The organism is Nonomuraea sp. IBHARD001, assembly GCF_056106265.1.
Window position 1 is genome coordinate 2,835,378 of sequence record NZ_JBWBBW010000002.1, and the last position, 113,455, is coordinate 2,948,832.

Sequence of the window (113,455 nt, forward strand, 5' to 3'; positions counted from 1 at the left end):
GTGGATGAGGTCATCGGCGGCTACTACCGTCAGGTGGGCGTGTCCTGGAACGGCGGCACGCTGCTGGAGCGGCGTTCCCCAGCCGCAGGGTGAGGCCCGTTGCTCATACGATCGGGTGGCCGGGCCCCGTGCGCGGGCCCGCCGATCGGAAGGGAGTCCCCGTGCCCTCGCACTACTCGCTGACCGAGACCGAGGAGGCGGTCAGCCGCCGGCTCGGCTCGATGCAGGTCGGCCGCGAGGCCCTCGCCGCCGTGTCGAACCTGCACAGGGCTGCCGCGGCCGTACGCCAGCACCTGGAGAACTCCGCCCTGCGCGCGGCCGATCTCACGTGGAGCGGTTTCGTCGTGCTCTGGGTGGTGTGGGTGTGGGAGGAGATCGAGACCCGGCACGTGGCCGCCGAGGCCGGCCTGTCCAAGGGCACGCTGACCGGGATCATCAAGACGATGGAGTCGCGCGGCCTGCTGCTGCGCAAGACGCACCCGGGCGACGGGCGGCTGGCCCTGCTGCGGCTGACCCCGGCCGGGCTGGAGCTGATGGAGGAGCTGTTCCCCGCGTTCAACGTGGAGGAGGGGTTCGTCGTGGGCGAGCTGAGCGTCGAGGAGACGCTGGGCCTGGCCGAGACGCTCCGGCGCATCGTCACACACCTGGAGAAGGAGGGTGAGGCCCGGCGTGAGGAACTGCGCAGGGTGAGCCCGGTGCCACCGCGCAGGGGCGGGCGCAGGCGGGCCGAGGGCGCACCCTCCTGAGGGCCGCCCCTTGACGGAGGGGACCACGTCTCCCTAATTTGTTTGGGGCCAAACGAATTAGGGAGACGTGCATGACCGTCGTCGCCGGAGTCGAAGTCGATACCGCGCATTGGATCGGAGGCGAGCGCGTCGAGTCCCCCGAGGGGTTCGACGACGTCTCGCCCATCGACGAACAAGTGATCGCCACGATCGCCAGGGGCGGCGAGCGCGAGGTCGACGCCGCCGTGGCCGCCGCGGCCAAGGCCTTCCCCGGCTGGGCGGCCACCACCAGGAAGGAGCGCGCCCGGCTGCTGCACGCCATCGCCGACGGCGTCGAGGCCAATCTTGAGCGGCTGGCGCAGGTGGAGACCGCCGACAACGGCGCGTTGCTGCGCTCGCACCTGCGCGGGGTGATGCCGAGGGTGGCGCACAACTTCCGTTTCTTCGCCGACCACCTGCTGAGCCTCGGGCACGACGACTTCGAGACCCGTGGTCACACCAACCACGTGAGCTGGGACCCGGCCGGGGTGTGCGCGCTGATCACACCGTGGAACGCGCCGCTCATGCTGGCCACGTGGAAGATCGCCCCGGCGCTGGCGGCCGGTGACACGGTGGTGCTCAAGCCCGCCGAGTGGAGCCCGCTGACGGCCTCGCTGCTGGCCGGGATCGCGGCCGAGGCCGGGCTGCCCGACGGCGTGCTGAACGTCGTGCAGGGCTTCGGCGCCGAGGCGGGAGCCGCGCTGGCCGCCCATCCCGGTGTCAGCCGGATCAGCTTCACCGGCTCGGTGCCCACCGCCAGGCGCATCGCCGCACTGGCCGCGCCGAACCTGACGCCGATGTCGCTCGAACTCGGCGGCAAGTCGCCCCTGATCGTGTTCGCCGACGCCGATCTGGACCTGGCCGTCGACCTGGCCGTCGAGCAGTACGACAACGCGGGGCAGGTCTGCCTGGCCGGGACCAGGCTGCTGGTCGACGCCTCGGTGGCGGAGGAGTTCACCGCCAGGTTCCTGCTCAAGGCCGGGGCGCTGCGCCAGGGCGACCCGCGCGACCTGGCCACCGACATCGGCCCCAACATCCACCGTGTGCACGTCGACCGGGTGGACGGCTTCGTCAGGCGGGCGCTCGACGAGGGCGCGGAGGCGGTGCTCGGCGGCGGCCCCAACAGCGAACTCGGCGGCCTGTACTACCGCCCGACCCTCATCACCGGAGCCGCGGCCGACGCCGAGATCGTCACGGAGGAGGTGTTCGGCCCGGTACTGACCCTGCAGACCTTCCGCGACGAGCAGGAGGCGATCAGGCTGGCCGACTCCACCAGGTTCGGCCTGGCCGCGACCGTCGTCACCACCTCGCCCGAGCGGGCGGCACGCGTGAGCGAGCGCCTGGTGGCGGGGACCGTCTGGGTCAACTGCTTCTTCGTACGCGACCTGCGCGCCCCCTTCGGCGGCTCCCGGCAGTCCGGTGTCGGCCGCGAGGGCGGCGACTGGAGCTTCGACTTCTACTGCGACGTCAAGAACACGGTGAGCGCACCATGGGAGAAGTGATCGGGGCGGGCCTGCTGGCCCACGTCCCCACCATCGTCCTGCCTCGGGAGACCAGGCTCGAACTCAACGAGGGCAAGGAGATCAGCCTGGTCACCGGGCTGACCGAGCTCAGGCGCGACGTCTTCGACAGCGACGACTACGACACCGTCGTCGTGCTGGACTCGCACTGGGCCACCACGGTGGAGTTCGTCGTCACCGCGCACGGGCGCAGGGCGGGGCTGTTCACATCGGAGGAACTGCCGCGCGGCATGTGCCGTATGCCCTACGACTACCCGGGCGACCCCGAGCTCGCCGGACTGCTGGCCGCGCGGGCCGGTGCGCACGGCACGTGGATCACCCCGATCGACGACCCGTACCTGCCCGTGCACTACGCCACCATCAACCTCTGGAAGCACCTCGGGGCGCCGGGCAAGCGCTGGGTGTCGATCGGCGTGTGCCAGACCGGGGACGGCGAGGACCACCTGCGCCTCGGCCGTGCGCTGGGCGAGGCCGTACGCGAGTCGGGGCGCAGGGTGCTGCTCATCGCCTCCGGGGCGCTGTCGCACACGTTCTGGCCGCTGCGTGAGCTGCGTCAGCACGAGGCGTCCGACCCCGTGCACATCCGCACGCCCGAGGCGCGTGCGGCCGACCTGGAGCGCATCGAGTGGCTCAGGGCGGGCGAGCACGCCAGGGTGCTGGACACGATGCCGCAGTTCGCCAAGGTCAAGCCGGAGGCCGGGTTCCGGCACTACCTCATGATGCTCGGCGCGATCGGCGAGCAGGACTGCACGGCCGTCGGCCGCCAGTACGGCGAGTACGAGAACTCCGTCGGCACCGGCCAGGTGCACATGTGGTTCGACCGGCCCGAAGGCGGCTTCCCGCAGCCGCGCCCCACCGCACTCGAAAGGGACGTCCATGCCTGAGTACCGCCGCATCCTGCTGGAGGGCGCCGCCGTCCAGGTCCGCCGCGAGGGCGAGGAACTGGTCAGCGCCGACGGGCGCGTCGTCGGCGTCGAGGAGGCGGTGCACCTGCCGCCGTGCGAGCCGTCCAAGGTCATCGCCGTGCATCTCAACCATCGCAGCCGGGTGCGCGAGTTCCAGGTCGAGCTCAGCGCCGCCCCCACGTACTTCCACAAGCCCACCTCCTCGCTCAACGCGCACAAGGGCGCGATCGTGCGGCCCGAGCGGTGCCGCTGGCTGAACTACGAGGGCGAGGTGGGCATCGTCATCGGCCGTACCACCAGGGGGATCACCCCGGAGGAGGCCGGGCAGCACATCGCCGGGTACACGGTGGCCAACGACTTCGGCCTGCACGACTTCCGCGACACCGACGCGGGCTCGATGCTGCGCGTCAAGGGCTCCGACACGCTGTGCCCGCTGGGGCCGGGCCTGGTGACCGGCTGGGACTTCCGCGACAAGGCGCTGCGCACGTATGTCAACGGGGAGGTGGTCCAGGACGGCGACACCGCCGAGATGGAGTGGGACATGCACTACCTCGTCGCCGACATCGCCAGGACCATCACGCTCTACCCGGGCGACGTCCTGCTGTCGGGCACGCCGGCGGGTTCGCGTCCGGTCGAGCCGGGCGACGTGGTCGAGGTCGAGGTCGAGGGCCTCGGCCGCCTGACCAACCACGTGGTGACGGGCCCCGCCCCCGTCGCACCCGGCTTCGGCGCCCAGCCGACCGAGTCCGAGGAGGTCCTCTCCACGGCCCTGGGCGGCGACTGGCCCCTGCGCGGCATCCGCGCCCCTCGCCGGTAGCCGGACAGTCCACCCGACCAAGCCCCTCCCGGTACGGCTCCCGCCCGCTCCGGGCCACCGCGGGCCGCGGGCCGGGCCCCGTCCGAGCCGTGTGCCCGGGATCCGCCCCTGACCCGCCGTCACGCCGCAGTCGTACCGCAGGCGAACGCCCCGCGCCCGGAACACCGGGCGCGGGGCGGCGGCGTCCTACCCGCTCTCGCCCAGCCGGTCGAAGACCGCCACGCCCTCCAGGAACGTCAGGTCGATCGGCACGCCCGGAATGTCGTGCGGGTCGACCTCCAGCAGGTCCCCGCCGAGCACGCACAGGTCGGCCACCATGCCCGGCTCGAGCGTGCCCTTCCACGACTCGGCGAAGTCCTGCCTGGCGGCGTTCACCGTGTAGGCGCGCAGGGCGCTGCTCAGCGGTACGCACTGGTCGGCGCCGCTGGCCCGGCCGGTGGCCTTGGACTCGCGCAGCATCATCGCGCTGACGCCCTGACGCCAGTTCGGCTCGGTGATGGGGGCGTCGGAGCTCGCGCACACGCTGACCCCGGCGCGTTCGGCCGAGCGGACCGGCCACTGGTAGGCCGAGCGCTCCAGGCCGACGACCTCGTCCATCAGGTCGGCGATCGTCCACTTGATGGCGGGCTGCATGTTGACGCCGTAGCCGTGCTCGGCCAGCGTCTTCAGGGCCTGCGGCGAGACGAAGTCGCCGTGGATGACGTAGTGCCTGGCGTCGGGCCTCGGATGTGCGGCGGTGGCGGCTGCGAACGCCTCCACGACCGCGTCGATGCCCCTGTCACCGGTGACGTGCACGCCGAGCTGGTGCCCGGCCGCGTGCGCGACCCTGATCATCTCCACCAGCTCGGCGTGCTGGGTGGCGAGGTCGGCCCCGTGCACACACAGCGCACCGTGCCCGCCCGACGGATACGGCTCGTGCATCCAGGCCGTCTCGTTGGGCGGCACCCCGTCGGCGAACATCTTCACGCCGATCACCGCGAGCCTGGCCGGGTCGATGCCGTCGGGCAGCCCGAGCCCGTCGAGTCCGGACACGACGTCGGCCGCCGAGCCGCCCATGGGCGCGGGCAGCAGCAGCACGCGCACCCGCGCGGCCAGCTCGCCGGCCTGGGCGAGTTCGACGTAGGCGGTGAGCGTCTCGGTGGACAGCCCGCCGCCGAGTATCTGCGTGCCGCCGGGCCCGAGTCCCGGCTCGGTGTAGCTGGTGATGCCCTCGGCGTGCAGCGCGGACACCGCCGACAGGATGGCGGCCTTGCGCTCGGCCACGGTGGCGGGCGGGATGAGGTCCTGGATCAGCGCCTGGGCGCTCTCCTTCAGCACGCCGGTCGGCTCGCCGTGCTCGTCGGTCTCGATGACGCCGCCCGCCGGTGCGACGGTGTCGCGGGTGATGCCGGCCAGGGCGAGTGCGGCGGAGTTGACCCACATCATGTGGCCGGAGAAGTCGGTCAGGCTGACCGGGTGCCCGGCGCTCGCCGCGTCGAGGTCGGCGCGGTGCGGGGTGCGGGCGGCGTCGGCCTTGCACTCGGCCAGGTAGCCGACGTCCCAGCCGAGTCCGGTGATCCACTCGCCGGGCGGCGTGGTCGCGGCGGCCTGCCGTACCGAGGTGGTGATGTCGGCGATGGAGTGGACGGCCGGGAAGCCGACGGCCAGGGCGTAGGGCGGGCGGGTCAGGGCCCAGGCGGCGGCGTGCAGGTGGGAGTCGTTGATACCGGGCAGCAGGGTGCGGCCCGCGAGGTCGAGCACGCGGGTGCCCGGCCCGGCCAGGGCGCGTATGTCCTCGTCCGAGCCGGTGGCCAGGACGCGTCCGTCGCGTACGGCGAGCGCCTGTGCGGTGGTGAAGGCGGCGTCGAGCGTGAGGACCACGCCGCCGGTGAGGATCAGGTCCGCTGTGTCGGACATCGTGCTCCCTTTCGAGTTCCATGCCCTGTGGCTTGACCGGCCAAATGAGCCGGTCCTATCGTTTGGGTCCAAACAGTAATGGCGAGAGGACCCCCGTGGACGTGTTTCGCAACCTGATCGACGGCGAGAGCCGCGACCCCTCGGGCGGTCGCTGGAGCGAGCTGACCGACCCCGCCACCGGCCAGGTGTACGGCAGGGCGGCGCTGTCGGAGCCCGAGGACGTCGAGGCCGCCGTGCTGGCGGCGAGCCGGGCGGCCGTGACCTGGCGCAGGACCACACCCGCCGCCAGGCAGGAGCTGCTGCTGCGCCTGGCCGACCTGGTCGACGAGCACGCAGGCGAGCTGACCGCCGCCGAGGTGCGCGCCACCGGCAAGCCCGTCGCCCTGGCCGGGAGCGTCGACGTGGCGGGCGCCTCCGACGCCCTGCGCTACTTCGCCGGAGCCGCCCGTGTCCTGGAGGGCATCGCGGCCACCGAGTACACCCAGGGCCACACCTCCTTCGTCAGGCGCGAGCCGATCGGCGTCGTCGCGCAGATCACGCCGTGGAACTACCCGCTGATGATGGCCGCCTGGAAGCTCGGTCCCGCGCTCGCCGCCGGTGACACCGTCGTGCTCAAGCCCGCCGACACCACGCCCGGCTCCACCGTGCTGCTGGCCGCGCTGTGCGCCCGGGTGCTGCCGCCCGGCGTGGTCAACGTCGTGCTCGGCGACCGCGAGAGCGGCAAGGCCCTGGTCGCCCATCCCGGCGTCGAACTGGTCGCGCTGACCGGCTCCACGCGGGCGGGCGCCGAGGTCATGCGCTCGGCCGCCGACGGGCTCAAGGACGTGCACCTGGAGCTCGGCGGCAAGGCCCCGGCCCTGGTGTTCGCCGACGCCGACCCGGTCGCGACCGCCGGGGGCGTGGCCGAGGCCGCCTTCTTCAACGCCGGTCAGGACTGCACCGCCGTCACCCGCGTCCTCGTCGAGCGGGCCGCGCACGACGCCTTCGTGACGGCGCTGGCCGAGGCCGCGACCGCACTGGCCGTGGGCGACCCGCACGAGGACGGCGTCTTCATGGGGCCGGTCAACAACGCCGCCCAGGCCGAACGCGTCCAGGGCTTCCTCGACCGCCTGCCCGCCCACGCCGAGGTCGTCGCGGGCGGACGGCGCCTGGAGCGTCCCGGGTACTTCTTCGCGCCCACCGTGGTGGCCGGGCTGCGCCAGGACGACGAACTGGTCCAGCAGGAGGTGTTCGGGCCCGTGCTCGCCGTCCAGGTGTTCGACACCGAGCAGGAGGCGCTCGACCTGGCCAACGGCGTGGAGTACGCGCTGGCGGCCAGCGTCTGGACCCGCGACGTCGGCAGGGCGATGCGGCTCAGCGCGGCGCTCGACTTCGGCGCCGTGTGGGTCAACTGCCACCAGGTGATCAGGCCCGAGCTGCCGCACGGCGGGTTCAAGCAGTCCGGCACCGGCAAGGACCTGTCCAGGTACGGCCTTGAGGCCTACACCAGGATCAAGCACGTGATGATCGCCCACAGCTGAGCTTCCCGGGTCAGGGGAGCAGGGCCTGCTGCACCAGAGCGGTGTCGCAGAACTGCTCGAACCGGACGGCGACCCCGTCCGCGCAGTCCCACACGTGGGTGAACCTGACCGAGATGGCCTTGCCCGTCGCCTTGTACACGCCGGTGTAGACGCCGATCACCACGATCGTGTCGCCGCCGTCGACATAGCGGTCGGGCACGGCCTGGAAGTCGTCCCACTCGCCGCCGAGCCGCTTGAACACACCGTCGAGCACGCCGTCCGGGCCGGTGTAGGTCCCCGCGTACGGGAAGCCCGCCATCTCGGTCCACTGGGCGTCCGGCCCGAGCAGCGACAGCAGCCCGCCCACGTCGCCTGCCGCCGACGCCTCGTAGGACCCGCGTACCGCGTCGAGGTTCTTGCTCATCGTCACACCACTCCTGCTCGTTGGTCTTCGGGGGAAAAGCCGGGGAATCCTCGCGGGAAACACCGCGGAAAAGGGGAAACGGCCGGTCCCCGGGCAGGGGAGGAATGAGCCCGGGGACCGGCCGCGGATCAGGCGGCGCCGAAGCGCGGGATGGGCAGGTCCTCGGTGGCCAGGTGCACGATGTGCGACTCGGTGTAGACGTCGATGCTGTGCTTGCCGCCCTCGCGGCCGAGACCGCTGGCCTTGACCCCGCCGAACGGGGTACGCAGGTCGCGCACGTTCTGGGAGTTGACCCACAACATGCCGGCCTCGATGGACTGGGCCAGGCGGTGCGTGCGGCGCAGGTCGTTGGTCCACAGGTAGGCGGCCAGGCCGTACTTGGTGGAGTTGGCCAGCTCCAGCGCCTGCTTCTCGTCGCTGAAGGGCGTCACGCAGACGACGGGGCCGAAGATCTCCTCCTGGAAGATGCGCATGTCCGGCGTGACGTCGGCGAAGACCGTGGCCGCCAGGAAGTTGCCCTCGGGCAGGTGGTCGGGGCGGACGCCGCCGGCCACCAGCCTGGCGCCCTCCTCCTGGCCGATGCGCACGTAGTCCATGACCCGCTCGTAGTGCTCGGGGTGGATGAGCGCGCCGAGTTCGGTGCCGGGGTCGCCCGGGGCGCCGACGCGGATCCTGGAGGCGCGCTCGGCCAGCCTGGCCACGAAGTCGTCATAGATCGTGTCCTGCACCAGGACACGCGAGCTGGCCGTGCAACGCTCACCGTTGAGCGAGAACACGCCGAACACCGCGGCGTCCAAGGCACGCTCCAGATCGGCGTCGTCGAACACCACGAGCGGCGACTTGCCGCCCAGCTCCATCGACAAGGTCTTCAACTGGGCCGCGGCGTTGCCCATGATGATGCGTCCCGTGCCGCTCTCGCCGGTGAAGGAGATGACGGGCACGTCGGGGTGGGCCACCAGGGCGGCTCCCGCGTCCTCGCCGATGCCGTGCACGATGTTGAACACACCGCGCGGCAGCCCGGCCTCCTCCATGATCTCGGGGAGCAGGCTGGCCGACAGCGGCGACCACTCGGCGGGCTTCAGCACCACGGGGCAGCCGGCCGCGAGCGCGGGGGCCAGCTTCCACGTCTCCAGCATGAACGGGGTGTTCCACGGCGTGATCAGACCGGCCACGCCGACGGGCTTGCGCACCACGTAGTTGAGCTGCGCCGAGCCGACCCTGAAGACGTCCTCGCCGAGCGTGGTGATGACGTCGGCGAAGAAGCGGAAGTTGTGCGCCGCCCGCCGGGCCTGGCCGCGCGCCTGGGTGATCGGCAGGCCGGTGTCACGGCACTCGAGCTCGGCGATCTGCTCGTCGCGCGCCTCGATCGCGGCGCCGATCGCCCGCAGCACGGTGGCGCGCTCGTCGGCAGACATCCTCGGCCAGGGGCCGTCGGTGAAGGCCCTGCGCGCCGCCGCGACCGCCGCGTCGACGTCCTCGGGGCCGCCCGCCGAGACGGTCAGGTACGGGGTGTTGGTCGCGGGCTCAAGAGCGTCGAAGCTCGCTCCCGACCGGCTCGGCACGTGCTCGCCGTCGATGTAGTGCAGGACGTTCATCGGGCGACCTCCTCACTCTTGGCCAGCAGTTCACTCACCCGCGAGACGCCGGCCTCGGTCAGCGGGATCAACGGGGGACGGACGTGGTCTGCGGCGATGAGCCCGCGCTGGTGCAGGACCCACTTGGCCGGAGCCGGGTTGGTCTCCACGAACAGCAGCTCGACCAGGGGGTGCAACGCGTAGTGCAGTTCGATCGCACGCTCGGTGTCACCGGAGGTGTAGGCCTCGTACATCTGGGCCACGGCGGCTGGGGCCAGGTTGGCCGCGGCGCTGACGAAGCCGATGCCGCCGATGGCCAGCAGCGGCAGGCACAGCAGCTCGATGCCCGACCACATGAGGAAGTCGCGCCCGCACAGGTTCAGCACGTGCGAGAAGTGCTCGAAGTCCTTGGTGGTCTCCTTGATGCCGACCACGTTGGAGTGCGCGCGGCGCAGCCTGGCGACGGTCTCGGGCGCGATGTCGACGGCCGTGCGTGAGGGCACGTTGTAGATGACGATCGGCAGCGCGGGGAACTCGCTCGCCACCGCCGAGTACCACTGGAACAGGGCCTCCTGGGTGGGCCTGGCGTAGTACGGGGTGATGACGAGGGCGGCGTCGGCGCCGAGGCGCTCGGCCGCCGCGGTCAGCTCCAGCGTCTCGTCGAGCTTGGCCGACCCGGTACCGGGCAGGAACGGCACCAGGTCGGCGGTCTCGGCGGCGACCGCGGCCATGGCCGCGATCCGCTCGGCCACGCTCTGCGCCCCCGGCTCACCGGTGGAGCCACCCGTGGAGATGCCGTGCGAGCCCTGGGCGAGCTGCCAGCGCACCAGAGCGCGCAGCGACTCCTCGTCGAGCTCGCCCTGGGCGGTGAACGGCGTCACCACCGGGGCGATGGACCCTCGGATGGTCGCCGGATCCGAGCGGTATTTCATGAGATCTCTCCTTGGGGCGAAGGCCTGAGGAACTGCGGCGAGAGGAACGCCGGGGGAGGGGAGCAGGTCTGGGGCGGCGCGGTCTGGGGAGGCGCGGCCTGGGGAGGCGCGGCCTGGAACACGGGGCTCATCGGTCGGCCCGCCATTCGTCATAGGCCTCGCGCCAGGTGGCGCCGAGCGGGTAGAGGCCCTCGATGGAGGCGCCCTCGCCGACCCGCTCGTAGATGAAGCGCTCCTCGTCCTCCTGCCGGGCTGCGTCGCGGGCGATCTCGGCCGCGAGCTGCGGCGGGATCACCACGACGCCTTCGCCGTCGCCGACCAGCACGTCGCCGGGCCGTACGAGGACGCCGCCGCAGGCGACGGGGAGCTGGGAGTCCATGGGCACGTGGCGGCGGCCGAGCACGGCGGCGTGGGTGCTGCCGTAGTAGACGGGCAGGCCGAGCTCGGAGAAGGAGGGGCTGTCGCGCAGGCCGCCGTCGGTGATGACACCGGCCGCGCCCCTGCGCAGGGCCCGCAGCGCCAGGATGTCGCCGATGGTGCCCGAGCCGTGCTCGCCGCGCGCGTCGATGACCAGCACCTCGCCGGGGCCGATCTCCTCGACCGTGCGCTTCTGCGCGTTCATCCCGTTGCCGATCTCGGCGAAGACGTCCTCGCGCAGCGGCAGGTAGCGCAGCGTCCTGGCCACGCCGACCATGCGCAGGTCGGGCCTGGCCGGACGCACGCCTTCGATGAAGTGGTGGTCGATGCCGCGCTTGCGCAGCTGGGAGGAGAGCGTGGCGGTGGAGACCGAGCGCAGCAGCGCCGCCGTCTCCTCCTCCAGCGCCGCCGCCTGCTTCTTGGGCTCGGCCCCGGCCGCGCCCTTGGCCGCGTTGGCCTCGGTCGCGTTGCCGTAGGCGGCGGCCCTGGTGGCGGCGTCGGTCCTGGGCTGCACGCCGTAGGAGGGCAGGGCGTCGTCGGCGGCGACGACCGTGTTGCGCAGCCTGGCGCCGCCGTTGAGCTCGACCTCGACGACGTCGCCCGGCTCGACGACGGTGGAGCCGGCGGGGGTGCCGGTGAGGATGAGGTCGCCCGGCTCCAGCGTCATCAGCCGCGACAGGTCGGCGATCAGCAGGTCGAAGCCGAACAGCAGCTCGTCGGTCCCGGCGTCCTGGACGAGCTCGCCGTTGACATAGGCTCGCAGCCTGAGCTGAGCGGGGTCGACCCCGGTCAGCAGCTCGGGCCCGACGGGGGTGAATCCGTCCTGGCCCTTGGCCCGCAGGTTGGAGCCGAGATCGGCGTGCTTGAAGTCGTAGACGCCGAAGTCGTTGGCGGTGGTGTATCCGGCGACGTAGTCGAGCGCGCCGTCGACGGGGACGGCGTGCGCGCGCTTCCCGATCACGATGGCGATCTCTCCTTCGAAGGCGAGCAACTCGCACCCCTGGGGCCTGACCACGGTCTGTCCACTCCACGACAGCGAGGTCGCGGGCTTGAGGAAGTACGAGGGCACGGCCGGGGTGCGGCCTCGCTCGGCGGCCCGGCTGCGGTAGTTGAGGTGGACCGCGATGATCTTCCCGGGTGCGAGTCCGAGCGGGTGCGGCATGTCTTCCCCCCGTCTGAATCGTATATGACATCATCGATGATAACGGATTGATCATGCAGGTGCTATAGACAAAAATATTCGGCTTCATACATGATTTGACGTGTCCGCTGGAGACGCCTGTCCGTACGGCGCCCGGCGCGACACCTCGGCCGCGGGCGCCCGGTGCGTGACGGGCGGCACCCCCTGCAGGCCCGACGCGAGAGGATCGGCGAAATGATCCGTACCTGTTCTCACCAGCGAGGAGCCCGTTCATGGGTGAGGTAGTGCTGGCCGCGAAGATCACACATGTGCCGTCCATCTGGCTGTCCATCCAGCCTGGCAAGCACTTCGGCATCCGCCGCGCGGCAGAGCTGGCTTTGGCCGAGATCGGCCGCAGGGCCAAGGAGCGAGAGGTGGACACCTACCTCGTCGCCGACACCCACTGGATGAACAGCATCGGCTTCCACGTCAACGGCAAGGAGCGCCACCAGGACTCCTACGCCAGTCACGAGCTGCCGCACTTCATCCACGACCTGGAGTACGACTACCCGGGCGACGCCGAACTGGCCGAACTGGTCCGCGAGGAGATCGCGGCCGGCGGCCAGAAGGCCATGCTGCACACCTACAAGGACCTCGGCCTCGAATACGCCACGCTGGTCCCGATGTACTTCATGAACGCCGGGTCGACCATCAGGGTGCTGCCGATCGGCTGCAACATCTACTCCACCATCGACGAGAACCGCCGCATCGGCGAGGCCCTGCTGCGCGCCGTACGGCGGAGCGACCGCAGGGTGGCCTTCCTGGCCAGCGGATCGCTCTCGCATGCCTTCCCGCCCAACGAGATCGCCGAGTCGTTGCTCAACGACGTCAGCAGCGAGATCAACAAGCAGGTCGACCTGGCGGTGCTGGAGATGTGGAACGAGGGCAGGATCGGGGAGTTCCTCGACATGCTTCCCGACTACAACAAGCGCTGTCTCGGCGAGGGCGCGATGGCCGACACGGCGATGCTGTTCGGACTGCTCGGCTGGCGCGACTACCAGGGCAAAGGCGAGCAGTTGTGTCCCTACTTCGGGAGCAGTGGCACGGGTCAGGTGGTGACGGAGTTTCCTGTGTTGAAAGACACGGTCTGAGGGGAAACGTGACCACTCTTGCCACCGTAAGATACGATCTGAAATCGTATGCGAAAACGGTTGTGAAGGGTGCACCTGATGGTGGAACGAAGCGGCCTCGCCGTACGTACGTACAGACCTGAACAGCCGGACGGTGAGCCGCCTGTGCTGCTCCTGCACGGCTTCGCCTCCGACGGGGAGCGCGACTGGGCCGCGACCGGTCTGGTGGCGGCGCTGACGGCCGCCGGCCGTACGGTGCTCGTGCCCGACCTGCCGGGGCACGGGGCCAGCCCGGCGCCCGAGAGCGTGGCGCAGGCCGGAGCGGGCGCCATCGCGCGCTCGCTCGCCGCCCTGGTCGAAGGGCCTTTCGATGTGGTGGGCTACTCGCTCGGCGCCCGGCTGACCTGGGCCCTGGCCGAGGAGGCGCCCGAGCGGGTGCGCCGGGTGGTGCTGGGCGGGCTCAGCCCGTTCGAGCCGTTCGCGGCCGTCGACCCGCAGGCGTTGCGGCTGGCCGTCACCGACGGCGTGCAGCCGGAGGACCCGCTGACCGGCATGATCGCCTCGGTGCTGGCCTCGGCGGGTGATCGCGCCGCCGATCTGCTGGTCGTGGTCGAGGGCCTGCGCGAGACGCCGTTCGAGCCCACGGGATGGCCCACCGCCCAGGCGCCCGTCTTCGTCGCCGGTCGTGAAGACATGATGTCGGCCGGAATCGAGCGTATCGTCGAGGTCGCGGGCGGGGCCGAACTGGTCATGGTCGACGGCGACCACCACGGAGCCCTCTCCGGCGCGCAACTGCGTGACGTCGTGGTGAAAGCGATCGTAAAGTGATCGTTCAAGAGGCGGAACCGCAGTCCGTCGCCGCTCATCGGCCAGGTGCCGCGGCGGGCGAGCCGGGCGACCCGGCAGATATGAGGGGACCGCGGGGAGTGAGGGGACATTGGTGAGCGCCACGAAGAGGCCCGTCCGGGCCAAGACCTCCAAGGCCGAGCTGAGCTACGACCTTCTGCGCTCGCGCATCCTGGACGGCACCTACGGCCCCGGATACCGGCTGGTCATGGACCAGCTCGCCAGGGAGACCGGCGTCAGCACGATCCCGCTGCGCGAGGCGCTGCGGCGGCTGCAGTCCGACGGGCTGGTCGAGGTGGTGCGCAACATCGGCGCACGCGTCGCGGTGTTCGACTCCACCCAGGTGGAGCACTCCCTTCAGGTGCTGGCCAGGCTGGAGGGCTATGCCACCGCCATCTCGGCCCCGCACATGAGCGCCGACCACGTCGCGCTCTCGCGGGAGATCAACACGCGGATGGTCGGGGCGCTCGAGGAGTTCGACCCGGCCGCCTTCACCGCGCTCAACCGGCGATTCCACTTCTCCATCTACCAGCACTGCCCGGATGACCATCTGCGGGCCTTACTGGAGTCGGAGTGGGCCAGGCTCGACCACATGCGGCGCTCGAGTTTCAGCTACGTGCCGGGACGGGCGCGGCGCTCGGTCGAGGAGCACGAGCGGCTGCTTGAGCTGATCGAGACGGGCGCCGACGCCCACGAGATCGAGAAGGTCGCCTGCGCGCACAAGATCGCGACGGCTGACGCGCTGCACCAGGCGCACGTCTGATTCTCCCGCTTCTCCGGCCGGGACCCCGATCCCGGCCGGTCACGGACAGAGGCCCGGTTGGTCACGACCCCTCGTGAGCAACCGGGCCTCTGTTGTCTCCGGTGACCTGTCCCGGGTGCGACGCCGTACGCGCCGACGACGTCGCGACCGATCACCGGAGGGCACAGGGTGTGACTGGTGCCCGCCGCCGCGGCCGGGGGGGCGGCCGCGGCGGCGGGGGCTTGACGCCGGTCCCCGCGGGGATCGGCGGGTCAGACCAGCAGCTGGCCGCCGTCGACCTGGACCACGGTGCCGGTGATGTGCCTGGCGTCGGCCGAGGCGAGGAAGAGCACCAGCGGTGTGAGGTCGCGGGTCTCGGCGATGCGGCCGAGCGGGATGCGCGACAGCCAGCCCTGCGCGGCGGCCGGGTCGTCCAGCAGGCCCGCCGTCATCGGGGTGTGCACAGGGCCGGGCGCCACGCCGTTGACGCGGATGCCGTGCCCGGCGAGCTCGATGGCCGCGGTCCTGGTCAGGGCGTCGACTCCGGCCTTGGTCGCCTCGTAGTGGCCGAGGCCGGGCGTGGGCTGGCGGGCGCCGATCGAGCTGATGTTGACCACGGCCCCGCCCTGGCCCGCCTCGATCATCTGGGCCGCCGCGGCCCGCGTGACGAGGAACGTGCCGCGCAGGTTCACCGCGACCACCTTGTCGAAGATCTCGACGGGCAGGTCGGTCAGCGGGCCGCCTCCGGCCACGATCCCGGCATTGTTCACCAGGACCTCGACCGGGCCGAGCAGCCGTGCGGTGTTGGCGAGCGCCGCCGCGACCGAGTCGGCGTCGGTGACGTCGACGGTGAGCGCGGTCGCCTTGATGTCGGCCGCGGTCGCGATGGCGGCCTCGGTGTCGACGTCGGCGACGACCACCCGGTCACCGGCCTCGGCGAAGGCGGTGGCGACCGCCTTGCCGATGCCGCTGGCGGCGCCGGTCACGAAGACGACACGGCCGCTCATCGGGCCTCCGCCACGATGACACGCGGGCTGCCGGGCAGCGAGCGGGTCTCGACCGGCTCCCAGCCCGCCTCGCGCAGCCAGGCCCGCACCTCGGCCTCGGGGTAGACGACGGTGCCGTCGATGACGAGGTACTCGGCCGCGTGCAGGGCGTCGATCGCGCGCTGCTCGGGGTCCTCGTCGAGGAAGAAGTCGAGCAGCAGCAGCGTCGCACCCGGCGCGGCGGCGGCGCGTGCCTGCTGGGCGATGCGCAGGTTGTCGGCGGCGTCGTAGCGGTGGGCCACGTGCTCGAGCAGCACCAGGTCGAACCCGCCGGGCACCTCGCCGGTCAGCGGGTCGCCCTGCACGATCTCCACCCGGTCGCCGACGCCGGCCTGGTCGAGCACGCCCTGCGCGTGACCGACGAGCTCGCCGCCCGAGTAGAAGACGCCCGTCAGGCCGGGCGCGGCCTTCAGACCCTCGGCCAGGAACGAGCCGGACAGGCCGCCCAGGTCGATCGCGCGCTCGTGCTTGCCGAAGTCGTAGACGTCGGCGAGCATCGTGGCGTGCAGCGCGTTGTAGGTCATCACGCCGTTCAGGAAGACGCCCATCCGGTCACCGCTCAGGTCGAGCTGACCCGGCTTGGCGGTGCGTGCGGTGGCGCCGAAGCCCAGCCAGTGCCCGTAGCTGATGGTGTCGAGGAAGGCCAGGAACGGCCGCAGGTCGACATCGTCGCCTGAGCCTGCCAGGTAACGCGTGGTGGAAGGGGTGTTGGCGTAGCGGCCATCGGTCCTGGTCAGCAGGCCGAGCCCGGCCATCGCGTCCGACAGGATCAACGCGGTGCGCTCGGGCAGGCCGGTGCCCGCCGCGACCTCGGCCGCGCTCTTGGGGCCGTCGGCGAGGGCGGCGAAGATGCCGGCCTCGGCCGCGGTGAAGAGCTGCTTGGCGGCCATGTAACCGATAGCCACGTCAACGATCCGCTCGGGACCGGCGTTCTCGGGGTGAGACGACATGTGGTGCTCTCCTTGAATACCAAACGGTATGGGGAATGCTATACGATTTGTCGCGCCCGGACCAGATCCCGCACACCCCTGGAGGTCACGGTGGCAGACACCGGCCAGATCCCCCGACGCAGGCTCGGCGCGAACGGCCCGGAGGTCCCCGTCTTCGGCCTCGGTTCCTGGAACACCTGGGACCGCATGGAGTTCGCCGACGCCGTCTCCCTCATCGCGGAGGCCGCCTCGCGCGGTCTCAACCTCTTCGACGTCGCCCACTACAACTTCGGGCCGCACGCGGAGAACGCCGTCACCGACGTCATCTTCGGCAAGGCCGTCAAGGAAGCCGGGCTGAGCAGGCAGGACTACCTGCTGTGCGGCAAGCTCTGGCTGTGGGAGTACTCGGCCGTCTCCTTCGCCTCCCAGCTCGGCGTCGCACTGGAGCGCGTCGGCACCGACCACGCCGACTTCGTGGTGGCGGGCGACTTCATGACCGACCTCGACGTACGGCAGGTCGTCGCCGACGTGGCCGAACTCGTCGCGGCCGGGAGGTTCGCGCACTGGGGCGTCAACAACTGGTCGGCCGCCGACCTGCGCCTGGCCATCGAGTTCGCCCGGGCCGAAGGGCTGACGCCGCCGTCGTTCGCCCAGCTCAAGTACAGCCTGGCCAGGCGTTCGGTGCCCGAGGGCGAGCCGTACGGGCGGCTGTTCGAGGAGTTCGGGCTCGGGCTGCAGGCCTCCGACGTGTTCGAGGGCGGCATCCTGGCGGGCAACGCCCACCCGCAGCGCAAGATCGGCGCCGACCCGGGCGGGATCCGCGAGGCGATCAGGGAGTCCTACCCGGAGGTGGAGCGCATCGCCGCCGAGTTCGGCGCCACGCCCGCCCAGCTGGCCATCGCCTTCACGCTGACCCATCCCGCCGCGGCGTCGGTGCTGTTCGGGGCCAGCAGGGCGGCCCAGCTCGCGGAGAACCTGGGCGCGCTCGACCTGCTGGAGCGCAGCGGCGCCGACCTGCGCGAGCGGATCGGCGAGCGGCTGTGGATCGACAGGGGAGTCGTCGACCCCTCGGCCTCGTGGGGCACCGACGCTCCCGCCCAGGCCTGAAGACGCCCTCGGGCCGGACGCGAGCGGCGTCCGGCCCGAGGAGCACGACCCCGAGGAGCACGACTGTGTCAGGCCGCTAGGCCTCGTGCACGACCCTGCCGCCGACCAGCGTCATCAGCACGGGCAGCTCGGTCAGCGCGGACGGCTCGACGCCGAGCAGGTCGCCGCCGAGCACACACAGGTCGGCCACCTTGCCCACCTCGATCGAGCCCTTCCACTCCTGTGCGCCGTCCTGCCACGCGGGGGTGACGGTGTAGCCGCGCAACGCCTCCGACACCGCCAGGCGCTGGGCCTTGCCGCGCTCGTCGCCGTCGAGGCCGCCCCTGGTGACGGCGGCGGCCAGCCCGGCACGCCAGTCGGGGGTCAGCACGGGGGAGTCGGAGCTCAGGCTGAGCCGTACGCCCGCGTTCAGCGCGTCGCGCACGGGCCAGGCCTGGTCAAGGGCGCCTTCGCCCAGGGCGCCCGCCAGCATGCCGGAGGTGGCGGCGGCGATGCCGGGCTGGGTGTTGAGCCCGATGCCGGCCTCGGCCATGGCGGCCAGGGTGGCCGGGCTCAGCAGGTCGCCGTGGATGAGGTAGTGCCTCGCGTCCCGCCCGTCGCGCGCCTGCGCCTTGGCCAGGGCGGCCGTGACCTCGGCGGTCGCCCTTCCCCCTGTGGTGTGCACGCCGATCTGGTGCCCGGCGTCGTGCGCCGCGTCGATCATCGCCACCAGGGCGGCGAGCCGGTCGCCGCCGGGCATCGGCTCGACCAGCAGGTCGCCGTAGCCGCCGTCGGCGTAGGGCACGTCGCTCCAGGCCGAGCCCATGGGCGGGATGCCGTCGGCGAAGATCTTGACACCCTTCACCTCGAACCAGCCGGGCACGTCGGCCGGAGGCGAGAACGAGCGCAGCCCCTCCAGCAGCGCGGGCAGCGTGCTGGGCCCGTCCAGCGCGCCGAACAGCAGCAGCGCGCTCACCCGTGCGCTCAGCAGCCCCTCGGCCGCGAGGTCGGCATAGTCGGCCAGCGCACCGGAGGCGAAGCAGCCCGTCGGCCCGTCGTCCTCGCCCGGCCCGAGGCCGGGTTCGGTGTAGCTGGTCACGCCGAGCGCGGCCAGCAGCCCCGCCGTACGCAGGATGGCGGCCCTGCGGTCGGCCGAGTCCTTGAGGCCGGAGGCGCCGGGTGCGGGGGCGTGCGGGTCGGCTCCCGGGGCGAGCTGATCCATGAGGAAGTGCGGCCACATCGAACCGAGCCACACACCGTGCAGATGGGAGTCGTTGATGCCGGGAAGCACTGAGCCGCCGCGCAGCGGCACGACCCTGGTGCCGGGGCCGATCAGGGGGCTGACCTCGGCATCGCTTCCCACACGGGCGATGCGGCCGTCGCGTACGGCCACGGACTGCGCCAGGGTGTCGTGGGCGTCGACGGTGTGTACGCGTCCGCCGCTCAGCACCAGGTCCGCGGGAGTCGGGTCATCCGTGCATACGTTGCGCAACATCTTCTTCTTCGCTCTAGACAGGCTCATTTGGGTCCGCATAACGTACACGGAATCGGATACGATTTGCGAGTGCCTGACCGTGAGCGAAGGCACCGGGCAATCGGAGGTAATCATGCCCCTGCATCCCGAGGCGCAAAGAATCATTGACAACGCCCCCAGCGTCGAGGTGCCCGGTGAGGCCGTGGGGTTCGACGCTCAGGCGATGCGCGAGGGTTTTAGCCAATCTTGGACGATGCCCGACGAGCTTCAGCCCGTCGCAGAGGTGAAGGACAGCACGCTGCCGGGTCCGGCGGGAGACATCCCGATCAGGATCTACCGGCCCGAGGGCGTTGGCCCCTTCCCCGCCCTGGTCTGGTTCCACGGCGGAGGCTGGACGATCGGCACGCTGGACGAGAACGAGGTGTCGTGCCGGGCGGTCTGCGCCGGGGCCGAGGCCGTCGTGGTCTCGGTCGACTACCGTCTCGCGCCGGAGAACCCCTACCCGGCGGCGGCCGACGACTGCCTGGCCGCCCTGCGGTGGGTGCACGCGAGCGCGGCAGAGCTCGGCGTCGACCCCGCGAGGATCACGGTCGGCGGTGAGAGCGCGGGCGGCAACCTGGCCGCCGTCGTCTCCCTGCGCGCTCGCGACCTCGGCGGCCCGCCGGTGGCGCTGCAGCTGCTGGTCTCGCCGGTGGTCGGGCATCCCCAGGACGGTTTCGCCTCCTATGCCGACTTTGCCGAGGGGTACTTCCTGTCCAAGGACAGTATGGACTGGTTCTTCACCCAATACCCCAGAGATGTGGCCGATTTGACCGATCCGTATCTGCTCCCGTTGCGAGCACAGGACCTGAGCGGCCTGCCTCCGGCCGTGGTGCTCGGCGCCGAGTACGACGTCCTGCGCGACGAGGGCGAGGAGTACGCCCGCCGCATGGCCGAGGCCGGAGTGCCGGTCGACCTGGTGCGCTACCCCGGACTCATCCACGGTTTCTTCGGCCTGCTGTCCACCGAGCTGTCCGATTCGCGGCTGGCCCACGAGCACGCCATCGCGGCCATCCGCGCCACAGGTAAAGAGCAGGCGTGATGAGCACCCCCACCACCCCCATCCTCAGCACCCGCAACCTGTCCATCAACAGGGGCGAACTCCCCGTCGTGCACGACGTCAGCCTCGACGTCGCCCAGGGCGCGGTCACCGTACTGCTCGGCGCCAACGGCGCGGGCAAGACCACCCTGATGGACGGCATCGCCGGCCTCGCGCCCGCCAAGGGCGAGATCGTCCTCGGCGGCCAGGCCGTCGAGAAGCTGCCCACCCACCGCAGGGCCAAGGCCGGACTCGGCTACGTCGAGCAGTCGCGCACCGTGTTCCGCACGCTGAGCGTCGAGCAGAACCTCCTGGTCGCCCAGAGCGGTGAAGGCGACCCCGCCACGGTCTTCCGGCTCTTCCCCGAGCTGGACAAGCGCCGCAACCTCCAGGCCGGGCACCTGTCGGGCGGCGAGCAGCAGATGCTCGTCGTCGGCCGGGCGCTCGTGGCCGACCCCAAGGTCGTCCTCATCGACGAGATGTCGCTCGGCCTCGCCCCCGTCGTCGTCGGACGCCTGCTGAAGGCGGTCACCGACCTCGTCGGGCTCGGCATCGCCGTCCTGCTCATCGAGCAGTTCGCCAACCTCGCCCTGGAGATCGGCACCGACGCCTACGTCCTGCGCAAGGGCCGTGTCGTCTTCTCCGGGCCCTGTTCCGAGCTGCGCGAGAACGAGCAACTCCTGCACGAGTACTACTTTGGGCCCCTACCGGGCCACGACCCCGGGGCCACCGTCGACGACGAGGCCGCCGAGGCAGAAAGCGAAACGCGATGAAGCTCCTCGACCTGCGGGCCACGGGTCTCGGCGTCGCCGGGGCCGTCCTGGCCTGTGTGCTGCTCCCCATGCTGTTGTCGTCGTACTGGCTCTACCTTGCCATTACCGCCGTCGTCAGCGCCGTCATCATGCAAAGCTACGGCGTGATCATCGGCAGGGCCGGCGTGATGTCGCTGTGCCAGATGTCGTTCGCCGCCATCGGCGCCTGGGTCGTCATGCGGCTCAACCTGGCCGACGCGCCCGGCGGGTTCCTGCTGTGGCTGCTCATCGGCGGTCTGGCCGCCGTGCCCATCGGCGTGGCGATCGGCCTGCCCGCGCTGCGCATCCGCGGCGTCAACCTGGCCGTGGTGACGTTCGGCTTCGCGGTGTCGGCCGACATCGTGCTCAACGCCAACGAGTTCCCCGGCACCAGCGAGCTCAAGACGCTGGTACGCCCCTCGTTCTTCGCCACCAACCAGCGCTACTTCATCCTCGTCGTCGCGGTCTTCGTGCTGCTGGCCATCGGCCTGAGCGTGCTCAGCCGTACCAGGCTCGGTATGTCGTGGCTGGAGCTGCGTCACTCCGAGCGCGCGGCGGCGGCGCACGGCATCTCCGTGCCCAAGGCCAAGCTCGCCGCCTTCGCCATCAGCGCCTTCATCGCCGGCATCGGCGGCGGCCTGATGGCCGGGCAGCTCGGACTGGTCGTGCCCGGCAACTTCGCGATGGGACAGTCGCTCGCGCTGTTCGCCATGGCCATCCTCATCGGGCCGCACAACCCCGAGGGCGCGCTCATGGGCGGCGTTTTCGGCGCCGTCATGGCCACGCTCATGGAGAAACTGCGCCTGCCGCAGGACCTGGGCGGCATGCTGTTCGGCGTGATCGCGATCTTCGCCCTGCGCAGCGGCGTCAGCCAGACCGACTTCACCCGGGCCCGCAAGCGCGAACGCGCCGCCAGGCCCCTGCTGGAGAAGGCCGCCGAAACCGCCGCCGAGCAGGCCACGGCCGAGCCTGAGCCGCCCGTGCAGCCCCCCGCGCCACGCCCCTCGACCGGCAAGCCCGCCCTGGCCGTCCGCGGCCTCACGGTGAAGTACGGCGAGGTCGTCGCGCTGGACAAGGTCGACATCACCGTCCCCGAAGGCGCCGTCGTCGGGCTCATCGGGCCCAACGGCGCGGGCAAGTCCACGGTGATCGCCGCGGTGTGCGGGTTCATCCAGGGCTACGAGGGCTCGATCGAACTGTCCGGCGCCTCGATGGACGGGCTGCGGCCCAGCGTCAGGGCCAGGCGCGGGCTGCGCCGCACCTTCCAGACGACGGTCATCGCGCCCGAGCTCACCCAGTACGAGTACCTCACGATCGGCGCGGGCCGCAGGCTCGGCAAGAGCGAGGCCGACGAACTCCTGGAGTTCTTCGGCTGTCCTCCCGGTCAGGTGCCCGTCTCCATCGTCGACGCCGGCACGCGCAGGCTGCTCGACGTGGCCGCCGCCATCGCGGCCAAGCCTCAGGTCGCACTGCTGGACGAGCCCGCAGCCGGGCAGTCGGCCGCCGAATCCCTCCGCCTCGCCGCCCGCCTCGCCGAGGCGCCGGCCAGGTTCGGAGTCTCGATCCTTCTTGTGGAGCACGACATGGAACTGGTCAGGGCAGCCTGCCGGCAAGTGACCGTGCTCGACTTCGGCCATGTCATCGCCTCAGGGCCGGCGGGGCAGGTTCTCGACGATCCTGCCGTCAGGGCCGCCTACCTGGGCGCGGCCGACGTCCCAGCCATCTGAAACCCACCACCCCCCAGACGAAGGAAGCTCACATGAAGCGTTCGTACCTGGCAGTCGCTACAGCCGCGGTGCTCGTCCTCGCCACCGCCGCCTGTGCGGAGGACGGCGGATCGAGCACCGGAGCCATCAAAGTGGGCTCCATCAACGGCATCACGGGCCTGTTCCAGACCCCGGAGGTGCCGCAGGCGGTCAAGGCCGTCTTCGACGAGGTCAACGCGGCGGGCGGCATCAACGGCCGCAAGATCGAGTTGATCACCAAGGACGACGCGATGAACCCGCAGCGCTCCACCGAGGCGGCGCTCGAGCTCATCGAGTCCGAGCAGGTCGTCGCGCTCGTCGGATCCTCGAGCGCGGTCGACTGCGGCCTCAACCGGGCCACCTATGGCAACAACGGCATCGTGTCCATCCCGGCGATCGGCGTCGACCCCGCCTGCTTCACCAGCCCGAACATCGCGCCGGTCAACCCCGGCCCGTTCAAGCTGATCACCGCGAACCTGTACTACGCCTCCGAGACGCTCGGGCACGACAAGGTGTGCATGTACTACACCGTCCTGCCCGGCAGCGGCGGCGGCATCGACGCCTCCATCAAGGAGTGGACCGAGCTGACCGGCAAGACGCTGACGGTCAAGGACACCTCGGTCGGCGAGGGTGACCCCACCCCCTACCTCGTCAAGGCCAAGAGCTCCGGCTGTCAGGCCATCCTGTACAACGCCCAGGTCGGCCCCTGGTTCGCCCAGGCCAAGACGCAGGGCATGCAGGACGTCGACTTCATCATGGCGGCCAACGCCTACACCGACGCCAACGCCGAGGTCATCCCCGACGGCATGAACGTCTACGCGGGCACCGAGTGGCAGCCGTACACCGACGAGACCCTGCCGGGCAACGCCCGCTGGGCCAGGATCGTCGACGCCAACAAGATCCAGAAGACGGCGTTCAGCCAGGGCGCGGTCATGGCCGCCGACATCTTCGTGCAGGTGCTGAAGACCATCAAGGGCGACATCACCCGCGAGTCGGTCACCAACGCCTTCAAGACGATGCAGCCCATCACCTACCCCATGGTCGGCACGCCTTACGTCTTCGGCCCCGGCAACCAGCACAACCCCATCCAGGGAAGCCGCTTCGTCAAGGTCGTGGGCGGCAAGTGGCAGGTCCTTCCCGAGGGCTTCATCGTCCCCGGCAAGAACTGACCATCCACCGCACCACCGCACCACCAGGAGGACCACGATGGTGAACTCGATCGTCGCCGGGCTGACGAGCGGAGGCGTCTACGCGCTGCTCGGCCTGTGCGTCGTGCTGACCTACCGGCTCGTCGCCGTGGTCAACTTCGCCATGGCAGCCGTCGGTACCATGGGCGCCTTCGTCATGGTGGCGCTCGCCGACGCCGGCGTGAGTGTATGGCTGGCGCTGCCGCTCGGCGTGATCGCCTCAGGTGCGCTGTCGGCGCTGCTCGGAGCCGCGCTCGTGCGCTGGTTCGGGGAGCACGACGAGCGCACCAAGGCGGCCGTCACCGTCGGCGTGTACGTCGCGCTCATGGCGATCGGCCTGCGCTTGTTCGGCAGCACCACCACCGGCGCCCGCCGCTTCCCCGCCCCCTTCGACGGACCCGCGTTCACCGTGGGCGGGGTGGTGGTGCCGACCTCGGTGCTCGTCTCGCTCGCCTTCGCGGTCCTCATCACGGTGGGCGTGGAGGTCACGCTGCGCCGCAGCCTGCTCGGCCTGCGCCTGCAGGCGCTTTCGGAGAGGCCGGCCACCGCCCAGGTGGTCGGCATCCCCGCCCCCCGTCTGGCCATCGGCGTGTGGGCCGCCATCGGAGCGATCACCGCACTGGTGATCCTCCTGGTGGCCCCCCGCCTGGGCGGGGACTTCTCCACCCTCGGCAGGCTGATCACGACCGCCCTGGCCGTCGCCATGGTCGGCGCGTTCCGCAGCCTGCCGCTCACCCTCGCGGGCGGCCTGCTCCTGGGCTGCCTCGAAGGCCTGGCGTCCTCGATGAGCGCGATCCAGCAGTACCGGGGGATCGTCCCGTTCCTCGTGATCCTCGTGCTGCTGTGGTGGCGCAGCCGCAACGAGATCTGGGACACCGCGCACAGCCGATGACACGCTGACGAACCTGTCCACCCCCAGGCAGTTCAGATCGGAGACAGAGCACTCATGCCCCTTCCCACCTCGACCAAGGCCGCCGTCCTGCGCGTCCACGGCGCGCCGCTCACACTGGAGCAACTGCCGCTGCCGGACAAGGTCGAGCCAGGCGCCGCGCTCGTCCAGGTACGCTGCGCGACCCTGTGCGCCACCGACGTCCACCTGTGGAGCGGCTCCATGTCGCTCCCGGACATGCTGCCGCTCGTGCTCGGCCACGAGATGGTCGGCCTCGTGGTCGCCGTCGGACCGGGCACCCTCGACACCCTCGGCAGGGAACTGCGCGTCGGTGACAGGATCGGCTGGTCGGAGTCGGTGTGCGGACGCTGCTACGGCTGCACGGTCCTGCGCACCCCCGTCGCCTGCCATGACAGGGGCTACGGCTTCCGCCAGCGCGCCGACCGCCATCCGTACGCGACGGCGGGGCTCGCCGAGTACAACTACGTCACGCCGGGCGCGCTGAAGGTCATCCTGCCCGACGACGTCGAGGACGCCTGGGCCGCCGCCGCCGGATGCGCGGTCAAGACCGTGCTGCACGCCTACGACCGCGCCGGAGGCGTCAGGCCCGGCTCGACCGTGCTCGTCCAGGGTGCGGGCGCGCTCGGCCTGGTCGCCACCGCCGTGGCCAAGGTCAGCGGCGCGGGACGCGTCATCACGATCGGCGCGCCCCGTGAGCGGCTGGAGCTCGCCCACCAGTTCGGCGCCGACACCACCATCGGCCTCGACGGCACCCCCGGCGACCGCGTCGCGGCCGTCCTGCGGGCGACCCAGGGCCGTGGCGCCGAACTCGTGCTCGACATGGCGGGCGCGGCGGGCGTCGGCTCCGAGGCCGTCGACATGGCCGCCTGGGGCGGCACGTTCGTCGTCGTCGGCAGCACCGGGCCGCTGCCCGAGGCCATCCCGCTCGGCACCGTCATGGGCAAGGAGCTGAACGTGCTCGGCTCGCTCAACGGCGATGTCGCCGACTACTACAGGGCCGTGGAGTTCCTGCGGACCTTCCGCGACAGGTTCGACTGGAACGCACTGTTCAGCGAGCCGGTCGGCCTCGGCGAGGCTTCGGCCGCGCTGGCGTCGATGTCGAAGCTGGAGCAGGTCAAGGCCGTCATCCACCCCTGGAAGCCCTAGCCTCCGCTCCTGCCTCCTCAAGGAGAGACATGACCGAGTCAACCACCGTCGTGCCACGGCGCAGGATCGGGACCCACGGTCCCGAGGCCTCCGTGCTGTCGCTCGGCTCGTGGCACACCTACGACCGCATGGACTTCGCCGACAGCGTCGCCATGATCCGCCACGCCGTCGACCTGGGCGTCAACCTGTTCGACGTCGGCGTGTACGGCATGCCGGGGCACCCGCCGGTGTTCACCGATGTGATCTTCTCGGCGATCGTGCGGGCGGCCGGGCTGGCCAGGGCGGACTACCTGCTGTCGGTCAAGCTGTGGCTGGAGCCCTATCCCGAGGTCTCGCTGCGCGATCAGTTGGAGCGTGCTCTGTTCCGCGTGGGCGCCGAGCACGCCGACGTCGTCGTACTCGGCGACATCCGGCGCACCGACCTCGACCTGCGCACCCTGGCCGAAGACCTGGGCGAGCTGGAGTCCAAGGGGCTCATCGGCTGCTGGGGCGTCAACAACTGGTCGGCCACCGCCGTACGCACCGTGCGCGACCACGCCCGCGCCGCGGGCTCGCCCGGGCCGCAGCTGGCCCAGCTCAAGTACGGCCCGTGCCGCCGCTCCATCGCCGACGGGGAGCCGTTCGCCGCGCTGTTCGCCGAAGGCCTGTCACTGCAGGCCTCCGACGTGCTCGAAGGCGGCATCCTCGCCGGGAAGGGCTCGCCCGGTCGTGAGATCGGCCGCGACCCCGGAGGCGTACGCGCCAAGATCGTCGATGCCGTCGACGGCATCGCGGGCGTCGCCGCCGAGCTCGGGACCACGCCCGCGCAGCTCAGCATCGCCTTCGCGCTCAGCCACCCGTCGCTGGCCACCGTCCTGTTCGGGGCCAGCCGGATGGAGCAGCTCGTCGCCAATGTCGGCGCCATCGAGCTGCTGGAGCGCGTGGGCGCCGAGCAGGTGCGCTCGCTGCTGGAGCCGTACTGGGCGGACAAGGACGTCGTGGACCCAGAAGGGCCATGACACGTGCCGGGGGCCTCACGGGTCGCTCCCCGTGAGGCCCCCGACCGCAAGGCCCCGCCCCACAGGGCAGGGCGCGCGAAAGGGGGGTATCGATGAACGAGCCGAACGCCACCGACTACCTGTGGTTCGAGGAGTTCGCCGACGAGCTGAACGAACGAGGCTTCTGCTTCGCCTTCGTGGCAGGGCCCACGCCTGACGAGGTACTGCGCAGGCTCCGGGTCAACGGCAGAGGCCAGGCCAGACCCGACGACCTGATGGGCCGCATCGAGATCGGCGCGGCCGAGTCCGGCTCGGTGCTGATCCACGTGGGCGGCTACGCCGGAGTGATCCGCGACGCGGTGAGCGAGCTGTCCGCCGGGGGTTGCCTGGCGATCGTGCAACGCAGTCCGGAACTGTACGCCCGTTTCATCCACGCGGTCGACGGCGAGGTGGTCACCGGGCTCGACCCGGTCTTCGCCGACGAACCCCGCTGGGGGAGCGGCCCCGACCTGCTCCTGGACGACCTGACCGACCTCGGCCTCATCGGCGCGGAGCCGTCCGAGCAGCGCATCGACTGCCACCGGGCCATCCGGGCCGCCTTCGCGTTGGCCGAGCGGTGCACCGGGGTACGCCTGGAGCCTCGCCATCTGCGGGGGCCTTTGCCGCACGCGGCCTCGGTGGCGCACCTGCACGACCTGCGCGACGGGTTGCCACCGGCGCTGGCGTACTGAGCCCCGCGTAGCGCTCCACTCCTGGGAAGGTGGCCCGACCCACCGGCCCTTGGGGGAGTGGGGGCGTTTGTGGGGTGGTGGCGGGCGTTGTGCGGGCCCTCCCAGGGAGCGGTGACGGCTGCCCGCTCCTGAACAGTGAGCGCAGCTCATCGCTGCGAGCCCTCCAGGGTTGAGCGGTGACCCGAGGGTAAAGCGCCTGGTCAGAGGGGCGTGGACCGGCCGTCCGAACAGTGGTCCTGCCGGTGTCCGCCAGTGGTGCAGCGGTGCAGGTCAAAGCGTCGCGGTTCTAGCCTTCCGGCGTCCCGCTCAAACGGTGATCACCACATTCCCCCGCTTGCGCCCACTCTCCACATACCGATGCGCCTCGACCAACGCCCCCATGGCATACCGCCGATCGATCACAATACGAAGCTCGTCCGCCTCGATAAGCCCCTTGAGGAACAGCAACGCGGCGTTCTTCTCGATCGACATCCCCGACACCACCCGCCGACCAGGCGACAACGACGTCCCGAACGCCAGAAGCGTGTTGTGCAGCCCAGTGGTAGGCGCGTACCGCCCCTTACGCGCAAGCACGCCCCGGGCCCGGAAGAACGACGACTTCCCCAGTGTGTCGAAGACGATGTCGTACGGCCCGCCGGACCGGCTGTAGTCCTCCTTGGTGTAGTCGATGACGGCGTCGGCCCCGAGCTCGGTCACAAGGGCGGCGCTCCGGCCCCCGCACACGGCGGTGACGTGTGCGCCGAGGTGCTTGGCGAGTTGTACGGCGTAGGTGCCGATGCTGCCCGAAGCGCCGTAGATCAGGACCTTGTGACCGGGGCGGATTCCGGCCTTGCTCAGGAAGTACAGCGCGGTCGAGGCGCCGTCGACCGAGGCGGCGGCCTCCTCGAAGCCGATGTTCGCCGGTTTGACGGCGAGGGAGGCGCGCTGCGGCAGGCAGATGTACTCGGCGTTGGCGCCGATCCGGAATCCGGCGAACCCGAACACCTCGTCGCCGGGCCGGAACCGCGTGACCCCGGCCCCGACCGCCTCGACCACGCCCGCGAGCTCCGTACCCAGCGTGCGGACCCTCCGGCGCGGACGGCGGAAGCCGAGGATCACGCGCCCCCACAGCGGCTCCCCGCGCCGCATGGCGCACTCGGCCGATGTGACGGTCGTGGCGCGTACGCGGATCAGCACGTCGTTCGCACCGGGCACGGGCTTGGGCACCTCACGCAGATCCAGCACATCAGGCGAACCGAACCGGGTGTATACCGCCGCTTTCATAGGCGTACTTCCTGTCGGGCAGAACAGGGAAGGGACGCGCCCATCATCGACGAAGGCAGCTGTGGAGAAGCTGAGAGCCGGCCCGGAAGAGGCCGATCCCTAAAGCCCCGCCCACCGCAACCCGGCGGTCACCACGGCCGCCACCGCCAGCACCAGGAGGAACGGCGCCCGCAACACCAGCGCCACCACCGCAGCCCCCAGCCCGGCGGTCCTGGCCACGTCGAAGTCCAGCCGCTGCCCATCGGTGAACATCTGCACCGCGATCAGCGCCGCCAGCAACGCGACCGGCACCAACTCGGCGAACCGCGACACCACGGGATGGTCGAGCACCCGCCGAGGCGCGGCCAGCCCGGCGAACTTCAGCGCGTAGCACCCCACGCTGACCACCACGATCGCCCACCAGAGACTCATCGCGACCTCACCAGCACCACGAGCACGGCCGCGGCCGACAACAAGACGGGCACTCCTGGCGGTACGAACGACGCCGATGCCAGGGCGATGACGGCCCCGGCCGCGGCCAACGCGCGCAGGCGTGGTTCGGCGGCGAGGCGTGGCCACAGGATGGCCAGGAAGGTGGCGGGACCGACGACGTCGAGACCGAGCACGGCGGGATCGCCCAGCGCGGAGGTGCCCAGCGCGCCCAGCAGCGTCGTAACGTTCCACATGACATAGAGGCTGGCGAACGTCACGAAGAACGCCGTCCTGGCCGAGTCGCGGTCCGGCTGGGCCATGGAGACGGCGGTGGTCTCGTCGATCACACCCTGGGCGGCGACCAGGCGGCGTGCCCCGCGGACCTTCAGCATGTCGGCCAGGCGCAGGCCGTACAGCGTGTTGCGGCCGCCGAGCAGGAGGGCGCCGACGGAGGCCGCGGCGAGGTCGCCGCCGCCGCCGACCGCGCCGACGAGGGCGAACTGGGTGGCGCCGGTGAACGTCAGCAGGCTGAGCGCGCACGCCTGGAGAACGTCGAGCCCGGCGGTGATCGCCGCGGCCCCGAAGGCGACGCCGGACAGGCCGACGGCGACCCCCACGCCCAGTCCATCCCGGATCGCTGCCGACCGGGTCGTAGTTTGTTCCATATGCCCAGGTTAGAAGGGGGGCAGATCAGCCGTCTTGTACGTTCCTGCGACTCCGCCCTGCACCCCGGCGGCCCGCTGGTAGGCCGCGGGCGGCACCCCGACGATGCGCTTGAAGTGCCGGGTCAGATGCGACTGGTCGGTGAACCCCACCAGCGGCGCCACATCGGCGGGCCCCACCCCGGACTCCAGCAGCTCGCGCGCCGTACGCACCCGCAGCGTGTTCAGGTAGGCATGCGGCGGCAGCCCGGTCACCGCCTTGAACGCGCGCAGCAACGAGAACGGCCTGGCGTCGACGGCGGCGGCGAGCTCCTCCATCGACGGCGGGTCGACCAGCCGTTCGTGCAGCAACTCCCTGGCCAGCCGTACCGCCGTGCCACCAGCCGACAGCGGATCGGCGACCGGACGCGGCGTCGCGTAGCGGGTCAGCAACTCGGCGAACGCCATCCGTACCAGCGACGTCGCCGCGAGCTCGTCGCCCTGCCCGGTCGCCAGGTGCGCCTGGACCAACAGCGAGGCCGCATGCGGATCGGCGACGACCTGACGGGGGAAGAACGGCACACCGTACGGCAGGCGGAGCTCGGCGGCCAGGCCCTCCAGGGTGGACGTCGACGGGTACAACATCCGGTACGCCCAGCCGCCCGGCTCGCCCGCCTGGCCGGTGTGCTGGTGCTCGGGATTGACCAGGACGACGTCGCCCTGCCCGGCCCGATGGAGCGTGCCACGGTACTCGAACTCCTCGACGCCCTTCGTGATCACGCCGATCGCGTAGCCGTCGTGCACGTGCTTGGCGAACCTGTGCGTGACATACGTGGCCTCGAGCAGATCTAGCCCGGGCAGTGCCGGATTGCGCCAGAACCTCGCGCGTTCCCTCATCCTCTGAAGGTATCCATGAACGTCTCGAAGTAATGCCTGGCATCGGCCCACCGCACGTCCGGCGTCTGCCACTGCAGGGCGAAGTGCCTGCCGTCCGGCCAGCGGAAACTCCGGTTCAACGCGTGGACGCGGGTCGCGCCGTCGTTCCTGACGTACTCCCAGTCGGCCGCGCGCACACCCAGGTAATGCAGTGCGGTGATGCCGACGCGCTCGTAGCCGGGGAACTCGCCCTTGCGGACGATCTCCCGTTCCAGGTTGGCGACGCGCTTGACGGCGTTCGGCTCGGGGTCCTCCGGCTCGGTCCACTCCACCAGCAGCAGGTCGTCACCCGAAGGCGGGCTCACCCGCACACTGTCGCGCCCTGGCGTGCGCACGGCGCTCCAGCCCTTGGGTACGGCGATGCTGAACCCGCCTCCGGCGTTGCGCAGCAGCCGCCACCCGGCGGGCACGGCGCGTACGGGCAGCGTGGGCGAGGGCTTGGCGGTGGGCGAGACGGAGGGCGAGGCGGAAGGGGTCGGCGAGCCGGAGGACCGGCCGGGCAGCCCGAGCAGCAGCCAGGCCCCGCCCCCGGCGGCGAGCACGGCGACCAGCGCGGCGGGCACGAGCCACCGCCCCGGCCGCCTCCGCTTGCCCGAACGCCGTCGCGGGGGTGCGGCGACGGTCACCGTGGTGGCTCCGTCCAGCCGGGCGGCCGCCTCCGCGGCGCTCATCCGCAGGCCCGGATCGCGGCGCATCAGCCCTTCGATGACCGGCGCGAGCGCCCCGGCCAGCCGTGGGCGTGGCGCGTCGGTGCTGATGACGGCGGCCACCGTCGCCGCCCACGAGTCGCGCTCGAACGGCGCTCGCCCCTCGACGGCCGTGTACAGCGTCGCGCCCAGCGACCACAGGTCGGACTCGGGCGATGCGGGCTGCCCGTTGAGCCGTTCGGGCGGCATGTAGGCCGGAGTGCCCACCAGGTGGCCCGTGGCCGTGACCCCGGCCTCGGCGGCGAGCGAGGCGATGCCGAAGTCGGTCAGCACCACCCGGCCGTCGTCGGCCAGCAGGACGTTCTCCGGCTTGACGTCACGGTGCAGCACACCCGCACGATGCGCCGCGCGCAGGGCGTCGAGCACGCGGGCGCCCACATGGGCGACCTGGGCCTGGGCCAGCGGCCCGCTCTCCTTGACGACGACGCCGAGCGAGCGCGAAGGGACGAACTGCATGACGATCCAGGGTCTGCCGTCCTCCTCGACCACGTCGTGCACGACGACGACCGAAGGATGGTCCATGCGCCCGGCGGCCCGCGCCTCCCGTATGGTCCTGCGGTTGAGCTCGGCGCGCTTGGCCTCGCCCACGCCGACGTAGCGGACCTCCTTGACGGCCACGACCCGGTCGAGCAGCTGGTCGTGCGCACGCCAGACGATGCCCATGCCGCCTTCGCCCAGCGGCTCGAGCAGGACGTACCGTCCGGCGATCCTTCGTTCCACCCGCGAATGGTATCGGGCGAATCATCCGCTACTTCGCGGGCTTGAAGGTGGCGGCGAAGCTGTCGAAGTAGTGCAGGTCCTTCTTCCAGCGGCTGTTGAGGTTGTGCCAGTAGATGGCGTACCCGCGGCCGTTGTCGGTGATGAACCCCCTGTTGCGCACCCGGGTCTTGCCCGAGTTGGTGTTCCAGGTGAAGTCCCAGTCGGCGGCCTTCTTCTGGAAGTCCACCTTCTTGATCTTGATCAGCTTGTAGCCGCCGAAGTTCCCCTTGGCCGAAGGCTCCTGGTCACGCCAGTCCTTCAGCGGGTCCGGCCCCGGATTGGAGGCCTCCTCGATGAGCAGGAACGCGTTCGGCGCGGCGCCGGGCCCGCGGAAGAAGACGCGGTTGCCGCCCTCGCGCTTGAGCACGTCCCAGCCCTTGGGCAGGCCGATCGTGAAGCCCATCTCCTTGTCCTTGTAGGACTTCCAGCCGTCAGGCAGCGCGGAGGCCGGTTCCTCGGTCTTGGCCTCCGTCGGCTCGGGCGTGGGCGAAGGGGAAGGATCTTCGGTGGGCGTCTGCGAGGGGCTGGCGACGGGAACGGTGGGCTTGACCACGTTCGCGGAGACGTCGGCGGGATCCGGAGCGGACGCCCTGCCCAGGTACAGCCCGATCCCCGCCACCGCCACCAGCCCCGCCAGCGCCGCGGCGGCCATGGGCAGTACCTTGCGTCCCGGCGAACGCGAGGACCCGCCCTCGATCGTGCGCCCCTCGTCGTGATCGGCGACCATCGCGAAGAACGGCGAATCCTCCGAACGATCGGGCTCGGCCGCCAGTGGCGTCGTCACCGGCTTGGGCGGCGTCGCATACGGCGAACGCCGCTGTGGCTCGGCCCGGGGAACCGGAGCGGGCGCGGGAGTCGGCGCCGGGGGCGTCGTACCGCGAGGCCGTCCCGAGATCTCGGCCTCGCCCGGCCAGCCGGGCGTCTCGGGAACGGCCGGAGTCCTGGGCTCCACGCCGATCCGCACACCCGTGGCGGGCAGCTCCGCGATCGCGGGCAGACTCGGATCGGTAGGCGTGTCGTCCTCGGGCACCTCAGGTACGGCAGGCGCCTGCCGTACCTGCTGGGCACGCCGTACGGGCGCGGGCGGCTTGAGCGCGTTCTCGGTCTGCCACAGGGCGTGACGCAGCAGCCGTGCGGCTTCGTCGTGGCGCAGCCGGTGCTCCGGCTCCTTGGCCAGCAGCCCCTCCACGACCGGCCCGAGCGGCCCGGCGTGCGGGGAGGGCGTGGGGTCGTCGTTGAGTACGGCATGCATGGTCGCCATCGCCATGCCCTTGTCGTGCGGGGCCTTGCCCTCAAGGGCGGCGTACAGCGTCGCGCCCAGCGACCACAGGTCGGACTCGCGGCCCGCCGGAAGGCCCTTGAGCCGTTCGGGCGCGATGAACGCCGGTGTGCCCGCCAGGCCCGTCATCGTCAGCGCGGTCTCGGTCTCCAGCGTCGCGATGCCGAAGTCGGTCAGCACCACCCGGCCGTCGTCGGCGAGCAGGACGTTCTCCGGCTTGACGTCACGGTGCAGGACACCGGCGTCGTGCGCGCTGCGCAACGCCTCCAGCACCGCCAGGCCGATCTCGGCGACCTTGGCGGGCGAGAGCGGGCCGTCCTGCTTGATGACGGTGCCGAGCGAGCGCGAGGGGACGAGCTGCATGACGATCCAGGGCCGGTCGTCCTCCTCGATCACGTCGTGCACGACGATCACGTTGGGGTGCTCGAACCTGGCCGCCGCCCGCGCCTCGCGCATCGTGCGCCGGTTCAGCAGGTGGACCTCGTCGCCGAGCACGGCGGCGTACCGTACCTCCTTGACGGCGACCGTGCGGTCGAGGAGCTCGTCGTGGGCGCGCCAGACGATGCCCATGCCGCCCCTGCCGATCGGCTCCTGCAGGTGGTACCGGCCGGCGATGCGGCGTCCGTCATGCTGTCCATCCGCCATCAACAGCTCAAACCCCCTCCTAGGCCCTCGAAATACTCCCATAGCGATGGATCAACGGCGACCTGCCCGGGAGAGAGATCCTCATGTGCGGTCGGCCATGATCCGGGGTGGGAGGTTCCCCAGGTGAAGGAGCGGTATAAGGTGGACTCTGTGACTAGGTGCTTCGTGTTTACCGAGCCGGCTCCGGGAGGGCCGGTCGCGCTGGCATGAGATAGCGACCACCTGGAGTCGGCAAAGACAGAGACGTCGGTCTCTGTCTTTTTTGTTGTCCACAGGTCTTTTTGTTGTCCAGAGTCCCTTGTTTCACAGTCTCTTGTTCACAGTCTCTTGTTCACAGTCTCTGCGGGACGGAACCTGAAGGGGAGCCGAGATGTCGTCGACCATGGAACAGCGCGTCCTGCGCATCGGTGAGCTCAGCGTCGGCGCGGGACCCGCCGTGGTGATCGGCGGGCTGAGCGGCGCCGACGCGCGCTGGCAGAGCCTGCGCGAGCACCACGGCCGCAGGCCCGCCGCCGACCTGCTGCCCGCCGACAGGCCCGCCGCCGAAGGCCCGCTGCTCGTCGAGCCGAACTCCACCGCAGACCTGCCCGTCATCGCCGAACGCGCCGACGCCGTCGTGATCGGCGCCACCTGGACGCAGGACGCCGAGCTCGTCCGCGCCGCCGCCAGGACCGGCCTGCCCGTACTCCTCCAGCGCGCCCCCTCCGCGACCCTCCAGGAGTGGCTGGCCGTGGCCGACCGGTGCGCCGCCGAAGGCAACGACAGCGTCCTGCTCTGCGAGGGCGGCACCCGCACCTCCCTGGGCCACCTCACCCTCGACCTCACCCTCCTGCACGCCGCCCGCCAGCACTCAGGCCACCCCGTACTCGCGGCCCTCCCCGACCCCACCCTCGCCCCCGCCGCCCTGGCCACCGGCGCCGACGGCCTCCTCCTGCCGCCCGACGCCTCCCCCGAGATCGTCGCCACCGTCCGGGAGTCGGTCATGCTGCTGAGCGCCCTGGTCCGGCCCGAGCATCCTCGTACGTTGGGGGAGTGCCGCGGGGCCATCGACCGGGTGGACGCGGCGTTGGCGACCCTGTTGGAGAGGCGGGCGGAACTGGCCGGGACTGTGCAGCGGTTGAAGCCCGTTGGTGGGTTCGCCGGGAGGGACATGGAGAGGGAGAGGCAGCTGGTCGCGGCGATGGCCGTCCGTGCGCCTGGGCTGGGGGAGGGGCGGTTGGGGAGCGTGATGAACGCGGTGATCGAGGCGGGGCTGGAGCTGGCGGAGGAACGGCGGAAGAGCGGGCGGGGTGAGGGGGAGCGGTGAGCGTGGGGGGTGGGGTAAACCCTCCAGGGTTGAGCGGTGACCCGATAGCAAAGCGGCAGCTCGGAGCCCCGCCAGAAGCCGGGCCGAGACGCTGTTTCGCCGGAGTCCGTCAGTAGTGCATCACCGCAGGTCAGAACGCTGCTGCGCGGCCTCGTCCGCATGCACTGCTCTCACCCGCGTACCCGCATTTCCACCGATCGCCCACCCAACACGCCCACGCAGGACCCACCACAGCACTCGGCACAACGCCATCCAAGCCCCCACCCAGCCTGCCCCGTTCGCCCACCTCACCCCCGACACCACGCTCCAAGCGCACGCACACAACGCCATACGCCCGTACGTCTCGGAAATCCCCGGACGCAAGAGCGCCCTCCGAACGCGCCACCGCGCAACGATCATGCCCGCTGAGGCCCGCCCCCCACGCCTGTACGCCCATCAGTACCGCGGCTCCCCAGCCCCACGACACCCACACACCCACCCACGCCCCTCCACCCCCCACCTCACCCCCCAACGCTTGGCCCCGCCGTAAAAGGCAGCTCACGCCTCAGCCCGACGCACGACCCGCCACCCCACCGCGATCCCCACCACCAGCACCGGGATCAAGAAGAACGCGATCCGCTGATCCTCGTCCGCGAACGGCATCAAGCACACCACCAGCCCCAGGAACCCCAGCGTCCCCCAATTGCTGTAAGGCGACAACGGCATGGAAAACGTGCTGACGTGCCCCCGCCGCCGGAGGCGGATCTGGCAGTACACCAGTGTCCCCCACGTCGTGATGACCCCGAGTGACGCGACGGCGGTGGCGATGTTGAAAGCGCGTTCGGGTACGAAGTAGAACAGCGCCACCCCGGCCACGAACACCGACGCCGTCATGAGGATGCCCCCGGTCGGCACGTGCCGGGCGCTGAGCCGGCGGCAGAAGTGGGGGGCCTCGCCCTTGTGGCCCATGGAGCGCAGGATGCGGCCGGTGGAGTACAGGCCGGAGTTGCACGACGACATGGCGGCGGTGATGACGATGAGGTTCATGGCGTCGGCCGCCCACGGTATGCCGAGTGCGGTGAACACGGTGACGAAGGGCGAGGTGTCCTTGGAGTAGACGGTCCACGGCAGCACCATCGCCAGCAGCAGCACCGAGCCGATGTAGAACACGGCGATACGCCATACGACGCCGTTGATGGCCTTCGGCATGATCTGGCGGGGATTGGCGGTCTCGCCGGCGGCGATGCCGACGAGTTCGATCGAGGAGTACGCGAAGACGACCGACTGCAGGCTCATCAGCACGATCGGGAAGCCGTTGGGGAAGAACCCGCCGTGCGAGGTGAGGTTCGACACCCCGGCCTGGTACCCGCCCACGTCCAGCGCGAAGATCACCAGCACCAGCCCGATGACCAGGAACGCGCAGATGGCCACCACCTTCAGCAGCGCGAACCAGAACTCCAGCTCGCCGAACAGCCGCACCGACACCAGGTTCACGATCAGGACGAACGCCAGCGCGATCAGCGCGGTCAGCCACTGCGGAAAATCGGGCGCCCAGTACGACACATAGGTGGCGATCGCCGTCAGTTCGGCGATGCCGGTGAAGGCCCAGTTGATCCAGTACATCCACCCGGAGGCGAAGCTGGCCCACGGCCCGACGAACTCGCCCGCGTACTCCACGAACGACCCGGACGTCGGCCGGTACAGCACGAGTTCGCCCAGCGCCCGCATCACGAAGAAGGCCGCGAGCCCGGCCACGGCGTAGGACAGGACGAGCGCGGGCCCGGCCGCGGCGAGGCGTCCTCCGGCGCCGAGGAACAGACCGACGCCGATCGCGCCGCCGATCGCGATCATCTGGACCTGGCGGTTGCCGAGCGCCGGTGCGTAGCCCTCGTCGATCTCCGTACGCGTCACCCGTGCGAGGATATCGGCGCAGGTCAGCCCGCTACGGCCGCCGCGCCGATGCTTGCAACGTGTCTGGTGTTGCCGACACTGAGGTCGAGATGACGGCGAGCGAGCCTGGATGTCCGCCGGGCCCATTAGGCTCGTGGGGCACATCCGGTCTCGCTAGAGGAGGCGCCGCTCCATGTCGTCCAGTGACTCGTTTGTACACCTGCACGTGCATACCGAGTACTCCATGCTGGACGGCGCCGCGCGCCTCAAGCAGATGTTCAAACAGGTCGGCGATCTCGGTATGCCTGCCATCGCCATCACCGACCACGGCAACATGCACGGCGCCTACGACTTCTACCGTCAGGCGACCGGCGCCGGGATCAAGCCGATCATCGGCATCGAGGCCTATGTGGCCCCCGAGGCGCGTTTCAACAAGAAGCCGGTCCTGTGGGGCGAGCCGCACCAGAAGCGTGACGACGTCTCCGCGGGCGGCTACTACACCCACATGACGATCTGGGCGCGCAACAAGAGCGGCCTGCACAACCTCATGCGCCTGTCCTCGCGCGCCTACACCGAGGGCTTCGTCCGCAAGTGGGCCCGCATGGACGCCGACATCCTCGCCGAGCACGCCGACGGCCTCATGGCCACGACCGGCTGCCCGTCGGGCGAGGTGCAGACCAGACTGCGCCTGGGCCAGTACGACGCCGCCGTGGCCGCCGCCGCCAAGTTCCAGGACATCTTCGGCAGGGAGAACTACTTCCTGGAGATCATGGACCACGGCCTCGACATCGAGCGCCGCGTGCGTGACGGGCTGACCCAGATCAGCAAGGACCTCTCGATCCCGCCGCTGGTGACCAACGACTCGCACTACACCTACGAGTCCGACGCCGCCTCCCACGACGCGCTCCTGTGCATCCAGACCGGCAAGCAGCTGTCCGACCCCGACAGGTTTCGCTTCGACGGCTCCGGCTACTACATCAAGACCGCCGACGAGATGCGCGCGGTCGACTCCTCCGACCTGTGGGCCGAAGGCTGCCGCAACACGCTGCTGGTCGCCGAGCGCGTCGACCCGGCCGGGTTCTTCGAGTTCAAGAACCTCATGCCGACCTTCCCGATCCCCGAAGGCATGACGGAGATCGAGTTCTTCCGCCAGAGCGTGTGGGAGGGCATGGACAGGCGCTGGCCCGAAGGCTTCGACGACGAGCACCGCAGGCAGGCGGAGTACGAAATCGGGATCATCGAGCAGATGGGCTTTCCGAGCTACTTCCTCGTGGTCGCCGACTTCATCATGTGGGCCAAGGAGAACGGCGTGCGCGTCGGTCCCGGCCGAGGCTCGGCCGCGGGCTCGCTGGTCGCGTACGCCATGGGCATCACCGACCTGGACCCGCTGCCGCACGGCCTGATCTTCGAGCGGTTCCTCAACCCCGACCGCGTGTCCATGCCCGACGTCGACATCGACTTCGACGACCGCAGGCGCGCCGACGTCATCCGCTACGTGACCGAGAAGTGGGGCGCCGACAAGGTCGCCATGATCGCCACGTTCGGCACCATCAAGGCCAAGGCTGCCATCAAGGACGCCGGTCGCGTCCTGGGCTACCCCTACGCGCTGGGCGACAAGGTCTCCAAGGCCTTCCCGCCCGCCGTCATGGGCAAGGACATCCCGCTTTCCGGCATCTTCGACAAGGACCACCCGCGCTACAACGAGGCCGGTGAGCTGCGCAAGCTCTACGACGAGGACGTCGACGTCAAGGCGACGATGGACCTCGGCAAGGGCCTGGAGGGCCTGATCAGGCAGACAGGCGTGCACGCCGCCGGAGTGATCATGTCGGCCGAGGTGCTGACCGACCACATCCCGATCATGCGGCGCGACGCCGACGGCGCGATCATCACGCAGTTCGACTATCCGACCTGCGAGACGCTCGGCCTGCTGAAGATGGACTTCCTCGGCCTGCGCAACCTCACCATCATGGACGACTGCCTCAAGATGATCGAGGCCACGTCCGGCGAGCAGATCGACATGCTCAAGCTGCCGCTCGACGACCGCAAGACCTACGAACTCCTCGGCAGGGGCGACACGCTGGGCGTGTTCCAGCTGGACGGCGGCGGCATGCGTTCGCTGCTGCGGCTGATGAAGCCCGACAACTTCGAGGACATCTCCGCCGTCGGCGCCCTGTATCGCCCCGGCCCGATGGGCGCCGACTCCCACACCAACTACGCGCTGCGCAAGAACGGCCATCAGGAGATCAAGGCGATCCATCCGCAGTTCGAGGAGTCGCTCGCCGAGATCCTCGGCACGACCTACGGCCTGATCGTCTATCAGGAGCAGGTCATGGCCATCGCGCAGAAGGTCGCCGGGTTCTCGCTCGGCAAGGCCGACCTGCTGCGCCGGGCGATGGGCAAGAAGAAGAAGTCCGAGCTGGACAAGCAGTTCGAGTCGTTCGAGGCCGGTATGAAGGCCAACGACTACAGCAACGAGGCGATCAAGACCCTCTGGGACATCCTGCTGCCCTTCTCCGACTACGCCTTCAACAAGGCGCACTCGGCCGCCTACGGGCTCATCTCGTACTGGACCGCCTATCTCAAGGCGAACTACCCCGCCGCCTACATGGCCGCGCTGCTGTCGAGCGTCAAGGACGACAAGGACAAGTCCGCGCTCTACCTCAACGAGTGCCGTCGCATGGGCATCAAGGTCTTCCCGCCGGACGTCAACGACTCCGACTTCGACTTCACCCCCCGAGGCACCGACATCCGCTTCGGCCTCTCGGCCGTGCGCAATGTCGGCGGCAACGTCGTCGACGGCATCATCTCCGCACGCAAGGAGAAGGGCCGCTTCTCCGACTTCAAGGACTTCCTGCGCAAGGTGCCCGCGATCGTCTGCAACAAGCGCGTCATCGAGTCCCTGGTCAAGGCCGGGTCCTTCGACTCGCTCGGCCATGTCCGCAAGGGCCTGGTCATGGTGCACGAGCAGGCCGTCGACGCCATCATCGACATCAAGAAGAACGAGGCCATCGGCCAGGACTCCCTGTTCGGCGCCGTCGAAGGCGGTGAGGACCAGACCTTCGACGTCCAGGTCCCGGTGGGCGAATGGGACAAGAACACCCTGCTGCAGTTCGAACGCGAAATGCTCGGCCTGTACGTCTCCGACCATCCGCTGTTCGGCGTCGAGCACATCCTGGCCTCGGGCGCCGACTGCTCGATCGCGGCCCTGCAGGACGAGTCCCGGGCCGACGGCCATGTCGTCACGGTCGGCGGCATCCTGTCGGGCGTGCAGCGCAAGGTCACCAAGAAGGGCGACACCTGGGTGCTCACCCAGCTGGAGGACCTCGAAGGCGCGATCGAGGTCATGATCTTCCCGTCGTCGTACCAGCTCTGCTCGACGATCCTGGCCGAGGACGCCATCGTGTTCGTCAAGGGCCGCATCGACAAGCGCGAGGACGTCGCGAAGATCATCGCCATGGAGGTCACCGCCCCCGACCTCTCCATCGAGGCCGGAGGCCCGCTCCTGGTCAGCCTCCCCCTGGCCCGCTGCACCCCACCCGTCGTAGGCCGCCTCAAGGAGATCCTCACCAGCCACCCCGGCACCTCCGAGGTCCACCTCCAGGTCCACAACGGCCCCAAGACCACCGTCGTACGCGTGGAGGACCGGCTCCGCGTGACGCAGTCTCCCTCCCTGATGGGCGACCTGAAGCAACTCCTGGGGCCCGCCTGCCTGGGCGGGTGAGCCGGCCTTCGGCTCGTGTACGGCTATCCCCGAGCGCGCCCGCGGAATGAAACGGAAGGCCCGTGGCTTTCGGGATCGTTCGCTACCGAAACCACGTACTCCCGACCCGGATACGCCAGCGCGAGAGCCGAACTCCACGTCCTGGAAAGAGTGACAGCCAGGCCTCCCAGTGCGTCGTATTCAGCGGGAGAGCGTGGCGCAAGAACGTCCCACAGATGGACGTGATTAACCATGCTCTCCACCAGCCCCGTGTCCCCCTCGTATTCCTTCATCCACGCGTCCCCAGGCGGCCAGTTGCCGCCGTATGGCCGAAGGTCGATTCTTCGGACGAGATGATTCGCTCGACCACGGCCGGCCAGGAGGGATTGTTGCCATCGCCGAGCCTGACGATCAGCAAATCCCTGAATCCCGACAGGAGCACACCGGAAGTGCCGGCATCGCAGCCCAGGGCGAAGGCAACAACGGAGCCGTACGTCCCGTCTAGGCCGTGCAGTGCCGGCCTGTGACGGACGGACTTGAATAGCTCTCGATAGTCAATGAATTATCTCGGAACGGGAATTCGTTGGGGAGTGGGTCAGCCCATAGGGCCTTGTAATTCATTGACGGGAAGGCCCGCTCTGCCTGTGAATCCATCGTAGGCTCTGCCGTTGCGACCACCACCTCACGGTGACCCCATTGAGTCCGTTTGCCGCGTCATCTCCCCACGTTGGACGTCCCGGGGGGTGACTGAATTCGGTGGACGTCCCCGCCGATCTGCTCTTTAATATTGCGCGCAACAGCCTCACATCCGCTTGATCCACAGACCTCAGAGGCGGGGCGCGGCCTTCAATTCGGACCAAGATCGCCGCATTCCCCGCTGTTGTGCGCCAGGATCGGCGTGCTACCGGCCAGTGCGCAGTGGGTGCGGATGTCCTCGACGCTCAGGTTGTTGACTCGCTGGTGCGCCGTCCAGTGCTTGACGGTCGTGATCTTGACGCCATCCGAGATTCGAAGAAGCATGCCGATCTTGAGTTCTGTGGGGGGTACCCAGAAAGGGTGCTCGGCTGTGGCGGTCAGCGACTCGGGGCGGACTCGACCCTCCCTGTCATCGCTGATGCCGATACGAACGAGCTTCTTGCTGCCCGCGCCTTCGATGGGGGCCTTGACGACGCGGGCCTCGGTTACGCCAGTCGAAGGATCGGCGGCGACGACGTTGTCGCCGATCTTGATGTTCTCGATCGGTTTGCGGGTGCCGTCGGCCATCAGGACTTTGGTGCCGGGGATGAAGCTGTTGCCGCACGAGGTCTTCTTCGGAACGAGGTTGACCGGTGGGTTCACGCGCTTCTTCCAGGCGTTGAAGGCCTGGTCGTTGCGCATGCGGCCGGGGCGGCCCGATACCGCCTTGTCGGTGCTGCCGCAGTGCCCTCCCGCTGGGCTAGGAGCAGGGATTGCTCCATTTGGGGATACGCAGGTCGAGAAGAGGGGTGGGGCTGATGGAGCGGGCCGACAGATAGGTCGGGTCGGTGGTGGAGTCCTCGATCTTCCCGAGGAAGCCGCGGTCGGTGAAGGACAGATCGTCCGCCGCCTCGTCCAGGCGGCCCCCGCCCCCGACCCCGCCGACTGGCCCGCCTGACGCGCTCTGCTCCCCCGCATCACCGCCCTGGCCGACCATACCGACCCGGCACCACCACCCTCCTCCTGGACCAGGCCGCCTCCTTCCTGCGCGATCAGGGCGCGCCCGGCCAGGCGATCGCCTACCTCGAACGCGCCCTGACCACCCCAACGCCCTGACCTCCCGCAACAACCTTCTGTCCTGAGAGGCTGGGTACGCGGCTGGCGGGTGGCTGTGCGCCTAGTGCTGATCATCCGTCTGCTGATGAGCGGTCCACATCGAGTAGATGTTCAGCTAACGATCCAAGAAGTTTCGCCTTCCGGCTGAAAAAGAGCAGCATAAAGAGGTGCTTCGCTTCGCCCGTCGATCAGTGAAATAGAAACGGGTGTCATCAGATGTTCAACGGGCACAAGCGACACCCCATTTCTCGCCAGCGTGTTGATGACCTTTTCCGCAAAGCTGTCCGGGGGCTGCTGGGCTGAGATGATTTCGCCCGGCCCATGGCCATCATCTCCCACGGAAAAGATCACCGCGTAAGGCCCCACCATGGAGAGCTTGACAATTAGCGGAGAGGCCCCGTTCACGATATATGTGAAGCACACATCGCAATCGATGTCGGTGTCATCGTCCACCCTCCACTCAACTTCTAGATCACGAAGCGCCTCTCGGTACGGGTTACGATCGCTGCTCTCTCGAACGAAGTAGAACTTTGGATGACTCAGATCTCTGTACGAGGAACGCAAGGCATCCAGGTAGGCCGAGGCGACATCGCCGTCGCGCTTGCTCACTTGTACTCTTTCCCCTTTGGGTGGGCGTGCACGTTGCCTGAGCCATCCATGTGAACCCGGACAGAGGTCTGCCAGCCGCCTCGCGGCCCCCGACCGACCGGTTTGCCGAACTCGTAGTCTCTCACGCCAGGACGGCCTGGAACCGGCGTCCCATGAGCCCACGCATACTGCGCGTAAGCATCAGCCTCGCTACGGCTATTGAACGTCGAGGTCGGCTTGCCAGCCTCGATTCGCTTGTCATAGCTCTGAGTGCCCACGACGTGACCGTCTTGCTTCTGGCGCGAAACAGGCGGCAGGGGCGGGTCGCAGGGAGTTCCGGAAGCATTGTGCACGAGAACAGGTGTCGGGCCGACAAACGCATAGTAGGTATGCAGATCCTCTACAGTGAGGTTGTTTACCTGGGCTCGATACGCAGTCCACATGGTGGCGCTCGACACCGTGGCCTGCTCGCCATCAGCTGTCCGAAGAGACATTCCAGGTCTGATCTCGGCCGCCGGCAGCCACTCGTTCTCGCTGACAACCCAGAACGGATGATTTCCGGTTGCAGTGATCGTGTTCGGGTGAAGGGCGTTCTGTGATGATGCCGTCACTGCGATCTTCACGAGAAGCTTGTGCCCGTGTCCGACTATGGGGGCAGCAACAACTCGTGCCTCTGTCCTGCCGGTGGCGGCTTCTGAGGCCATGACGACATCGCCGATCTTGATGTTCTCGATCGGTTTGCGGGTGCCGTCGGCCATCAGGACTTTGGTGCCGGGGATGAAGCTGTTGCCGCACGTGGTCTTCTTCGGAATGAGGTTGACCGGTGGGTTCACGCGCTTCTTCCAGGCGTTGAAGGCCTGGTCGTTGCGCATGCGGCCGGGGCGGCCCGATACCGCCTTGTCGGTGATGCCGCCGTAGCCCTCCCACTGGGCGGGGGTGTCGATGTCCTCCTGCTTGCGGATTCCGCGTTCGCGTGCCGCCTTCTTCTTGTCGGCTATGCGGTCCTTGTTCTCCTCGCGGTCGCGCTGGTCGGCCTGCTTCTGCTTGGCGAGGGCTCGCTGGCGGTCGCGGGCGGCCTTCTCACGAGCCTCCCTGTCCTTCTTGTACTTCGCGTAGGCGTCGTTGTTCTTCTTCTCCTGCTTCTTCCAGGCCTTGGACTTCTTCTGCCCGCTGGATTTGTGAGTCTTGGAGAAGGTCTTGTCGGACTTGCGATTGCCGGTGTCGACGCGCAGCCCGGTGGGGTCGGAGAAGCTGATGGGGTTGTTGCCGGCGTAGGAGTAGGGATTGCTCCATTCGGGGATACGCAGGTCGAGAAGAGGGTCGGGGCTGATGAAGCGGGCTATGGCAGGGTCGTAGAAGCGGGCCGACAGATAGGTCAGGTCGGTGGTGGAGTCCTCGATCTTCCCGAGGAAGCCGCGGTCGGTGAAGGGCAGGTCGTCCGCGCCCCGGCGCTGACCGAAGGGCAGGTAGCGTTCGCGATTGACCTGGCTGGTGGCATCGGTGATGGCCAGTTGCTCGGTGCCCTGCCCACCGGACAGCAGCCAGATGAGGCCGGTGGTCGTGGTGCGCATGGCCACGGTGGCGCCGTCGCCGGAGGTGTAGTACCTGGTGCCCTTGAGCTGGCTGTTGGCCAGTTCGAGCTCCATGTCTCCCAGGTAGAGGGTGCTCTTGCCTGGGGTGCGGCGGATGAGGCGTTCACCGTCGGCGTCGTAGACGTTCTGGGTGGGGGTGCCGTCGACGGTGGTCCGGGCGAGTTGGCCGAGTTCGTCCCATTCGAAGGTGGCGTTCTTGCCCGCGACGTTGCGGGTGAGCATCTGTCCCGCGGTGTCGTAGGTGTAGGTGTCGGTGCCGCCTGGACGAGTGATCGAGGTGACGGCGTTGGGCCTGGTCGCACCCGGACCGGCCGGATACGCGTAGGTGGCCTGCTGGCCGTTGTCGGTCAGGCGGGTGATGTTGCCGGTGCGGTCGTAGGCGTAGGTCTGCTGGTAGGGGTCGATTCCCAGGTTGTCGGCCCCGGTGACGCCCGAGGCGCATCCATCGGCCGTGGTGGTCCACGCTGCGCTGAGGCGGTGGCGTGCGTCGTAGGTGAAGCACTCCGACTGGCCGACGGTCGTACCGCTGATGGCACTGGCCCGGTCGAGAACGCGGAGCACGGCGTCGTCGATGTCGTAGCTGAAGACATCGTCCTGCGCCGTCACGGGTGTGGCGGTGTTGGCCTTGGCGACTGTCTTGAGGCCGGTGAGCCTGCCCGTCGTCTCCTCCCAGGTCAGGCTGCGCTTGACCTGCCCGGAGGCGCCGTACCTGCGGTTGTCGAGCCGCCCGGTGAGGGTGAAGGCGGTGTCCTTGACGTAGGTGGTGGCGCCACCGAAGGTGGATGTCAGGCCGTAGGCGTAGCCGAGGTCGGTGTACGTGGGGGTGATCGTCTCCTGCGGCAGGCCGCCCGCAGCGGGCATCGTCTGCTGGGTGAGCATCCCGGCGGCGTTGTAGGCCGAGGTGAAGGTGAACGGTCCGGCGGTCGCCAGCGCGCCTTCCGACGCGGGGAGTGTCAGGGTCGTGCTCGTGGGCCGGTAGTTGGCGTCGTAGGCGTTGGCGGTGCTGATGTACGGCTGGCCCGCGGTCCAGCGGGTGGTCGTGGCGGGCAGACCCTTGAGCGGAGTGTCGAAGGTCCACTCGGCCAGTTTGGTACCCGTGCTGACCTCGCCGGCCCACTGAGCGGTACGGCGACCCAAGGCGTCATAGGTGTAGGAGATCTTCTGGTTCTTGCCGTCGATCGTGTACGTCGTCTGACCTGCGGCGTCGTAGGCGGTCGTGGAGGCGCCCGCGTCCGGGTCTGTCTGCCCTGTCGGCTGGCCGAGCCAGTCGTAGGTGAAGGTGCGGATATTGCCGTCCGCGTCGATGATCTTGGTGATCTGCCCGGCGGGATCGTACTCGTAGGTGGTGTCGTTGTGGCCGGGCCCCGCGTCCGGCGGGTCGATCGTCAGGTTCTGCCACGCCGACCACGCGGAGGACACACTGCCGTCGACGCCCCGAGCGCGCCAGCGCACCTTCCAGCCGTCCGTCAGCTGTCCCGAGGGGATGGTGACCAGGGCGTTGCCACCGGAGACGACCTGTGGTGAGAAGCCTGACCAGATTAGTCCGCTGCCCTGACCTGTGGTGGCGGGGTCGTGTTCGACCTCGACCTCGGCCCTCGGTGTTCCGCCGCTGGGAGAGGTGAGTGCCGCCGACAGTTGCGGGGTGAGCGTGTCGGTGACGGTGGCTCCGCCGACGACCTGCGACGGAATCACCGACAGAGTCCCGACGACGGGCGGTTGCGCGTCGGGCAGGTCGACCTTCACCGTTTGCCAGGCCGACCACGCCGAGGTGGCCGTGGCGCTGACCGCTCGGGCGCGCCAGCGCAGTGACCAGCCGTCGGTCAAGGTCGAGACCGGGACGGCGACGGCGGCCTGCGCTCCGGCTGCGACGGTAGGGGAGGAGCCCGACCAGATCAGCCCGGTGCCCTGACCGGGAGCGGCAGGGTCGTGCTCGACCTGGAAGTCGGCGGTGAGATTGCCTCCGGCCGGATCGTCGACGATCGCCCGGAGTTGCGGCGTGAGGGACGTGGTGATCAGCTGCCCTGCCACTGTGGTGGACGGGTTGACGCTCAGCGTTCCGGTCGCAGGCGTGGAGGGGGTGACGTAGGTGACCGTCAGCTTGGGCGTGTTGGCGCAACCGCACCCCGAGGAGGAGAAGGTCCTGGAGAACTCGGGCCCCGAACTGGACTCCTGCGCCTCCTTCAGATGCACCCCGTGGTTGGCGGTGCCGCCTGCCCAGGCTTGGGCGATGGTGGTGACGGTCCACACCCAAGGGCCGGCGGTACCGCAGCCCGCCGGGTCCTTGACCGTGACCTCGCCTGCGGTGCTCGCGGCGGGCTTGCCCGCCCAGGTGAGGCTGCCCGCGCTCCACGAGGCGGTCAGCCGCTGAGCGGTGATGCCCGAACCGGAGGTGCCACACCCGCTGGAGAAGGTGTTGTTCAGCTGGAGCCTGGCGTCGGTGACGGTCTTGCCGGAGATGGCGGCGGTGTCGAACTTCAGGTACGCCCTGTCGATCTCGAAACCGCTGAACGGATCGTCCAGCACGCCTGTCCACAACTGCTGCGGGTCGCTGGGCCCGCCGAAGTTGGAGATCCAGGTATCGCTGGACAGGGACAGTGTGGTCGTCGGATCGACGGTGATGGGCAGCGTGGTGGCCGGATCGGTCAGGAACTTCGTGCTCGGCTTCAGGACGAGAACCTGCCTGCCGTTCTCGGTCAGCACCTCACTGTCGACCTTGGTTCTCCGGCTGCCCTTGCCATCCCACATCACCGGGGCCGGGGCGGAGGCCACCACCTGACCCTTTTGGCCGGGGCGGGTCAGGAGCAGACGGCCTCCGGAGCCCTCGCTCAGGTCGAGACCCGTGGTCGTCACGGGGATGCGTAGTTCGAGGGGCCCTGTGGGACGACGCCGGATGAGCACGTCATGACGGAAGCCCGTGGCCACCGCGGTGACGACAAGATCGGCGCCGGGGCCCGCGGCGTCGCGGTAGGTCGCGGTGCTGCCGGACACGACCGGCTTGGGCAGCGGCACAGGCCAGCTCAGGGCCACCCGCTCTCGCGCACCATGTGTCAAGATCGCGAAGGGACCGGAACCTCCGGCCGAGAAGGTCACGTCGGCCTTGGCCGCCTTCGGCTTCAGTACACCGTCGGCCGCGATCAGCGTGGTGTCGACGGGAACCCAGGCCCCCTGTCGTCGGAGCCTGACCGGCCCGGAGTAGACCTGAGTGGTGTAGCTCTTCCCGTCGGGATGGGCGGTGGTGGTGCTGGTCTCCGAGGTCAGCGCCGTGACCTCGACGGGCAGGCGCGTACGCTGTGCCTGCGCCGACGCCGTCCGCCCCGCCTGGAGCGCGAAAGCCTCCAGTGGTGACGGGGCGGGCACACGTGTCTTGCCGTCTCCGCTGAGCGGCGCCCTGGTCTTGTTCCTGTCGGCGCTCAGGGGCGCCTCCGCGCTCGGCGTGGCCCGCAGCTGACTCTGTCCCGCCACGGTGGTCCACTCCTCGACCTTGGTCACCCGGCCGAAGACGTCGTTGTGGTACACGGTCTTGCCGCCTCTGGGGGGCAGGACCTCGCTGCGGTCGGCGCCGGGATAGGCGGTGGTCGTACGGCGCAGCTCGGTGGCGAAGCCGTAGTCGATGTCGGCGCTCTTGCGGCCCTGATGGTCGTAGGTGCTCTTGGTCCATGAAGGCAGCGAGGTGGAGGCGGGGTTCAGCAGGCCGGAGCCCGGCGCGGCCGTGTTGTGCACCGGCTCGGCGGTCACGGCTTGGTGGCCGCGGCGGTCATAGGCGGTGACGGCGACGATTCTTCCACCGCCAGGCGACGGCGTCTGGAGCTCTCGCACCCGGCCGAAACCGTCCTCGTAGGAGTGGGAGGTGAGCCATTTCGCCGTCGCGCCCGTGCCCGTGAGCAGCTGGGAGGTACTGACCTTGACCGGGCCGTTGGCCTTTCCGGTCGTGGCGTTGACCGGCAGGGTGTAGGTGGCGGTCGCCGTGGCCGTTCCGCCGCTGCGCGGCTGGGCGGGGCCCCACACGGTTGTGGCACGGCCGAGGGCGTCGTAGTCGATCTCGCTGGTCTTGGTGTTGGGATCGACGCTCTTGGTCGCCTGCCCGTGCAGCGCGGAGAGCCAGGTGGTGCTCTGGTGGGTCAGCGCGTTGGTCACCTGGACGCCGTTCACCGGCCAGCCTGAGGCGGGGTTGTACGCGATCGTGGTCGAGCGGTTCAGCTCGTCGGTCGAGGAGGTCGCCCTGCCGTACAGGTCGTAGGTGGCCTTGGTGGTCACCACGTCGGCCGGCCCCGTCGATGCTCTGATCTCTGTGACGTCGCCGACGGTGGGCACGTTGGCCCCCGGGTCGGTCGAGCCGTCGTAGAGGGTGACCTTGCGACGGATCACGTCGCCGGAGGAACAGTCCAGCCCCTTGCGGGTCTCCTGGCCGGAGGCCGTGTCGATCATCCAGCGCCCGGATGTGGTGTTGCGGGCGTATGTGATCTTTGTGCAGGTGTCATCGGTGGTGATGCCGTCCTGGCCGAGTTCGCGTACCTCGGTCGGCAGCCCGAAGGGGTCGGAGACGAACTGCTTGTCGCCGTATCTGAAGGCGCCGTCGGCCGTCCGCTCCCTGCTGCGCTCCCGGGCGAGGCTGACTGTCACGGACGGGATCGGGCCGGTGGCACCGTTCGTCGTGAGAGCGTACTCGTAGCGTACGGCGGACTCCTCGCTGTAGGTGCTCGGCGCGGTCACACGCCAGGTCCGCTGCTCCAGAAGACGGCCGGCGAGGTTCGCGCCGTCGGTGACGCCCGCTCCGTCGAACGCCGTCAGCGTTCCGCCGACCCCCCTGAAGAACGTCTCGGTGCCCACCTCCCAGTCGGCCAGGTTCTCCGCCTCCTCGATCGTGCGGACGGTGGCGTAACCGCGCCACTGCGCGATGTCGGGCTCGGTCGGGTCGGGCACCTGGACGTAGCTCTGGTTGGCCTTCCAGGCCGGAGCGCCCAAGTACTCGTACCTGGTTACCTGGTCGGGCGAACCGGCTACCAGGTCCTTCTCGGTAATCTCCACGGCGAGCTGGCGCTGGTAGTCGGTGACAACCCAGTCGTAGCCGACGATCTCCTCTTCCCACCAGCATTCGCCCGTGTCCGGGTCGCACACCTCGACCCAGTTGACGATGTCGTACTCGTCGCGGTGCCTCCAGCAGTCGGAGGCCGTTCCCGTCGCACAGGGCGTCGCCTGGCCGTACACGATTTCTGTACGGCCTCCCATTCCGTTCTCCACCGCGCCGACGCGGGGAAGCGAGACCGGGACGGGGTCGGGGGCGACCCGCGCGTCCTTGACCGTACGGCTGACCGCCATGACGGCGTCGAAGGCGATGACCGGAACCGTGATCGGCGTGCTCGTCGCCAGGCCGGTCGTTCGCAGGGTGTCGAGCCACAGCACCGACTTCGGAGTGGGACCGCCCTGTCCGGCGACGCTCTTGTAGGTCAGGTTCACTCTGGACACGTCGTCCCAGGCCGCCCCGACCTTTGCATAGGCGGTGACGGCGTCGAGTCTCTTGGTGACGAAGAAGGCGGTCGCCGGGTTGGCGCAACCCGCTGCCGCGTCACAGCGCAGGTCCGTGGGCACGTCGGTGATACCCGTCAGCTCGCTCGTGCGGTCGACCGACGAGAACTCGATCTTCGCCGTGGGGGTGCTTCCCGCGACCCTGAGGTTGTGGCCCCATTCGACCTTCTGCGGGTAACCGCCCCTGTCATAGGCGGCGCCGGTGCAGGTGGTCGCCGTCCAGCAGAGGTGGTTGATCTCGCGGGTATAGGTGTAGTCGGTGGCGTTGCCGTGAGCGTCGGACTCCTGGTCGAGGTTCCAGCGGTAGGTTCCGGCACACAGGGGGTTGCCGGTGTTGTAGCGGTCATAGCAGGGCTCGCCGGGCTCGTTGCCCACGTACTGGGTCTGCCAGGCCGCGTCCCTGCGGTAGCCGAGCCGGTGCACGGCGCCGCTCAGGTCGGTGATCTTCCAATAGTCGCCCGCCTCGCCACCCGCGACCAGCTCGACCTTCCAGCCGTGGTCGTTCTCCGTTCGCCACTGTCCGGTCGTGCGGTCCTTCAGCAACTGCGTCGTCACACCGTCAAGGGACAGCACCAGCTCCGAATGCGCCGCATCGCCGGTCGAGGCGTCGGCGTCGTTACCGTCGGGCGACTCCCAGCACTGCAACTGCTCCAACTCGGGCCGTGCCGCCGCGTCCATGGCACACGAGGCGAAACGCCGCTCGACGAATCCGGTCGACACGTCCCAGCCGAATCCCGCCCAGCCGGATTGGGGGTTCGTCGCCCACGACATGGAGTCCACGGCCGCGGAGTCGTAGACCAGATCGAGGCCGGGGCCGTCGTCGACCGGCGATGGCGCCTCAGGCAGGGGGAAAGTCCAGGAGAAGCCGCCGTTGGAGGAGCCGGCCTGCCAGGATCCCGAAGGCTTGAGGTCGGTCGCCGAGAACGTGCCTTCCGACGAGGAACCTGTGCTGGAGGCCGACACGGCCAGCATGTACACGACTCCGGCGCTCTCGCCCTTGGCGGCGTCGACGGGCACATCGGCCACGACTCTGCCGGCGACCTCATCGTTGGTCGACGGGACCGGCACCGGCCGTGCGTCACATGCCTGCGGTCGCGGCGTGATCAGGGCACAGGCCGCCACACGAACCATGCGCAGGCGCGAGGTGAATCCACCGCCGTGCGCATCGCGAAAGCCGTCATAGGACAAGGCGAGTCGTACACGTCCTGTTCCGGATTCGCCATCGGCTCGGACCAATCCGGCGCCGACACCGATTCCTCCCAGCTCCGCGACCTTTCGGGCGTCGAATGACTCAACTCCGACGCGATCCACAATGTCGACCCGAGCCGCCGGCGCATGCGACCGAGTTCCGAAGGGGGCTCATTCCTGTTCTTGCCGCGTGGCACCTCGGAGACCAGAACCGGAAGGGCGCCCACCGGGGTCAATTGCCGCACATTGCGGATCGGCGCCTCGGATACGCCTGCCTTCGGCCACACGGCAGCGCGGGGCACGCGAGGGATCTGGTGGTCCTCTGCGGCGTTGAAGGGGCTCACACCTGGGATTTCTCGCCCGTTCACCGAGTGTTCGGGTTCGGGGGCGGCCTCTGCCACGGACTCGCGCGACAGGCCGTCGTACACGACGAGTCCGGCGGTGAACATCGTCACCACGATCCCGACAACGGTTAGATCGAACAGGATTCGCGTACGTAAGAAACCCAGCATGGCGACGCCTTCCACCCGAGCTGAAATGTCAGGAATTTCATCCTGGCTGCGATAAAGAATGCATAAGCCAAGCTCGGCCATTGTGTGGCGCAGCGGAATTTCGATCAAGGTCTACGATGATCACTCGTAGTCGTCGGCGTGAAACCTTTAGCCACAGACGCAGGTCATTTGCATGAGAATTGCCGTCCACTGAGAGCGTGACATATGTCACAGTCGGTGGCGTGTTGTGATTACCAGATATTCATGGGTCGGCAGGCCGCCAGGCAATTGTCGCGAGTTCTCATCATGCCGCTCACGACAGGTAGCCGTTGGTGAAGGACGCGTCTGGCGCGCCTGCGACCCTGCCGGGATCGGAACGGAGGGCGAGACCCACGTGGTCGTCGGCCGCGCAGGTCAGGGTGACCGCGATGCGACTGTCCCGTGCGTCTGACAGGTTGATGATCGCAGGCCGACGTGGCGAGCGGGCGAGAACGCGCTCGCCCGCAGGCTCGGCGTCCTTCCGGTGGAAAGCGCGTGCTACCGGCGTCCCCGGTTGCGCCAGGTGTATCTCGCTCCTTGGCCGTCGCGCCGTCCCCGGGCCGCGGCGGCGCGCTTCTCGGCGGCCATCTGCTCTGCCAGCCCAGGCGTGTACCCGCCCCCGAACCGCGACATGTCCGGACCCGCGAACGAGCTCTCCCTGACCCCGCGCAGGGCCGCCCGCATCGACGACACCCAGATCGGGCCGGGGAGCGCCGAGCCCTGCACCTGCCCGTAGTACGAGCGGCCGATCTTCACCCCGCGCAGCGGATAGCGGTAGGAGCCCCGGATGTCGCCCACGCTGACGGCGGCGGCCAGGTCGGGGGTGTACCCGGCGAACCAGGCCGAGGTGTAGCCGTTGTTCGTGCCGGTCTTGCCCGCCGCGTCGCGGCCGATGCTCTGGCCGCGCATCGTGCCTTTGGTGAACACGCCGGACAGCACGTGGTTGACCGCGTCGGCCACGCCCTTGTCGATGGCCTGCTCGCAGCTCGGCGGCACCTCGGTGCGCAGGCCCTCCCTGTCGACGATCTCCAGGATCGCCATCGGCCTGCAGTAGCGCCCGCGTGCCCCGAAGGTCGCGAACGACGCCGCCACCGTCACGGGGTCCATCTCGTTGACGCCGAGTGTGAACGTCGGCACCTCGCGCAGCTTGCCGCCGTCGGCGCGGCCGATGCCGAGCGCCTTGGCGGTCTTGACGACCGAGCAGAGGCCGACCTTCTGCTCCAGCATCATGTAGAAGATGTTCACCGACTTCCAGGTGCCGGTCGACAGGCTGTGCGGGCCGCCTTTGCCCTCGCCGCTGGCGTTGTAGACGCGGGCGTTCCTGTCGTTGACCGCGTTGCCCGCGCAGTCGCGGTACCCGGCGGAGGGCACGAGCCGGCCGGGCGTCTTGAAGCCCTGGTTGAAGCGCCACCCCTGCTGCAACGCCGTCGCCAGCGTGAACACCTTGAACGTCGAACCGGCCTGGAACCCGAGCCCGCCGCCGTGCGCGACGTCGGCGGGCAGGTTGAACGTCGTGTTGGGCCCGTTGTTGCGATCGCCGGGATTGCGGCCGTACCTCTTGCTCGCCGCCATCGCCCTGATCCGCCCGGTGCCGGGCTCGACCATGGCCTCGGCGGCCACCTCGGTGTCCTCGGCGCGCACCCGCGAGGCGATCGCACGCTCGGCCGCGCGCTGGGTGGCGGGGTCCAGCGTGGTCTTGATCACCAGGCCGCCCCTGGCCATCCGGCGTTTGCGCTCGGCCTTGGTACTGCCGAAGACCGGATTGGTCAGCAGCTCCCGCTGGACGTACAGGCAGAAGAAGGGAAAGTCGCTCTCCATGCAGCCGCCGCGCTCGGCGTGCAGCCGGATGCCCAGCTTGCTCTTCCTGGCCGCACTGGCCTGCGCCGGGGTGATGAGCTGCAGCTGCGCCATCCGCTCCAGCACGGTGTCACGCCGCTCCCGGAGCCTGGCCTGCTGCTTGGCCCCGAGCGACGGATCGGTCCCGTACGGCGTGCGGACCGCCCCGGCGAGGGTGGCGGCCTGGGCGAGTGTCAGCCTGGCCGCGCTCGTGGAGAAGAACCGCCTGGCCGCCGCCTCGACGCCGTAGGCGCCCGCGCCGAAGTAGGAGATGTTGAGGTAGCGCTCCAGGATCTCGTCCTTGCGGTACTTCTTCTCCATGGCCAGCGCGTACCTCAGCTCGGCCACCTTGCGCGACAGGCTCGGCGCCCTGGCCCGGTCCTGCTCGGCCTTGGTCTCGGCGTTCTCGATGAGGATGTTCTTGACGAGCTGCTGGGTCAGCGATGAGCCGCCCTGCTTGATGCCGCCCGCCTGCGTGTTGGTGATGACCGCGCGCAGGGTGCCCTTGATGTCCAGCCCGGCGTGCTCGTAGAAGCGTGAGTCCTCGATCGCCACGATGGCCTTGCGCATGATCGGCGCGACCCGGTCCAGGCCGACCGTCGTCCGGTTGGCCTCGTAGAACTGGGCGAACTGCCTGCCGTTGCGGTCGAGCAGCCGGGTCAGCTGCGCCAGCGGCTCCTCCCGAGGGGCGGGCGGCAGGTCGGTGACCTGGGCGGCGGCCGTGCGCACCGCCATGCCCGCGCCGCCGACGGCGGGTACGGCCACCGCCGCGGCGAGCACCCCGCCCAGCGCCCCCGCCAGTCCCAGTCCGCCGAGACAGGCGAGAACCCCATGCTGTCTGTCATGTCGGGAAGTCACGCAGTTGGTCTTTGACCTGCCGATCGCGAACAAACGCCCGGTTGACAAGCCTTTACCGGTTGATGCGGATATTCAGGAGCCCCTCCGGATATCCAGACCCAGCGACTGGAACTGCTCGAACGGCCGGTGGTAACCCCGCTCGATGTGATGCACCCCGCGCAGTGTCGAGGGCCCGTCGGCCACCGCCGCCGCCAGGACCGCGGAGAACCCGGCCCGGATGTCGGGCAGCTCCACATCGGCGCCACGCAGCTTGGAGATCCCGCGTACGACGGCCGAGTGCTTGGCGTTGGTGTCGTGGAAGCGGCAGGCCGGACCGCCGAGGCAGACGTCGAACACCTCGATCTCGCAGCCCATCTTCTGCAGCGCGGGCACGTACACCAGGCGGTTCTCGAACACGGTCTCGTGCAGCACCGACATGCCCTGGCTCTGGGTGAACAGCACCATGAGCGGCGTCTGCCAGTCGGTCATGAACCCCGGATGCGTGTCGGTCTGCACCGCGGCGGCCCGCAGCCCGTCGGGCGCGCAGGCGCTGACGAACTCGTCGTTGATCTCGAACTGGGCGCCCATCTTGGCCAGGGTGGTGATCGCGGTGACCAGCCGGTCCTGCGGGCAGCCGTGCACGCGTACCTCGCCACCGGTGACCAGGCCGGCCGCCAGGTAGGAGAACGCCTCGATCCGGTCGCCCGCCAGCCACGTCCTGGCGCCGTGCAGCCGCTCCACGCCCTCCACGACGATGCGCCGGTCGGGTGACAGCTCGATGCGCGCGCCCATCCGCTGCAGGAACAGCGCGAGCTCGACGACCTCCGGCTCCATGGCGGCGTTCTTGATGACGGTCTTGCCCTCGGCCCGCACCGCGGACATCAGGATGGTCTCGGTCGCGCCCACGCTCGGATAGGCGAGTTCGATCCTGGCCCCGCGCAGGCGTTGCGCCTTGGCGAACACGCCGGTGTCCTGCACCTCCACCTCGGCGCCCATCGCGCGCAGCGCCTCGACGTGGAAGTTCACCGGCCGCCGCCCGATCGGGTCGCCGCCGACCATCGGGACGAACGCCTCGCCCGTCAGGTGCAGGAGCGGGCCGAGCATGAGGATCGGGATGCGGTTGAGCCCGGTGAAGGCGTCGGGCACCCTGGGCTGGATGTCCTCGCCGGGCGCGATCCTGATCTCGCTGCCGTCGATCTCGACGTGGATGCCGAGCGCCTCCAGCATCGCCGCCGTGATGCCGACCTCGCCGACCTCGGGAGCGTTGTTGAGGGTGCTCTCGCCCGATCCCAGCATGGCCGCGACCATGTGTTTCGACACGCCGTTCTTCGAGCCGCGCACCACGACGTCGCCCCGGAGCGGGCCTGACGGGGTAATCTGCCACACCTTGTCGGAAATCACGGGGGTATTGTCTCGCGTTCGGGGCCTGAGGACAGCGTTGACGCGCCACCCGTGGTGCTGATCCCCGCCGAGGACGCGGTCGATTACCATCGAGCGGGTTCCGGACTCACAATGTCAGGGGGAATGGCGTGGTGCGCCAAGTGCGGGCTTTCGCGGTGACTGTTCTCGCGCTCGCCGCTCTGGGCGTCCTGGCGGGCCTCGCCTGGACGCTGCTCGCGCCCCGCGCGCCCTACGCGCTCACCGACGAGGGCCCGCAACTCGTCGATCCGACCACCCAGGCGATCATCGCGGCCGACGGCTGGTTCGCCGTCATCACCGGCGTGCTGGGCGGCCTGGCCGGGATTGTCGCCTGGCAGGTGGCCCGCGACCGCCCCCTGGCGATGCTGGCGGGCCTCTGCCTCGGCGGCGCGCTGGCCGCCACGCTCACGTACTGGGTGGGCACCACGTTCACCCTCGGCCACGCCACCGTCGAGGCGTCGGCCGCACCCGGGTTCGAGGTCGTCCCGGGTGCGCTCGTCCTGACCGCCAAGGGCGTCTTCCTGGCCTGGCCGCTGCTGGCCGTCGCCCTGTTCGGCATCGTCGAGGCGGTGTCCGGCTACCGCGAGTCGCCGCTGCGGCACCCGTACGGGGACCCGCAGCTCTAGAGGGATGGCCTGCGCTCGCCGTGGCGCGTGGCCGCCTCGAAGGCGGCGGCGACGCGCAGGACGCGGGCGTCGGCGAACGGGCGGCCGACGATCTGCAGCCCGACCGGCAGCCCGGAGGGCGTGAAGCCGCACGGGACCGACGCGGCGGGCGCGTGCAGCACGCTGATCCAGTACGCCGAGCGCATCCAGGCCAGATAGTCCGGCAGCGGCTCGCCGTTGATCTCCTGGACGTACGGCTGGTCGACGGGGAAGGGCGGCACCTGGCTCACCGGGGCGATCAGCACGTCGTAGCGGTCGAAGAAGGCGGCCATCCGCTGGTACAGCCTGGTCCGCAACCCTTCGGCCCTGGCCAGGTCGGCGCCGCTCACCCGCCTGCCCTGCTCGACGTTCCACCGGGTGTTGGGCCCGACCTCGTCGGCGATCGAGCCGAACGACAGCCAGTAGTACCAGGCGCGGTAGATCCTGAAGGCGTCCTCGGCGTCGGACAGGTCGAGGTCGACCCGCTCCACGTGCGCGCCGAGGCGCTCGAACACCGCCGGAGCCGTCGCGGTCACCTCGGCCGTCGCGGCGTCGACGGGCAGCCCGCCGAGGTCCGGGCTCCACGCCACCCGCAGCCCGGCCACCCCCTGCTCGGCCTCGGCGGTGAACCTCTCCCTGATGGCGTAGGGCGAACGCGGGTCGAATCCGGCGATCGCCTCCAGCATGAGCGTCAGATCGGCCACCGACCTGGCCATCGGCCCGGTCACCGCGAGGGTGAACCAGGCGGCGCTGCGCGAGATGTCGGGCACGCGTCCGGGCGTCGGCCGCAGGCCCACGACGTTGCAGAACGAGGCCGGATTGCGCAGCGAACCGCCCATGTCGGACCCGTCGGCCAGCGGCACGAGCCCGGCCGCGAGCGCCGCCGCGGCCCCTCCGCTGCTGCCGCCCGCCGATCTGCCCAGGTCGTAGGGGTTGCGGGTGGCCCCGAACACCTCGTTGACCGTGTGCGACCCCGTGCCGAACTCGGGCGTGTTCGTCTTGCCGATCGTGATCGCACCCGCCTCCTTGAGCCGCCTGACGACCAGTGCGTCCTCGGTCGGCACATGCCCGGCGAACAGCGGCGAGCCGTACGTCGTGCGCACGCCCGCGGTGTCGGCCAGGTCCTTGTGCGCGACCGGCACCCCGTGCAAAGGCCCCGCGGCGGGTACGGCGTCGGCGGCCTTGGCCTCGCGCAGCGCCTGCTCGGCGGTCAGGGTGACGACGGCGTTGATCGCCGGGTTCGCCTCCTCGATCCGCCGCAGATGCGCCTGGACCAACTCCGTGGCGCTGACCTGGCGAGTCCTGACGAGGTGGGCCATCTCAATGGCGGAAAGGTAGTGCACCCGACCGAGTCTGCCTCAGCCGCGATCTCGCCTCTTCGGCAACGGTTGCCAGGATGCGGCTACGCCTTGGCGATCGGCGCGGTCACCGCGCGGGTCAGCTCGATCAGGTTGGCCGGGGCGGTCTCGATCTGCAGGCCGCGGCGGCCGGCCGAGAAGTAGACGGTGTCGAAGGCGAGCGCGGACTCGTCGACCACGGTCGGCAGGGCCTTGCGCTGGCCGAGCGGGCTGATGCCGCCGACGACATAGCCGGTGACGCGTTCGACCTTGGCCGCGTCGGCCATCGCCGCCCGCTTGCCGCCCAGCGCCGAGGCGAACGCCTTGAGGTCGAGCTTGCCGGAGACGGGGACGACGGCGACCGCGAGCCCGGACTCGACCTCGGCGACGAGCGTCTTGAAGATCTGCTCGGGCGGCAGGCCGAGCGCGTCGGCGGCCTCCTCGCCGTAGGCCTGGGCGCCGGGGTCGTGGTCGTAGGGGTGCAGCGTGAACTCCGCCTTGGCCTTGGTCAGGGCGACGGTCGCGGGCGTGCCGGCGCCGCCGGTGCTCTTCTTGCTCACGCTGCCCCATCCTATCGTTGCTCTACTTTGTAAAGGCGGGCTCCTCCTCGCGTGCCGTCGCAGCCGTCGGCCGTACGTGGCGCAGGAAGGTGAGCACCATGAGCGCGACCAGGGCCAGCAGTACGGCGGCCACCACGGCCGCGACCTGCACGCCCGCGCCGAAGGCCGAGCGGGCGGCGGCCAGCAGCGCGGGGCCGACCTGTCCGGGCAGGTCGGCGGCCAGGGCGGTCGCGGCGGCGATGCTCTCGCCCGCGGCCTCGGCGACCTGCGGCGAGGCCGAGGCCAGCGGGCCGTGCCCGAAGGCGGCCGACAGATCGGCGCGATAGACGGAGGTGGCCAGCGTGCCGAGCGAGGCGATGCCGAGCGCGAAGCCGAACTCGGCGCCGGTCTCGTTCATCGCCGCGGCCGAACCCGCCTTGCGCGGCGGCACCGAGCCGACGATCAGGTCGGTGGCCAGCACCACCATGGGCCCGGCGCCGAGGTTCATCAGCGCGAAGCCCGTCACGGTGGCACCCATCCCGCCGCCCGCGATCAGCAGCACCCCGCACACGGCCAGCACCAGCCCACCGAAGATCACGTACGCGGGGCGGAACCTCCTGGCCAGCAGCGGCGACAGCAGGAACCCGCCGACCGACCCGGCCACGGCGGGCAGCATGAACAGCCCGGCCGACAGCGGGCTCAGCCCCTGCACGACCTGGAAGTACTGCGTGACCAGGAACATGATCGCCCCCATCAGCAGCGTGCCCGCGAGCATGCCGCCGAGCGAGGCGCTGAACGTCCGGTTGCCGAACAGCCGCAGGTCCAGCAGCGGATCGGCCAGCCCGCGCTGCCGCCGTACGAACACCACACCGATGCCGAGACCCACCAGCGCCACGCCGACCGGCACCGGCTGCCAGCCGCTCTTGGCCACCTCCTTCAACGCGTAGACCAGCGGCAGGATCGCGGCGAGCGACAGCAGCACACTGGGCAGGTCGACCCGTCCGGCCTCGGCGTCGCGGTACTCGGGCAGCAGCCTCGGCCCGGCCACCAGCAGCACCACCATGGCCGGAACCCCGAGCAGGAAGGCCGAGCCCCACCAGAAGTGCTCAAGAAGGGCGCCGCCGACGATCGGCCCGACGGCCGCGCCCGACATGAAGCAGATCAGCCAGATGCTGATCGCCTGGGCCCGCTGACGGGGCTGGTGGAACATGTTGCCGATCAGCGCGAGCGTCGACGGCGCGATCGTGGCCCCCGCGACGCCCAGCAGCGCGCGTGCGGCGATGAGCATGCCGGGGGAGGAGGACCAGGCGGCCACGACCGAGCACACGCCGAACGCGGCGGCGCCGATCAGCAGCAGTTTGCGCCTGCCGACCCGGTCGCCGAGCGTGCCCATCGTGATGAGAAATCCGGCCAGCATGAACGAATAGACATCCATGATCCACAACTGCTCGGTGGCCCCCGCGCCGAGCGCGGCGCTGAGTTGGGGCAGGGCCAGCAGCAGGACGAACACATCGATCGAGACGAGCAAGGTGGGCAGGGCCAGGACGGCCAGGCCGATCCATTCCCTGCGGGTGGCGGGTGCGGCTTCCACGGGGACCTCCTCAGGACGCGCGGTGGGTGTTTTCACCGGGAGGTCGAAGCGGGAGCCGCGATATCGACATCTATACGGGTGTTTTCTCGGCCTCGATGAGAAACCTCCTCGAATGGGCCACGAAAGGCCCCTGTTCCTGGATGAGGTCGTGCATACGCCTGAGCTCGGGGCCGTAGCGCTCGACGGAGAAGCCGGGCACGGTCCAGACGACCTTGCGCAGGAAGTAGATCACCGCGCCGACGTCGTCGAACGTCATCCGCAGCTCCTCGGGGCGCAGGTCGAGCACGCGCAGCCCGGCGGCCTCGGCCTCGGCCCGGGCGAGCGCGGGCTCACGCGCGGTGCTCGGCGGCTGCGGCCCGAGGAAGAACTCCGTCAGCTCGCCCACGGTACGCGGCCCGACCTGCTGGGAGAGGTAGGCGCCCGAGGGGGCGAGCACCCTTGCGATCTCCGGCCAGCAGGTGCTGACCGGATGGCGGCTGACGACCAGGTCGAACACCTCGTCCCCGAACGGCAGGCGCGTGTCGTCCTCCACGGCGACCACCACGACGCCACGCGGGCGCAGCAGCCGTGAGGCCTTGGCGATGTTGGGCGGCCACGACTCGGTGGCGGCGGTGAGCGGCGGCAGCACGGGCATGGTGTCGAGCACCTCGCCGCCTCCGGTCTGGACGTCGAGCGCGGCGTGGGCCGAGGCCATGCGCTCGCCGATCAGCCGGGCGTAGCCCCACGAGGGCCGCTCCTCGCTCGCCCGACCGTCGAGCCAGGAGAAGTCCCAGCCGTCGACCGACACGGCCGCGGCCTCGCCGACCAGGTCTTCGAATGATCGATCCATGCCGTCAAGACTGCCATCCGGGGCCGAGGACCCACTCGGAGGGGATGCCGAGGACTCACTCGGAAGGGATGCCGGGGCTCACTCGGAGGGGAGGACGGCGGCGAGGATCTCCTCGCACAGGTCGGCGCAGGCGGTGCAGATGCGTACGCCGGGGCCCGCGGCCATCGCGCCGGTCTCGACGGCCGGTTTGCGGCAGAACGAACAGATGTGCGCCGAGGTGGCGGGGATCGGATCGAGGGTGACCCGGTCGCTCGCGACGGGCTCGCCCGCGTCGATGGTGGTACGGGCCAGGCGGGCGCAGGTGTCGCAGATGAACGCCTGCGGCCCGGCGATCAGCTTGGTCACCTCGGGCGCCGGCAGGCCGCAGAAGGAGCAGGAGGGGTCGGCGCCGGGCTTCTTGCTCGGTTTGAACGGCGCCGCGCCGCCCGCCGCCTCGACGATCTGGTGGGCGCGCTGGTGGCTGATGTCGAGGGCTTCGGCGATCTCGCGCATCGAGGCGCCGGCCAGGTGCAGGCGCCTGATCGCGTGGTGGTAGTCGGCCTTGGCGACGTCGGCCGCGTGCTGGGCGTCGGTCAGCCTTTCGCTGGCGTCCCTGGCCTTCCGGAGGAGACTCTCGTCGAGCATCATGTGTCTATGTGTACTAGACGATTCGCCGACCGTCTAGGTTAGATAGACGTCCCGCATTCTGGACAGGACCTGATGGCACTGCCGGACTCCGTAGACTGGGCGGGTGATTTCCCGTATCGACCTGCGCGGCTCCCTGCCCGAGGACCTGCGCGACGTGCTGCCCCGAGCCGAACTCGACGTAGAGGCCGCCCTTGACCAGGTGCGGCCCGTGTGCGAGGAGGTGCGCCATCATGGCGCGGCAGCCGTGCGGGAGTTCACCAGGAGGTTCGACGGCGTCGACCTGGAGAGCGCGCGGGTGCCGGTCGCGGAGATCGAGCAGGCCCTGACCGAGCTCGACCCGAAGGTGCGCGCCGCCCTTGAGGAGTCGATCCGCAGGGCCAGACTGGTCCACCGCGACCAGCGGCGCACCGACCACACCACCCAGGTCGTGCCCGGCGGCACCGTGACCGAGCGATGGATCCCCGTCGCCCGCGTCGGCCTCTACGCGCCCGGCGGCCTGGCCGTCTATCCCTCCAGCGTGGTCATGAACGTCGTCCCGGCCCAGGAGGCGGGGGTGGCCGAGATGGCCGTCGCCTCGCCGCCGCAGAAGGAGTTCGGCGGCAGGCCGCACCCCACGATCCTGGCGGCGTGCGCGCTGCTCGGCGTCGAGGAGGTCTATGCCGTCGGCGGCGCCCAGGCCGTGGCGATGTTCGCCTACGGCACCGAGGACTGCCGGGCCGTCGACATGGTGACCGGGCCGGGCAACGTGTGGGTGGCCGCGGCCAAGCGCCTGCTCAAGGGCCGCATCGGCATCGACGCCGAGGCGGGGCCCACCGAGATCGCGATCCTGGCCGACGCCGGGGCCGACCCGGTCCACGTGGCCGCCGACCTGATCAGCCAGGCCGAGCACGACACGCTGGCCGCCTCCGTGCTGGTCACCGACTCGGTCGAGCTGGCCGACGCCGTCGAGCGCGAGCTGGCCGTGCAGGCCGGGGCGACCAAGCACACCGAGCGGGTGCTGAGCGCCCTGGCCGGGCCGCAGTCGGGCATCGTGCTCGTCGACGACATCGAGGCCGGGCTCCGGGTGGTCGACGCCTACGCGGCCGAGCACCTGGAGATCCAGACGGCCGACGCCGCCGCCGTCGCCGCCAGGGTGCGCAATGCGGGGGCGATCTTCGTGGGCGCGTTCTCGCCGGTCTCGCTCGGCGACTACATGGCCGGTTCCAACCACGTGCTGCCGACCGGCGGGTGCGCTTGCCACTCCAGCGGCCTTTCGGTGCAGACGTTCCTGCGGGGCGTGCACGTGGTCGACTACTCGCGTGCGGCCCTGGCCGGGGCCGCCGCACATGTGAGCGCGTTGTCCGACGCCGAAGACCTGCCCGCCCACGGCGCCGCCGTCAGGGCGAGGTTCGATTGGGAGATCCCGAGCTCGTGAACCTGGACGACCTTCCCCTGCGCGACGACCTGCGCGGCATCAAGCCCTACGGAGCTCCCCAGCTCGACGTGGCGGTCAGGCTCAACACCAACGAGAATCCGCATCCGCCCTCTCCCGCTCTGGTCGCCGACCTGGCCGAGGCCGTGGCCCGCGACGCCGCCGAGCTCAACCGCTATCCCGACAGGGACGCCGTCGCCTTGCGCACGGACCTGGCCGCCTATCTCGGCCACGGGCTCGGCGTCGAGCAGGTGTGGGCGGCCAACGGCTCCAACGAGGTGCTCCAGCAGATCCTGCAGGCCTTCGGCGGGCCTGGCCGTACGGCGCTCGGGTTCGAGCCGTCCTACGCCATGCACTCGGTCATCACGACCGGCACCAACACCGAGTGGATCTCCGGCACGCGCGAGGACGACTTCGGCATCGACCCGGGCAAGGCGATCGCCGCCATCCACGAGCATCAGCCCTCCGTCGTCTTCCTCACCTCGCCCAACAACCCGACGGGCACGGCGCTGCCGATGGCGACGATCGCCGCGGTCGCCGAGGCCGCGCCCGGCATGGTGGTGGTCGACGAGGCCTACTTCGAGTTCGCCAGGAGCGGCACGCCTTCGGCGCTGACCCTGCTGGCCGAGCACCCCCGGCTGATCGTGACCAGGACGATGTCCAAAGCGTTCGCCATGGCCGGCACCAGGCTCGGCTATCTGGCCGCCCATCCGGCCGTCGTGCAGGCCATTCTTCTCGTGCGCCTGCCGTACCACCTGTCGACCTTGACGCAGGCGGCTGCCAGGGTGGCGCTCGCGCATCGGCGGGAGCTGCTCGGCACGGTCGACGCGCTGCGGGCCGAGCGGGACGCCACGGTGGACTGGCTGCGGTCCAAAGGCTTGACGGTGGCGGACTCCGACGCGAATTTCGTGTTGTTCGGACGGTTCGACGACCGGCGGGCCGTATGGGAGGCCCTGCTGGCGCGAGGTGTGCTCATCCGCGAGGTCGGGCCGCCGCAGTGGCTTCGGGTGTCGATCGGCACCGGTGAGGAGATGGCGGCCTTCAGGTCCGCCCTGGAAGGAATCTTGTGACACGCGTTGGCCGCATCGAGCGCAGCACCAAGGAGACCTCGGTCCTGGTCGAGGTCGTCCTCGACGGCACGGGGCAGGTCGACGTCGCGACCGGCGTCGGCTTCTTCGACCACATGCTGGCCCAGCTCGGCAAGCACGGCCTGTTCGACCTGACGGTGAAGACCGAGGGCGACCTGCACATCGACTCGCACCACACGATCGAGGACACCGCGCTCGCGCTCGGCGCCGCCTTCCGGCAGGCCCTGGGCGACAAGTCGGGCATCCGGCGCTACGGCAATGCGTCGTGCCCGCTGGACGAGGCGCTGGCCAATGTCACCGTGGACCTGTCCGGCAGGCCGTACCTCGTGCACTCCGAGCCCGAAGGCATGGCGCCTATCATCGGCAATGCCTATGACACCACGATGACCAGGCATATCCTTGAGTCGTTCGTGGCGCAGGCCGCGATCTGCCTGCACGTCCACGTGCCCTACGGGCGCAATGCCCATCACATCGTCGAAGCGCAGTTCAAGGCCTTGGCCAGGGCTCTGCGCGAGGCGTCGGAGCCCGACCCTCGCGCCACCGGCATCCCCAGCACCAAGGGCGTCTTGTGAGCGCTCGTGGCCCGCGGGCCACGAAGGAGGCGCCGTGACCGGCAACTGGACCGCCATCGCGATGGTGTTCATCGGGCTCTTCCTCGTCGGCGGAGTGGTGTCGTTGTTCAAGCAAGGGCTCAAGGTCGGGGCGCTGCTCTGCGGGGTCGGCGCGGCTTTGGCGATCACGGCGGGAGTGCTCTGGTGGTGAACGTCGTCGTGCTCGACTACGGATCGGGCAATCTGCGATCGGCCGAGCGCGCGCTCGCCAGGGTCGGCGCCGATGTGACGGTCAGCGCCGACTACGACGCCGCGCTGGAGTGCGACGCGCTCGTGGTGCCTGGCGTGGGGGCGTTCGCCGCCTGCATGGCCGGGCTGAAGGGCGTGCGCGGCGAGCAGATCGTCGGGCGCAGGCTGGCGGCCGGCCGTCCCGTGCTGGGCATCTGCGTGGGCATGCAGATCCTGTTCGGCAGGGGAGTGGAGCACGGCGTGGAGACCGAGGGCTGCGGCGAGTGGCCGGGCACGGTCGAGCGTCTGGAGGCTCCCGTCCTGCCGCACATGGGGTGGAACACCGTCAAGGCGCCCTCCGGCAGTGTGCTGTTCGAGGGGCTCGACGCCGACACCAGGTTCTACTTCGTGCACTCCTACGGGGTACGTGAGTGGGAGTTGCAGGCGGGGCCCGGCTTCACGGGTCCGCTGGTGACGTGGGGTGAGCACGGTGTGCCGTTCGTCGCCGCGGTGGAGAACGGGCCGCTCGCGGCCACCCAGTTCCACCCGGAGAAATCCGGTGACGCCGGGGCGGCCCTGCTGTCCAACTGGCTCAAGTCCGTTGGGTGATGAGTAAGGAGCGGGCGCGCCGTCGCGCCGTACGCGAGGCCGAGCAGGCCAAAGCCGCCGAGATCGGCGCCCGTCGTGAGGCCCGCAGGGCCGGGCGGCGGGCACGGTGGCGCTCGCTGCGGCGGCGGGCGCGCTCGCTGCTGCCTCGCTCCGCGCCCAGGCCGGGCGGCCTGATCGCCAGGAGGCAGCGGGCGCAGAACGGCGTCGTCGCGCTGCTGTTTCTGGTCGTTCAGCTCATCGTCTGGTTGATGTGGTCCTCGCCGTGGCTCAGCTTCGGCGTGTTCGTGCTGTCCGTGCTGCTCATCCCGGTGCTTGTCACCATCGTTTTCGACCGGAGGACCTGAAGAAATGTCACTCGTGCTGCTGCCCGCCGTCGATGTCGCCGACGGTCAGGCCGTGAGGCTCGTACAAGGCGAGGCAGGCACCGAGACCGGCTACGGCGACCCGCTGGCCGCCGCGCTGGCCTGGCAGGAAGCGGGCGCCGAATGGATCCATCTGGTCGACCTTGACGCCGCCTTCGGCCGGGGCTCCAACCGGGAGCTGCTGGCTGCGGTGATCGGCAGGCTCGACGTGCACGTCGAGCTGTCGGGCGGTATCCGCGACGACGTGTCGCTGGCCGCCGCACTGGCGACGGGTTGTCGCCGGGTCAACATCGGCACGGCTGCTCTGGAGAACCCGGAGTGGTGTGCGAAGATCATCAATGAGCACGGCGACAAGATCGCGGTGGGTCTCGACGTGCGTGGCACCACACTTGCCGCGCGCGGCTGGACCGAAGAGGGCGGCGATCTCTGGGATGTCCTGGAGCGGCTGGAGTCCGACGGCTGCCCGCGTTACGTCGTCACCGACGTCACCAAGGACGGCACGCTGAGCGGGCCGAACGTCGAGTTGCTGCGCCAGATGTGCGCCCGCACCGACAAGCCGGTGATCGCGAGCGGCGGTGTCTCCTCGCTCGACGACCTGGTGGCGCTGGCCGCTCTGGTCCCCGAGGGAGTCGAGGGGGCCATCGTCGGCAAGGCTCTCTACGCTCAGGCTTTCACGCTGCAGGACGCGCTGACGGCAGTTCGCGTTTAGGTATTTGGGAGGGGGCGTGAATGGGTCACGTGAGCAGTGAACGTATGGGAACAAGGGTGTTCTCTGGCGGTGTATGGGAGGAAAGGTACGGCTACGCACGGGCGGTGGTCGCAGGACCATGGGTGCTGGTTTCGGGCTGCACCGCGACGGTCGCGGGTGAGGTCCTGCATGTGGGTGACGCATATCGGCAGACGAGGGAGTCCTTCCGCATAGCGCTCGACGCGCTGGCAGCGGCGGGAGGCGCCCGCGAGGACGTGGTGAGGGTCCGCTACTACGTGGTGGACGACCGTGACTACGACGCCGTGGGGCGTGCGATGGCCGAACTCCTCGGTCACGTGCGGCCCGCGTGCACCGGGTTGCGGGTGGCGGGGCTGATCGATCCGCGGATGCTGGTCGAGGTGGAGATCGAGGCTTACAGATCATGACGGTCGCCGTACGAGTGATCCCGTGCCTGGACGTCGACGCCGGTCGCGTCGTCAAGGGGGTCAACTTCGAGAACCTGCGCGACGCCGGGGACCCGGTCGAGCTGGCCAGGCGTTACGACGAGGAGGGGGCCGACGAGCTCACCTTCCTCGACATCACCGCGTCGTCGGGCGAGCGTGACACCATGTTCGACGTCGTACGCCGTACGGCCGAGCAGGTGTTCATTCCGCTCACGGTCGGAGGCGGCGTGCGTGCCGTCGACGACATCGACAAGCTGTTGCGGGCAGGTGCGGACAAGGTGTCGCTGAACACCGCGGCCATCGCCAGGCCGGAACTGCTCACCGAGTCCTCACGGCGTTTCGGTGCGCAGTGTGTGGTGCTGTCGGTCGACGCGCGCAGGGCCGAGGGCACGCCGTCGGGGTTCGAGGTGACCACGCACGGCGGTCGCAGGGGGACGGGCATCGACGCGGTCGAGTGGGCGGCACGCGGTGAGGAGCTGGGAGTGGGTGAGATCCTGCTCAACTCCATGGACGGCGACGGCACGCTGGACGGCTACGACCTGGAGATGATCAGGGCTGTGCGCGCGGCCGTGCGCGTTCCGGTGATCGCCAGTGGCGGCGCCGGGCGGCTGGCGGACTTCGCGCCCGCCGTCGAGGCCGGAGCCGACGCGGTCCTGGCCGCATCGGTGTTCCACTTCGGCACCTTGAAGATCGGAGAGGTCAAGCAGTCCCTGCGGACGGCGGGCCACCCGGTCCGCTGATCCCATCGGGCCGGGCACACGGGGGGACGTCGTGCCCGGCCATCGCCTTGTCGCCGCTCATTCGGCGTGCGCGCACTCTTCGCACCGGGTCTCGGCGTGCTCGCACAGGCCCAGCGCGTCGATGAGCGCGGCGGCGAACTCGTGTGCGCTGATGTGACCGGTCACCCGCTCGGTCGCGGGGTCGAAGGTGGGCAGCGTGAAACTCTCCCGCTGGATCACCGCGGTTCTCCGGAGTACACCGAAAATCAGGTTCTCAGGTCTCATGAGGGGCAGTATCGTCCTCCGGCAGCCTCGCCGCAGCCCCCTGCACCCGGGATGCTAGAACACCCGCATGTGCTGAAACACCTCGAACGCCGTGTCCTCGGCGGCGAAGGCGGCGGCCTCCGAGCGTTTGACCGCCAGGTAGGCCGCCGCGCGCAACGGGCCGAGCGCCTCCATCAGGACCTCGTCGGCCTCAAGGGCGTCCAGCGCCTCGGTCAGCGAGGAGGGCAGCGGCGGGTAGGCGCCGGGCCGGGTGGCGGGATCGAAGGCGGCGGGAGCGCCGGGCGTAAGGCGGCGCCGGATGCCGTCGAGCCCGGCATGGATGACGGCCCCCAGCGACAGGTACGGGTTGGCGGAGGAGTCGGACGGCTTGAGCTCCAGATTGGTCGAGCCGAGCGCACCGAGCGGCGAGCACACCCGCACGGCGGCCTCGCGGTTGTCGTGGCCGTGGCAGACATAGGCGCTGGACCACATCCGGGGCGCCAGCCGCCGGAAGCTGTTGACCGAGCCGCAGGTCAGTGCGACGAGGCCGGGCAGATGGGCCAGCAGCCCGCCGACGAACCAGTCCAGCACGTCGGGCTCGCTCTCGAACACGGCCCGCTCGCCCTCCCACAGCGACAGGTGCAGATGGGCGCCGTTGCCCGCCTGGCCGGCCAGCGGCTTGGGCGCCAGCGAGGCCCACATCGCCATGCGCAGGGCGACGCCCCTGGCGCTCTCGCGATACAGGACGTGGTTGTCGGCGGCCCGCAACGGCGATGTGTGCCGTACCGAAAGTTCCTGCTGGCCGTGGCCGAGCTCGGGGTGGCAGTGCTCGGGTTCGAGGCCTTGCAGGCGCAGGGCGCGCAGCAGGGTGACGGTGTAGTCGTGCGACTGGTCGAACCCGGTGGTGGAGTAGCACAGGCTGTCGTCGACGGGTACGAGGACGTCGAAACCGCCCGCCGGATCGGGCAGCCGCCTGCCGAGGGTGAACTCGGGCTCGAAGGCCGCCGCCATCGTGTAGCCCTCGGCCGCGAGGGTGGCGACCGCGTCCTTGAGGAAGGTACGCGGACATGCGGCCCAGGGGGAGCCGTCCGGCCGCCGCAGGTCCGACAGCATCGCGGCGGCGCCGGGAGAGTAGGGGAGGACGACAAAGGTGGCCGGGTCGGGGACGAGCCGTACCTCACCGACCGGACCGAGGTGCTCGACCTCCTGGAGCTGGTCGAGCATGTTCATCGCCATCATCGCCACCGTGTGGCCGATGCCGGATGCGATCCGCTCGCCCAGCCTGGAGCGTGCCACGGCCTTGCCGCGGATCACACCGCCATGGTCGGCGTAGAGGAAGCGGACCAGCTCGATGCCCTCGAGTTCGGCGCGTTCGACCGCCCTCCTGGCATCAGGATCGACCGGGTTGATCTCGGTGACGCTGTGGTGATCTTTCATCATGCCTGCGTAACACGTCACGGCTGGTTGCGGAAGCGTGCGCGCAGGCCCGGCTCCGTCAGGTCAGCACACTACTGAAGAACACGGCCAATTGATTGGCTCCATTGAGGATGCCGTCGAACACTCCGTTCACCGCCGCCGCCGCCTGGGCCGGCCGGGTGAACAGGTAGAAGACCACGAACGCCACAAGTATGTAAGTGGCGACCTTCTTGACCTGCATGGGGGGCCTCCTGCAGTCCATTCCCAGGCGTATATACCCGGATCTGGGCGATCACTGGCATCTTCTGTGAAGATGTTGTTGATCATAACTGGCGGGTGTCGCCTTCGTTACCCGGTCATGGCCATCCTACGGTTACTCTCGCGAGACGCGCAGACCCAGTGCGGGAATAGCTATGGGTGGTCTATGCCACACCGTTCGCCCGGTGTTCGCGGGTTTCAGATGCCGAGGGTGGCGTTCGTCAGGGCCGTCACGTCGGCGGGCTCGCCGGTCAGGTCGACCTTGGCGTGGGCCTGGCGGCCGAAGCAGAACAGCAGCAGTTCGCTCGCCCGGCCGGTGACCTCGACCCTGGGCGCGTCGCGCCTGCCGCCGACGCTCACGCCGCCGCCCAGCCGGTGCAGCACGACCGCGACCGGCGCCCTGCGCAGGGTGAGCCTGGCCATGGAGCTGACCCGGCGCCAGATGAGCCGCTCCAGGTCGGGCGGCAGCGTGCGCGGCTGCCAGCCGGGCTGCGCCCTGCGGACGTCCTCGTGGTGGACGAAGAACTCCAGCGTGTTGACGGCCTGGTCGAGCCCGGGCACCAGGGCGTAGACGCCGCCGGGCCTGCGGACCAGGTTGACGAGCTCGGGGTAGGGGTGCTTGGCCTTGAGGCCCTCCTGGACCGAGGCGGTGTAGGCGGCCAGCCCCTTGATCGCGATGCCGGGATTGGCGTCGAGCCTGCGCTCGCGCAGGACGAGATGGGCGGCCAGGTCGCGGGTGTTCCAGCCCTCGCACAGCGTCGGCGCGTCGGGGCCGAGCTTGTCGAGCAGGTCGCTGAGCGCGGCACGTTCGGTGCGGGCGTGAGTCACCTCTCGATCGTAACAATGTTCCGCAGGAGTGCCGCCTGGGGGAATAACTGCACCATATGACGTGATAGGGAGATATGACGTTAACTATCCCCCGTTGAAAGGACACCCCCCGAGTGGCGAGCAAGGTCACTTCAGCCGTCATGCGACAGGGACTCCGGGTACTCGGGGTGGCCGTGCGCACGGAGAAGCTGGTGTTCACCGGCGCCGTGCTGGTCAGCGCGCTCTACGGCACGATGACGGTGGCCTCGGCGTGGGCCCTCGGCTGGGCCACCGAGAACGTGGTGCTGCCGGCCTTCCGTACCCACGCGATCGCCGAAGGGGCGATGTGGACCGGCCTGCTGCTCATCATGGGCACCGCACTGCTCAAGGCCGTCGGCGTCGGCGGCAGGCGCATCCTGGCCGGAATGCTGCAGTACCGCATGCAGGCCAGATCCCGGCGTGATGTCACCAAGCAGTACCTGCGGCTGCCCCTGGCCTGGCACCACCGCCACCCGACCGGGCAGCTGCTGTCCAACGCCTCCGCCGACGCCGAGGCCGCCTGGGCGCCGCTCGCGCCGCTGCCGATGGCCGTCGGCGTGGTCGTCATGCTGTTCACGGCCGCGATCGGCATGCTGATCACCGACCCGGTCCTGGCGCTCGTCGGCTTCCTCATCTTCCCGGCGATCGCCGTGCTCAACCTGGTCTACCAGCGCCGCCTCAGCCCGCTGGCCACCCACGCCCAGCAGCTGCGCGCCGAGGTCAGCGAGATCGCGCACGAGAGCTTCGACGGCGCGCTCGTCGTCAAGACCCTCGGCCGGGAGGACCTGGAGACCGAGCGCTTCCAGGCCAGGGCCCAGGCGCTGCGCGACGCCAACATCGCCGTCGGCCGGGTACGCGGCCTGTTCGACCCCATGCTGGAGGCGCTGCCCACACTCGGCGTGCTGGCTGTGCTAGCCGTCGGCGCGGCCAGGCTCGGCAGCGGGGCGATCGGCTCGGGCGAGCTGGTCCAGGTCGCCTATCTGTTCACGTTGCTGGCCTTCCCCATCAGGGCGCTCGGCTGGGTGCTGGCCGAACTCCCGCGCAGCGTCGTGGGCTGGAACCGCGTGCAGGACGTCCTGGAGGCCAAGGGCTCGATGACCTACGGCGAGGCCGGGCTGGACGGCTCGGCGCCGATCAGGCTGCGGGTGGAGGAGCTGTCCTACGCCTACACCGAGGAGGCCCGGGTGCTGTCGCGGGTGAGCTTCGAGGTCGTGCCCGGCCGTACGGTCGCGCTCGTCGGGCCCACCGGGGCGGGCAAGTCGACGCTCGTGCAGACGCTGGTGCGCCTGGTGGACCCGGACGAGGGGCGGGTGCTCCTGGACGGGGTCGACCTGCGCCAGATCGCACACGGCGGGATCAGCGACGCGGTGGCGCTGGTGCCCCAGCAGACGTTCCTGTTCGACGACACCGTGCGCGGCAACGTCACACTCGGCCTGCCGGTCGGCGACGAGCAGGTGTGGGCGGCGCTGCGCCTGGCCCAGGCCGACGGATTCGTCAGCGCCCTGCCCTCCGGCCTCGACACCAAGGTCGGCGAGCGCGGCACCACCCTGTCGGGCGGCCAGCGCCAGCGCATCGCCCTGGCCCGCGCGGTCGTGCGCAGGCCCAGACTGCTCATCCTCGACGACGCCACCTCCAGCGTCGACCCCCAGGTCGAGGCCAAGATCCTGTACGGCCTGCGCGACGCCGCCGAGGCCTCGACCGTCGTGGTCGTCGCCTACCGGATGGCCACGATCGCCCTGGCCGACGAGGTGGTCTACCTGGAGCACGGCCGGGTCGCCGACAAGGGCTCGCACGAGGAACTGCTCGGGCGCTGCGAGGGCTACCACAACCTGGTCACCGCCTACGAACGTGAAGAGGCCGAGCGCGCCGCGATCGAGGCCGAGGAAGAGGTCAGCATCTGATGGCTCTGCAAGGAGTGGAGCGCTCCGCGCTCGCGACCGTCAGGCGTGGCCTGTCGCTGACGCCCGAGTTCAGGAAGGGCCTGGCCGCGACCCTGGCCCTGGCGATCGTCGCCACGCTCGGCAAGATCATCGTGCCGATCGCGGTCCAGCAGACGATCGACACCGGCATCGCCTCAGGCGTGCCCGACCTGCCGTACATCACCAAGGCCGTGGTGATCTGCGCCGTCGCCGTGCTGCTGACGGCGGTGGCCGGATATGTGATGAACGTACGGCTGTACAAGGCCACGGAGTCCTCGCTGGCCACCCTGCGCGTGCGTGGCTTCCGGCACGTGCACGACCTGTCGGTGCTCACCCAGAACTCCGAGCGCCGCGGCGCGCTGGTCTCGCGGGTGACCAACGACGTCGACCAGATCAGCACGTTCATGCAGTGGGGCGGGCTGATGATCATCGTCGCCTTCGGCCAGCTGCTGGTGGCCAGTGTGCTGATGGTGGTCTACTCCTGGCAGCTCACGCTGCTGGTCTGGCTGTGCTTCATCCCGCTGATGATCGCGCTGCCGAGGTTCCAGCGATGGCTGTCGGCCGCCTACACGACCGTGCGCGAACGGACGGGCGAGATGTTGTCGGCCGTCAGCGAGTCGGTCGTAGGCGCGGCCGTCATCAGGGCATACGGCTCGGAGCACAGGACGGCCGAGCGCATCGACGCGGCCGTCGACTCCAACCAGACGGCCCAGGTGCGGGCGCAGAAGATCGTCGCGTTCGTCTTCCCGCTGACCGAGGTGGTCGCCGCACTGGCCATCGGGGGCATCGTGCTGCTCGGGGTACGGCTCGGCATGTCGGGCGACATCTCCGAAGGCAGGCTGGTGGCCTTCCTGTTCCTCATCACGCTGTTCGTCTCGCCGTTGCAGATCGCCACCGAGGTGCTCAACGAGGCGCAGAACGCCGTGGCGGGCTGGCGGCGCATCCTCGGGGTGCTGGACACGCCGCCCGATGTGGCCGACCCGGGCGAGGACGGGGTCGAGCTGCCGCGCGGGCCGATCGCGGTGGCCTTCGAGGAGGTGCACTTCGCCTACCCGGGCGGCACGCCGGTGCTGCGCGACGTCTCGCTGTCGATCCCGCCGCGCTCGCGCATCGCGGTCGTCGGCGAGACCGGGTCCGGCAAGACGACGTTCGCCAAGCTGCTGACCAGGCTGATGGACCCGGTCTCGGGCAAGGTCACCGTCGACGGCGAGGACCTGCGCGAGGTGCGCTTCTCCTCCCTGCGCGAGCGCATCGTCATGGTGCCGCAGGACGGCTTCCTGTTCGACGGCACGCTCGCCGACAACATCCGGTTCGGCAGGCCGTCCGCCACCGACACCGAGATCGAGCTGGCGATGACCGAGCTCGGCCTGGCCGACTGGCTCGAAGGCCTGCCCTCGGGCCTGCGCACCGCCGTCGGCCAGCGCGGCGAGTCGCTGTCGGCCGGTGAGCGCCAGCTCGTCGCCCTGGCCCGCGCCTACCTGGCCGACCCCGACCTGCTCCTGCTCGACGAGGCCACCTCCGCCGTCGACCCCGCCACCGAGGTACGGCTGGCCAGGGCGCTGGAGGGCGTCACGCGCGGGCGCACCGCGATCTCCATCGCCCATCGCCTGTCCACGGCTGAGAACGCCGACGAGGTCCTCGTCTTCGACGCGGGCCGCCTGGTCCAGCGCGGCCCGCACGCCGAACTGGTCGGCACGCCCGGCGTCTACGCCGACCTGCACGCCTCGTGGGTGTCGTCGGCGCACTCGCCGTCCTGAGCGCCGGGCGCACAGGCGTCATCGCACTCGCCGTCCCGAGAGCAGGGCTCACAGGGTTTTGGCGAAGGCCAGCGCCCCTTCCTTGGGCCGGTCGTCGACGTCGAAGGCGGGGGTGTACCCGGCCGACAGGTAGAGGGCGGCGGCCTCCGGCTGGCGGGGGCCGGTGGTCAGGTGCATGTGCGTGTAGCCGCGCCTGACCGCCTCAGCCTCAAGCTCGGCCACCACGAGGAGGCCGAGGCCCTGCTGACGGCGTCCGGGGTGCGTCCAGACCCGCTTCACCTCGGCCGTCGTGGCGTCGTGGCGGCGGAAGGCGCCGCCCGCGATCGTCACGCCGTTCTCGACCAGGACGAGGAACGCGCCGTCCGGCGGGGCGAACTCGGCGTCGGGGTAGAGGCTGAGCTCGTCGTTGGGGCCGTAGCGGCTGGTGTACTCCAGGTGGAGCCCGGCCAGCAGCGGTTCGACCTCGGGATCGCCGATCTTGACCGCCCGTACCTCGATCACTTCGCCTGCCTCGGCAGGCCCGGTGGGTTGATCTCCGAGACCGGCAGTGCCTCGTTGGCCAGCCCCCAGCGGTCGAGCACCTCGGTGTACTTCCCGTTCTTGATCAGGGTGTTGAGCGCCTCGTTGACCGGCTTCACCAGGCCGTTGTCCTTCTTGGTCATGACCGCGATGAGGCCCTTGAGGTCGGGTCCGGCGCCGGAGAGCGTGCCCACGAGCTTGGTGTCGCCCGACACCGTGACGCTGTAGGCGACCTGTGGGTTGGGCCCGAGGTAGGCCTGGACGCGGCCCGACTTCAGCGCCAGGGCGACGTCGCCGTACTTCTGGTAGTACTGGATCTCGGCGGCCTTGAGCCCGGCCCTCTTGTTCTCCTCGTCCCAGGCCAGCAGGATCTTCTCCTGGTTGGTGCCGGAGCCGACCGAGACGCGCAGCCCGGCGATGTCGGCGGCCTTGGCGATCGCGGTGATCGGACTGTTCTTGGCCGTCTGCCAGGCCAGCTGGTCGACCCGGTAGGTGGCGAAGTCGTAGATGTCCTTGCGCTCCTCGGTGACGGTGACGTTGTTGAGCACCGCCTCGTACTTGCCCGACTTGGCGCCCAGGAAGAGGTTCTCCCAGGAGGAGTTCTCCACCTTCACCTCCAGGCCGAGCACGTCGGCGACGAGATGGGCCAGGTCGGTCTCCACGCCGATGACCGTGGTGTCGTCGTCGGCGAGGAAGACCAGCGGGGGAGAGCCCTCGCCGCTGAAGCCGACGCTGAGCTTGCCGTCGGCGGCGATCTCCTTGGGCACCTGGGCCGCGATGGCGTCGACCTTGTCGGCGCGCACGCGCTGCTGGTCCGGGCCTAAGTTGATCTTCTTGCCGTCCACGACGACGGCGGAGGCCTTCGGCTGGGCCGCGCCGGCGGTGTCGACCGGCTCTGCCCCGCAGGCGGTCAGGCCCAGGAGGGCGCCTGGCAGCAGGCCGGACAGGAGAATGGCCTTGACACGCATCCGTGTCGTCCTTTCGGTTAGAGCACTTTGCCGATGAAGGCGCGGGTGCGTTCGTGCTGGGGGGCGTCGAGCACCTGGGCGGGCGGACCCTGCTCGACGATGCGGCCGTCGTCCATGAAGACGACGGTGTCGGCGACCTCTCGGGCGAACCCGATCTCATGGGTGACGACGATCATGGTGGTGCCGCTGCGGGCGAGGTCCTTCATCACATCGAGGACCTCGCCGACCAGTTCGGGGTCGAGCGCGGAGGTCGGTTCGTCGAAGAGCACGACCTTGGGTTCCAGGGCCAGGGCCCTGGCGATGGCCACCCGCTGACGCTGCCCCCCTGACAGCGTGCTGGGATAGGCGTCGATCTTGTCGGCCAGGCCCACGCGTTCGAGCAGGCGTCCGGCCAGGGCCTCGACCTCGGCGCGTGGACGGCGCTGGGCCGAGATCGGCGCCTCGGTGACGTTCTGGCGCACGGTGAGGTGCGGGAAGAGGTTGAAGTTCTGGAAGACGAAGCCGATCTTCGTACGCTGGCGGAGGATGTCGCGCTCGCCGCGTTCGTACAGCTTGTCCTTGTGCCATCGATAGCCGACGAGTTCGTCGTCGACGGTGACCGAACCGCGTTCCACCTTCTCCAGGTGGTTGATCGTGCGCAGCAGTGTCGACTTGCCCGAGCCGGACGGCCCGAGTATGACCGTCACCTCCCCGGCCTCGACGCTCAGGTCGACGCCCTTGAGCACGTGGAGCGGTCCGAAACTCTTGTGCACGCCGGTCAGCGCCACCATGCTCATGCCCGGCCCCTGCCGTAGTGGCGTTCGACGAAGTGCTGCACGACGGAGAGCAGCGTGGTCAGGGCCAGGTACCAGATGGCGGCGACCAGCAGCATCGCCATCACCCTGCCGGTCCGGTTGTAGATCACCTGGACCTGGTAGAAGAGCTCGGGCAGCGCCATGATGTAGACGACCGAGGTGCCCTTGACCAGGCCGATGATCTCGTTGCCCGCGGCGGGGACGATGGAGCGCATCGCCTGCGGAAGGATGATCTTGAACAGCTGCCTGGTCCTGGGGATGCCGAGCGCGGCGGCGGCCTCGCGCTGGCCGTGGTCGACCGACAGCAGGCCGCCCCTGACGATCTCGGCCGCGTAGGCCGCCTGGTGCAGGGCCAGGCCCAGCGCGGCGGCGGTGAGCGGCCCGATGAGGTCCATGGTCCCGATGTCGAAGAACGCGGGCCCGAACGGCACCCCGAACGACAACCTCGGATACAGCAACGCCAGGTTGTACCAGAACAGCAGCTGCAGGATCAGCGGCACCGACCGGAACAGCCAGATGTAGCCCCAGGCGACCGAGGCGAGCAGTGGATTGGCCGACAGGCGCATCAGCGCGAGCACCGCGCCGAGTGCGAAGCCGAGCACGATGCCGAGTGCGGTCAGCTCCAGCGTGACCACGACGGAGCGCAGGACCGAGGGGGCGAACAGGTATTCGCCCACCACCTCCCATTCCCATGCGGGATTGGTGACCAGGGCGTTGGCGACCATGGCGAGCAGGAGCAGGACGGCCGCGCCCGCGACCCAGCGGCCGGGATGTCTGGTGGTGACGACGGCCGGGGCCTGTTCGCGTGGGGGTGTGCTCTGCCGCACGGGGGAGTCGACATGCATGGGCACACTTCAACACGCACCAACAATTCCGTCAAGACCTACTGGTTTAGTAGGTTTTCTTCACCGAGGTGAGTTCGGAGACCTCGCCGTCCTGCTGGTTGAATGAGGCGCATGTCCCTTGACCCCGCCGTCGCCTCCCGGCTCAAGCGCAATCCCGACGGGCTCGTGCCCGCCGTCGTCCAGCAGTACGACACCGGCGAGGTGCTCATGCTCGCCTGGATGGACGACGAGGCGCTGCATCGCACGCTGACGACGGGCCGGGCCACCTACTGGTCGCGCAGCCGCGCCTCCTACTGGGTCAAGGGCGACACCTCGGGCCACGTGCAGCACGTGAAGTCGGTCGCGCTCGACTGCGACGGCGACACGATCCTGCTACGGGTCGAGCAGACCGGCGCGGCCTGCCACACCGGCGACCGCACATGCTTCGACGCCGGGATGATCGAGGTCCTCGCGCCATGAGCGCGCCGGGAGTCGGGGGAGAGGGGCAGGCCTTGCCAAGCGACCCAGATCCCCGCGTCGTGGGCGCGCCGGTGGGGCGGCCGTGGGCCTGGCTGCTGGCGTGTGCCGCGGGGGCGGCGCTGGTGCTGCTGGCCTCCGGGCGTGCCTGGGCGGTGCTCGCCTACGAGGGCTCGCACTCCTCGGCCTCGCTGACCGGCGGCGACCTGGCCCCCGCGCTGCGACCGCTCGGGCTGGCGGGCCTGGCCGCGATCGTGGCGGTGCTGGCCACCAAGGGTGTGTGGCGGCGGATCGTCGGCGCGCTCGTCGCGCTGTGCGGCGCCGCGGTGGTCGTGCTGGCCTTCGGCGGGCTCTCGATCGAGGCCGCCACCGACCTGGCCGCCGAGCGCGACCCGCTGGTCGCGGGGCTGTCGCCGAGCCTGCTGGAGTTCAACGCCTGGCCCTATCTCGGGGCCTTGGGCGGGGTCGTCCTGCTCGGAGTGGGAATCGCCGTGCTGGTGCTCGGTGGCAGGTGGACGAGCATGGGGGCCAGGTACGATCGCCCCGGATCCGCGGGCGCAGAGGCCGCGGACGACACGGCCCCCACCGACAAGGCGCTCTGGGAAGCCCTCGACAGAGGCGACGACCCGACCGAGCGGCGCACGACCAGCCCCGAGGAGCGAGCATGACAGCCGAGCACGTACGGCACGACCACGGCAACACCCCCGCCGCGTGGACCGCGGTGACCATCATCGTGATCGCCTCGATCGTCGCGGGACTCGGCCTGATCGGCGATTCCGGCGCGATGTTCGTGGGCGGCCTCGCACTCGCCGCCGCCGGAGCGCTCGTCGGCAAAATCATGCAGATGATGGGCCTGGGAAAGATCCGGACCTGAACGGCATAAGTGGACCGTTCCCCCCGGCTTGCGTTCGTGTCACAAATTGCCCACAAAGCCGACGTCATGCCATGTGGCAGGGTGTTTCTCGCTAGGCTGCCGCGCGCAACTCGCCACAAAAAGCACACGAGGAGACGTCGATGAGTTACGGAAACCAGGGCGGTAGCGGGGGATACGGGGCTCCGCCTCCTGGCAGTGGGGGGTACGGGCCGCCGCCCGGCGGAGGATACGGACAGCCCGGTGGATACGGTGCGCCTCAGCCGCCGCCGGACAACCACCTGGTGGCGGCGATCCTCACCACGCTCTTCTGCTGCCTCCCGTTCGGTATCGTGTCCATTGTCAAGTCGTCGCAGGTGAACTCGAAGTGGGCGGCCGGCGACTACCAGGGTGCGACCCTGGCGTCGCAGGAGGCGAAGACCTGGTGGAAGCGTGCGCTGATCACCGGCCTCATCGTCAACATCCTCGGCCTCATCCTCTACTTCGTCGTCATCGCGCTGGCGGTCAGCACCAGCGGGAGCTACTCGTACTGATGACCCTTACGCACTCCGAGCGGCGCGGCGCGGACCGTATCAAGTCCGTGCTCGCGCCGCTTGGCGTCGCGGCGGTCGCGGGGGCGGTCCTCGTCTTCGTCGGCCAGGTCAACCCCAACGAACCCGGTCACTATCCGACCTGCCCGTTCCTCTGGGCGACCGGGCTGTACTGCCCCGGATGCGGGACGCTTCGCACCATTCACGCGCTCGCGCACGGCGATGTCGTGGCCGGTCTCGGCCTCAATCCGCTGGCGATGGTCATGCTCCCGTTCCTGCTGTTCTGGTGGGGGCGCTGGGTGGTTCGCGCCTGGCAGGGGCGGCCTCGCCGTACGAATCTTGCTCATCCCGCTTATATCTGGGCGTTCTTCGCGATTGTCATCCTTTATTGGATAGTACGAAATCTGCCGTTCGGCGCGTTTCTCGCCCCATAGGCGGGCCCAGTGGCAGGCAGACCCCGGCAAGGCCGATAACATCGAGACAACGGCACGGGAACCGATCGCGAGCGCTCGCCGCTGACGCGACTCCCGCCCGCCCCCAGCACAGTCGACCGGAGGGACCCTGATCGGGTGAGTCAGGAAAGCAACGGACCTCGGGGCAGCGTGCTCGACGAGATCCTCGAAGGGGTGCGAGCCGACCTCGCCACGCGGCAGGCGGCCGTCTCACTCGACGACCTCAAGGCGCGTGCCGAGCGGGCCGCCCAACCCAAGGACGCCTACGCGGCGCTCGGTGGCGACAAGGTCTCCGTCATCGCCGAGGTGAAGCGCTCCAGCCCCTCCAAGGGCGCGCTCGCCGCCATCGCCGATCCCGCCGCGCTCGCGGCCGACTACGAGGCCGGTGGCGCCCACGTCATCAGCGTCCTGACCGAGCAGCGCCGCTTCGGCGGCAGCCTCGACGACCTCGCGGCCGTGCGTGCCCGCGTCGACATCCCGGTCCTGCGCAAGGACTTCATCCTCACCTCCTACCAGCTGTGGGAGGCCAGGGCCTATGGCGCCGACCTCGCGTTGCTGATGGTCGTCTCGCTGGAGCAGCCCGCCCTCGTCTCGCTGATCGAGCGCGCCGAGTCGATCGGGCTCACCCCGCTGGTCGAGGTGCACACCGAGGAGGAGCTCGAGCGTGCCGTCGAGGCCGGGGCGCGCATCATCGGGATCAACGCCCGCAACCTCAAGACGCTCGAGGTCGACAGGGACGTCTTCGCCAAGCTCGCGCCCAAGGTTCCCGACGGTGTCATCAAGATCGCCGAGTCGGGTGTGCGCGGCCCGCACGACCTGCTCGCCTATGCGAGGGCCGGAGCCGACGCCGTGCTGGTGGGCGAGAGCCTGGTCACCGGCAAGGATCCGAGGAAGGCCGTCGAGGCCCTGGTGACCGCAGGTGCCCACCCCGCGACGCGTCCCGACCACGGGACAGAGGGATAGCGAAAGTGACCGCTTCACAGGCAGACGACCGGTCCGCCGCGGCCGAGGGCACCGTCCTCACCGCCGCCGACCTCGCGGGCAGCGGCGCCCACGGCAACGACCCCGACAGGCGGGGCAAGTTCGGCGTGTTCGGCGGGCGCTACGTGCCCGAGGCGCTGATCCCGGCCCTGGACGAGGTCGCCGACGAGTACCTCAAGGCCAAGAACGACATCGGCTTCATCCGCGAGTTCGACCACCTGCTGCGCACCTACGCCGGGCGGCCGACCACGCTGACGGAGGTGCCGCGCTTCGCCGAGCAGGCGGGCGGCGCCCGGCTGATCCTCAAGCGCGAGGACCTCACGCACACCGGCGCACACAAGATCAACAACGTGCTCGGCCAGGCGCTGCTCACCAAGCGCCTGGGCAAGAAGCGCGTGATCGCCGAGACCGGCGCGGGCCAGCACGGCGTGGCCACCGCGACCGCCGCCGCCCTCATGGGCCTGGAGTGCGTCATCTACATGGGCGCGGTCGACTGCGAGCGCCAGGCGCTCAACGTCGCGCGGATGAAGCTGCTCGGCGCCACCGTCGTGCCCGTCACCAACGGCAGCCAGACCCTCAAGGACGCCATCAACGAGGCCTTCCGCGACTGGGTCACCAATGTCGACGACACCCACTACCTGTTCGGCACCATCGCGGGCCCGCACCCCTTCCCCGAGATCGTGCGCGACTTCGCCCGCATCATCGGCGTCGAGGCCAGACGCCAGATGCTGGAGCTGACCGGCGCGCTGCCCGACGCGATCTGCGCCGCGGTCGGCGGCGGCTCCAACGCCATCGGCATCTTCCACGCCTTCCTCGAGGACCGCGGCGTGGCCCTGCACGGCTACGAGGCGGCGGGCAAGGGCCTGGCGACCGGCGAGCACGCCCTCACGCTGACCGCCGGGTCGATCGGCGTGCTGCACGGCTCGCGCACCTACGTGCTGCAGGACGACGAGGGCCAGACGATCGAGTCGCACTCGATCTCGGCCGGGCTGGACTACCCCGGTGTCGGGCCCGAGCACGCCTGGCTCAAGGACTCCGGCCGCGCCACCTACCACGGCATCACCGACGCCGAGGCGATGGACGCCTTCTCGCTGCTGGCCCGCACCGAGGGCATCATCCCGGCGATCGAGTCCTCCCACGCCCTCGCCGGAGCGCTCAAGCTCGGCCGTGAGCTCGGCCCCGAGGCGACCATCCTGGTCAACCTCTCCGGCCGTGGCGACAAGGACATGGGCACCGCGATGAAGTACTTCAACCTCTAGGACCTCCAGTGACCACACTTCAGACGGTGTTCGCCGCGGCCCGCGCGGAGAACAGGTCAGCGCTCGTGGGCTACCTCCCGGCCGGGTTCCCGACCAAGGACGGCGCGATCACCGCGTCCAAGGCGCTCGTCGACGCGGGCTGCGACGTCATCGAGATCGGCCTGCCGTACTCCGATCCGCTCATGGACGGTCCCACCATCCAGGACGCGGTGCACCGGTCGCTGGCCAACGGCACGCGGATCGCCGACGTGCTGCGGACCGTGGAGGGCGTCGCCGAGAGCGGGGCCGCCACGCTCGTCATGACGTACTGGAACCCGATCGACCGCTACGGCGCCGAGCGGTTCGCGCGTGACCTGGCGGCGGCGGGCGGGGTGGGCACGATCACGCCCGACCTCACGCCCGAGGAGGCCGGTCCCTGGCTGGAGGCCTCGGCCGCCGCCTCGATCGACACGGTGTTCCTGGTCGCGCCCTCCTCCACCGAGGAGCGCATCAAGGCCGTGGTCGACTGCTGCACCGGTTTCGTCTACGCCGCCTCGCTGATGGGCATCACGGGCGCGCGTGACAGTGTCAACGCCGCGGCCGAAGACCTGGTCAAGCGCACGCGTGCGCACACCTCGCTGCCGGTGTGCGTCGGTCTCGGCATCGGCACGGGTCCGCAGGCCGCCGAGGTCGCGGGCTATGCCGACGGTGTGATCGTGGGCTCGGCGTTCATCAGGCGCCTGCTCGACGCGCCCGACGAGCAGGCCGGGCTGGCCTCGATCCGCGAGCTCGCCGGCGAGATGGCGCAGGGCGTCAGGAGCCGCTAGCCTTCCGCGTTCTTCCGAGCAGGCGTCCGCCGTACGCGGGCGCCTGTTCGTTTGGGTGGACCCACCTTTCGCTACAGATGTAGTACTCTGTTCGGAGTGGTTTTGCGGGTGGAGCTCCGGGGAGTCGCATGAGGCAGAATCCGGCACGGCGGGCGGCGCTGGTCGACGCGGCCATCGAGGTGCTGGCCAGGGAGGGCGCCAGGGGGCTGACGTTCCGGGCCGTCGACACCCAGGCCGAGGTGCCCAACGGGACGGCCTCCAACTACTTCGCCAACCGCGACGACCTGCTCACCCAGGCGGGCGGGCGCATCTACGAACGGCTGCGCGCCAACCCGGCGGGCCTGGCCGAGCTCAACGAGGGGCCGCGCGACCGGGCGCAGGTCGCCACCCTCATGCACATCCTGGTCGACAAGATCAGCGACTACCGGTCCGGCTATCTGGCCCTGCTGGAGCTGCGCCTCGAGGCCACCAGGCGACCGGCCCTGCGCGAGGTGCTGACCCGCCAGATCGCGGCCGACCTGGAGGCCAATGTCGCCGGGCATCGCGGCTCCGGGCTGCCCGGCGACGACACCGCGGTCGAACTGCTCTACCTGACGCTCAACTGGCTGATCGTCGAGCGGCTCACGCTGCCGGAGGTGATCTCGCCCGAACGCGCGCATGCGCTGGTCGAGGCCGCGGTCGACCGGCTGGTGCCGGACTTCGGGTCTTAAGCGGCCCTTATCCCCGACGTGATCGGATGTCCATAGCCGCTGTGGCGCTTTTGCCGTCCGGCGCTGTTGACATAGGAGACGATGAAGCCCGTGACTTCATATTCGGTCGGCTCGGATCGCTCGCTCTACGCTCATGCGGCGATACCCTGGGTGACGACCGTCGCCAGACTCGTGCTGGCGGGCGTGCTGATCGCGGCCGGCTGGCTGAAGATCGGCAATCCCGCCGAGTCGGTGCGCGCGGTCGAGGCGTACAAACTGCTGCCCGACTCCGTCGCCACCGCGGCGGGCTACGGCCTGCCGATCGCGGAGATCGTGATCGGCGTGCTGCTGGTCGTGGGGCTGCTGACGCGGGTGGCCGCGTTGCTGTCCGCGTTGCTGATGCTGGCCTTCGTGATCGGCATCGCCTCGGCGTGGGCACGCGGGCTGCGCATCGACTGCGGGTGCTTCGGCGGCGGCGGTCAACTCGCGGCCTGGGAGGAGCCGAGCTACTTCTGGCCGCTGATGCGCGACCTCGGGCTGGTGCTGCTGGGGGCGTGGATCGTCAGGTTCGCGCCGGGCAGGTTCGCGCTCGACTCGGCGCTCGGCCTGACCGGGCACACCGGGCCCGACATGGAAGACGACACGCTCGGCGACGACGAGCAGCCTGAGCAGAAGGAGAACGGCTGATGGGCAAGGGTGCGCGGGAGCAGTCGGCGCGGGACCGCATCGCGGCGCAGCGCGCGAGCGAGCACAAGCAGCAGCAGCGCAAGCGGATCGTCACCTATGTCACGGTCGGCGTGGTGGCCGTGGCGGCGATCGGCGCCGGCTGGCTGTTCGCCGCCAGCCAGAACGCGTCGGAGGAACCGTCGTCGGCCGCACTCGCCCCGGTCACCGTGCAACCGGACGGTTCGGTGGCCATGGCCGCGGCGGGGGTGAGCGCGCCGGTCGTCGACGTCTACGAGGACTTCCAGTGCCCGGCCTGCAAGCAGCTTGAGGAGATCAGCGGATCGGCCTTCCGCAACCTGGCGGCCGAGGGCAAGGCCAAGGTCGTCTACCACCCGATCACGATCTTCCCCGAGTCCTTCAACCAGGGCATCACACGTGGCAACTCCGTGCGGGCGGGAGCCGCCGCCCGCTGCGTGCCCGACGGCAAGCAGTGGATGGCCTTCCACGACAAGCTCTTCGCCGAGCAGCCCGAGGAGACCGTCGAGGGCTTCAAGGTCGACGACATGGTGAGCTGGGGCAAGGAGGTCGGCGTGACCTCGCCCGACTTCGCCTCCTGCGTCACCACGCAGAAGCACGCCGCGGCCCACATCGCCTACAGCGACAAGGTCAACGACGAGCAGAAGCTCGAAGGCACGCCCACTGTGAAGATCAACGGCACCGCGATCGAGAACTCCGTCGCGTTCAACCCCGCGCAGCTGCGCGAGGCCGTTGTGAATGCGGCCAAGTAGCCCTCGGTCCGCTACCCTCACGTGACATGCCCCTTGCCTCGATTCCCAGCCCCGACACCGGGGTGTGGTATCTCGGTCCGCTCCCTCTGCGGGCCTATGCGCTGTGCATCGTGCTCGGCGTCGTCGTCGCGGTCTGGCTGAGCGAACGGCGCTGGCGCGCCCGTGGCGGCACGCCGGGCACGATGATCGACATCGCCGTGCCCGCCGTGATCTTCGGCCTCATCGGCGGACGCCTCTACCACGTCATCACCGACTGGCAGCTGTACTTCGGCGAGAAGGCGCCCAACGAACCCTACGAGGCCCTGTTCATCTGGAACGGCGGGCTGGGGATCTGGGGCGCGGTCGCACTCGGCTTCCTGGGCGGCTGGCTGGCCTGCCGCAAACGCGGCATCTCGGTCGGCGCCGTGGCCGACACCGTCGCGCCCGGCATCGCCTTCGCCCAGGCCATCGGCCGCTGGGGCAACTGGTGGAACCAGGAGCTGTACGGCGGGCCGACCACCCTGCCGTGGGGCCTGGAGATCGACGCCGAGCACGGCGGCGACCCCGGCCTGCTGTACCACCCGACGTTCCTGTACGAGTCGATCTGGAATGTCGTGCTGGGCTTCGTCCTCATCTGGGCGGGCCGGAGGTTCGCCCTGCATCACGGGCGGCTGTTCGCGCTCTATGTCGCGGGTTACACGCTGGGCCGCTTCTGGATCGAGGGGCTCAGGATCGACCCGGTGGGCGGCGTCGACCACGCGGTGGAGTTCGTCGGGCTCAGGCTCAACCAGTGGACGTCGATCGTGCTGTTCGTCGCGGCCGTGGCGTACTTCTATGCGACCAGGAACAAGACCGGCGAGGAGATCGTCGTCTCTCCGGTGCCGGAAGGAGAGCCCACGGCCACGCCCGAGGGCGACGGCGAGGGTGACGAGGCGGTCGTGCTCGCCGCCGCCGAGAGCGTGGAGGCGGGGGCCGATCCCGCCCATCCCAAGGACGCGGCCGACCCGAGCGAGACCGAGCGCCCGGCCAAGGTCGCACGGGAAGCCGAGACCGAGGGCTCGGCCGAGGACGCACGGGAAGTCCAGGACACGCCCGCCGACTCGACGGCGACCTCCGGTGACGACGACCTCACGCAGAGCACAATCGTGGACACGGACCCCGGCCCGGCGTCCACGGCGGAGGAGAAAACGAAGCGATGAGCGGTCGTGCGGAGATCCACCACGAACACCGCGACGTCAACGGCGGCTGGCTGCGGCCGTCGGTGTTCGGCGCGATGGACGGACTGGTGTCGAACTTCGCACTGATCGCCGGTGTCGCGGGCGGCTCCGACGACACCAAGGTCATCGCCCTGGCCGGCATCGCCGGTCTGGCGGCGGGGGCGTTCTCCATGGCGGGCGGCGAGTACGTCTCGGTCGCCAGCCAGCGTGAGCTCGCCCTCGCCGAGATCGACGTGGAGCGGCGCGAGCTGCAGCGGCACCCGGAGGCCGAGCTGGCCGAGCTGACGCAGACGTTCGTCGAGCGCGGCGTCGCCCCCGACCTGGCCGCCGAGGTCGCCAGGCAGATCTCGCTCGACCCCGCCCAGGCCCTCGAGGTGCACACGGCCAACGAGCTCGGCGTCACACCCGGCGATCTGCCCTCGCCCAAGACGGCGGCGCTGTCGTCGTTCCTGTCCTTCAGCGTGGGCGCGCTGCTGCCGTTGCTGCCCTATCTGCTCGGCGTCACCAGCCTGTGGCTTTCGGCGGTACTGTCGAGTCTGGCGCTGTTCGGGGCCGGGGCGCTGGTCTCGACGGTGACGGCCAGGTCGTGGTGGTTCTCGGGGTTGCGCCAGCTCGTGGTGGGCGTGGTGGCGGCAGGTCTGACCTTCGGTCTGGGCAACCTCATCGGGGCGAGTGGGCTGTGATCGGCACGCCGTCCGTGCGGACGAAGGCGAGTGGGTTGTGGTGAGCACGAAGCCGAGGCAGCGCAAGCGCAAGAAGCCCGGCAACGATCCCGACTGGAACCTGCCCCTGCTCACCGAGTGGGGCCTGCGCCCGCGTCAGCAGCGCCTGCTGGTGCTCGTCGGCTCGGGGCTCGGCCTGCTGGTCGGCGCGGTCACGCTGACCGCGGTGGTCGCCTCGCTCGGCACCGGCTACGTGCCCGAGACGGTGGCGGCCTCCGGTCTCGCGCCCGGCGGGCCCAGGCCCGACGACTACTCGGGCTGGACCTCGCCCAAGCTGCTGGCCCCCGTGCAGGAGCGGGCCAAGGACGCCAAGCCGCTCACGGTCAAGGAGGTCTTCGGCGCCGCGACCGTCTCCGACCGGCCGAAGAGCAGGCTCAAGCTGAAGCTGGCCGGAAGTGCGCTCGACGCCGACTGCGGGGCCGCCGTGTGGGGGTCGAGGCTGTCGGAGCTGCTGCGGGCCGGAGGATGCACACAGGCCGCCAGGGGCCTCTACCTCAGCACCGACCGTCGCTACGTCGCCCAGTACACCCTGCTGAACCTGCGTGACGTCCAGGCCGCCGGAGGGCTGGTCGAGGAGCTCAAGACGATGTACCGGGGCGGCTGGACCAAGCAGGTCGACAGCGCCTCGGCCGCGTTCAGGCCCGGCGGCTACTCCGAGGCGAGCGGTCATGCGCTGGGCCACTATGTGGGCCTGGTCTGGATCGCCAGGTCCGACGGCGCCGAGCCTCAGGCGGGCGACGACTTCGTCACGCTGTCGCTGGCCGTACGCAATGCGGAGAAGGCGGTCTACCGCCGCGTGGTCGCCCTGACCGGGACGCCCGCGTCGTGAGTGGTGTGGCCGCTCTGACGGGGACGTCCGCGTCGTAGGGGCGATGTGGGTCTGAGCGTCGTGCCCAGCTCCGGGCCCACGGGGCCGGGCACGACGGGTCCTGGATGACCGTGTCCCAGAAACGGAACGATCGAATTTAGGTATGCCTTACCTAAGTACGTGTGACCCGTCCCTGTCAAGGAAGATCGGGACCCCGGTCCGTCCGGCTACGCCAGGTCCGCGTGGGAGATGCTCGCCGCGACGGCGCCCGGCAGGCGCTCCAGGTGGTGCAGGGGCACGTCGAGCACGGTGACGCCCTCCGACCAGGGGGCGCACTCGCGGACCAGGGCTCTGGCGTCGTTCTTGGTCAGGGTGGCGCCCGCCGATCTGGCCAGGGCGATGAGGCCCTCGCGCCAGGTGTTGGCCAGCTTGCCGTGCGCGTTGTCCAGGATGCGGCGCAGCACGGCGTCGGCCGGAGCATCGGGCTGCGGCAGCCGTGTGGCCTCGACCCGGCCGGGAGCGACCGTCAGCGTGTAGACCGCCTCCAGCACCGACGGCAGCACGGGTACGCCGTCGAGCGAGGCGCGCACGCGGGTGGCCTTGGTGGCCAGCAGCAGGCGCGGCAGCGCGGCCTCCATGCCGGAGGGCACGGCGACAGCGACCGTGCCCGGCGAGGAGGCGTGCGGCTTGGCCAGCCAGGTGGTGAGTTTGACGCGGGGCGTGGTGAGGTCCTTGGGCCACTCGCCGACCAGCAGATCGGCCTCGGCGACCGGCTCGGGCAGCGCCGCCTTCGACTCCACCGACTGCGGCCCCTGGGTGTAGATCGCCGTGCCGTATCCGCCCACCCGGGCGGCGACCGCGGGCCGGGTCTTGCTCGTCGGGCGCAGGATGTAGAGGTCGGCCGCCGAGCCGATCGCCTCGGCACCGAGATAGGCGTTGAAGTCGGGATACATCGCCTCATAGGCGAGGTTCAGGTCATGCAACGACGTCTGCACCTTGTACGCCAGCATCGGCGTGCGCTCGCTCGCCCCGTAGGCCAGCAGGATCCGCCCCTCGTCCTTCAGCCCCTCCACCGCCCTGGCCACGAACAGCCCGATGCCCTCGGGGGTGTAGGGCGGATCGGTCAGCGCCAGGTCGTGGCCGCTCGCCGAGGCGGGCAGGCCGAGGCGCAGATCGGCCCAGCGGGTGTGCACGCCGAGGTCCTGCTCGTCGATGTAGGCCAGGATGCGCTCGTCGACGTCGACGACCGTCACGTCGACCTCGGGATGGACCAGCTTGACGGCCAGCGAGGTCAGGTCGTGGTCGCCCACGCACAGCAGCCGCGAGCCCGGCAGCCAGAACCTGGCGCCCAGCAGCAGCGCCCTGCGCACGACGGTGTCGGGCGTGGCCGAGACGTGGTCGAGCGTGTGGCGGGCGCGCGGCGCCTTGGCGATGAGCGTGGTCATCCGCTCCAGCACGCCGGAGTAGTGCGGCAGCAGGTGCGCGACCGGATCGGCCGGCGGCTCGCCGAAGGCCGAGAGGTCCTGGTAGTCGAGCGTGTGCTCGAGCGGCACCCGGAACGTCTCGCCCTCGCGTTCGAGTCTGACCTCGCGCAGCAGGGCCTCGACGGCGCGGCGTGAGGTCGCGGTGAGACGCACCAGGTCGGCGAGGGTGAGCCAGCGGCCCTCGCACAGCAGCGAGAGCGCGTGACGCAGTCGTCTGCTGTCGGCCCCGGCTTCGGACAGCAGCCGCTCAACTCCGTCACGTTCCATCGTCCGATCGTATCGGGGTGACGGAGTCGATCAGGTGAGACGCAAGGTGTTCGGGAGGTAAGACGAGGCTGTCCGTATGCCGGAACGCGGGTGAATGTTCGCGATGTGGACCTGGTGGGCAGTATTCAGGCACGGTGCGGTAACCTCTTAGAACCGAACCGCAGCAGGGCCAACGTCGTCCCCGCCTGCACGCAATTAGCAGACGAAGACGACGGGAGGGATTCAATGCCTGCTGCCCACCTCGGGTTTCCCGAGCCCCAGGGCCTTTACCACCCCGCGAACGAGCACGATGCCTGTGGCGTTGCCATGGTCGCGGACATCGCGGGGCGTCGCAGTCACTCGATCGTGAACAAGGCACTGACGGCGTTGTGCAATCTCGATCACCGAGGTGCGAAGGGTAGCGAGCCGGACACCGGTGACGGAGCCGGGATCCTGACGCAGATTCCCGATGCCTTCCTGAGGGCCGTCGTGCCCTTCCCGCTGCCCGAGGCGGGCGCCTACGCCGCCGGAACGGCGTTCCTGCCGTCGCCGGAGCAGGCGAGGGCCGAGGCCGTCGCCCTGATCGAGCGGATCGCGGCCGAGGAGGGCCTGACCGTCCTGGGCTGGCGCGAGGTCCCCGTCGACACCGCGCACGCGGGTCCGAGCGCCAGGGCCGTCATGCCGTACTTCTCCCAGCTGTTCGTCGCATCGCCGGGCGGGCAGAGCGGTCTCGCGCTGGACCGGGTGGCGTTCTGCCTGCGCAAGCGCGCCGAGCACGAGGCGGGCGTCTACTTCGCCAGCCTGTCGAGCCGGACGATCGTCTACAAGGGCATGCTCACCCCGCTGCAGGTCGAGCCGTTCTTCCCCGACCTGAGCGACGAGGCGTTCGACTCGGCGCTTGCCATCGTGCACTCGCGTTTCTCCACCAACACCTTCCCGAGCTGGCCGCTGGCCCACCCCTACCGCTACATCGCGCACAACGGCGAGATCAACACCGTCAAGGGCAACCGCAACTGGATGCGCGCCCGTGAGGCGCTGCTGGCCAGCGACACGCTGCCCGGCGACATCAGCAGGCTGTTCCCGATCTGCGACCCCGACGGCTCCGACACCGCCAGCTTCGACGAGACGCTCGAACTGCTGCACCTGGGCGGACGCAGCCTGCCGCACGCCGTGCTGATGATGATCCCCGAGGCGTGGGAGAACCACACCGAGATGGACCCTGCCCGCAGGGCCTTCTACGAGTTCCACTCCACGCTGATGGAGGCCTGGGACGGCCCGGCCTCGATCACCTTCTCCGACGGCACGCTCGCCGGAGCCGTGCTCGACCGCAACGGCCTGCGTCCCGGCCGTTTCTGGGTGACGGCCGACGGCCTGGCCGTGCTGGCCTCCGAGGCGGGCGTGCTCGACTTCGCGCCCGAGGACGTCGTCCGCAAGGGCAGGTTGCAGCCCGGCCGGATGTTCCTCATCGACACCGCGCAGGGTCGCATCGTCGAGGACGACGAGATCAAGTCCGAGCTCGCCTCCGCGCTGCCGTACTCCGAGTGGCTGCACGCCGGGCTGGTGCGCTTCGAGGAGCTGCCCGCGCGGCAGCGGGAGATCCCGACGCACGAGGCGCTGGTGCGCCGTCAGCAGACGTTCGGCTACACGCAGGAGGAGCTGCGGGTCATCCTGTCGCCGATGGCCAAGGCCGGCTACGAGCCGATCGGCTCCATGGGCACCGACACGCCCGTCGCGGTGCTCAGCGAGAAGCCGAGGCTGCTGTTCGACTACTTCAGCCAGCTGTTCGCGCAGGTCACCAATCCGCCGCTGGACGCCATCCGCGAGGAGCTCGTCACCTCGCTGTCCTCGACGCTCGGTCCCGAGGGCAATCTGCTCGACCCGGGTCCCGCCTCATGCCGTCAGCTCGTGCTGCCGTACCCGGTGATCGACAACGACGAGCTCGCGAAGATCATCCACATCAACGACGAGGGCGGCCTGCCCGGGTTCCACCCGCACGTCGTCTCCGGGCTGTACCGGGTGGCGGGCGGCGGCGAAGCGCTGCTGCACCGCCTTGAGGAGATCCGCACCGAGGTCTCGCAGGCCATCGCGGGCGGCGCGCGCATCATCGTGCTGTCGGACAGGGGCTCCTCCGAGACCCTCGCGCCGATCCCGGCCCTGATGCTCACCGGCGCGGTGCACCACCACCTCATCAGCGAGAAGACCCGCACCCGCGTGGGCCTGGTCATCGAGACCGGCGAGGCCCGCGAGGCCCACCACATGGCGCTGCTCGTCGGCTACGGCGCCGGGGCGGTCAACCCCTACCTGGCCATCGAGACCGTCGAGGACATGATCGCCACCGGCGTCCTCGACCTAGACCCCCGCAAGGCCGTGCGCAACCTGATCAAGGCGTACGGCAAGGGCGTGCTCAAGGTCATGTCCAAGATGGGCGTCTCGACCGTGGCCTCCTACACCGGGGCGCAGATCTTCGAGGCGCTCGGGCTCGGCTCCGAAGTCGTCGACGCCTGCTTCACCGGCACCACCTCGCGCCTGGGCGGCGTCGGCTTCGACGTGCTCGCCGAGGAGGTGCGCCAGCGCCACACCCGCGCCTACCCGCGCGCCGAGAACGCGCACAGGCGTCTCGAGGTCGGCGGCGAGTACCAGTGGCGGCGTGAGGGCGAGCCGCACCTGTTCAACCCCGACACGGTCTTCAAGCTGCAGCACGCCACCCGCAGCCGCCGCTACGAGATCTTCAAGGAGTACACCACCCTGGTCGACGACCAGGCCGAGCGGCTGATGACGCTGCGCGGCCTGTTCAAGATCAAGGAGGGGCGCGGCCCGATCCCGATCGACGAGGTCGAGCCGGTCTCCGAGATCGTCAAGAGGTTCTCCACCGGCGCCATGTCCTACGGCTCCATCTCCATGGAGGCGCACGAGACGCTGGCCATCGCGATGAACAGGCTCGGCGCCAAGTCCAACACCGGCGAGGGCGGCGAGGACCCCGAGCGGCTGCACGACCCGGCCAGGCGCTCGGCCATCAAGCAGGTGGCCAGCGGCAGGTTCGGCGTCACGTCGGAGTACCTCGTCAACGCCGACGACCTGCAGATCAAGATGGCCCAGGGCGCCAAGCCCGGCGAAGGCGGCCAGCTGCCCGGCCACAAGGTCTACCCGTGGATCGCCAAGACCAGGCACTCCACGCCCGGCGTCGGCCTCATCTCGCCGCCGCCGCACCACGACATCTACTCCATCGAGGACCTCGCCCAGCTCATCCACGACCTGAAGAACGCCAACCCGGCGGCCCGCGTGCACGTCAAGCTGGTGGCCGAGGTCGGCGTCGGCACGGTCGCGGCGGGCGTGTCCAAGGCGCATGCCGACGTGGTGCTCATCTCGGGCCACGACGGCGGCACCGGCGCCTCCCCGCTCACCAGCGTCAAGCACGCCGGTGCGCCGTGGGAGCTCGGTCTGGCCGAGACGCAGCAGACGCTGCTGCTCAACGGCCTGCGCGACCGCATCGCCGTTCAGGTCGACGGGCAGCTCAAGACCGGGCGTGACGTGGTCATCGCCGCGCTGCTCGGCGCCGAGGAGTTCGGCTTCGCCACCGCGCCGCTGGTGGTCAGCGGTTGCGTGCTGATGCGGGTGTGTCACCTCGACACCTGCCCGGTCGGCGTCGCCACCCAGAACCCCGAGCTGCGCAGGCGTTTCTCCGGCAAGCCGGAGTTCGTGGTGAACTTCTTCGAGTTCATCGCCGAGGAGATCCGCGAGTACCTCGCCCAGCTCGGCTACCGCACGCTGGACGAGATCATCGGCCTGGCCGAACTGCTCGACACCACCTCGGCCGAGGAGCACTGGAAGGCCTCCGGCCTGGACCTGTCGCCGATCCTGCACAAGCCCGAGCTGCCCGAGGGCACCTCGCTGCGCAAGAGCGTCGAGCAGGACCACGGCCTGGAGCACGCCCTGGACAACACCCTCATCCAGCTCGCCGAAGGCGCACTGGCCGAGGGCACCCCCGTGCGCCTCGAACTGCCGATCCGCAACGTCAACCGCACCGTCGGCACGATGCTCGGCCACGAGGTCACCAAGAGGTACGGCGGCACCGGGCTGCCCGCCGACACGATCGACGTGTCGTTCACCGGCTCGGCGGGCAACTCCTTCGGCGCCTTCGTGCCCAAGGGCGTCACGCTGCGGCTGACCGGCGACACCAACGACTACATGGGCAAGGGCCTGTCGGGCGGCCGGATCACGGTCAGGCCGCACGCCGCGGCCCCGCTCGACGGCCAGATCATCGCCGGGAACGTCGCCCTCTACGGCGCCACCTCGGGCGAGGCCTTCATCAGGGGTGTGGCGGGCGAGCGGTTCTGCGTGCGCAACTCCGGCGCGACGGCGGTCGTCGAAGGCGTGGGCGACCACGGCTGCGAGTACATGACCGGCGGCAGGGTCGTCGTACTCGGCCCGACCGGACGCAACTTCGCGGCCGGGATGTCCGGCGGCATCGCCTACGTGCTCGACCTCGCCACCGCGCGGGTCAACCGCGAGATGGTGGCGATCGAGACGCCGGGCGAGGCCGACGCCGCGTTCCTGCGCGAGATCGTGGAACGCCACTTCGCCGAGACCGGATCGCCCGTGGCCAAGGAGCTGCTGGGCGACTGGGAGGCGGGCCTGGCCAGGTTCGGCAAGATCATGCCGATCGACTACAAGCGTGTCCTGGAGGCGGCCGAGGCCGCGCGCATCGAGGGACGCGACATCGACGAAGCGGTCATGACGGCCGCGGTTCAGGGATAGGGGGCGTAACCATGGCCGACCCGAAGGGTTTCCTCACGCATGAGCGTGAACTGCCCGCACGCCGCCCTGTCGACGTGCGCATCCGCGACTGGCGCGAGGTCTACACCGACTTCCCCAAGCCGGCGCTGACCAAGCAGGCCGCCCGCTGCATGGACTGCGGCATCCCGTTCTGCCACAACGGCTGCCCGCTGGGCAACCTCATCCCCGAGTGGAACGACCTCGTCTACCGCGACGACTGGCGCGACGCGGTGGAGCGGCTGCACGCCACCAACAACTTCCCCGAGTTCACCGGGCGGCTGTGCCCGGCGCCGTGCGAGGCGGCGTGCGTACTGGGGATCAACGCCGACCCGGTGGCGATCAAGCGGGTCGAGGTCGAGATCATCGACCGGGCGTTCGCCGAAGGCTGGGTGGCCCCGCAGCCGCCGAAGGTGAGGACCGGCAGGCGGGTCGCGGTCGTCGGCTCCGGCCCCGCGGGCCTGGCCGCCGCCCAGCAGCTCACCAGGGCCGGGCACGACGTCGTCGTCTACGAGCGCGCCGACCGGATCGGCGGGCTGCTGCGTTACGGCATTCCCGAGTTCAAGATGGAGAAGCGCCACATCGACAGGCGCCTGGCCCAGATGCGGGCCGAAGGCACCGAGTTCCGGGTGAACGTCAATGTCGGCGTCGACATCACCGCCGCCGAACTGCGCGAGCAGTACGACGCGGTCGTGCTGAGCGGCGGCGCCACCCAGTGGCGCGACCTGCCGGTGCCCGGACGCGAGCTCAAGGGCGTCTACCAGGCGATGGAGTACCTCCCTCCGGCCAACAAGGTGCAGGAGGGCGACTTCGCCGTCTCGCCGATCTCGGCCGAGGGCAAGCACGTCGTGGTCATCGGCGGCGGCGACACCGGGGCCGACTGCATCGGCACCGCGATCCGTCAGGGCGCGGCGTCGGTGACCCAGCTGGAGATCATGCCCCAGCCGCCCGCCGCCAGGCCGGGTTCGCAGCCGTGGCCGACCTTCCCCATCCTGTTCAAGATGGAGAGCGCGCACGAGGAGTTGGCCGAGGACGGCGGCGAGCGCGTCTACGCCGTCTCCACGACCGCGTTCGTCGCCGACGACGAGGGCAACGTCAGGGCGTTGCGCCTGGTCGAGGTCGAGGGGCCCGGGGCCGGGTTCAAGGCGATCCCCGGCACCGAGCGGGAGATCCCCGCCGATCTGATCACGCTGTCGATGGGCTTCGTCGGGCCGGAGAAGGCCGGGCTGCTGACGGACCTGGCGGCGATGACCGAGGGCGAGTTCTTCGACGCCAGGGGCAATGTGCTGCGCGACAAGGCCTACATGTCGGCCGTCGACGGCGTGTTCGTCGCCGGAGACGTGGGTCGTGGGCAGTCGCTCATCGTGTGGGCGATCGCCGAAGGCCGTGCCGCCGCCTCGTCCGTCGACCGGCACCTCACCGGGTCGACGGCGCTGCCGTACCCGATTCCGCCGACGGCCAGGCCGCTGGTCTGACCGCTGCCGTCGCGCTGACGCCCGTCCCCGGTACGCCCGGGGGCGGGCGTTTGCCGTACGGGATGCCTTTGCGCGATCAGGTGCGAAAAATCACTTAAAGGGGTGAATAAGTTGCACATGCGGGGAGGTGTCGGGAGGATGCTCACCTTGTCGGAACGGGGAGGGTGAATGCGGCGGGGTACCAAGGCGCTGGTCGGGGGCCTGCTGGCCACGGCGATGGCGGGAACGCTCGTGGCCTGCACGGCGGGCGATCCGCAGCGGGAGCGCTCGGCGGCCGCAGTGGAGTACCTCGTCTTCTACACCGACGGCGCTCGTGACGCCGCCCTGCGCGCGGTCGCGAAGGCGGGCGGCTCGGTCGAGGCGGCCGACGACCGGCTCGGCTACCTGCTGACCAGAGGCCGGGGCGCACCCTTTGTCGAACGGCTCGCGGCCAGCCCCGTGATCGTCGGCGTCTCCACCGACCGCAAGATCGGTTACGCCAGCGCGAGACGCACCAAGGCCGTGCGGCCGGACGCCACCGTGCTCGCGGGCCACACGATCAAGGGCGAACCGCTGGCCGGGCGGCAGTGGGACATGCGCATGATCGGGGCCGACCGCGCGCACGCCGTCGACCGGGGCAGCCGCAAGGTCCTGGTGGGCGTCATCGACACCGGCGTCGACGGCACCCACCCCGACATCGCGCCGAACTTCAACCGCCGCCTCAGCCGCAACTTCGTCGTCGACAGGCCCAAGGACCGCGACGGCGAACCCCTCGACGGCAAGTGCGAGTACAAGGGCTGCAAGGACCCCGTCGACGTGGACGACGACGGCCACGGCACCCACGTGGCCTCCACGATCGCCTCCCCGCTCAACGGCAAGGGCATCGCGGGCGTGGCGCCAGGCGTGCAGATCCTCAACCTCAGGGCCGGGCAGGACTCCGGCTTCTTCTTCCTCAAGCCGAGCCTCGACGCGCTCACCTACGCCGCCGACATCGGCGTCGACGTGGTGAACATGAGCTACTACGTCGACCCGTGGCTGTTCAACTGCACGGCGAACAAGTCCGACAGCAAGGCCCAGCGCCTGGAGCAGCGCGGCATCATCACCGGCATGCAGCGCGCCCTCGACTACGCCAGGAAGAGGGGCGTCACCCTGATCTCGTCGCTGGGCAACGGCTCGACCGACCTCGGCAGGCCCGCCCGCGACACCGAGAGCCCCGGATACCCCGACGGCTCCCAGAAGGTACGGAAGATCGACAACTCCTGCATCAACGTGCCCGCCGAGTCCAAGGGCGTCATCTCGGTGTCGGCGCTCGGGCCCTCCGGGCGCAAGGCCGCCTACTCCGACTACGGGATCGAGCAGACCGACCTGTCGGCGCCCGGCGGCGACGGGCTGGACGGCAGGGGGCTCGGCGCCGAACGGCTGATCCTGGCCGCCGCGCCCGCCAAGGCCCTGCGCCGGGAAGACAAGATCGACTCCAAGGGCCGCCCGACGACGGCCGAGGTCGTACGCGACTGCTCGGGCGGCGCCTGCGCCTACTACCAGTACCTCGAAGGCACCTCCATGGCCGCGCCGCACGCGACCGGGGTCGCCGCCCTGCTGATCAGCCGCTTCGGCAAGCCCGGCAAGGGCGGCCTGACGCTGGCGCCCGCCGAGGTCGAACGCCTCCTCTACGCCACCGCGGCCAAACGCGCGTGCCCCTCGCCCAAGGCGTACGTGTACCAGGAGTTCGGCGAGAAGGAGACCCACGTGTGCGAGGGCGGCAAGGCGCGCAACGGCTTCTACGGGCGCGGCGTGGTGGACGCCTATCGCGCGGTGACCGCGAAGCGCTGATCGGCGTAGGCTCGGAGTGTGTGGTATCGCCTCGTCGCCGACGTCACGATGGTGGTGCACTTTCTCGTGCTCGTCTACCTCGCGGTGGGCGGGTTCGTGGCCTGGCTGCTGCCGCGCACGATCTGGGCCCACCTCGCCGTGGCCGCGTGGGGCGTGCTGTCGGTCGTGACCGGTGTGCAGTGCCCGCTGACCGTCGTGGAGGACTGGGGCAGGCGCAACGCCGGGCTGCACGGCCTGACGCCCTCCGGGTTCGTCGACCACTACATTGAAGGCGTCGTCTACCCCGAGGAATACACGAACGTGGCCCGCGCCGGGGTCGCCGTGCTCGTGCTGACCTCATGGGCCGGTTACCTGTACAGACGCCGCAGGCTACCGGCCGTTCACCATCGATAGCCTGTTGTCACCTGGATTTCCGCCGGGTGGGAACGCCAAGTGGTCTGTACCAATTAAGGTAGGACCCGTGACCCGTCGCGCTAAGATCGTTTGCACCCTAGGCCCCGCCACCTCCTCCGCCGAGCGGCTCCGTGAGCTCATCTCGGCCGGTATGGACGTGGCCCGCTTCAACCTCAGTCATGGCACCCACGAGCAGCACCTTGAGGTGTTCGCCAGGGTGAGGGAGGCGGCGGCCGAGCTCGGCCGTGGTGTGGGCGTGCTCGCCGACCTGCAGGGTCCCAAGATCCGCATCGGCAAGTTCGCCGACGGCCCGGTCAGGCTCGGCTTCGGCGACGTCTTCACCGTGACGACCGAAGAGGTCCCCGGTGACCGCGAGCAGGTCTCCACGACCTACAAGGGCCTGCCCAACGACGTGCGCCCCGGCGACACGATCCTGGTCGACGACGGCCGGGTCGTGCTGGAGGTCACGCGCGTCGACGGCCTCAGGGTCAGCACCCGGGTCGTCATCGGCGGCATGATCTCCGACAACAAGGGCCTCAACCTGCCCGGCGTCAACGTCAGCGCGCCCGCGCTCACCGACAAGGACGAGACGGACCTGCGCTGGGCGCTGCGCACCGGCTTCGACATGATCGCGCTGTCGTTCGTGCGCAGGCCGTCGGACGCCGACGTCGTGCGCAACATCATGGAGCAGGAGGCCGTCAGGCTGCCGCTGCTCGCCAAGATCGAGAAGCCGCAGGCCGTCGACAGGCTGCCCGAGATCGTCGAGGCGTTCGACGGCATCATGGTCGCCCGCGGCGACCTCGGCGTGGAGCTCCCGCTCGAGCAGGTGCCGATCGTCCAGCGCCGGGCGATCGAGCTGTGCCGCGAGAAGGCCAGGCCGGTCATCGTCGCCACCCAGATGCTCGACTCGATGATGTCGGCGCCGCGGCCCACCCGCGCCGAGGCCTCCGACGTCGCCTACGCCGTGATGGACGGCGCCGACGCCGTCATGCTGTCCGGCGAGACGTCCGTCGGCACGTACCCGATCGAGTCGGTCGCCACCATGGACCGCATCGCCTGCGCGGCCGAGAAGTCCTCGCTGCAGGCCACCCACACGCTGGAGCGCATGCCCGAGACGACCGGCGGCGCCATCGCCCGCGCCGCCGCCGAGGTCGGCGCCATCGTCGGCGCCAAGGCGCTGGTCGCGTTCACCATGTCAGGGGAGACCGCCCGCCGCCTGGCCCGCTACCGCTCGCCGATCCCGCTGCTGGCCTTCACCTCATCCCCGCACGTGCGGGGGCAGCTGTCGCTCACGTGGGGCGTGGAGACCTTCCACGTGCCGTTCGTGCACCACACCGACGACATGGTGCGCCAGGTCGAGTCGGCCCTGCTGTCCCTCGGCCGCCTGGAGAAGGGCGACAAGGTGGTCATCGTCGCCGGCTCCCCTCCCGGCACCCACGGCTCCACCAACGCCCTCCGCGTCCACACGATCGGCTCGGCGGTCTCCCACCCGGGGTGATCCGCCTTTAGGGCGGCTTTCCCCCTTTACGGCAAGCCACGGCCCCGGCCACCGCAGGACGGTGGCCGGCCTCCCTCCCTCACGCTCCTCCAGCCGACTTCGGTCGCCCACTGGGACGTCTCGGGCCTTGGACGCCTGGATCCGGATGCCTTGGGGGAGTTCGAGGGGCTTCAGCGCGAACGTGTGTTGAGAGGGCTTCGGTATGCGAAGCCCGAGACTTCCATGAGGACATACCGGGCAGTGCCTCCAGCGAAGTTCCCACGTTGGAGTGCCGCCTCAGGCGGACAGGCAGAGATGCTGTCCGAGACAACGGGCGTTTGACGGGGCTCTGAGCCGTTGCCTGAAACGTCAAGTCAAGCGCTGTGGACATCAGCCCGGCGGCGCGTCCGCGTCGGCGCGTGGGGTGTCACCGAGGCCATGCTGTTAAGAGCTCCGAGCCGCCCGCCCCCTTCACAGCGGCATGCACGCAACCGCCCCACATCGCCACCCCACCCACCAGCAAGCCGCCGAAGGGCCCCGCCCGCAGGCGGCAATCCCTGCGCCTGTGGTGCCCTGCCCCCCGCGAGCCCCGACCAAGAAGCCCCACCAAAGAAGCCCCCGCCCGAAACCGCCGAAGGGCGGCACGCCACCGCGTCCCGCCCCCGGAGAGGCCGCCTACCTAATCGTTGGCATGCAAGGCCGCGTTCAGCTCGATCCCGGACCCCGTGCGTTGCACGGCCTCCACGGCCCCGGTCGTCGAGTTCCGGCGGAGCAGCAAGCCGTTCGCGCCCGACAGGTCCTTGGCCTTGACGACGCGTCCGTCGGGCAGGGTGAGTTTGGTGCCTGCCGTGACATACAGGCCGGCCTCGACGACGCAGTCGTCGCCCAGGGAGATGCCGATGCCGGCGTTGGCGCCGAGGAGGCAGCGTTCGCCGATGGCGATGACCTCCTTGCCGCCGCCCGACAGGGTGCCCATGATCGAGGCGCCGCCGCCGACGTCGGTGCCGTCGCCCACCACGACGCCCGCCGAGATGCGGCCTTCGACCATGGAGGCGCCGAGTGTGCCCGCGTTGAAGTTCACGAAGCCCTCGTGCATGACGGTCGTACCGGCCGCCAGGTGCGCGCCGAGGCGCACGCGGTCGGCGTCGGCGACGCGCACGCCGGAGGGCAGCACGTAGTCGACCATGCGCGGGAACTTGTCCACGCCGAACACCGTCACCGCCCCACGCGCACGCAGGCGAAGCCGTACCGACTCGAAGCCCTCGACCGGGCACGGCCCGAAGTTGGTCCACACGACGTTGGCCAGCAGGCCGAACACGCCGTCCAGGTTGAGGCCGTGCGGGCGTACCAGGCGGGAGGACAGCAGGTGCAGGCGCAGGTAGGCGTCGTGGGCGTCGGCGGGGGCCTCGGCCAGTTTGGCGATGCCGGTGCTGACCGCGACGACCTCGACGCCGCGCGTGGGGTCGGGGCCGACCAGCGCGGCGAGTTCGCCCGCCTCCTCGGCGCTCAGCCTCCGCGTGCCGACCGAAGGCGGCTCGCCCAGGACGGGGGCGGGGAACCAGGTGTCGAGTACGGTGCCGTCGGCGGCGATGGTGGCCAGGCCGACGCCGTGGGCGCCGGTGGTGGTGGGATCGATTGCAGTCACCCGCCAAAAATACCGGCACGGGCTGAAAGCCGTCGGGTGGGGGAGTACGGCTGCCGCCTCCGCAGCGTGACGGCAGCCGTACTCTGTCACCCCTCTCACAGAGTGAACAGCAAGCATGATCGTGGATGCTGCTTGCAGAGGGCTTGCAAGCTTTGCTGATCGTTACCGACCGGTGGCCGGAGTGTTCACGCCCTGTCACCGAGTGCGATGAGTACTTCGCGCAATCGGTCGGCAAGCTCACGCGCGATCTCGTCGGGTACGTCGTGCAGCAGATCGCGGTGCGCGGCCGTCGTGGCGAGCGCGAGCTGCTCGGCCCTGGCCACGCCCGCGTCGCTCAGCCGTACCCAGGAACTGCGTCCGTCGTCGGGGTCGGGCTCCCTGGTGACCAGTCCGGCGGCGGCCAGGCGCTGCAGGATGTTGCTGGTGCCACCCGTCGTGAGCTGGGAGTGTGCGGCGAGCGCGCTGGGTTTGAGCATGTACGGCGAGCCGGTGCGGCGCAGGGTGGCCAGGACGTCGAAGTCGGCATAGGTGAGGCCTTGGGCGCCCAGCAGGGCCTGGGTGACCTCCTCGGCCCTGGCCTTGAGCCTGCCGATCCGCTTGATGATCTCGAGTTGGACGGTCGCCGCCTCGGGCAGCTCGTTGCGCCAGGCCTCGACCATCTCGTCCACGCGATCACGCTCCATGCGCTGAGAGTAGCTCCCTCACCCGGCAGCTTTTGCAAAAGCTTTCCGGCATGAGGGTGTATTCGGCCACCCTTCCGTCACGCGTTACGTAACGATATTTCGCGATAAATCCCACTGAGCCAGGTGTATGGTGTGTATGTCGTACACGGCTGGGGGAAGCGGGTGCAAGCATGTCGAATGAGACGACGATTCCGATCCTGCCCTGTCCTGACATCGACGAGATCGACGATTTCTACCGCATGCTCGGCTTCGAGAGGATCTACCGCCAGACCCGTCCCAATCCGTACGTGATCGTCAGACGCGGCGGCATCGAACTGCACTTCGCCGGTATCGACGGGTTCGACCCCGAACAGTCCTACGGCTCCTGCGTCGTCGCGGTCGACGACACGGCCGTGCTGTTCGAGGCGTTCGCCGCCGGGATGCGCGCGCGGCACGGCAAACTCCTGCTGTCCGGCATTCCTCGCATCACACGCCCACGCCGACGCAAGAACACCGGCGCCACGACGGGCTTCAGCGTCATCGACCCCGGCGGCAACTGGATCCGCGTCTTCGCCAGAACCGCTCCCGGGCCGGACGAGCCGCAGCGGCACGAAGGGGACCCGCTCAGGCGGACGCTGGACAATGCGATCGTGCTCGGCGAGTCCAAGGGCGACGACCGCCAGGCGATCAAGGTCTTGGGCGGCGCCCTGGCCAGACACGGCGAAGCGGCTCCCGCGGGCGTGCTCGTCGAGGCGCTCGTGTACCGCGCGGAACTCGCCGTCAGGCTCGACGACCTCGCCACGGCGGCAGCCGTACTCGACCGGGCGCTGGCGATCCCGCTCGACGACGCCGAACGTGGTCGCCTGACCGAAACCCTGGCCACCGCCGCGGACCTGTCCCGCCTGGCCGTACTGCCCTGAGGGTCAGGCGTCGACCCGGTTGCGGCGCAGGCCGGCGTCGAGGGCGAGGGTGTCCTCCACGACGATGTCGTCCACCATGCGCCCCCACCGCAGGGTGGCCCACTGCATGGCGATGTTACGGTACGGCGAGCCGTCGGCCAGGGTGCCGGAGACGCGCAGCTGGACCGCGACCCGAGTGCGCCAGGGCCAGCCGCCCGCCACCACGTCGACCAGCCTGAGCCGCACACCCGGCAGGTGCTCCTCGAACCTGGCGAACCACGCCCTGAACGCCTCCTGACCATGCACGTCGGCGCCCAGTGCGGTCTCGCCGACGAACCGGAACCGCACGCCCGGCGCGGCCATCGCCACCGCCGCCTCGTAGTCGCCCGCGCCCACCTTGCGCCAGACTCTTCTGACGACTGATCGTACGATCGCGTGATACATGATGCGTACGCTAGCCTGCTGGCTTGCTTCAAGCAAGGGACTGTTGGAGGCGGAAGGATGACCAGGACCGACTTCTCGGGCATCGCGTGCTCGATCGCCAGGTCTGCGGCGATCGTGGGGGACCCGTGGGCTCTGCTGATCATGCGGGACGTGTCGCTCGGGCTGCACCGGTTCGACGAGCTGCAGCGCGACATCGGGGCCGCGACGAACGTGCTGACCCAGCGGCTCGAACGGCTCGTCGAGGGCGGCCTGCTGCGTCGCGAGCTGTATACGCGGCGGCCGGACCGCTACGGCTACCACCTGACCGCCAAGGGACGCGACCTCGTGCCTGTGCTGCTCGCACTGACCGCGTGGGGGGATCGGTGGGAGGCGGGGGAGGAGGGGGCGCCGTTGGTCGTCAGGCATCAGGGGTGCGGTCGGGTCACTCGGGCCGTTGTCACGTGTGGGGAGTGTGGGGGGGAGCTGGTGGAGGGGGAGGTCGAGTATCTGGCGGGGCCAGGGGGGAGGGCGGGGCGGGGGACGGCGCTCGTGGGGACGGTGCTTGGGGAGGCGGAGTAGCTGGGTTCTGGCGGGCGGTGCTTGGGTGGGGAGTGAGGCTTCATGCTGTGCGGGCGTGCTGGGCAACGCCTGGATGGGGAGTGGGAGTCGTCCTAGCCTGCGCGCTGGGCGAGTGCCGTGCGCAACGCCTGGGCGGGGGAGTCGGAGGCGTCTGACGCCTCGTCCTCGTCCTCGTCGTCGTCCTCCGGGCCGAGGAATACCGCGACCGTGGGAAGTCCGGATGCCAGTACCTCCTGCCAGGCGGCCAGGTTCGGGTGCGGCACCGCCGTGCAGGCGGCGGCGGGGGAAAGCAGGGCGACGGCCTCGCGCAGGACGTGTTCCGGCAGGGGGTAGGTCGCGTTTCCCGACACATGTCCGAGTACGGTCGCCAGGACGACGGCGGGCAGGTTGTGCGCTCCGGCGTTCACGTGCGGGAAGCGCGTGCCGTCGGGCCCGGTCGTGCCCACGGCGTACGCGGCGGGGTAGCGCCAGCCGGGAATCGCCGCCGCGAACCGATCGCGTGCCGCCGCGATCTCCTCGACCGTCGCCCACACCTCAGTCATCTCGCCAACCCTCCAGCGAGTCATCTCGCCAACCCTCCAGCGCCACCTGACTCCAGGCTTCCGCCATCTCGACACCCTTTCGAAGCCGCCCGGCCCCAGGCTCGGTCACCTGGGCGTCCTTCCGAGGCCGCCTGGTCCCAGGCCTCGGTCACCCTGCGGTTCTCCGAGGCCGCCCGGTGCCAGGGCTGGACGCCTTGTCCGGACATACCCCACCTGTTCTACCAGCAGGAGGCCAAGCGATCGCACGCCCCCTCTCCACCCCCTCCCCTGAAGGGCGTGGAGAGGGCACTATGGACGCGACCCCTCTCACGGGAGGAGGCCGTCGTGCCGCCTGAGCCCCTTGTGCCCCCTGTGCCGTCCGATCTGCCGCAGGGGCCGCGTGTCGTCGTGGGTGTCGACGACTCGCCCTCCTCGCACTGGGCGCTCGCCTGGGCGATCGGGGCGGCGAGGTTGCGCAGGCTGCCCCTGCTGGCGGTGCATGTGAGCCGGGCGCCGGTGCAGCCGTTCCCCGAGGCGATGCCGCCGGGGCAGACGGTGATGCTGGAGGAGCTGGCCAAGGCGGCGGAGCTGGTGGAGCGGCTGTTCGACGAGGTGGCGGGCGGGATGCCGGGCGACGTGCACGTGGTGCCGCTGACCAGGCTGGGGGTGCCTGGGCCGCATCTGGTGGAGCTGGCGCGTGCGGCCGATCTGCTGGTGCTGGGGCGTAAGACGCGGAGCAGGCTGAGCAGGTTCCTGCTGCCGTCGACGCGTGGCTACTGTGCCAAGTACGCGGTCGCGACGCTGGTCATCGTGACGCCGTCGCACGCGCCCGGCCATCCGGAGGCCCGCAGCACCGACGGCGACGGGGCCAACCTGGAGTTATGAGATCGGCTGGTGCCCCGAGTGGGATTCGAACCCACACTCGATGGTGTTTGAGACCATTTCCTCTGCCGTTGGGATATCGGGGCTTATGTCCGGACTTGTCCGGTTGTAGGGAGCGGTTTTCCACAACCGAAGTCGATCAGTTGTGCGTACTCACGTGGATCTAATGTAGCGGACCTCGGTACCCTTCTGCTCGTGAGTACGCAGCGGCGAGTGGTGATCGCGGAAGACGAGGCCCTGATCCGCCTCGACCTCAAGGAGATGCTTGAAGAAGACGGGTATGTCGTCGTGGGTGAGGCGGGCGACGGCGAGAGTGCGATCAAGCTCGCCGGAGAGCTCAGGCCGGACCTGGTGATCCTCGACGTCAAGATGCCGATTCTCGACGGCATCTCGGCGGCCGAGCGCATCGTGGCCGACCGGGTCGCGCCGTGCCTGATCCTCACCGCGTTCTCCCAGCGCGACCTGGTCGAGCGGGCCAGGGACGCCGGTGCGATGGCCTATCTGGTCAAACCGTTCACCAAGGCCGATCTGGTGCCCGCGATCGAGATGGCGGTCAGCAGGCACGAGGAGATGGTGGCGCTGGCCAAGGAGGTCTCCTCGCTGTCGGGTCAGCTGGAGACCAGGAAGCTGGTCGAGCGGGCCAAGGGGCTGCTGATGTCGCAGCACGGCTGGAGCGAGCCGCAGGCCTTCCGCTGGATCCAGAAGGCCAGCATGGACCGCAGGCTGAGCATGCGCGAGGTGGCCCAGATCGTCGTCGCCGACACCGGCAGGCCGGACCCGGCCTGACATACGCTCCTCCGGACCACGTGCTCCGGCCTCACCTCCAGAGGCCGGACACCCCGACCGCGGGCTCCCGGCCTGACCGTTGAGGCCGGACACTACGAGTATGGGCTCCCGGCCTGACATACGGGCAGGCAGTCCCCCGGGCTACTGCGGGGCCTCGCCGAGGTGACAGGTCTTCTTGGCGTAGGCCAGGAAGACCTCCTGTAGGCGCTTGGAGGCGAAGACCGTCACCACGCGTTCCTCCTCGGCCCCCAGCGACACCCACGTCGTGAACAGATGCGCCTGCTTGGCCTCGGCGAAGGCGTGCGCGTCGCACCGGCCGGGGGTCAGCACAACGGGGATCTCCACGCGCGCGGCCGAGCCCGCCAGCACGCCCGCGGGCCGGCGCGGGCCCGCGACGGGCTCGATCTCGTAGTGCACGTTGCCGCGCACCTCCTGGACGGTGACCGGCGCCTGCCCCTTGCGCCTGGTGACGACGAGTGCGCCGTAGAGCTTCTCGTCGCGTTCCCGCCAGGTCTCGCCCAGGGCGATGTCGGCCGTCCGTTTGACGATGTGGGCCTTGCACTCGGCCGTGTGCAGGGCGGCCAGCAGCGGTTCGGGGTGCGGCAGGGTCCACTTGACCTCGCGCAGGGCCTGCGGGCCGGTTCCGACCCTGGCGTAGACCGTGGCGGGGCGCAGCGGAGGCACGGTGTCGTCGGCGCACACGGCGGCGCCGTACGGGATGCGGAGGTTGACTCTGACCTTGCGGATGTAGGTGTTCATGGGCTCGGCGGGAAGCGCGGCGAAGGATTCCGTCACCAGGCGCACATCTGCCACATACACATCAGCCGACCCACTGTTGGACATCTGTATCGCAAGTATGTGTTTCGGACTGTCGGAACGGTCCTGCCGGATCGTTACGGACAGCCCGGAGGGGGGTATGGCCGAAACGGGCTCCGCCGCACACGCCGTAAGACACAAAGTCGCGGCGAACAGGGGCATCAAGCGCTTCACCATATGCACATTAGGTGTGACCTCGCTGCTCTCGTAAGTTGAGGAGTTATTACGAGTCAGCATCCAAGTGCCGACAGTTCATTCACGCATCTAGATCGGGGGTTGCAGGTTTTTGTACGTTTCGCTCATTCGATCGGGAACGTCGGCGGCGCTGACAACCTCCCGGCCTGGATGAAGGAGACACTTCATGATCCGCATTGCCCCCATCGGGCGCGCGTTGGCCGTCGCGGCTGCGGCAAGCCTCGCCCTTACGGCCTGCGGCGGCAGCGACCCTGCCGCCCCCGCCGCTACCGACACGGCTGCTGCGCCGAGCGCGACGGACACCGCCTCCGCGCCCGTCGCCAAGGGTGACGGCCAGCTGACCCTGGGCACCCTGCTGCCCCAGACCGGCTCGCTCGCCTTCCTGGGCCCGCCGGAGTTCGCCGGTGTCGACCTCGCGGCCAAGGAGATCAACGCCGCCGGTGGTGTGCTCGGCAAGCCTGTGACGCCGATCCACACCGACTCCGGTGACACCACGACCAACATCGCCTCGCAGTCGGTCGACAAGCTGCTCCAGCAGAAGGCCGACGCCATCATCGGCGCCGCGTCCTCCTCGGTGTCGCTGTCGGTGATCGACAAGATCACGGGTGCGGGTGTGGTGCAGTTCTCGCCCGCCAACACCGCGATCTCGCTGAGCGACTACAAGGACAACGGCCTGTTCTTCAGGACGGCTCCGCCGGACATCCTGCAGGGCCGCGTCCTGGGTGACCTGGCCGTCGCGGACGGCGACAGCGAAGTCGCGATCATGGCGCTGCAGGACTCCTACGGCACCGGTCTGGCCGACAGCACCGAGGCGGCCGTCAAGGCCGGCGGTGGCGAGATCGTCGAGAAGATCATCTACGACCCCAAGGCCGTCGACTTCTCCGCCGACGTGGCCAAGATCAAGGCTGCCAACCCCAAGGGCATCGTGATCGTCGGCTTCGAGGAGACCGCCAAGATCCTCCAGGAGCTGGTCAAGCAGGGGCTCACCTCCGACAAGGTGCACTGGTACCACGTCGACGGCAACCTCTCCAACACCAACTACGCGAAGTTCCCGAAGGGCACGCTCAAGGGCGTCAAGGGCACGCTTCCCGGCGCCGCCGCTCCCGAGGACTTCCAGAAGAAGCTCCTCGAGATCGACCCCAAGCTGGAGGACTTCAGCTACGCGGCCGAGTCCTACGACGCCGCCAACCTGATCGCCCTCGCGGCCGAGGCCGCCAAGAGCGACGCGGGTGTCGACATCGCGGCCAAGCTGGTCGAGGTCAGCAAGGGCGGCGAGAAGTGCAAGGACTTCAAGACCTGCGTCGAGCTGCTCAAGGCCGGTAAGGACATCGACTACGACGGCGTGAGCGGTCCGGTCGAGTTCAACGACGCCGGTGACCCGGCCGTCGCCACGATCGGCATCTACCAGTACGGCGAGGACAACAAGTACGCGCCGAAGGCCATCGAGTACCGCACCGGCAACATCGACGGCTAAGTCTCGTCAGCCCCGACTGGGCCAGGGCCCGGCTCCCCGCGTGGGGGGCCGGGCCCTGCTCGTCGTCCCGGGGGGAACCCGCCGGTCAGCCGCAGGACGCCGTGATGCGGTCGGCCGCCGAGCGGTAGGCCTTCAGGAGCTCAACCTGGCGATCCCGGGGCACGTCGGCCTTGGACAGCCCCTCCGTGGCCCGCAGGAGCTCGGTGACGGCCTCGCGGGTCTGCTGCGGCATACGGGGACCGAACTGCCGTGTGATGCCGCGAGCTTCGGCCAGGCGGCCGAGCAGGGCGTCCTCGAAGACCTGCTCACCCTCCTGACCTGCGGGAAGCAGCATGAGACCGGCATAACCGATCGCGGAGACCACACGGGCGCACGGCACGTCGTCCGCGTCGCCGCCGGTGCTGAAACGCTGGGGGGCCTCGCTCTGGCAGCCGGTCAGCAGCACCGCGGCCAGGAGGAGCAGGGCGGTTCTTCTCACATCACCCATCCAACGACAGAAGGGGCCCCCACTCCAAGAGCGGGAGCCCCCCAGGCCGCGTGAGCGGCCCTGTGTCAGGTCCTGGGCGTCAGGCCCTGGCCAGCGTGCCCAGGTAGAGCTCGATGACCTTCGGGTCGTTGGCCAGCTCGCGGCCGGTGCCCGTGTAGGCGTTGCGGCCCTGGTCGAGCACGTAGCCGCGGTGGCAGATCTGCAGGCAGCGCCTGGCGTTCTGCTCGACCATGACCACCGTGACGCCCGCCTTGTTGACCTGCTGGGCCTGGATGAACACCAGGTCCTGCAGCTTGGGCGACAGTCCGGCCGACGGCTCGTCCAGCAGCAGCACCGAGGGCTCGGTCATGAGCGCCCTCGCCATCGCCACCATCTGCCGCTCGCCGCCCGACAGTGAGCCCGCCCGCTGCTTGCGGCGCTCGCCGAGCGCCGGGAACAGCTCGGTGACGAACTCGAAGCGCTCCTTGAACTTGCCGGGCACCTGGAAGGCGCCCATCTCGAGGTTCTCCTCGATGGTCAGGCTCGGGAACACGTTGTTGGTCTGCGGCACGTAGCCGACGCCGCGCGAGACCAGGGCGTGCGCCTTCATGTTCGTGATGTCCTCACCCTTCAGCAGCACCGTGCCGCTGCGGATGTTGACCAGGCCGAACATGGCCTTGAGCAGGGTCGACTTACCGGCGCCGTTGGGGCCGATGATGCCGATCAGCTCGCCGTCGCCGACGTACAGGTCGGAGCCGTTGAGGATGTTGACGCCCGGCAGGTAGCCCGCGATGAGCTCGTCGCAGCGCAGGATGGCGTTCGCGGCGCCGTCGAGGTGGGCGCTGCGGTCGGTGACCGCCGCCTTTGACTCCGGTGCTGAGCTCACTTGTCCTTCCCTTCTTCGGCCTCTGCCTCGAGCGCGGCCTCGGCCTCATGGAGTTGCTCCTCGAGCTCCTCCTCCGACAGCGGCGCGTCGTGGTGTGCGCCCAGGTAGGCGTCGATGACCCGGGAGTCGGACATGATGGTGTCGGGCGGGCCCTCGGCGATGACGGCGCCCTGAGCCATGACGATGACCCAGTCGCTGATGTCGCGCACCATGTCCATGTCGTGCTCGACGAACAGCACGGTCATGCCCTCTTCGCGCAGGTCCTTGACGTGACCGAGCAGCGACTGGGTGAGGGCCGGGTTGACGCCCGCCATGGGCTCGTCGAGCATGACCAGCTCGGGCTTGACCATGAGCGCGCGTGCCATCTCCAGCAGCTTGCGCTGACCGCCCGAGAGCGAGCCGGCGAAGTCCTCGCGCTTGGCCGCCAGCTTGAACCTCTCCAGCAGCTCGTCGGCCTGGGCGGTGATCTCGTCCTCCTGGCCGCGCCAGAGGCTGGGGATCAGCGCGCTGAAGAAGCTCTCGCCGCGCTGGCCCTGGGCGCCGAGCCGCATGTTCTCCACGACCGTGAGCTTGGACAGCGCCTTGGTGAGCTGGAAGGTACGCACCATGCCGCTGTGGGCGACCTTGTGGGCGGGCACGCCGTTCATGCGCTTGCCGTTGAAGGTCCACTCGCCCGCGTCGGCGGTGTCGAAGCCGGTGAGCTGGTTGAAGAACGTCGTCTTGCCCGCGCCGTTGGGGCCGATCAGCGCGGTGATGGAGCCGCGTTGGACCTCCACGTGCTGGACGTCGACGGCGGTGAGGCCGCCGAAGCGACGCACCACGTTGTCCACGACCAGGATCGGGTCCGGCTTGGCGACGCCGGGCTCGCGATCGAGGCCGGCGAAGGCGGCCAGCGCGGCGGCCTTGCGGGCGCTCGGCCGGGTTTCGGCGTGCGTCGGGTCAGCGTGCATCGAGTGCGATCTCCCTCTTGTCTCCGAGGATGCCCTGCGGCCGGAAGATGAGCAACAGGATGAATCCGAGACCGACCAGCATGTAGCGGACCGGGCCCACCTGGGTGGTGGTCATGAACGGGATGTAACCCGCGGCGACCGCCTCGGCGAGGGTGTTGCCGATGAGCACCAGGAGAACCCAGAAGATCACGGAACCGAGCACCGGACCGAAGACACGTGCGGCGCCACCGAGGATCACGATCGTGTAGGCGAAGAACGTCAGCTCGGTCGCGAACGTGTCGGGCTGCACGGAGGCGTAGCCCAGCGCGTAGATGAAACCGCCGAAGCACCCGACGAAGCCACCGATGATCAGCGACTGCATCTTGTACGAGAAGACGTTCTTGCCGAGGCTGCGCACGGCGTCCTCGTCCTCGCGGATGGCCTTGAGCACACGGCCCCACGGGCTGTTCATCAGCAGGTAGACCAGCAGGCACGACAGCGCGACCAGGATCCAGCCGACGGTCAGCACCCAGAGCACGCGCTCGTTGAACCCGATGGGCCCGATGCCGTACTCGCCCTTCGGGAAGGGGTTGAGCGCGTAGAAGCCGCTGGAGAACGCCTGACGGCCGTCGGAGCCGCCGAACACGTCCTTGAACGCGACCGAGCGGAACATCAGCCGGACGATCTCGGCCGCCGCGATGGTCACGATGGCCAGGTAGTCGGCCCGCAGTCGCAGCGTCGGGATGCCCAGCAGGATCGCCAGCACGACGGTGGCGGCCAGACCCGTCAGGATGCCCACCCAGAACGGCAGGCCGAACGTGGAGACCATGACGGCCAGGCCGTAGGCCGCGACGCCGAGGAAGGCCGCCTGGCCGAAGTTCAGCAGTCCGGTGTAGCCGAACTGGATGTTGATGCCGATCGCGGCGAGCGCGTAGAAGACCGTCTCGATGCCGATCGCGGCCTCGACGGTGGTGACGAAGATGGTAAGCCAGTCCATGCGATCTCCCCCGTCAGCCGATCCGCTCGCTGCGGCCCAGGATGCCCTGCGGCCGGACGAGGAGCACGATGATGAGTACGGCAAGCGCGCCGACGCTCTTCAGCTCCGGCGGGATCCAGAGCGTGGACAGCTGGACGAACAGCCCGACCACGATCGACCCGACCAGGGCGCCGAACGCGGTGCCGAGCCCGCCGAGCGTGACGCCGGCGAAGATGAGCAGCAGGATGTCCTGGCCCATCGTGTACTTGGCGGTCTGCGAGATCGCCAGCAGGATGCCGGCCAGCGCGGCCACGGCCCCGCCGACGGTCCAGATGATGCGGATGATGCGGTCGACGTTGATGCCGGAGGAGGCCGCGAGCGCCGGGTTGTCGGCGACGGCGCGTGCCGCCTTGCCGGTGCGCGTCTTGAGCAGCGCGAGACCGACCACGAGGAGCACGAGCAGCTCGATGCCCATCGACCACAGGTTCTTGGGCGCGACGCTGATCGGCCCGAACTCGACGCCGGGCTGGGCGTTGAACTCGGTGTAGGGCTGGCTCTCGCCGCCGAACAGGAACAGGTACAGGTAGCGCAGGAAGATGGCCACACCGATCGAGATGATCATCATGGCGATCGTCCCGCTGCCGCGCCTGCGCAGCTGGCCCCAGAAGAAGCGGTCCTGGGCGTAGCCGAGCGCGCCGCCGAGGATGACGGCGATGATCGCCGAAGGGATGACGCCGAGCCCGAAGCCCACATTGAACAGGTAGGCGAGCAGGGCGCCGAGCGTGACCAGCTCGCCGTGGGCGAAGTTGGTCAGGCCGGTGGTGCCGAAGATGAGTGAGAGGCCGAGCGCCGCGAGGGCGATGATCAGGCCGAGGTTGAGGCCTTCGAAGGTGAGCTGGGCGGCTCGTGTCCAGAAGGCGGAGCTGTCACTGTCGGACGGATTGGCGGCCGGCGCTCCCGCGCCCCCCGGCTCCAGCGCGAACAGGACGGTGGTCTGGTTGCCCTCGAACACCGTCGGTGTGCGGACGTTGACCCCGCCGCGTACCTGGCTGTTCGGGGGCAGCGTCGAAAGGTCGACGGTGACCTTGTACTTCCCGGCCTTGGGGACGGGGACTTCCCACGTGCCTTGGGCGTTGCTGGTGGCCTCGCCGACGGGATCGCCGCCCTCGGTGGCCACGCTGATCTTCACGCCGTTCACTGGTTGGCCTTGGAATTTGAGTGTTCCCTTCAGGCCCTCTCCGTCAGCCCATGCGTGTGCTGGGCTGGCGGCGAGCAAGAAGATGAGTCCACCCAGGAAGGCCGTGAACGCGATCACGGCTCTGCGCAATGGTGCTCCCTCGTAAAGGTCCTGGAGGAGTTGTGCCCCTCCATCTCGACACGCAGGCATCGCAGGCACTACTGGGATGCTGGCGGGAGCTTATTCCGGGAGGCCCGGTTCGCAACCGTTCGTCACCAATCGGTAATCAGTGTGTGTCGTGTACGTGAGCAAAATTGCGCCTGGTCAGGGGCTACATGCTCGTTAGGTATTTACCGGCAATATGAGAAATGGTCTGAATCGCGAACCAAAGAGCAATTCTTGGACCGTCCCATGGCACAAAAAAGGGCGCATGTCTATTGACATGCGCCACCTGAAGTGTAATACGAGCCCGCGGGAGGCTT

General features: G+C 69.8%; 102 protein-coding genes and 1 tRNA gene (1 of these 103 running past the window's edge). 56 read left to right on the forward strand and 47 right to left on the reverse strand.

All coding sequences use genetic code 11. The features are described 5' to 3' along the window. The 5 genes from ACTWNK_RS15105 to ACTWNK_RS15125 all read left to right on the forward strand — a co-directional run. Positions 1-93 carry the end of an acetoacetate decarboxylase family protein gene (locus ACTWNK_RS15105; RefSeq protein ID WP_474304583.1) on the forward strand. 738 nt of this gene lie to the left of the window's left edge, so only the last 93 of its 831 coding nucleotides appear in the window; its start codon lies off the left edge, out of view; its stop codon occupies positions 91-93. Between the two features lie 68 nt (positions 94-161). Then, positions 162-746, forward strand: a complete 585-nt coding sequence (locus ACTWNK_RS15110) for a MarR family winged helix-turn-helix transcriptional regulator (RefSeq protein ID WP_474304584.1) — start codon at positions 162-164, stop codon at positions 744-746. Positions 747-817: 71 nt separating this feature from the next. Further along, on the forward strand, positions 818-2,266 hold the full coding sequence (locus ACTWNK_RS15115) for an aldehyde dehydrogenase (RefSeq protein WP_474304585.1): 1,449 nt from the start codon (positions 818-820) through the stop codon (positions 2,264-2,266). Beyond that, complete coding sequence (locus ACTWNK_RS15120) at positions 2,254-3,168, forward strand: DODA-type extradiol aromatic ring-opening family dioxygenase (protein WP_474304586.1); 915 nt, start codon at positions 2,254-2,256, stop codon at positions 3,166-3,168. Before ACTWNK_RS15115 ends, ACTWNK_RS15120 begins: the two co-directional genes overlap by 13 nt. Next, a complete protein-coding gene (locus ACTWNK_RS15125) occupies positions 3,161-4,006 on the forward strand; it encodes a fumarylacetoacetate hydrolase family protein (protein ID WP_474304587.1) in 846 nt (281 codons plus the stop codon). The genes ACTWNK_RS15120 and ACTWNK_RS15125 overlap by 8 nt, the downstream gene beginning before the upstream one ends. A 186-nt stretch (positions 4,007-4,192) precedes the next feature. Here the strand turns inward: ACTWNK_RS15125 and ACTWNK_RS15130 are convergent, their stop codons facing one another. Continuing rightward, positions 4,193-5,902: an amidohydrolase gene (locus ACTWNK_RS15130; RefSeq protein WP_474304588.1), complete on the reverse strand. Its 1,710-nt coding sequence runs from the start codon at positions 5,900-5,902 to the stop codon at positions 4,193-4,195. A 95-nt stretch (positions 5,903-5,997) separates the two neighbouring features. Here ACTWNK_RS15130 and ACTWNK_RS15135 point away from each other — a divergent pair, with 95 nt between their 5' ends. Next, on the forward strand, positions 5,998-7,422 hold the full coding sequence (locus ACTWNK_RS15135) for an aminobutyraldehyde dehydrogenase (RefSeq protein ID WP_474304589.1): 1,425 nt from the start codon (positions 5,998-6,000) through the stop codon (positions 7,420-7,422). Positions 7,423-7,432: 10 nt separating this feature from the next. Here ACTWNK_RS15135 and ACTWNK_RS15140 read toward each other — a convergent pair whose 3' ends face one another. The 4 genes from ACTWNK_RS15140 to ACTWNK_RS15155 all read right to left on the reverse strand — a co-directional run bounded on the left by ACTWNK_RS15140 (position 7,433) and on the right by ACTWNK_RS15155 (position 11,910). Further along, complete coding sequence (locus ACTWNK_RS15140) at positions 7,433-7,825, reverse strand: nuclear transport factor 2 family protein (protein WP_474304590.1); 393 nt, start codon at positions 7,823-7,825, stop codon at positions 7,433-7,435. A 128-nt stretch (positions 7,826-7,953) separates the two neighbouring features. Next, positions 7,954-9,420, reverse strand: a complete 1,467-nt coding sequence (hpaE, locus tag ACTWNK_RS15145; RefSeq protein ID WP_474304591.1) for a 5-carboxymethyl-2-hydroxymuconate semialdehyde dehydrogenase — start codon at positions 9,418-9,420, stop codon at positions 7,954-7,956. Continuing rightward, positions 9,417-10,331 (reverse strand): 4-hydroxy-tetrahydrodipicolinate synthase, encoded by a 915-nt coding sequence (dapA, locus tag ACTWNK_RS15150; RefSeq protein ID WP_474304592.1) that lies wholly within the window; start codon positions 10,329-10,331, stop codon positions 9,417-9,419. Before dapA ends, hpaE begins: the two co-directional genes overlap by 4 nt. 127 nt (positions 10,332-10,458) lie before the next feature. Continuing rightward, positions 10,459-11,910, reverse strand: a complete 1,452-nt coding sequence (locus tag ACTWNK_RS15155; RefSeq protein ID WP_474304593.1) for a fumarylacetoacetate hydrolase family protein — start codon at positions 11,908-11,910, stop codon at positions 10,459-10,461. 251 nt (positions 11,911-12,161) lie between these two features. Here ACTWNK_RS15155 and hpaD point away from each other — a divergent pair, with 251 nt between their 5' ends. The 3 genes from hpaD to ACTWNK_RS15170 all read left to right on the forward strand — a co-directional run bounded on the left by hpaD (position 12,162) and on the right by ACTWNK_RS15170 (position 14,607). After that, a complete protein-coding gene (hpaD, locus tag ACTWNK_RS15160) occupies positions 12,162-13,019 on the forward strand; it encodes a 3,4-dihydroxyphenylacetate 2,3-dioxygenase (protein WP_474304594.1) in 858 nt (285 codons plus the stop codon). Between the two features lie 78 nt (positions 13,020-13,097). Then, positions 13,098-13,826 carry an alpha/beta fold hydrolase gene (locus tag ACTWNK_RS15165; RefSeq protein ID WP_474304595.1) on the forward strand — a complete coding sequence of 243 codons (729 nt, stop codon included), beginning with the start codon at positions 13,098-13,100 and terminating at the stop codon, positions 13,824-13,826. Between the two features lie 112 nt (positions 13,827-13,938). Then, complete coding sequence (locus ACTWNK_RS15170; RefSeq protein ID WP_474304596.1) at positions 13,939-14,607, forward strand: GntR family transcriptional regulator; 669 nt, start codon at positions 13,939-13,941, stop codon at positions 14,605-14,607. Between the two features lie 251 nt (positions 14,608-14,858). On the opposite strand, the gene ACTWNK_RS15175 is transcribed toward ACTWNK_RS15170, so the two are convergent. Together ACTWNK_RS15175 and ACTWNK_RS15180 are read right to left on the reverse strand one after the other, a co-directional pair. Continuing rightward, entirely contained in the window at positions 14,859-15,593 is a 735-nt protein-coding gene (locus ACTWNK_RS15175) for an SDR family NAD(P)-dependent oxidoreductase (protein ID WP_474304597.1), read from the reverse strand. Next, positions 15,590-16,582, reverse strand: coding sequence for a methyltransferase (locus ACTWNK_RS15180; protein WP_474304598.1), 993 nt, complete (start codon positions 16,580-16,582; stop codon positions 15,590-15,592). The genes ACTWNK_RS15175 and ACTWNK_RS15180 overlap by 4 nt, the downstream gene beginning before the upstream one ends. Positions 16,583-16,672: 90 nt before the next feature. On the opposite strand from ACTWNK_RS15180, the gene ACTWNK_RS15185 reads away from it, so the two are divergent. Beyond that, positions 16,673-17,668: an aldo/keto reductase gene (locus ACTWNK_RS15185; RefSeq protein ID WP_474304599.1), complete on the forward strand. Its 996-nt coding sequence runs from the start codon at positions 16,673-16,675 to the stop codon at positions 17,666-17,668. 76 nt (positions 17,669-17,744) lie between these two features. Here ACTWNK_RS15185 and ACTWNK_RS15190 read toward each other — a convergent pair whose 3' ends face one another. Continuing rightward, positions 17,745-19,169 (reverse strand): amidohydrolase, encoded by a 1,425-nt coding sequence (locus tag ACTWNK_RS15190; RefSeq protein WP_474304600.1) that lies wholly within the window; start codon positions 19,167-19,169, stop codon positions 17,745-17,747. A gap of 205 nt (positions 19,170-19,374) precedes the next feature. Here ACTWNK_RS15190 and ACTWNK_RS15195 point away from each other — a divergent pair, with 205 nt between their 5' ends. From ACTWNK_RS15195 to ACTWNK_RS15230, 8 genes are all read left to right on the forward strand, one after another. Next, a complete protein-coding gene (locus tag ACTWNK_RS15195; protein WP_474304601.1) occupies positions 19,375-20,202 on the forward strand; it encodes an alpha/beta hydrolase in 828 nt (275 codons plus the stop codon). Next, the gene (locus ACTWNK_RS15200; protein WP_474304602.1) at positions 20,202-20,972 is read left to right on the forward strand and encodes an ABC transporter ATP-binding protein; all 771 of its coding nucleotides are present in this window, start codon (positions 20,202-20,204) and stop codon (positions 20,970-20,972) included. Before ACTWNK_RS15195 ends, ACTWNK_RS15200 begins: the two co-directional genes overlap by 1 nt. Next, positions 20,969-22,717: a branched-chain amino acid ABC transporter ATP-binding protein/permease gene (locus ACTWNK_RS15205; protein ID WP_474304603.1), complete on the forward strand. Its 1,749-nt coding sequence runs from the start codon at positions 20,969-20,971 to the stop codon at positions 22,715-22,717. Before ACTWNK_RS15200 ends, ACTWNK_RS15205 begins: the two co-directional genes overlap by 4 nt. A gap of 32 nt (positions 22,718-22,749) precedes the next feature. Then, positions 22,750-23,904, forward strand: a complete 1,155-nt coding sequence (locus tag ACTWNK_RS15210; protein ID WP_474304604.1) for an ABC transporter substrate-binding protein — start codon at positions 22,750-22,752, stop codon at positions 23,902-23,904. A 37-nt stretch (positions 23,905-23,941) separates the two neighbouring features. Further along, positions 23,942-24,814 (forward strand): branched-chain amino acid ABC transporter permease, encoded by an 873-nt coding sequence (locus tag ACTWNK_RS15215; protein WP_474304605.1) that lies wholly within the window; start codon positions 23,942-23,944, stop codon positions 24,812-24,814. 54 nt (positions 24,815-24,868) lie between these two features. Further along, complete coding sequence (locus ACTWNK_RS15220; RefSeq protein WP_474304606.1) at positions 24,869-25,978, forward strand: zinc-binding dehydrogenase; 1,110 nt, start codon at positions 24,869-24,871, stop codon at positions 25,976-25,978. 29 nt (positions 25,979-26,007) lie between these two features. Next, complete coding sequence (locus ACTWNK_RS15225) at positions 26,008-26,976, forward strand: aldo/keto reductase (protein WP_474304607.1); 969 nt, start codon at positions 26,008-26,010, stop codon at positions 26,974-26,976. A 92-nt stretch (positions 26,977-27,068) separates the two neighbouring features. After that, positions 27,069-27,686, forward strand: coding sequence for a DUF6461 domain-containing protein (locus ACTWNK_RS15230; RefSeq protein WP_474304608.1), 618 nt, complete (start codon positions 27,069-27,071; stop codon positions 27,684-27,686). A gap of 306 nt (positions 27,687-27,992) precedes the next feature. On the opposite strand, the gene ACTWNK_RS15235 is transcribed toward ACTWNK_RS15230, so the two are convergent. The 6 genes from ACTWNK_RS15235 to ACTWNK_RS15260 form a co-directional block, all read right to left on the reverse strand. Beyond that, the gene (locus ACTWNK_RS15235) at positions 27,993-28,949 is read right to left on the reverse strand and encodes an NAD(P)-dependent alcohol dehydrogenase (RefSeq protein WP_474304609.1); all 957 of its coding nucleotides are present in this window, start codon (positions 28,947-28,949) and stop codon (positions 27,993-27,995) included. Between the two features lie 99 nt (positions 28,950-29,048). Further along, positions 29,049-29,360 (reverse strand): AzlD domain-containing protein, encoded by a 312-nt coding sequence (locus tag ACTWNK_RS15240; RefSeq protein WP_474304610.1) that lies wholly within the window; start codon positions 29,358-29,360, stop codon positions 29,049-29,051. Continuing rightward, on the reverse strand, positions 29,357-30,025 hold the full coding sequence (locus ACTWNK_RS15245) for an AzlC family ABC transporter permease (protein ID WP_474304611.1): 669 nt from the start codon (positions 30,023-30,025) through the stop codon (positions 29,357-29,359). The genes ACTWNK_RS15240 and ACTWNK_RS15245 overlap by 4 nt, the downstream gene beginning before the upstream one ends. Positions 30,026-30,034: 9 nt before the next feature. After that, positions 30,035-30,898, reverse strand: coding sequence for an AraC family transcriptional regulator (locus tag ACTWNK_RS15250; RefSeq protein ID WP_474304612.1), 864 nt, complete (start codon positions 30,896-30,898; stop codon positions 30,035-30,037). Further along, positions 30,895-32,364, reverse strand: coding sequence for a serine/threonine-protein kinase (locus tag ACTWNK_RS15255; protein ID WP_474304613.1), 1,470 nt, complete (start codon positions 32,362-32,364; stop codon positions 30,895-30,897). Before ACTWNK_RS15255 ends, ACTWNK_RS15250 begins: the two co-directional genes overlap by 4 nt. A 28-nt stretch (positions 32,365-32,392) precedes the next feature. Further along, complete coding sequence (locus ACTWNK_RS15260) at positions 32,393-34,327, reverse strand: serine/threonine-protein kinase (RefSeq protein WP_474304614.1); 1,935 nt, start codon at positions 34,325-34,327, stop codon at positions 32,393-32,395. 370 nt (positions 34,328-34,697) lie between these two features. Between ACTWNK_RS15260 and ACTWNK_RS15265 the strand changes: the two genes are divergently transcribed. Further along, entirely contained in the window at positions 34,698-35,633 is a 936-nt protein-coding gene (locus tag ACTWNK_RS15265) for a chorismate mutase (RefSeq protein ID WP_474304615.1), read from the forward strand. 537 nt (positions 35,634-36,170) lie between these two features. Here the strand turns inward: ACTWNK_RS15265 and ACTWNK_RS15270 are convergent. Beyond that, on the reverse strand, positions 36,171-37,523 hold the full coding sequence (locus ACTWNK_RS15270; RefSeq protein ID WP_474304616.1) for an amino acid permease: 1,353 nt from the start codon (positions 37,521-37,523) through the stop codon (positions 36,171-36,173). Between the two features lie 172 nt (positions 37,524-37,695). On the opposite strand from ACTWNK_RS15270, the gene dnaE reads away from it, so the two are divergent. Further along, positions 37,696-41,223 (forward strand): DNA polymerase III subunit alpha, encoded by a 3,528-nt coding sequence (gene dnaE, locus ACTWNK_RS15275; RefSeq protein WP_474304617.1) that lies wholly within the window; start codon positions 37,696-37,698, stop codon positions 41,221-41,223. An 825-nt stretch (positions 41,224-42,048) separates the two neighbouring features. Here the strand turns inward: dnaE and ACTWNK_RS15280 are convergent. From ACTWNK_RS15280 to murA, 7 genes are all read right to left on the reverse strand, one after another. Beyond that, complete coding sequence (locus tag ACTWNK_RS15280) at positions 42,049-42,579, reverse strand: Hint domain-containing protein (protein ID WP_474304618.1); 531 nt, start codon at positions 42,577-42,579, stop codon at positions 42,049-42,051. Between the two features lie 58 nt (positions 42,580-42,637). Beyond that, entirely contained in the window at positions 42,638-42,874 is a 237-nt protein-coding gene (locus ACTWNK_RS15285; RefSeq protein WP_474304619.1) for a hypothetical protein, read from the reverse strand. 230 nt (positions 42,875-43,104) lie between these two features. Then, positions 43,105-43,602 (reverse strand): hypothetical protein, encoded by a 498-nt coding sequence (locus ACTWNK_RS15290; protein WP_474304620.1) that lies wholly within the window; start codon positions 43,600-43,602, stop codon positions 43,105-43,107. Continuing rightward, entirely contained in the window at positions 43,599-51,764 is an 8,166-nt protein-coding gene (locus tag ACTWNK_RS15295; protein WP_474304621.1) for an RHS repeat domain-containing protein, read from the reverse strand. Before ACTWNK_RS15295 ends, ACTWNK_RS15290 begins: the two co-directional genes overlap by 4 nt. A 35-nt stretch (positions 51,765-51,799) precedes the next feature. After that, the gene (locus tag ACTWNK_RS15300; RefSeq protein WP_474304622.1) at positions 51,800-52,504 is read right to left on the reverse strand and encodes a hypothetical protein; all 705 of its coding nucleotides are present in this window, start codon (positions 52,502-52,504) and stop codon (positions 51,800-51,802) included. Positions 52,505-52,912: 408 nt separating this feature from the next. Beyond that, positions 52,913-55,108 (reverse strand): transglycosylase domain-containing protein, encoded by a 2,196-nt coding sequence (locus ACTWNK_RS15305; protein ID WP_474304623.1) that lies wholly within the window; start codon positions 55,106-55,108, stop codon positions 52,913-52,915. A 72-nt stretch (positions 55,109-55,180) separates the two neighbouring features. Then, positions 55,181-56,488, reverse strand: a complete 1,308-nt coding sequence (murA, locus tag ACTWNK_RS15310) for a UDP-N-acetylglucosamine 1-carboxyvinyltransferase (protein ID WP_474304624.1) — start codon at positions 56,486-56,488, stop codon at positions 55,181-55,183. Positions 56,489-56,643: 155 nt separating this feature from the next. Between murA and ACTWNK_RS15315 the strand changes: the two genes are divergently transcribed. Next, complete coding sequence (locus ACTWNK_RS15315; protein ID WP_474304625.1) at positions 56,644-57,132, forward strand: hypothetical protein; 489 nt, start codon at positions 56,644-56,646, stop codon at positions 57,130-57,132. Here the strand turns inward: ACTWNK_RS15315 and ACTWNK_RS15320 are convergent. From ACTWNK_RS15320 to ACTWNK_RS15340, 5 genes are all read right to left on the reverse strand, one after another. After that, positions 57,129-58,493, reverse strand: a complete 1,365-nt coding sequence (locus ACTWNK_RS15320; protein WP_474304626.1) for an amidase — start codon at positions 58,491-58,493, stop codon at positions 57,129-57,131. The two genes, ACTWNK_RS15315 and ACTWNK_RS15320, sit on opposite strands and share 4 nt — an antisense overlap. A gap of 59 nt (positions 58,494-58,552) precedes the next feature. After that, the gene (gene ybaK, locus ACTWNK_RS15325) at positions 58,553-59,047 is read right to left on the reverse strand and encodes a Cys-tRNA(Pro) deacylase (protein WP_474304627.1); all 495 of its coding nucleotides are present in this window, start codon (positions 59,045-59,047) and stop codon (positions 58,553-58,555) included. Between the two features lie 22 nt (positions 59,048-59,069). Beyond that, on the reverse strand, positions 59,070-60,617 hold the full coding sequence (locus ACTWNK_RS15330; protein ID WP_474304628.1) for an MFS transporter: 1,548 nt from the start codon (positions 60,615-60,617) through the stop codon (positions 59,070-59,072). A 70-nt stretch (positions 60,618-60,687) separates the two neighbouring features. Continuing rightward, positions 60,688-61,446: a class I SAM-dependent methyltransferase gene (locus ACTWNK_RS15335; RefSeq protein ID WP_474304629.1), complete on the reverse strand. Its 759-nt coding sequence runs from the start codon at positions 61,444-61,446 to the stop codon at positions 60,688-60,690. A 78-nt stretch (positions 61,447-61,524) separates the two neighbouring features. Continuing rightward, positions 61,525-62,073 carry a ClpX C4-type zinc finger protein gene (locus tag ACTWNK_RS15340; protein WP_474304630.1) on the reverse strand — a complete coding sequence of 183 codons (549 nt, stop codon included), beginning with the start codon at positions 62,071-62,073 and terminating at the stop codon, positions 61,525-61,527. A gap of 103 nt (positions 62,074-62,176) precedes the next feature. On the opposite strand from ACTWNK_RS15340, the gene hisD reads away from it, so the two are divergent. Genes hisD through hisF form a run of 9 tightly spaced genes read left to right on the forward strand, consistent with a single transcriptional unit; the run spans position 62,177 to position 68,214 of the window. Then, a complete protein-coding gene (gene hisD / locus ACTWNK_RS15345; RefSeq protein WP_474304631.1) occupies positions 62,177-63,487 on the forward strand; it encodes a histidinol dehydrogenase in 1,311 nt (436 codons plus the stop codon). Beyond that, positions 63,484-64,554, forward strand: coding sequence for a histidinol-phosphate transaminase (locus ACTWNK_RS15350; protein ID WP_474304632.1), 1,071 nt, complete (start codon positions 63,484-63,486; stop codon positions 64,552-64,554). The genes hisD and ACTWNK_RS15350 overlap by 4 nt, the downstream gene beginning before the upstream one ends. Continuing rightward, positions 64,551-65,144: an imidazoleglycerol-phosphate dehydratase HisB gene (gene hisB / locus ACTWNK_RS15355; protein WP_474304633.1), complete on the forward strand. Its 594-nt coding sequence runs from the start codon at positions 64,551-64,553 to the stop codon at positions 65,142-65,144. The genes ACTWNK_RS15350 and hisB overlap by 4 nt, the downstream gene beginning before the upstream one ends. A gap of 34 nt (positions 65,145-65,178) precedes the next feature. Next, positions 65,179-65,334, forward strand: coding sequence for a hypothetical protein (locus tag ACTWNK_RS15360; RefSeq protein WP_474310918.1), 156 nt, complete (start codon positions 65,179-65,181; stop codon positions 65,332-65,334). Further along, on the forward strand, positions 65,325-65,960 hold the full coding sequence (gene hisH / locus ACTWNK_RS15365; RefSeq protein WP_474310919.1) for an imidazole glycerol phosphate synthase subunit HisH: 636 nt from the start codon (positions 65,325-65,327) through the stop codon (positions 65,958-65,960). The genes ACTWNK_RS15360 and hisH overlap by 10 nt, the downstream gene beginning before the upstream one ends. Beyond that, the gene (locus ACTWNK_RS15370) at positions 65,960-66,304 is read left to right on the forward strand and encodes a hypothetical protein (protein ID WP_474304634.1); all 345 of its coding nucleotides are present in this window, start codon (positions 65,960-65,962) and stop codon (positions 66,302-66,304) included. The genes hisH and ACTWNK_RS15370 overlap by 1 nt, the downstream gene beginning before the upstream one ends. Before the next feature lie 4 nt (positions 66,305-66,308). Then, positions 66,309-67,031 (forward strand): bifunctional 1-(5-phosphoribosyl)-5-((5-phosphoribosylamino)methylideneamino)imidazole-4-carboxamide isomerase/phosphoribosylanthranilate isomerase PriA, encoded by a 723-nt coding sequence (gene priA / locus ACTWNK_RS15375; RefSeq protein WP_474304635.1) that lies wholly within the window; start codon positions 66,309-66,311, stop codon positions 67,029-67,031. Between the two features lie 44 nt (positions 67,032-67,075). After that, the gene (locus tag ACTWNK_RS15380; RefSeq protein WP_474304636.1) at positions 67,076-67,456 is read left to right on the forward strand and encodes a Rid family hydrolase; all 381 of its coding nucleotides are present in this window, start codon (positions 67,076-67,078) and stop codon (positions 67,454-67,456) included. Beyond that, positions 67,453-68,214 carry an imidazole glycerol phosphate synthase subunit HisF gene (gene hisF, locus ACTWNK_RS15385; protein WP_474304637.1) on the forward strand — a complete coding sequence of 254 codons (762 nt, stop codon included), beginning with the start codon at positions 67,453-67,455 and terminating at the stop codon, positions 68,212-68,214. Before ACTWNK_RS15380 ends, hisF begins: the two co-directional genes overlap by 4 nt. 57 nt (positions 68,215-68,271) lie before the next feature. Here the strand turns inward: hisF and ACTWNK_RS15390 are convergent, their stop codons facing one another. The 4 genes from ACTWNK_RS15390 to ACTWNK_RS15405 all read right to left on the reverse strand — a co-directional run bounded on the left by ACTWNK_RS15390 (position 68,272) and on the right by ACTWNK_RS15405 (position 70,959). Continuing rightward, positions 68,272-68,478 carry a hypothetical protein gene (locus ACTWNK_RS15390; RefSeq protein WP_474304638.1) on the reverse strand — a complete coding sequence of 69 codons (207 nt, stop codon included), beginning with the start codon at positions 68,476-68,478 and terminating at the stop codon, positions 68,272-68,274. Between the two features lie 54 nt (positions 68,479-68,532). Then, the gene (locus tag ACTWNK_RS15395; RefSeq protein WP_474304639.1) at positions 68,533-69,897 is read right to left on the reverse strand and encodes a glutamine synthetase family protein; all 1,365 of its coding nucleotides are present in this window, start codon (positions 69,895-69,897) and stop codon (positions 68,533-68,535) included. 55 nt (positions 69,898-69,952) lie between these two features. Next, on the reverse strand, positions 69,953-70,114 hold the full coding sequence (locus tag ACTWNK_RS15400) for a hypothetical protein (protein ID WP_474304640.1): 162 nt from the start codon (positions 70,112-70,114) through the stop codon (positions 69,953-69,955). A 215-nt stretch (positions 70,115-70,329) separates the two neighbouring features. Then, positions 70,330-70,959: a TIGR03085 family metal-binding protein gene (locus ACTWNK_RS15405; RefSeq protein ID WP_474304641.1), complete on the reverse strand. Its 630-nt coding sequence runs from the start codon at positions 70,957-70,959 to the stop codon at positions 70,330-70,332. A 140-nt stretch (positions 70,960-71,099) separates the two neighbouring features. Between ACTWNK_RS15405 and ACTWNK_RS15410 the strand changes: the two genes are divergently transcribed. Then, on the forward strand, positions 71,100-72,878 hold the full coding sequence (locus ACTWNK_RS15410) for an ABC transporter ATP-binding protein (protein WP_474304642.1): 1,779 nt from the start codon (positions 71,100-71,102) through the stop codon (positions 72,876-72,878). Continuing rightward, positions 72,878-74,653, forward strand: coding sequence for an ABC transporter ATP-binding protein (locus ACTWNK_RS15415; protein ID WP_474304643.1), 1,776 nt, complete (start codon positions 72,878-72,880; stop codon positions 74,651-74,653). Before ACTWNK_RS15410 ends, ACTWNK_RS15415 begins: the two co-directional genes overlap by 1 nt. A gap of 48 nt (positions 74,654-74,701) precedes the next feature. Here ACTWNK_RS15415 and ACTWNK_RS15420 read toward each other — a convergent pair whose 3' ends face one another. The 4 genes from ACTWNK_RS15420 to ACTWNK_RS15435 are packed head-to-tail and all read right to left on the reverse strand — an operon-like array spanning position 74,702 to position 77,779. Beyond that, positions 74,702-75,154, reverse strand: coding sequence for a GNAT family N-acetyltransferase (locus ACTWNK_RS15420; protein ID WP_474304644.1), 453 nt, complete (start codon positions 75,152-75,154; stop codon positions 74,702-74,704). Next, positions 75,151-76,140 carry an ABC transporter substrate-binding protein gene (locus ACTWNK_RS15425; RefSeq protein ID WP_474304645.1) on the reverse strand — a complete coding sequence of 330 codons (990 nt, stop codon included), beginning with the start codon at positions 76,138-76,140 and terminating at the stop codon, positions 75,151-75,153. Before ACTWNK_RS15425 ends, ACTWNK_RS15420 begins: the two co-directional genes overlap by 4 nt. 17 nt (positions 76,141-76,157) lie before the next feature. Beyond that, entirely contained in the window at positions 76,158-76,916 is a 759-nt protein-coding gene (locus ACTWNK_RS15430) for an amino acid ABC transporter ATP-binding protein (RefSeq protein WP_474304646.1), read from the reverse strand. Beyond that, the gene (locus ACTWNK_RS15435) at positions 76,913-77,779 is read right to left on the reverse strand and encodes an amino acid ABC transporter permease (RefSeq protein WP_474304647.1); all 867 of its coding nucleotides are present in this window, start codon (positions 77,777-77,779) and stop codon (positions 76,913-76,915) included. The genes ACTWNK_RS15430 and ACTWNK_RS15435 overlap by 4 nt, the downstream gene beginning before the upstream one ends. A gap of 111 nt (positions 77,780-77,890) precedes the next feature. On the opposite strand from ACTWNK_RS15435, the gene hisI reads away from it, so the two are divergent. The 14 genes from hisI (at position 77,891) to ACTWNK_RS15505 (ending at position 88,024) form a co-directional block, all read left to right on the forward strand. Beyond that, the gene (hisI, locus tag ACTWNK_RS15440; RefSeq protein ID WP_474304648.1) at positions 77,891-78,238 is read left to right on the forward strand and encodes a phosphoribosyl-AMP cyclohydrolase; all 348 of its coding nucleotides are present in this window, start codon (positions 77,891-77,893) and stop codon (positions 78,236-78,238) included. A gap of 32 nt (positions 78,239-78,270) precedes the next feature. Then, positions 78,271-78,903: a TIGR02234 family membrane protein gene (locus tag ACTWNK_RS15445; protein WP_474304649.1), complete on the forward strand. Its 633-nt coding sequence runs from the start codon at positions 78,271-78,273 to the stop codon at positions 78,901-78,903. Further along, positions 78,900-79,109, forward strand: a complete 210-nt coding sequence (locus ACTWNK_RS15450) for an HGxxPAAW family protein (RefSeq protein WP_474304650.1) — start codon at positions 78,900-78,902, stop codon at positions 79,107-79,109. Before ACTWNK_RS15445 ends, ACTWNK_RS15450 begins: the two co-directional genes overlap by 4 nt. 140 nt (positions 79,110-79,249) lie before the next feature. Continuing rightward, the gene (locus tag ACTWNK_RS15455; protein ID WP_474304651.1) at positions 79,250-79,639 is read left to right on the forward strand and encodes a CD225/dispanin family protein; all 390 of its coding nucleotides are present in this window, start codon (positions 79,250-79,252) and stop codon (positions 79,637-79,639) included. Continuing rightward, entirely contained in the window at positions 79,639-80,070 is a 432-nt protein-coding gene (locus ACTWNK_RS15460) for a DUF2752 domain-containing protein (protein WP_474304652.1), read from the forward strand. Before ACTWNK_RS15455 ends, ACTWNK_RS15460 begins: the two co-directional genes overlap by 1 nt. A 135-nt stretch (positions 80,071-80,205) precedes the next feature. Further along, positions 80,206-81,051, forward strand: coding sequence for an indole-3-glycerol phosphate synthase TrpC (gene trpC / locus ACTWNK_RS15465; protein WP_474304653.1), 846 nt, complete (start codon positions 80,206-80,208; stop codon positions 81,049-81,051). A 125-nt stretch (positions 81,052-81,176) separates the two neighbouring features. Beyond that, positions 81,177-82,328, forward strand: a complete 1,152-nt coding sequence (gene trpB, locus ACTWNK_RS15470) for a tryptophan synthase subunit beta (RefSeq protein ID WP_474310920.1) — start codon at positions 81,177-81,179, stop codon at positions 82,326-82,328. A gap of 8 nt (positions 82,329-82,336) precedes the next feature. Beyond that, positions 82,337-83,134, forward strand: coding sequence for a tryptophan synthase subunit alpha (gene trpA, locus ACTWNK_RS15475; RefSeq protein ID WP_474304654.1), 798 nt, complete (start codon positions 82,337-82,339; stop codon positions 83,132-83,134). A 128-nt stretch (positions 83,135-83,262) separates the two neighbouring features. Continuing rightward, positions 83,263-83,844: a TetR/AcrR family transcriptional regulator gene (locus ACTWNK_RS15480; RefSeq protein WP_474304655.1), complete on the forward strand. Its 582-nt coding sequence runs from the start codon at positions 83,263-83,265 to the stop codon at positions 83,842-83,844. A 90-nt stretch (positions 83,845-83,934) separates the two neighbouring features. Next, positions 83,935-84,510 (forward strand): MauE/DoxX family redox-associated membrane protein, encoded by a 576-nt coding sequence (locus ACTWNK_RS15485; RefSeq protein ID WP_474304656.1) that lies wholly within the window; start codon positions 83,935-83,937, stop codon positions 84,508-84,510. Then, the gene (locus ACTWNK_RS15490; protein WP_474304657.1) at positions 84,510-85,277 is read left to right on the forward strand and encodes a DsbA family protein; all 768 of its coding nucleotides are present in this window, start codon (positions 84,510-84,512) and stop codon (positions 85,275-85,277) included. Before ACTWNK_RS15485 ends, ACTWNK_RS15490 begins: the two co-directional genes overlap by 1 nt. A 26-nt stretch (positions 85,278-85,303) precedes the next feature. After that, complete coding sequence (gene lgt, locus ACTWNK_RS15495) at positions 85,304-86,455, forward strand: prolipoprotein diacylglyceryl transferase (RefSeq protein WP_474304658.1); 1,152 nt, start codon at positions 85,304-85,306, stop codon at positions 86,453-86,455. Further along, positions 86,452-87,156: a VIT1/CCC1 transporter family protein gene (locus ACTWNK_RS15500; RefSeq protein WP_474304659.1), complete on the forward strand. Its 705-nt coding sequence runs from the start codon at positions 86,452-86,454 to the stop codon at positions 87,154-87,156. The genes lgt and ACTWNK_RS15500 overlap by 4 nt, the downstream gene beginning before the upstream one ends. 40 nt (positions 87,157-87,196) lie before the next feature. Beyond that, entirely contained in the window at positions 87,197-88,024 is an 828-nt protein-coding gene (locus tag ACTWNK_RS15505; RefSeq protein ID WP_474304660.1) for a hypothetical protein, read from the forward strand. Between the two features lie 206 nt (positions 88,025-88,230). Here the strand turns inward: ACTWNK_RS15505 and ACTWNK_RS15510 are convergent, their stop codons facing one another. Then, the gene (locus ACTWNK_RS15510; RefSeq protein WP_474304661.1) at positions 88,231-89,754 is read right to left on the reverse strand and encodes a bis-aminopropyl spermidine synthase family protein; all 1,524 of its coding nucleotides are present in this window, start codon (positions 89,752-89,754) and stop codon (positions 88,231-88,233) included. Positions 89,755-89,979: 225 nt separating this feature from the next. Here ACTWNK_RS15510 and gltB point away from each other — a divergent pair, with 225 nt between their 5' ends. The 5 genes from gltB to pyk all read left to right on the forward strand — a co-directional run bounded on the left by gltB (position 89,980) and on the right by pyk (position 99,678). Next, positions 89,980-94,488: a glutamate synthase large subunit gene (gene gltB, locus ACTWNK_RS15515; RefSeq protein WP_474304662.1), complete on the forward strand. Its 4,509-nt coding sequence runs from the start codon at positions 89,980-89,982 to the stop codon at positions 94,486-94,488. An 11-nt stretch (positions 94,489-94,499) separates the two neighbouring features. Next, entirely contained in the window at positions 94,500-95,978 is a 1,479-nt protein-coding gene (locus ACTWNK_RS15520) for a glutamate synthase subunit beta (RefSeq protein ID WP_474304663.1), read from the forward strand. Between the two features lie 168 nt (positions 95,979-96,146). Continuing rightward, the gene (locus tag ACTWNK_RS15525) at positions 96,147-97,787 is read left to right on the forward strand and encodes a S8 family peptidase (RefSeq protein ID WP_474304664.1); all 1,641 of its coding nucleotides are present in this window, start codon (positions 96,147-96,149) and stop codon (positions 97,785-97,787) included. Positions 97,788-97,805: 18 nt separating this feature from the next. After that, entirely contained in the window at positions 97,806-98,180 is a 375-nt protein-coding gene (locus tag ACTWNK_RS15530; protein WP_474304665.1) for a DUF2784 domain-containing protein, read from the forward strand. Positions 98,181-98,247: 67 nt separating this feature from the next. Beyond that, positions 98,248-99,678 carry a pyruvate kinase gene (gene pyk / locus ACTWNK_RS15535; RefSeq protein WP_474304666.1) on the forward strand — a complete coding sequence of 477 codons (1,431 nt, stop codon included), beginning with the start codon at positions 98,248-98,250 and terminating at the stop codon, positions 99,676-99,678. Between the two features lie 658 nt (positions 99,679-100,336). Here the strand turns inward: pyk and dapD are convergent. Both dapD and ACTWNK_RS15545 read right to left on the reverse strand, forming a co-directional pair. Then, positions 100,337-101,302 (reverse strand): 2,3,4,5-tetrahydropyridine-2,6-dicarboxylate N-succinyltransferase, encoded by a 966-nt coding sequence (gene dapD, locus ACTWNK_RS15540; protein WP_474304667.1) that lies wholly within the window; start codon positions 101,300-101,302, stop codon positions 100,337-100,339. A gap of 185 nt (positions 101,303-101,487) precedes the next feature. Then, the gene (locus ACTWNK_RS15545) at positions 101,488-101,985 is read right to left on the reverse strand and encodes a MarR family winged helix-turn-helix transcriptional regulator (protein WP_474304668.1); all 498 of its coding nucleotides are present in this window, start codon (positions 101,983-101,985) and stop codon (positions 101,488-101,490) included. A 170-nt stretch (positions 101,986-102,155) separates the two neighbouring features. On the opposite strand from ACTWNK_RS15545, the gene ACTWNK_RS15550 reads away from it, so the two are divergent. After that, positions 102,156-102,884, forward strand: coding sequence for a VOC family protein (locus ACTWNK_RS15550; RefSeq protein WP_474304669.1), 729 nt, complete (start codon positions 102,156-102,158; stop codon positions 102,882-102,884). A gap of 3 nt (positions 102,885-102,887) precedes the next feature. On the opposite strand, the gene ACTWNK_RS15555 is transcribed toward ACTWNK_RS15550, so the two are convergent. Next, on the reverse strand, positions 102,888-103,307 hold the full coding sequence (locus ACTWNK_RS15555) for a nuclear transport factor 2 family protein (protein WP_474304670.1): 420 nt from the start codon (positions 103,305-103,307) through the stop codon (positions 102,888-102,890). Positions 103,308-103,364: 57 nt separating this feature from the next. On the opposite strand from ACTWNK_RS15555, the gene ACTWNK_RS15560 reads away from it, so the two are divergent. Further along, a complete protein-coding gene (locus ACTWNK_RS15560; protein ID WP_474304671.1) occupies positions 103,365-103,865 on the forward strand; it encodes a winged helix-turn-helix transcriptional regulator in 501 nt (166 codons plus the stop codon). A 92-nt stretch (positions 103,866-103,957) separates the two neighbouring features. Here ACTWNK_RS15560 and ACTWNK_RS15565 read toward each other — a convergent pair whose 3' ends face one another. Beyond that, positions 103,958-104,407 (reverse strand): hypothetical protein, encoded by a 450-nt coding sequence (locus tag ACTWNK_RS15565; protein ID WP_474304672.1) that lies wholly within the window; start codon positions 104,405-104,407, stop codon positions 103,958-103,960. 324 nt (positions 104,408-104,731) lie between these two features. On the opposite strand from ACTWNK_RS15565, the gene ACTWNK_RS15570 reads away from it, so the two are divergent. Then, positions 104,732-105,271 carry a universal stress protein gene (locus tag ACTWNK_RS15570; protein WP_474304673.1) on the forward strand — a complete coding sequence of 180 codons (540 nt, stop codon included), beginning with the start codon at positions 104,732-104,734 and terminating at the stop codon, positions 105,269-105,271. A gap of 7 nt (positions 105,272-105,278) precedes the next feature. On the opposite strand, the gene ACTWNK_RS15575 is transcribed toward ACTWNK_RS15570, so the two are convergent. Next, positions 105,279-105,354, reverse strand: a tRNA-Leu gene (locus ACTWNK_RS15575). A 109-nt stretch (positions 105,355-105,463) separates the two neighbouring features. On the opposite strand from ACTWNK_RS15575, the gene ACTWNK_RS15580 reads away from it, so the two are divergent. After that, positions 105,464-106,054: an ANTAR domain-containing response regulator gene (locus tag ACTWNK_RS15580; RefSeq protein ID WP_474304674.1), complete on the forward strand. Its 591-nt coding sequence runs from the start codon at positions 105,464-105,466 to the stop codon at positions 106,052-106,054. Between the two features lie 141 nt (positions 106,055-106,195). Here ACTWNK_RS15580 and ACTWNK_RS15585 read toward each other — a convergent pair whose 3' ends face one another. Continuing rightward, positions 106,196-106,849, reverse strand: a complete 654-nt coding sequence (locus ACTWNK_RS15585) for a hypothetical protein (protein ID WP_474304675.1) — start codon at positions 106,847-106,849, stop codon at positions 106,196-106,198. Between the two features lie 382 nt (positions 106,850-107,231). Between ACTWNK_RS15585 and ACTWNK_RS15590 the strand changes: the two genes are divergently transcribed. Continuing rightward, positions 107,232-108,539, forward strand: a complete 1,308-nt coding sequence (locus tag ACTWNK_RS15590) for an ABC transporter substrate-binding protein (protein ID WP_474304676.1) — start codon at positions 107,232-107,234, stop codon at positions 108,537-108,539. Positions 108,540-108,624: 85 nt separating this feature from the next. On the opposite strand, the gene ACTWNK_RS15595 is transcribed toward ACTWNK_RS15590, so the two are convergent. The 5 genes from ACTWNK_RS15595 to ACTWNK_RS15615 form a co-directional block, all read right to left on the reverse strand. After that, on the reverse strand, positions 108,625-109,017 hold the full coding sequence (locus ACTWNK_RS15595; RefSeq protein WP_474304677.1) for a hypothetical protein: 393 nt from the start codon (positions 109,015-109,017) through the stop codon (positions 108,625-108,627). An 88-nt stretch (positions 109,018-109,105) separates the two neighbouring features. Next, entirely contained in the window at positions 109,106-109,891 is a 786-nt protein-coding gene (locus tag ACTWNK_RS15600; RefSeq protein WP_474304678.1) for an ABC transporter ATP-binding protein, read from the reverse strand. Further along, positions 109,888-110,841: an ABC transporter ATP-binding protein gene (locus tag ACTWNK_RS15605; RefSeq protein WP_474304679.1), complete on the reverse strand. Its 954-nt coding sequence runs from the start codon at positions 110,839-110,841 to the stop codon at positions 109,888-109,890. Before ACTWNK_RS15605 ends, ACTWNK_RS15600 begins: the two co-directional genes overlap by 4 nt. Then, positions 110,831-111,817 (reverse strand): branched-chain amino acid ABC transporter permease, encoded by a 987-nt coding sequence (locus ACTWNK_RS15610; protein WP_474304680.1) that lies wholly within the window; start codon positions 111,815-111,817, stop codon positions 110,831-110,833. The genes ACTWNK_RS15605 and ACTWNK_RS15610 overlap by 11 nt, the downstream gene beginning before the upstream one ends. A 13-nt stretch (positions 111,818-111,830) precedes the next feature. Continuing rightward, complete coding sequence (locus ACTWNK_RS15615) at positions 111,831-112,985, reverse strand: branched-chain amino acid ABC transporter permease (RefSeq protein WP_474304681.1); 1,155 nt, start codon at positions 112,983-112,985, stop codon at positions 111,831-111,833. Between the last annotated feature and the right edge of the window lie 470 nt (positions 112,986-113,455).

Excerpts from the sequence above, each read along its gene's own strand:
- ACTWNK_RS15115 (WP_474304585.1), top strand. The coding sequence starts at position 818 with ATGACCGTCGTCGCCGGAGTCGAAGTCGATACCGCGCATTGGATCGGA.
- ACTWNK_RS15120 (WP_474304586.1), top strand. The coding sequence starts at position 2,254 with ATGGGAGAAGTGATCGGGGCGGGCCTGCTGGCCCACGTCCCCACCATC.
- ACTWNK_RS15125 (WP_474304587.1), top strand. The coding sequence starts at position 3,161 with ATGCCTGAGTACCGCCGCATCCTGCTGGAGGGCGCCGCCGTCCAGGTC.
- ACTWNK_RS15130 (WP_474304588.1), bottom strand. The coding sequence starts at position 5,902 with ATGTCCGACACAGCGGACCTGATCCTCACCGGCGGCGTGGTCCTCACG.
- ACTWNK_RS15140 (WP_474304590.1), bottom strand. The coding sequence starts at position 7,825 with ATGAGCAAGAACCTCGACGCGGTACGCGGGTCCTACGAGGCGTCGGCG.
- hpaE (WP_474304591.1), bottom strand. The coding sequence starts at position 9,420 with ATGAACGTCCTGCACTACATCGACGGCGAGCACGTGCCGAGCCGGTCG.
- dapA (WP_474304592.1), bottom strand. The coding sequence starts at position 10,331 with ATGAAATACCGCTCGGATCCGGCGACCATCCGAGGGTCCATCGCCCCG.
- ACTWNK_RS15155 (WP_474304593.1), bottom strand. The coding sequence starts at position 11,910 with ATGCCGCACCCGCTCGGACTCGCACCCGGGAAGATCATCGCGGTCCAC.
- hpaD (WP_474304594.1), top strand. The coding sequence starts at position 12,162 with ATGGGTGAGGTAGTGCTGGCCGCGAAGATCACACATGTGCCGTCCATC.
- ACTWNK_RS15165 (WP_474304595.1), top strand. The coding sequence starts at position 13,098 with ATGGTGGAACGAAGCGGCCTCGCCGTACGTACGTACAGACCTGAACAG.
- ACTWNK_RS15175 (WP_474304597.1), bottom strand. The coding sequence starts at position 15,593 with ATGAGCGGCCGTGTCGTCTTCGTGACCGGCGCCGCCAGCGGCATCGGC.
- ACTWNK_RS15180 (WP_474304598.1), bottom strand. The coding sequence starts at position 16,582 with ATGTCGTCTCACCCCGAGAACGCCGGTCCCGAGCGGATCGTTGACGTG.
- ACTWNK_RS15190 (WP_474304600.1), bottom strand. The coding sequence starts at position 19,169 with ATGAGCCTGTCTAGAGCGAAGAAGAAGATGTTGCGCAACGTATGCACG.
- ACTWNK_RS15195 (WP_474304601.1), top strand. The coding sequence starts at position 19,375 with ATGCCCGACGAGCTTCAGCCCGTCGCAGAGGTGAAGGACAGCACGCTG.
- ACTWNK_RS15200 (WP_474304602.1), top strand. The coding sequence starts at position 20,202 with ATGAGCACCCCCACCACCCCCATCCTCAGCACCCGCAACCTGTCCATC.
- ACTWNK_RS15205 (WP_474304603.1), top strand. The coding sequence starts at position 20,969 with ATGAAGCTCCTCGACCTGCGGGCCACGGGTCTCGGCGTCGCCGGGGCC.
- ACTWNK_RS15210 (WP_474304604.1), top strand. The coding sequence starts at position 22,750 with ATGAAGCGTTCGTACCTGGCAGTCGCTACAGCCGCGGTGCTCGTCCTC.
- ACTWNK_RS15215 (WP_474304605.1), top strand. The coding sequence starts at position 23,942 with ATGGTGAACTCGATCGTCGCCGGGCTGACGAGCGGAGGCGTCTACGCG.
- ACTWNK_RS15220 (WP_474304606.1), top strand. The coding sequence starts at position 24,869 with ATGCCCCTTCCCACCTCGACCAAGGCCGCCGTCCTGCGCGTCCACGGC.
- ACTWNK_RS15225 (WP_474304607.1), top strand. The coding sequence starts at position 26,008 with ATGACCGAGTCAACCACCGTCGTGCCACGGCGCAGGATCGGGACCCAC.
- ACTWNK_RS15230 (WP_474304608.1), top strand. The coding sequence starts at position 27,069 with ATGAACGAGCCGAACGCCACCGACTACCTGTGGTTCGAGGAGTTCGCC.
- ACTWNK_RS15235 (WP_474304609.1), bottom strand. The coding sequence starts at position 28,949 with ATGAAAGCGGCGGTATACACCCGGTTCGGTTCGCCTGATGTGCTGGAT.
- ACTWNK_RS15240 (WP_474304610.1), bottom strand. The coding sequence starts at position 29,360 with ATGAGTCTCTGGTGGGCGATCGTGGTGGTCAGCGTGGGGTGCTACGCG.
- ACTWNK_RS15245 (WP_474304611.1), bottom strand. The coding sequence starts at position 30,025 with ATGGAACAAACTACGACCCGGTCGGCAGCGATCCGGGATGGACTGGGC.
- ACTWNK_RS15250 (WP_474304612.1), bottom strand. The coding sequence starts at position 30,898 with ATGAGGGAACGCGCGAGGTTCTGGCGCAATCCGGCACTGCCCGGGCTA.
- ACTWNK_RS15260 (WP_474304614.1), bottom strand. The coding sequence starts at position 34,327 with ATGGCGGATGGACAGCATGACGGACGCCGCATCGCCGGCCGGTACCAC.
- ACTWNK_RS15265 (WP_474304615.1), top strand. The coding sequence starts at position 34,698 with ATGTCGTCGACCATGGAACAGCGCGTCCTGCGCATCGGTGAGCTCAGC.
- dnaE (WP_474304617.1), top strand. The coding sequence starts at position 37,696 with ATGTCGTCCAGTGACTCGTTTGTACACCTGCACGTGCATACCGAGTAC.
- ACTWNK_RS15280 (WP_474304618.1), bottom strand. The coding sequence starts at position 42,579 with ATGCGCAACGACCAGGCCTTCAACGCCTGGAAGAAGCGCGTGAACCCA.
- ACTWNK_RS15285 (WP_474304619.1), bottom strand. The coding sequence starts at position 42,874 with ATGGTCGGCCAGGGCGGTGATGCGGGGGAGCAGAGCGCGTCAGGCGGG.
- ACTWNK_RS15335 (WP_474304629.1), bottom strand. The coding sequence starts at position 61,446 with ATGGATCGATCATTCGAAGACCTGGTCGGCGAGGCCGCGGCCGTGTCG.
- ACTWNK_RS15340 (WP_474304630.1), bottom strand. The coding sequence starts at position 62,073 with ATGATGCTCGACGAGAGTCTCCTCCGGAAGGCCAGGGACGCCAGCGAA.
- ACTWNK_RS15370 (WP_474304634.1), top strand. The coding sequence starts at position 65,960 with ATGAGTAAGGAGCGGGCGCGCCGTCGCGCCGTACGCGAGGCCGAGCAG.
- priA (WP_474304635.1), top strand. The coding sequence starts at position 66,309 with ATGTCACTCGTGCTGCTGCCCGCCGTCGATGTCGCCGACGGTCAGGCC.
- ACTWNK_RS15380 (WP_474304636.1), top strand. The coding sequence starts at position 67,076 with ATGGGAACAAGGGTGTTCTCTGGCGGTGTATGGGAGGAAAGGTACGGC.
- hisF (WP_474304637.1), top strand. The coding sequence starts at position 67,453 with ATGACGGTCGCCGTACGAGTGATCCCGTGCCTGGACGTCGACGCCGGT.
- ACTWNK_RS15390 (WP_474304638.1), bottom strand. The coding sequence starts at position 68,478 with ATGAGACCTGAGAACCTGATTTTCGGTGTACTCCGGAGAACCGCGGTG.
- ACTWNK_RS15395 (WP_474304639.1), bottom strand. The coding sequence starts at position 69,897 with ATGATGAAAGATCACCACAGCGTCACCGAGATCAACCCGGTCGATCCT.
- ACTWNK_RS15400 (WP_474304640.1), bottom strand. The coding sequence starts at position 70,114 with ATGCAGGTCAAGAAGGTCGCCACTTACATACTTGTGGCGTTCGTGGTC.
- ACTWNK_RS15410 (WP_474304642.1), top strand. The coding sequence starts at position 71,100 with ATGCGACAGGGACTCCGGGTACTCGGGGTGGCCGTGCGCACGGAGAAG.
- ACTWNK_RS15415 (WP_474304643.1), top strand. The coding sequence starts at position 72,878 with ATGGCTCTGCAAGGAGTGGAGCGCTCCGCGCTCGCGACCGTCAGGCGT.
- ACTWNK_RS15425 (WP_474304645.1), bottom strand. The coding sequence starts at position 76,140 with ATGCGTGTCAAGGCCATTCTCCTGTCCGGCCTGCTGCCAGGCGCCCTC.
- ACTWNK_RS15430 (WP_474304646.1), bottom strand. The coding sequence starts at position 76,916 with ATGAGCATGGTGGCGCTGACCGGCGTGCACAAGAGTTTCGGACCGCTC.
- ACTWNK_RS15435 (WP_474304647.1), bottom strand. The coding sequence starts at position 77,779 with ATGCATGTCGACTCCCCCGTGCGGCAGAGCACACCCCCACGCGAACAG.
- hisI (WP_474304648.1), top strand. The coding sequence starts at position 77,891 with ATGTCCCTTGACCCCGCCGTCGCCTCCCGGCTCAAGCGCAATCCCGAC.
- ACTWNK_RS15450 (WP_474304650.1), top strand. The coding sequence starts at position 78,900 with ATGACAGCCGAGCACGTACGGCACGACCACGGCAACACCCCCGCCGCG.
- ACTWNK_RS15455 (WP_474304651.1), top strand. The coding sequence starts at position 79,250 with ATGAGTTACGGAAACCAGGGCGGTAGCGGGGGATACGGGGCTCCGCCT.
- ACTWNK_RS15460 (WP_474304652.1), top strand. The coding sequence starts at position 79,639 with ATGACCCTTACGCACTCCGAGCGGCGCGGCGCGGACCGTATCAAGTCC.
- ACTWNK_RS15480 (WP_474304655.1), top strand. The coding sequence starts at position 83,263 with ATGAGGCAGAATCCGGCACGGCGGGCGGCGCTGGTCGACGCGGCCATC.
- ACTWNK_RS15490 (WP_474304657.1), top strand. The coding sequence starts at position 84,510 with ATGGGCAAGGGTGCGCGGGAGCAGTCGGCGCGGGACCGCATCGCGGCG.
- lgt (WP_474304658.1), top strand. The coding sequence starts at position 85,304 with ATGCCCCTTGCCTCGATTCCCAGCCCCGACACCGGGGTGTGGTATCTC.
- ACTWNK_RS15500 (WP_474304659.1), top strand. The coding sequence starts at position 86,452 with ATGAGCGGTCGTGCGGAGATCCACCACGAACACCGCGACGTCAACGGC.
- ACTWNK_RS15510 (WP_474304661.1), bottom strand. The coding sequence starts at position 89,754 with ATGGAACGTGACGGAGTTGAGCGGCTGCTGTCCGAAGCCGGGGCCGAC.
- gltB (WP_474304662.1), top strand. The coding sequence starts at position 89,980 with ATGCCTGCTGCCCACCTCGGGTTTCCCGAGCCCCAGGGCCTTTACCAC.
- ACTWNK_RS15520 (WP_474304663.1), top strand. The coding sequence starts at position 94,500 with ATGGCCGACCCGAAGGGTTTCCTCACGCATGAGCGTGAACTGCCCGCA.
- ACTWNK_RS15525 (WP_474304664.1), top strand. The coding sequence starts at position 96,147 with ATGCGGCGGGGTACCAAGGCGCTGGTCGGGGGCCTGCTGGCCACGGCG.
- ACTWNK_RS15545 (WP_474304668.1), bottom strand. The coding sequence starts at position 101,985 with ATGGAGCGTGATCGCGTGGACGAGATGGTCGAGGCCTGGCGCAACGAG.
- ACTWNK_RS15550 (WP_474304669.1), top strand. The coding sequence starts at position 102,156 with ATGTCGAATGAGACGACGATTCCGATCCTGCCCTGTCCTGACATCGAC.
- ACTWNK_RS15555 (WP_474304670.1), bottom strand. The coding sequence starts at position 103,307 with ATGTATCACGCGATCGTACGATCAGTCGTCAGAAGAGTCTGGCGCAAG.
- ACTWNK_RS15560 (WP_474304671.1), top strand. The coding sequence starts at position 103,365 with ATGACCAGGACCGACTTCTCGGGCATCGCGTGCTCGATCGCCAGGTCT.
- ACTWNK_RS15565 (WP_474304672.1), bottom strand. The coding sequence starts at position 104,407 with ATGACTGAGGTGTGGGCGACGGTCGAGGAGATCGCGGCGGCACGCGAT.
- ACTWNK_RS15590 (WP_474304676.1), top strand. The coding sequence starts at position 107,232 with ATGATCCGCATTGCCCCCATCGGGCGCGCGTTGGCCGTCGCGGCTGCG.
- ACTWNK_RS15605 (WP_474304679.1), bottom strand. The coding sequence starts at position 110,841 with ATGCACGCTGACCCGACGCACGCCGAAACCCGGCCGAGCGCCCGCAAG.
- ACTWNK_RS15610 (WP_474304680.1), bottom strand. The coding sequence starts at position 111,817 with ATGGACTGGCTTACCATCTTCGTCACCACCGTCGAGGCCGCGATCGGC.